The 83064-nt window shown below is 63.3% G+C and carries 67 protein-coding genes and 1 other RNA gene (1 of these 68 cut by a window edge); 11 read left to right on the top strand and 57 right to left on the bottom strand.

What is annotated here, in order from left to right; translation table 11 throughout:
• Positions 1–78: 78 nt before the first annotated feature.
• Positions 79–282 carry a hypothetical protein gene (locus H6678_08725; GenBank protein ID MCB9473879.1) on the top strand — a complete coding sequence of 68 codons (204 nt, stop codon included), beginning with the start codon at positions 79–81 and terminating at the stop codon, positions 280–282.
• Between the two features lie 140 nt (positions 283–422).
• Here H6678_08725 and H6678_08720 read toward each other — a convergent pair whose 3' ends face one another.
• From H6678_08720 to H6678_08635, 18 genes are all read right to left on the bottom strand, one after another.
• Positions 423–887, bottom strand: a complete 465-nt coding sequence (locus H6678_08720) for a GAF domain-containing protein (protein ID MCB9473878.1) — start codon at positions 885–887, stop codon at positions 423–425.
• Entirely contained in the window at positions 884–1450 is a 567-nt protein-coding gene (gene dcd, locus H6678_08715; GenBank protein MCB9473877.1) for a dCTP deaminase, read from the bottom strand. The genes H6678_08720 and dcd overlap by 4 nt, the downstream gene beginning before the upstream one ends.
• Positions 1447–3447 (bottom strand): transketolase, encoded by a 2001-nt coding sequence (locus tag H6678_08710; protein ID MCB9473876.1) that lies wholly within the window; start codon positions 3445–3447, stop codon positions 1447–1449. The genes dcd and H6678_08710 overlap by 4 nt, the downstream gene beginning before the upstream one ends.
• Positions 3448–3637: 190 nt before the next feature.
• Positions 3638–4036 carry a response regulator gene (locus H6678_08705; GenBank protein MCB9473875.1) on the bottom strand — a complete coding sequence of 133 codons (399 nt, stop codon included), beginning with the start codon at positions 4034–4036 and terminating at the stop codon, positions 3638–3640.
• Positions 4037–4067: 31 nt separating this feature from the next.
• Positions 4068–4436, bottom strand: coding sequence for an Hpt domain-containing protein (locus tag H6678_08700; GenBank protein MCB9473874.1), 369 nt, complete (start codon positions 4434–4436; stop codon positions 4068–4070).
• Positions 4437–4483: 47 nt separating this feature from the next.
• The gene (locus tag H6678_08695; protein MCB9473873.1) at positions 4484–7327 is read right to left on the bottom strand and encodes a response regulator; all 2844 of its coding nucleotides are present in this window, start codon (positions 7325–7327) and stop codon (positions 4484–4486) included.
• A gap of 59 nt (positions 7328–7386) precedes the next feature.
• Positions 7387–7767, bottom strand: coding sequence for a PilZ domain-containing protein (locus H6678_08690; GenBank protein ID MCB9473872.1), 381 nt, complete (start codon positions 7765–7767; stop codon positions 7387–7389).
• Positions 7768–7783: 16 nt separating this feature from the next.
• Positions 7784–8641: a protein-glutamate O-methyltransferase CheR gene (locus H6678_08685; protein ID MCB9473871.1), complete on the bottom strand. Its 858-nt coding sequence runs from the start codon at positions 8639–8641 to the stop codon at positions 7784–7786.
• 34 nt (positions 8642–8675) lie between these two features.
• Positions 8676–9770 (bottom strand): chemotaxis response regulator protein-glutamate methylesterase, encoded by a 1095-nt coding sequence (locus H6678_08680; protein MCB9473870.1) that lies wholly within the window; start codon positions 9768–9770, stop codon positions 8676–8678.
• Positions 9770–10147 carry a response regulator gene (locus H6678_08675; protein MCB9473869.1) on the bottom strand — a complete coding sequence of 126 codons (378 nt, stop codon included), beginning with the start codon at positions 10145–10147 and terminating at the stop codon, positions 9770–9772. Before H6678_08675 ends, H6678_08680 begins: the two co-directional genes overlap by 1 nt.
• Before the next feature lie 195 nt (positions 10148–10342).
• Positions 10343–10810 (bottom strand): chemotaxis protein CheW, encoded by a 468-nt coding sequence (locus H6678_08670; protein ID MCB9473868.1) that lies wholly within the window; start codon positions 10808–10810, stop codon positions 10343–10345.
• 1 nt (position 10811) lies between these two features.
• Positions 10812–11288 carry a chemotaxis protein CheX gene (locus tag H6678_08665; GenBank protein ID MCB9473867.1) on the bottom strand — a complete coding sequence of 159 codons (477 nt, stop codon included), beginning with the start codon at positions 11286–11288 and terminating at the stop codon, positions 10812–10814.
• A 45-nt stretch (positions 11289–11333) separates the two neighbouring features.
• Positions 11334–13622, bottom strand: a complete 2289-nt coding sequence (locus H6678_08660) for a chemotaxis protein CheW (GenBank protein ID MCB9473866.1) — start codon at positions 13620–13622, stop codon at positions 11334–11336.
• Positions 13623–13747: 125 nt separating this feature from the next.
• The gene (locus H6678_08655; GenBank protein MCB9473865.1) at positions 13748–14167 is read right to left on the bottom strand and encodes a hypothetical protein; all 420 of its coding nucleotides are present in this window, start codon (positions 14165–14167) and stop codon (positions 13748–13750) included.
• A gap of 63 nt (positions 14168–14230) precedes the next feature.
• The gene (locus H6678_08650; protein ID MCB9473864.1) at positions 14231–14710 is read right to left on the bottom strand and encodes a chemotaxis protein CheX; all 480 of its coding nucleotides are present in this window, start codon (positions 14708–14710) and stop codon (positions 14231–14233) included.
• Positions 14711–14716: 6 nt separating this feature from the next.
• Complete coding sequence (locus tag H6678_08645; GenBank protein MCB9473863.1) at positions 14717–15070, bottom strand: response regulator; 354 nt, start codon at positions 15068–15070, stop codon at positions 14717–14719.
• 184 nt (positions 15071–15254) lie between these two features.
• A complete protein-coding gene (locus H6678_08640) occupies positions 15255–15854 on the bottom strand; it encodes a GNAT family N-acetyltransferase (GenBank protein MCB9473862.1) in 600 nt (199 codons plus the stop codon).
• 52 nt (positions 15855–15906) lie between these two features.
• Positions 15907–16647 carry an HAD family hydrolase gene (locus tag H6678_08635; protein ID MCB9473861.1) on the bottom strand — a complete coding sequence of 247 codons (741 nt, stop codon included), beginning with the start codon at positions 16645–16647 and terminating at the stop codon, positions 15907–15909.
• Positions 16648–16823: 176 nt separating this feature from the next.
• Here H6678_08635 and H6678_08630 point away from each other — a divergent pair, with 176 nt between their 5' ends.
• Entirely contained in the window at positions 16824–17756 is a 933-nt protein-coding gene (locus H6678_08630; protein ID MCB9473860.1) for a DMT family transporter, read from the top strand.
• A gap of 81 nt (positions 17757–17837) precedes the next feature.
• Here the strand turns inward: H6678_08630 and H6678_08625 are convergent, their stop codons facing one another.
• The 9 genes from H6678_08625 to ssrA form a co-directional block, all read right to left on the bottom strand.
• A complete protein-coding gene (locus H6678_08625; GenBank protein MCB9473859.1) occupies positions 17838–18893 on the bottom strand; it encodes an HmuY family protein in 1056 nt (351 codons plus the stop codon).
• A gap of 35 nt (positions 18894–18928) precedes the next feature.
• Entirely contained in the window at positions 18929–21163 is a 2235-nt protein-coding gene (locus tag H6678_08620) for a TonB-dependent receptor (GenBank protein ID MCB9473858.1), read from the bottom strand.
• 190 nt (positions 21164–21353) lie between these two features.
• Positions 21354–21710: a 6-carboxytetrahydropterin synthase QueD gene (gene queD, locus H6678_08615; GenBank protein ID MCB9473857.1), complete on the bottom strand. Its 357-nt coding sequence runs from the start codon at positions 21708–21710 to the stop codon at positions 21354–21356.
• A 32-nt stretch (positions 21711–21742) separates the two neighbouring features.
• Positions 21743–22378, bottom strand: coding sequence for a 7-carboxy-7-deazaguanine synthase (queE, locus tag H6678_08610; protein MCB9473856.1), 636 nt, complete (start codon positions 22376–22378; stop codon positions 21743–21745).
• A complete protein-coding gene (gene queC / locus H6678_08605) occupies positions 22379–23089 on the bottom strand; it encodes a 7-cyano-7-deazaguanine synthase QueC (protein ID MCB9473855.1) in 711 nt (236 codons plus the stop codon).
• A 109-nt stretch (positions 23090–23198) separates the two neighbouring features.
• Entirely contained in the window at positions 23199–24689 is a 1491-nt protein-coding gene (locus tag H6678_08600) for a hypothetical protein (GenBank protein MCB9473854.1), read from the bottom strand.
• 233 nt (positions 24690–24922) lie between these two features.
• On the bottom strand, positions 24923–27685 hold the full coding sequence (locus tag H6678_08595; GenBank protein ID MCB9473853.1) for a BamA/TamA family outer membrane protein: 2763 nt from the start codon (positions 27683–27685) through the stop codon (positions 24923–24925).
• A complete protein-coding gene (locus tag H6678_08590; GenBank protein MCB9473852.1) occupies positions 27685–31950 on the bottom strand; it encodes a translocation/assembly module TamB domain-containing protein in 4266 nt (1421 codons plus the stop codon). Before H6678_08590 ends, H6678_08595 begins: the two co-directional genes overlap by 1 nt.
• A 193-nt stretch (positions 31951–32143) precedes the next feature.
• Positions 32144–32498: a transfer-messenger RNA gene (gene ssrA, locus H6678_08585) on the bottom strand.
• A 103-nt stretch (positions 32499–32601) separates the two neighbouring features.
• Between ssrA and H6678_08580 the strand changes: the two genes are divergently transcribed.
• From H6678_08580 to H6678_08570, 3 genes are read left to right on the top strand one after another with little or no spacing between them, the layout of a single operon-like run.
• On the top strand, positions 32602–35058 hold the full coding sequence (locus H6678_08580; GenBank protein ID MCB9473851.1) for a hypothetical protein: 2457 nt from the start codon (positions 32602–32604) through the stop codon (positions 35056–35058).
• Positions 35055–35774, top strand: coding sequence for a DUF1460 domain-containing protein (locus H6678_08575; protein ID MCB9473850.1), 720 nt, complete (start codon positions 35055–35057; stop codon positions 35772–35774). Before H6678_08580 ends, H6678_08575 begins: the two co-directional genes overlap by 4 nt.
• 5 nt (positions 35775–35779) lie before the next feature.
• Positions 35780–36265 carry a hypothetical protein gene (locus H6678_08570; GenBank protein MCB9473849.1) on the top strand — a complete coding sequence of 162 codons (486 nt, stop codon included), beginning with the start codon at positions 35780–35782 and terminating at the stop codon, positions 36263–36265.
• Between the two features lie 69 nt (positions 36266–36334).
• On the opposite strand, the gene H6678_08565 is transcribed toward H6678_08570, so the two are convergent.
• From H6678_08565 to H6678_08500, 14 genes are all read right to left on the bottom strand, one after another.
• The gene (locus tag H6678_08565) at positions 36335–37015 is read right to left on the bottom strand and encodes an SIMPL domain-containing protein (GenBank protein ID MCB9473848.1); all 681 of its coding nucleotides are present in this window, start codon (positions 37013–37015) and stop codon (positions 36335–36337) included.
• An 836-nt stretch (positions 37016–37851) separates the two neighbouring features.
• Complete coding sequence (locus tag H6678_08560; GenBank protein MCB9473847.1) at positions 37852–38565, bottom strand: methyltransferase domain-containing protein; 714 nt, start codon at positions 38563–38565, stop codon at positions 37852–37854.
• A 718-nt stretch (positions 38566–39283) separates the two neighbouring features.
• A complete protein-coding gene (gene selB, locus H6678_08555) occupies positions 39284–41185 on the bottom strand; it encodes a selenocysteine-specific translation elongation factor (GenBank protein MCB9473846.1) in 1902 nt (633 codons plus the stop codon).
• Positions 41186–41968, bottom strand: coding sequence for a TerB family tellurite resistance protein (locus H6678_08550; protein ID MCB9473845.1), 783 nt, complete (start codon positions 41966–41968; stop codon positions 41186–41188). It abuts the gene before it with no gap.
• A 47-nt stretch (positions 41969–42015) separates the two neighbouring features.
• Positions 42016–43440, bottom strand: a complete 1425-nt coding sequence (locus H6678_08545; protein ID MCB9473844.1) for an L-seryl-tRNA(Sec) selenium transferase — start codon at positions 43438–43440, stop codon at positions 42016–42018.
• 69 nt (positions 43441–43509) lie between these two features.
• A complete protein-coding gene (locus H6678_08540; protein MCB9473843.1) occupies positions 43510–45084 on the bottom strand; it encodes a hypothetical protein in 1575 nt (524 codons plus the stop codon).
• Positions 45081–45587, bottom strand: a complete 507-nt coding sequence (locus H6678_08535; protein MCB9473842.1) for a TlpA family protein disulfide reductase — start codon at positions 45585–45587, stop codon at positions 45081–45083. The genes H6678_08540 and H6678_08535 overlap by 4 nt, the downstream gene beginning before the upstream one ends.
• 71 nt (positions 45588–45658) lie before the next feature.
• A complete protein-coding gene (locus H6678_08530; protein MCB9473841.1) occupies positions 45659–46393 on the bottom strand; it encodes a T9SS type A sorting domain-containing protein in 735 nt (244 codons plus the stop codon).
• A 39-nt stretch (positions 46394–46432) separates the two neighbouring features.
• Entirely contained in the window at positions 46433–47656 is a 1224-nt protein-coding gene (locus H6678_08525; GenBank protein ID MCB9473840.1) for a TlpA family protein disulfide reductase, read from the bottom strand.
• Positions 47653–48372, bottom strand: a complete 720-nt coding sequence (locus H6678_08520) for a response regulator (protein MCB9473839.1) — start codon at positions 48370–48372, stop codon at positions 47653–47655. The genes H6678_08525 and H6678_08520 overlap by 4 nt, the downstream gene beginning before the upstream one ends.
• Positions 48373–48603: 231 nt before the next feature.
• Entirely contained in the window at positions 48604–49428 is an 825-nt protein-coding gene (locus H6678_08515; GenBank protein ID MCB9473838.1) for a hypothetical protein, read from the bottom strand.
• Between the two features lie 262 nt (positions 49429–49690).
• A complete protein-coding gene (locus H6678_08510) occupies positions 49691–51523 on the bottom strand; it encodes a T9SS type A sorting domain-containing protein (GenBank protein MCB9473837.1) in 1833 nt (610 codons plus the stop codon).
• Positions 51524–51842: 319 nt separating this feature from the next.
• Positions 51843–53012, bottom strand: a complete 1170-nt coding sequence (locus tag H6678_08505; GenBank protein MCB9473836.1) for a T9SS type A sorting domain-containing protein — start codon at positions 53010–53012, stop codon at positions 51843–51845.
• Positions 53013–53388: 376 nt separating this feature from the next.
• On the bottom strand, positions 53389–54552 hold the full coding sequence (locus H6678_08500) for a T9SS type A sorting domain-containing protein (GenBank protein ID MCB9473835.1): 1164 nt from the start codon (positions 54550–54552) through the stop codon (positions 53389–53391).
• A 341-nt stretch (positions 54553–54893) separates the two neighbouring features.
• On the opposite strand from H6678_08500, the gene H6678_08495 reads away from it, so the two are divergent.
• Positions 54894–56093, top strand: coding sequence for an aminotransferase class I/II-fold pyridoxal phosphate-dependent enzyme (locus tag H6678_08495; GenBank protein MCB9473834.1), 1200 nt, complete (start codon positions 54894–54896; stop codon positions 56091–56093).
• 241 nt (positions 56094–56334) lie between these two features.
• On the opposite strand, the gene H6678_08490 is transcribed toward H6678_08495, so the two are convergent.
• The 9 genes from H6678_08490 to H6678_08450 form a co-directional block, all read right to left on the bottom strand.
• Entirely contained in the window at positions 56335–56526 is a 192-nt protein-coding gene (locus H6678_08490) for a hypothetical protein (protein MCB9473833.1), read from the bottom strand.
• Between the two features lie 817 nt (positions 56527–57343).
• Positions 57344–58180: a DUF72 domain-containing protein gene (locus H6678_08485; GenBank protein MCB9473832.1), complete on the bottom strand. Its 837-nt coding sequence runs from the start codon at positions 58178–58180 to the stop codon at positions 57344–57346.
• Positions 58177–61734, bottom strand: a complete 3558-nt coding sequence (locus tag H6678_08480) for a hypothetical protein (GenBank protein MCB9473831.1) — start codon at positions 61732–61734, stop codon at positions 58177–58179. Before H6678_08480 ends, H6678_08485 begins: the two co-directional genes overlap by 4 nt.
• Positions 61731–62402, bottom strand: coding sequence for a DUF4159 domain-containing protein (locus H6678_08475; protein MCB9473830.1), 672 nt, complete (start codon positions 62400–62402; stop codon positions 61731–61733). The genes H6678_08480 and H6678_08475 overlap by 4 nt, the downstream gene beginning before the upstream one ends.
• Before the next feature lie 16 nt (positions 62403–62418).
• Positions 62419–63159 carry a DUF1295 domain-containing protein gene (locus tag H6678_08470; GenBank protein MCB9473829.1) on the bottom strand — a complete coding sequence of 247 codons (741 nt, stop codon included), beginning with the start codon at positions 63157–63159 and terminating at the stop codon, positions 62419–62421.
• Positions 63160–63272: 113 nt separating this feature from the next.
• Positions 63273–64130, bottom strand: a complete 858-nt coding sequence (locus H6678_08465; protein ID MCB9473828.1) for a class I SAM-dependent methyltransferase — start codon at positions 64128–64130, stop codon at positions 63273–63275.
• 41 nt (positions 64131–64171) lie between these two features.
• A complete protein-coding gene (locus H6678_08460) occupies positions 64172–65458 on the bottom strand; it encodes a peptidylprolyl isomerase (GenBank protein ID MCB9473827.1) in 1287 nt (428 codons plus the stop codon).
• 126 nt (positions 65459–65584) lie between these two features.
• A complete protein-coding gene (locus H6678_08455) occupies positions 65585–66445 on the bottom strand; it encodes a hypothetical protein (protein MCB9473826.1) in 861 nt (286 codons plus the stop codon).
• Positions 66446–66456: 11 nt separating this feature from the next.
• Positions 66457–67800, bottom strand: a complete 1344-nt coding sequence (locus tag H6678_08450) for an oligosaccharide flippase family protein (protein ID MCB9473825.1) — start codon at positions 67798–67800, stop codon at positions 66457–66459.
• A gap of 227 nt (positions 67801–68027) precedes the next feature.
• Here H6678_08450 and H6678_08445 point away from each other — a divergent pair, with 227 nt between their 5' ends.
• The 5 genes from H6678_08445 to H6678_08425 all read left to right on the top strand — a co-directional run bounded on the left by H6678_08445 (position 68028) and on the right by H6678_08425 (position 75060).
• Positions 68028–69146 carry a glycosyltransferase gene (locus tag H6678_08445; GenBank protein ID MCB9473824.1) on the top strand — a complete coding sequence of 373 codons (1119 nt, stop codon included), beginning with the start codon at positions 68028–68030 and terminating at the stop codon, positions 69144–69146.
• Positions 69139–70455 (top strand): O-antigen ligase family protein, encoded by a 1317-nt coding sequence (locus tag H6678_08440; GenBank protein ID MCB9473823.1) that lies wholly within the window; start codon positions 69139–69141, stop codon positions 70453–70455. Before H6678_08445 ends, H6678_08440 begins: the two co-directional genes overlap by 8 nt.
• Positions 70445–71599 carry a glycosyltransferase family 2 protein gene (locus tag H6678_08435; protein ID MCB9473822.1) on the top strand — a complete coding sequence of 385 codons (1155 nt, stop codon included), beginning with the start codon at positions 70445–70447 and terminating at the stop codon, positions 71597–71599. The genes H6678_08440 and H6678_08435 overlap by 11 nt, the downstream gene beginning before the upstream one ends.
• Before the next feature lie 172 nt (positions 71600–71771).
• Positions 71772–72866, top strand: a complete 1095-nt coding sequence (locus tag H6678_08430; protein MCB9473821.1) for a glycosyltransferase family 4 protein — start codon at positions 71772–71774, stop codon at positions 72864–72866.
• Between the two features lie 883 nt (positions 72867–73749).
• The gene (locus H6678_08425) at positions 73750–75060 is read left to right on the top strand and encodes a glycosyltransferase (protein ID MCB9473820.1); all 1311 of its coding nucleotides are present in this window, start codon (positions 73750–73752) and stop codon (positions 75058–75060) included.
• A gap of 10 nt (positions 75061–75070) precedes the next feature.
• Here the strand turns inward: H6678_08425 and H6678_08420 are convergent, their stop codons facing one another.
• The 7 genes from H6678_08420 to H6678_08390 all read right to left on the bottom strand — a co-directional run.
• Positions 75071–75922, bottom strand: a complete 852-nt coding sequence (locus H6678_08420; protein ID MCB9473819.1) for a hypothetical protein — start codon at positions 75920–75922, stop codon at positions 75071–75073.
• Positions 75919–76605 carry an ATP-binding cassette domain-containing protein gene (locus tag H6678_08415; protein ID MCB9473818.1) on the bottom strand — a complete coding sequence of 229 codons (687 nt, stop codon included), beginning with the start codon at positions 76603–76605 and terminating at the stop codon, positions 75919–75921. Before H6678_08415 ends, H6678_08420 begins: the two co-directional genes overlap by 4 nt.
• Complete coding sequence (locus tag H6678_08410; GenBank protein ID MCB9473817.1) at positions 76602–77420, bottom strand: class I SAM-dependent methyltransferase; 819 nt, start codon at positions 77418–77420, stop codon at positions 76602–76604. Before H6678_08410 ends, H6678_08415 begins: the two co-directional genes overlap by 4 nt.
• Positions 77417–78439, bottom strand: coding sequence for a 4-hydroxythreonine-4-phosphate dehydrogenase PdxA (locus H6678_08405; GenBank protein MCB9473816.1), 1023 nt, complete (start codon positions 78437–78439; stop codon positions 77417–77419). Before H6678_08405 ends, H6678_08410 begins: the two co-directional genes overlap by 4 nt.
• Positions 78426–79445 carry a tRNA dihydrouridine synthase DusB gene (gene dusB / locus H6678_08400; GenBank protein MCB9473815.1) on the bottom strand — a complete coding sequence of 340 codons (1020 nt, stop codon included), beginning with the start codon at positions 79443–79445 and terminating at the stop codon, positions 78426–78428. The genes H6678_08405 and dusB overlap by 14 nt, the downstream gene beginning before the upstream one ends.
• A 104-nt stretch (positions 79446–79549) precedes the next feature.
• A complete protein-coding gene (locus H6678_08395; protein MCB9473814.1) occupies positions 79550–82231 on the bottom strand; it encodes a patatin-like phospholipase family protein in 2682 nt (893 codons plus the stop codon).
• A 170-nt stretch (positions 82232–82401) separates the two neighbouring features.
• On the bottom strand, positions 82402–83064 hold the 3' portion of the coding sequence (locus tag H6678_08390) for a lamin tail domain-containing protein (protein MCB9473813.1). Its footprint extends 459 nt past the window's final position; 663 of the gene's 1122 nt are visible here — the last part of the coding sequence; its start codon lies beyond the right edge, outside the window; it ends in the stop codon at positions 82402–82404.

The following is an 83064-nucleotide window of genomic DNA, read 5'->3' as shown; positions in this document are numbered from 1 at the left end:
ACAGGACGGGCCGGATCCGATCAACCTCTTCACGACGGGTGCTAGCGTCACACCGTCCCTTGCCCGTGTGAGACGCCCATGACAAGTTCATCCTTGCTCTGGGGCCTGTGCTTCGGCATGATCGGCTTCGGCTTCTTCATGTATGGCCGCAGAAGCCAGTCCATCGTCCCGCTGGCCTGCGGTGTCGCGCTGATGATCTTCCCCTACTTCATCTCCAGCATACCATGGATGATCGGCGTGGGAGTGGCCCTGATGGTGATTCCCTTCCTGATCAGCTACTGACCCTCGGCACCTGACAGCCACGGGACTCCGGTCGCACGCGCCACCGTGTCATCGCGGATGTGGAATTGGCGAGCAGTGTCTGCGCTTCAGCCCCAGCCCTCCATTTCAAGGACAGGGGCCGTGGCTTGGCAGATCGGATCTCAGGCGAGGAACACAGGGCAGGCGATGCGGCAGAGCTCTTCCAGAAAGAGGCGTTCGGGTTCGCCGAAGTGACCCGCCCGATGACTGTCCACATCGATCTGGCCGATCACCCGGCCTTCGTGCAGCAGGGGCACCACGATCTCCGAGCGGGTCTCGCTGCTGCAGGCCAGGTAGTTTTCTTCCTGACTCACATCCAGCACCACGATGCTCGCGGCGCGTTCGGCCGCCTGCCCGCAGATCCCGCGTCCGAAGGGAATGTGCGTATGATCGGTGGCGGCGCCGCGATAGGGCCCCAGCACGAGCATGCGCGGATCGGCAGGATCCGTGAGATACCAGCCCACCCAGTCCCAGCCCTCCAGTCGCTGATGGAGCAGGGCCACGATGGCCTCGGGCGCGGAGGCCCGATCCTGCTGACACAGGGTACGCACCTGCTCCAGCAGTTCCGTGTACGTTGCCGCCTTCACGGGCGGGGCTCGGGCTGTCCCGGCAGGACCGGGTTGTCCGCGTCCAGGAAGACCCGGCTGCCCACCGAGCGCGACTGGCCCTGATACTTGCCGCGATAGGGGTTGGGCGTGTCACGGTCCATCTTGCAGAAGACCAGCTGGCAGATCCGGCGTCCGGCCTGGAGACGGATCGGCAGGGAATTGGCGTTGTACAGCTCCAGCGTGATGCGCCCCTCGAAACCGGGATCGACCCAGCCCGCATTCTGGATGAACAGGCCCATGCGCCCGATGCTCGAGCGTCCTTCCACGAAGGCCGTGAGATTGTTGGGCAGGCGCACGGTTTCCATGGTGGTGGCCAGCAGAAAACTGTGGGGCGGCAGCGTGATGCTGTCACCTTCGAACTCGCGGTAGATGATTTCCTTGTCCAGGCTGAGCACGTCCATCGAATTCTGCTCGATCACCAGGAAGTGGCTGCCCAGACGGCAGTCCACCGAGGCGGGCTGGACCGAATGCTCTTCCAGCGGTTCCACCAACAGCCGGCCATCGGCCAGCATTTCCTTGAGGGTCAGGTCGCTGAGAATCACGAGCGACCTCCCAGCTGCGAGCGCCCGGCGGCGATCACGGCCTTTGCCGTGATGCCCAGCTCCTGCATGATCACGTCTCCGGGAGCACTCATGCCGAAGCGCTCGATCGAAAGGATGCGGCCCCGATCTCCCACCCAGCGCCGCCAGAGTTCGCCCACGCCCGCCTCGATCGCCACACGCGCCGTGCACTCGGGGGGCAGGACTGTTTCCTGATAGGAATGGGGCTCACGCGCGAAGCGCTCCATGCAGGGCATGGATACCACCCGCACTCCCGTGCCCAGTTCGCTGGCGGCGGCCAGTGCGTGCTGCAGTTCGCTGCCACTGGCGATCAGGATCAGTTCCAGATCGGTCTCCTCGGCCCGGGCGATATAGCCACCCAGTTGTGTGCCACGGCGGCGGATGCGGGGCGGAATGCTGTCCAGGGTGGGCAGGTTCTGGCGGCTCAGGGAGAGCACGGTGGGGCCGTCCTGACGCTCGAATGCCGCACAGACGGCCCCGGCGGTCTCTTCGGCATCGGCGGGGCGAATCAGGTCCAGATTGGGAATCAGGCGCAGGGCACTGATGGTTTCGATGGGCTGGTGGGTGGGGCCGTCTTCTCCAACTCCCACCGAGTCATGGGTGAAGAAGTAGACCACAGGCAGACCGGACAGGGCAGCCAGCCGGATCGCGGGCCGCAGGTAATCGGCAAAGACCATGAAGGTGGCACCCGAGGGGTGAATGATGCCGTCGTAGGCCATGCCATTCAGAATCGCACCCATGGCGTGTTCGCGAATGCCGAAGCGGATATTGCGCCCGGTGGGCTGGTCGGGGCCGAAGTCTCCTCCTCCCGCGATCACGTTGCGTGTGGAGCCGTGCAGGTCGGCACTGCCGCTGATGATCAGGTCGACCTGACGTGCCACATGGCTCAGGGCCTCGCCGGCGCTGACCCGGGTAGCCACGTTGCCCCCCTCGGCCGCCAGCGGAATCTCTTCCAGCAGATTGCCCGGCAGGTGGTGCGCGATGGCGGCGTCGATGGGCGTGGCAATCTCGGGATGCGAGGCCGCGAAGGCTGCCCAGCGTGTCCGCCAGGCCGCCGCGGCCTGTACCTGCTCCGCGGCTCGGCCAGCGAATGCCTGGCGCACCTCGGGGCTGACGAAGAAGGTTTCGGCGGGCAGTCCCATGGCGGCGCGGGCTTCCACGGCAAAGGCGGCTCCGCCTTCGCCGTGTCCCTTGGGTGTTCCGGCGACCTGGGAAATCCCGCGGCCGATTTCGGTGTGGCAGATGATGAACCAGGGCTTTCCGTTGCGCGTGTCACGCGCCTCGCGCAGGACCTTGCGCAACTCGGGAATCGAGTGCCCGTCCACTTCGCGCACATCAAATCCCAGTGCCCGGTAGCGCGCGGCCGTGTCGTCGCTCTGGGTCTCGCTGGCCATGGCGTCCAGTGTGACACGATTGCTGTCCCAGAGCAGCACCAGATTGTCCAGTCCGTGGTGGCCCGCCAGAGCACTGGCTTCCTGGGTCACGCCCTCCTGCAGGCAGCCGTCGCCCAGCAGACAGAAGACCTTGTAGTCCAACAGCGCCTCCTGCCCGTCACGGCAGCGCGCATCCAGCATTCTGGCAGCCATGGCCATGCCCACCGCGTTGCCCACTCCCTGACCCAGGGGGCCGCTGGTGCATTCGACACCGGCCGTGTGACCGAATTCAGGGTGCCCGGGAGTGCGGCTGCCCAGCCGGCGGAAGGCCCGCAGGTCGTCCAGGCTGAGGTCATGGCCCGAGAGATGGAGCCAGGCGTAGAGCATCATGCTGCCGTGTCCGGCGGAGAGCACGAAGCGGTCCCGGTTGAGCCAGCGGGGCTGGGTGGGATCCAGGCGCAGGATGTCGCCAAACAGCACCGCACCGATTTCGGCCGCGCCCAGAGGCAGGCCCAGATGACCGGATTTGCAGGCGGCGATCGCATCGATGGCCAGACCACGGGCAATGGTGGCGGCACTGCCCAGCAGGGCGTCGGAAAGTGGCATGGGCGGGGATTCCTTCTCGAGCGTGGCCGGAGAATCCGGCAGGTCGGGGACCTGCTCCGTGGTCGGAAATCACTTCCGTCCTGGGTTCCGGCGGGATGGGATGCAGCAACGGGACAGCGGCGCGCAAGGTGGCAAATCCCCATGGTCGGGGAAAGCGCAGCGGGCCGTGGGTGGGGCAACTCGCGAGTGGTCAGGCTGGGGTTTCGCGGATCACGCTCTGCACGCAGTCGATCAGCTCGCGAAAGCTGTAGGGTTTGCGCAGGTAGCCCCTGACCCGGTCGGAAGGCAGGCGCTCGCGCACCTCGTCGTCACTGTAGCCGCTGGTGATGATCACAGGGTGCAGCAGGCACAAGCGTTCCATCTCCACGACCACGTCCACGCCGTTCATGCCGGGCATCGTCATGTCCAGCAGCACCAGTTCCGGAGAATCGGCCGGCTGTTGCAGCCGCTGAATGGCGCTGGGGCCATCCTCAACGTCCTCGACCTGGAACCCACCGGCCTCAAGCAGGCGGCAACAGACCTCACGGATGACGGGATCGTCATCGACAACGAGCACTCGTCGTTTGCTGGAGGATGTCGTGTCGCCCATGATGTCCTTTCCGGCAGGGTTCAGCCAGGGTTCATTCCCGGGACAACCAGGCCTGCAAAGCTTCCTCGGCCCGGGCGAATTCCTGGATCAGCTGTTCCAGCAACTGCCCTGCCCCGTCCATGGAGGCCGAATGCCCCAGTTTTTCAAGTTCGAATGCCACCGAACGCACCAGACTGGTGCCCACGTTGCTGCTGGCACCCTTGATGGTGTGGGCTTCCCGTTCCACGCGCTCCCAGTCCATGCCATCCAGGGCGGTACGCAGGATTTCGAGGCGCTGCCGGGTATCGATGCGGTACATCTCGATCAGTTCAGCGGCGAATTCGCGATCCCCGTCGGTCATCACGTCAAGGTGATCCTGATCCAGCGGGACCAGCGAGTCGTCAGGAGTCCAGGTACTCATCGTGTTCTCCTTGTCAAGAGTGGCAAAATCCGGGCTGTCCGGCCAGCTCACTCTCCGTCTGCCTGCAATTGCAGGTACGCGTCCAGTTGTTGCTCCACGTAACCGTATTCCGCCCGCAGCGAATCCAGCAATTCACCGGCTCCGGCCAGATTGCCGCTGGAACTCCGCTGTTCAAGCTCATAAGCCAGTTGGCACATCGCCATGGCACCGATACCGGCACAGATTCCCTTGACCGTATGGGCTTCCAGATGCACGGTGCCCGCATTGCCATCTCCAATGGCCTGTTCGAGGCTGCCCATCCGGCGTCGCGCATCGCGAATGAACAACTGGATCAGCTGGCTCTCGAACTCGTGGTCGCCATCGGAATCGTCCTGGATCACCTTGAGATTGAGACGGTCCGGCTCCTTGGCGGTCTCCTGGGCAATCACAGCCTCCTCCGATCGTTGCACGTCCACGGCCTTGACCACGGGTGTGCTCAGCGCCGGTTCGGGAATCTCATCGGGCATCTCACGGGGAGGCAGATAGCGATCCAGCATGGAGTACAGCGCAGCCCGGCGCACGGGTTTTTCCAGATAGTCATCCATGCCGGCGGCGATGCAGCGTTCACGATCACCGCCCACCGCGTTGGCGGTGAGAGCGATCACGCGCGTCCAGCGGCCCTTCTCCCTTTCCCGGAACCGGCGTGTGGCACTCAGACCGTCGAGGCGCGGCATCATGCAGTCCATCAGCACAAGGTCCACCGTTTCGTGCTCGAGAACCTGGAGTGCCGTTTCGCCGTCGTCGGCGGTCAGCAGCTGGTAGCCCCGCTTCTCCAGCAGGTTCTGCAGCAGCTTGAGATTCACGGGGTTGTCATCCACCGCCAGAATGCGCCAGGAGTCCCACGGCGATGCGCCCCTGGCCGGAGGTGCGGCAGGTTCACTTGCGGGCGTTGGCGATCCGGACGTGGTGGAGTCCGTCTCCAGCGCCAGGTTTTCAACCCAGCGCAGACCCATGATGCCGCTGGTCCGCTTGTTGTCCAGCAGGGCCCGCACGGCCGTACGCCGTATCGGCCGACGGATCACGGCCTGGGTCGGCGGCAGCAGCGCCAGCAAGGGCTGCAACTCCACGGCGTCGTGGACCAGCAGCGCCAGAGTTGACCTTTCAGGCAGTGCGCGGATGAACTCGTCCACCAGAGCGCGGTCGGCATTCTGGATGGCCCCCAGCGAGAGCAGGACCACCGCCCGATTCCAGTCTTCGCCATCGGGATACCTGAGCAGCTCGATGGCACTGCCCAGATCGTCCACATCCGTCGAGCGTGAGCCAAGGTCCGAGCAACAGGCATGCACGGCCTCGCAGAGCCCGGCGTGATTTTCCACCAGCAACAGCGGCGGAGACGTGGCGTCGGCGGCCCGCAATGCGCGCATGATGTCCAGCTGGATCTTGAAGGTGAACACCGACCCCCGACCCGGCTGGCTGCGTACGGTGATCCGGCCCCCCAGCAGTTCCACCAGGCGTCGACTGATGCTGAGACCCAGTCCCAGTCCTTCGTGACTGCGGGACATGGAGCCTTCGGCCTGCACGAAGGGTTCGAAGAGGTGTGCCAGACGGTCGGGCGCGATTCCGATTCCCGTGTCGCTGATCTCGAAACAGACCGTGCACTGACGGTCCGTGTGATGCATCTGCGAGACGCGCACTTCCACGTGCCCCGTCTCGGTGAACTTGACCGCGTTGCCCACCAGATTGTTCAACACCTGACGCAGGCGTCCCGCGTCACCGCGAACCATCTCGGGAAGGCCCGCTTCCAGAATGCAGACGAAATCCAGACTCTTCTCGTAGGCCAGATGGGTATGCGTATCACAGATCGCTTCCACCACCTGGGCCAGATCGAACTCGATCGGATTCAATTCCAGGGCTTCATTTTCCAGCCGACTGAAGGCCAGCAGGTCGTTGATCACGGCCAGCAGATCGTCCACGGCACGCTGGATACTGAGGATCAGCCGGCGGTCTTCCTGCTCGCCCAGACTGGCATCCAGCAGTTCCAGATTGCCCACCAGATTGTTCATGGGCGTTCTGATCTCGTGGCTGATGCCGGCAAGGAAGTCATTGCGGACGCGGTTGCTCTCGGCCAGTTGCCGGTTCAGCAGATCCACTTCCTGCTGATGGCGCAGATGCAGCTTGTTCCGACCCTGAACCAGCCGCCCAAGGGTATGCCCGATCGCGACCAGTTCGGGAATGTTGGAGTACTCCAGCCGCTCCAGCTCTTCCAGATTGATCCTGCCGGGCCTGAGTTTCGCCAACTCGCGCCAGGGGCGCAGAGTGATCCGGTTGTAGAGAATTCCCAGAATGCTGGTGAGCAGAAGCCAGAGTCCCATGCCCAGGAACACGGCCTGGCGCTGGTTGCGCAGATCACGCTCCCGCAGGCGCTCGTCGTCGTGCAGCTTGTCCTGAAGGCTCCGGATCAGGTCCTGCAGTTGATAGGTACTGGAGTAGACGGCCGTGACCGCCGCATTGGTGAGTTCATCACGATGTTCCATCTCCCGCCCCGCGAGCAGGGACAGCGCCTGACCGATTCCCCAGTACTGGGCACGCAGGGAAGCCAGCAGCTCCGCCTGGGTCGCCGACGTCCGGTCGGTTTCCAGTCCATCCATCAGCTCGATGATGTGGGACGATTCCACCAGGGAAAGGCGCACGATGTCCGTATCCGGCTTGCGCCGCAACTGGTCCACGGTCATGAAGAAGTCCGAAAAGGCATCCTGCAGGCGCAGAAGCTCCGCCAGCTCGACGACCTTTTCGCTGTGCAGCTGTTCCTGATGTACGCTTGATTGCAGTTTCCAGCCATCAAGAGCAAGCAGACCCAGCCCGAGGAGCTGGATCACAAGCACAAGCAGGAAGGCACGGCGCGTCAGACTCATCGAAACTCCACGCACACTCGTGGGCAACGGTCAGCCGCTGCCCCCAGAAACCGGGATGATCACACGGGTCGCGCACGCAACCCCACATGCCGGCGCAACTCTTCTTCCACGTTCTCCACCTCGCCCGCGTTGTAGCGCACGAGATTCTGGAGATGTTCGAGGCTGTCGCTGCCCACCAGATGTTCGAATCCCAGGGCAAGACCGTCGGGGTCCACGCGCACCACGCGCGCCTGGGCCCGGATCACAAGACCCTCTTCGCCCCCCAGATCGATGCCGACATCACAGATGGTGCCGGGTTCCAGAGTGGGCTCGCAATACAGGAAGATTCCGTTCAGGCTCAGGTCACGGCTGCGCGAAGACACGATGCTGCGTTCGCCGTCCGCCAGATTCACCGTGACTCGAACCATGACCCGGGTGAATTCTCGCGAGTTGTCCGACATGGCTTGATTCCTTTCCTCAGATCCTGGCGGCCACTGCCACGGGCTGGGCCAGTTCCTGCTTCAATCTGTAACACAGGAACCGCCCCATGTTGATCTGCTCGAAATCGCGGTCGATGCTCAGCACCGACTCGGAGCTGCCGAGAATCAGCACGCTGTGGGGCCCCATCAGCTTCTTGACCTTGGCCAGGATCGCGCGTTTGGTTTCCAGATCGAAGTAGATCAGCACGTTGCGGATCATGATCAGGTCCATGGGTCCCTGCAGACTCCAGGGCTGGATCAGGTTCATCAGCCGGAACTGCACCATCTGACGGATATCGTCCTTCAGGATCCACTGGTCGCCGTCCTTGCGGAAGTACTTCACCAGCAACATCGCGGGCAGACCGCGGTTCACTTCCAGCTGCGAGAAGCGTCCTTCCTTGCAACGGGCGATCATCTCGTGGGAAATGTCCGTGGCCACCATCTCCGTGTTCCAGGTCGCCAGCTGCGGGAAGTTCTCGCGCAGCAGCATCGCCAGACTGAAGGGTTCCTGCCCGCTGGACGCGGCTCCGCACCAGATCCGCAGTCGGCGTGAGCTTGCGTTCTGCTTGAGCAGTCCGGGAATCAGGTCGTTCTTCAGGGCCTCGAAAGGGAAGACGTCCCGGAAGAAATAGGTCTCGTTGGTGGTCATCACGTCCACGACCCGCTGGAGCATCAGCTCCACGGGCTGGGCCCGCAGATGGGTGATGAAATCCTGCAGCGAGGCGAAACCCTCCTGCTGGACGATGGATGACAGCCGCAACTCCACGAGGTAGTCCTTGTCGTTGTCCAGCACGATGGCGGACCGCACACGGACCAGATCACGGATGTATTCGAAATCACGGGTATTCAAGGCCATCACCGTGCCTCACGATTGAGTCCGCCCCTGCGGATCAGACAAGAACCCTTCCCACGCCGCACTTCTCCACAAGCCGTGCCGCAATCCGGTCCAGCGGGAGAATCTCCTCCGCCAGCCCGGCCGCTGCCACGGCCCCGGGCATGCCCCAGACCACACTGCTGGCCTCGTCCTGCACCAGCACCTGCGCACCCAGTTCTGCCAGACGGCGACATCCTTCGCGTCCGTCAGCCCCCATGCCGGTCAGGATCACGGCCAGAGTGGACGGTCCCCAGATCCGGGAGACCGAACGGAACAGCACATCCACGGCGGGGCGGCAACTGTTCTCGGGCGGGTCATCGTTCGTTTTCAGAATCAGCTCGCCATTGACCTTGTCCAGCACCATGTGTTTCCCACCGGGAGCGATGTACACGGTCCCAGCGTGTACCGTGTCGCCATCGGCGACCTCGCGTACCCGGATCGGGCACTCCGCGTCCAGCCGTTCGGCCAGGATGCGGGTGAACAGTGGGGGCATGTGCTGCACCAGCACCACGGGCACCGGAAGCGAAGCCGGCAGACCGCTCAGCAGAGTGCGCAGGGCCTCGGGGCCTCCCGTGGACACACCGATCGCGATGCCTTCGACGCGCCGCATCACATTCATCGGGCGACGCACGGGCGGCGCGGGGATCACACGGGATGGGCTTGCGGGCACCGGAGCTGCCGCGTGTCGATCCGGCTTGCGGAAACGCTGGCTGAGATTGCGGATCCGGGGCAGAAGCTCCCGACGGATGCTCTCCACCGCATGGTCCACATCCTTCATCTGCTCGGGCTTGGTCACATAGTCATTGGCCCCGCAGGTGAGCGCTTCGATGGTGTAGCGCCCGCCCCGCTCGGTCAGGGTGCTGAACATGATCACGGGCAGGCGAGGATAGAGACGCCGGATCTCCTTGAGCGCGGTCAGCCCGTCCATGCGGGGCATTTCCACGTCCAGAGTCACCAGATCGGGCAGCTCGCGCGCCAGCATGTCCAGCGCGGACTGACCATCCGGGGCGGCTCCTGAGACGACGATATCCTCCGCGGGCGCCAGTGCTTCCTTGAGCAGGCGTCTCACAACGGATGAGTCATCGACGATGAGTACGCGAATGGGGTCCATCAGTTGCTGTCCGCCTGGATGCCGATCAGAGCGAGTTTTTCCTGGAGTGCCTGCTGGGTGCAGGGTTTCATCACGTACTCGTTGGCGCCTGCTTCCAGGGCCTCGATCACGCGTTCCAGCTCGTTGAGTGAGGTCACCATCATGATCGGGATGTCCTGCCAGCGCGCTTCGGAACGCACGGCTCGCACGAACTCGATGCCCGTCATGACGGGCATTTCCCAATCCACCAGAAACAGGTCGGCGGATCCGCGCTCATTGAGCTTGTCCAGTGCGTCCTGGCCGTCCTGAGCCTCGGTGACCTCGATCTCCATCGATTGCAGATATTGGCGCAGAATCTTGCGGATTGCGCTGGAATCATCGATTACGAAGGCATGCATGAGGATGATTTCCCCTGATCCGTGGGCGTTGACCGTTCGCTTGCACGATGGGAATCGCGCATGTCTTCATATCGACTTCATGAAGGGGCGGATGGAGTACCCGGGGTCGCTCCGACAGGAAGGACTGAAAGATTCCTGATGCAAAAAGGGGCGATTCCAGACTGGAATCGCCCCTGTCAATGACTGTCGCCCGGATCACGCAGCTTCGAAGGCCAGGATCCGCTCCACATCCAGAATCAGCAGCAGCGAGCTTTCGAGCTTGTAGGCTCCAAGCACCAGCTCACGAGCCACCCCGCGCACGGTCTCGGGAACCCGCTCGAAACTGTCCTGGTGCACTTCCACCACGTCGCAGATCTCGTCCACCAGCAGGCTGACCATGCCATCATCCCGCTGGATCACCACGTTCATCGGCTGATGACCGTCTTCGAAGGGAGGCATCTCCAGCCGTTGCCGCAGATCCACGGCCGTGACCAATTGCCCCCTGAGGTTGATCAGCCCCTGGATCGAACTGCCCGAGAGTGGCACCCCGGTCATGGGCTGCCAGCGCAGGACTTCCTGGACCTGTGTCACATTCACACCAAAGAAGAACTCTCCCAGGAAGAATGTGCAGAACTGCTGGTTCCGGCTCGTGGAGACCTCGGTCTCCTGGGTATCGAGGTTCATGTCAGACATTTTTGCCCAGCTTCATTGTGACTTCCATCAGGAAGCGACTTTTGCCCACGCCAAAGGGAATCACCATCACGGGCGAGTCTATCCGCTGCACCAGTGTGTGCCCCTGGCCCACGACCACCGTTGGAATCGAAATGTGAAACGAGAGTCCCATTTCGGCGAATTCGGTCTTGGCGCCACCGGCGACCATGTTGGCCAGTTCACCGATGCAGTCTTCCACATCCTGCGTGATCCTGAAGACCGACTCCCCCATCATCTGCTTGTAGATCTTGAGCGCCAGAGGCTGGGGAAAGCTCATCGCCACGGCTCCGTGCACGCTCTCGCCGGCAAAGCCGATGATGCCCGAGACATCGCCCTGAGTCTGATTTTCCTGCTTGAGATAGGGCGTCTTGCGCTCCAGTTCAAGCCCCGCCATGGTCTCCAGAGCGTTGGTGGCACCATTGATGAATGGGTTGATGTACTTCGCGTCCATTGTTTCTCCGTGGGGGAGCCTCCGGGCACCGGGCCCTGCGGCGACTCAATGCGTTGCGGTCTCGAACAGGTTCGATTTGGCCATTTCAAGCATGGCGCGCACGTCGATCATTTCCGTGACGCGCTCCTTGATCACGATCACGCCGTCGGTGCCTACCCGGGTCGGGGGACGCATGTCCTCCAGGCGCGTGTCCACGATGTCCACGATCTCGTCCACGACCAGGCCGACGCTCTGGCCGTCTCCCGTGTTGTATACGATCACGTTGATCATGCCACTCTGGGCCGCGGGGGCCTCTCCCCGGGCTTCACGTCGCCTCTCGGGCAGCAGATGGCCGGGACGCACAAGATTCAGAATGTCGTCGCGGTACTGGACGACCTCGCGGTCACCCACGGATTCCACGCGGTGGGTCTCGAATTCCTCGAGCCGCGCGACCTGGGACAGGCGCATCGCCATCCGGCCGTCACGCACACGGAACACCAGCAGACTCTCGGTCTTCAGTTCCTCAATCGCCTCGGCACGGGCACGATCCAGCAGGACCTGGTCCTTGAGTTTCGAGATCACATTGGCACCCTGGGCCACGCCCATCACGTCCAGGATCAGCGCCACGCGGCCGTCGCCCATGATCGTGGCTCCCGCGAACTGGGAAATCGTCTTCAACTGGCGGCCCAGGGGCTTCACCACGATTTCCTCGGAGTCATTGATCTGGTCCACCACCAGTCCGAACTGCTGGCTGTCGGCCTGCAGCACCACGATGTTCAACGGATCCGATTCCGGGTTGCGCGTGCTCGGCAGTTTCAGCTCATCGTGCAGGTACACAAGGGGCAGCAGTTTGCCGCGCAGGCGATACACGGGAGCACCCGAGATCATCTCAATGCTCTTGCGGGCGTTTTCGCCCTCGAGGCGCACCAGCTCCAGCAGGCTGACCTGGGGAACGGCGAAACGCTCGTTGCTGCAGGTGATGATCAGGGCGGGGATGATCGCCAGGGTCAGCGGAATCTTGATCCGGACAGTGGAGCCCTTGCCTGCCGTGCTGTCCAGGTCCACGCTGCCACCGATCTTCTCGATGTTGGTCTTGACCACATCCATGCCCACACCACGACCGGACACGTTGGTCACGGTCTTCGCCGTGGAGAATCCGGGCATGAAGATCAGGCCATGCAGTTCCTTTTCGCTCATTCGCGCGGCCTGCTCGGGGGTCACCACACCACGCTCCACGGCCTTGGCACGGATGCGCTCTGCATCCAGACCGGCGCCGTCATCGCAGACTTCGATGATCACCATGCCGCCCTCGTGATGCGAACGAAGGGTCAGCACTCCTTCCGCGGGCTTGCGGGCAGCCAGACGCTGCTCGGGCGTTTCGATTCCGTGATCCACAGAGTTGCGCACCAGGTGGGTCATGGGGTCCTTGATCGCCTCGATCAGGGTCTTGTCCAGTTCGGTTTCCTTGCCGTCCATTTCCAGACGGATGTGCTTGCCACAGGAGTGGGCCAGATCGCGGACCACGCGGGGAAACTTGTTCCAGATGTTGCCGATGGGCTGCATCCGGGTCTTCATCACGCTTTCCTGGAGCTCGCTGGTGATGTGATTCAGGCGCTGGCCGGTGAGATACAGGCCCGTGTTCTCCACTTCGCCCATCAGCTGCATGATCTGGTTGCGGGAGAGCACCAGCTCGCCCACCAGATTCATCAGGTTGTCCAGCAGCGCCACATCCACGCGAATCGAACTGTCGGAGATCGCCGAGCGGGAATCTTTCTCGCCCGTGGCGCGAGCAGTCTGATTTGCGGACGGTGCCGGTTCGCTGGATACGATGTCCGGGGAAGGAGTCGCCGTGGAGTTCGCCTGGACCGGTGTCGGCCCGGACTGCGCGACGGGGGGCTCCGCAGGGGCTGCCACAGGCGGTGTTTCCGCCACCACAGGTTCAGCCGCAGCGGGTTCCTTGTGAATGGCGGCACTCTTCTGAAGGCTGGCGAGACGCGCAATCAGGTCGCTGTACTCGCCGTCTCCGTCGTTGTTCTCCTTCTCGATGAAGGAGAGCATCTCGCGTACGGCATCCACCATGGAGAGCAGACCGCTGGTGACATCGGGATCCAGGCGGATCTCCCCGTCACGCAATCGGCTAAGCAGATTTTCGCCCACGTGGGCCACGGATTCCAGTCGGTTGAAACCGAGAAATCCGCAGGTGCCTTTGATGGTGTGAATCGTGCGGAAGATCGAGGCAAGCAGCTCCTGGTTGGTAGGCTGCTCTTCAAGCTCGACCAGGTGGCGATCCAGCGCGTCCAGGTTCTCGTGGCTTTCCACAAGAAACTCGCCGATCAGGTCTTCCATGCCTTCCATTGGTCCGCCTTTGCTTGCAAGATGATTTCATTCCTGCAGCATATCGGATTCGATCTCGGCAACCTTTATGCAGGTTGGCTTGGGAACTCCGGACGCATGATGGTTTTCGCGAAAGAATGGAGAACTCAGACCACGCCGCTCACGAAAAAGCTGGTGACATAGTTGGCCAGGCGCATGACCAGAAAGAACACGCCCACCTGGATATGGCGTGCACGCAGCACCTTGTGCCCGCGCAGCAGTCGACTGCCCAGCCAGAGCTGCAGACCCCAGCCGATTGCCGCCAGGCTGGAAACGGTCACATGAAAGGGCAGCATCCAGCCGCCCCCGCCCCCGAAGGCCGTCTCCACCGCGTGCCGCGAGACTTCCAGCCACAGCACCAGCCCCAGATCCAGCAGAAAGGCCACGCGCATCAGCCGGGCATGGCGCAGTGGCTGGCGCCGCCAGTGAAGAGCCAGCCCGATCAGGATCAGGACCAGCGTGGAAACCAGGTGAGTGGGGCCCATGGGTACCTCGCGATGATGGCGTGCCGTGGTCAGGGCACGCATGAAAAAGCCGGAAGCGGGGGCTTCCGGCTGATCAATGTATCACCTGGAGGAAAAATGTGACGATCAGTTCGCGCCGAATTTGATGGCCACTTCCATCGAACAAGGACTGTCGCCCAGCTGGAAGGGAATCACCATCACCGGCAGACTGCTCTGCAGCCTGACCCGGTGCCCGATTCCGATGACAACCGTGGGAATCGAGATCTGAAAATCGACTCCTTCTGCGGCAAAGGCCGTCTTGGCACTGCCCAGCACGATGTTGGCGATCTCTCCAATGCCGTCGCGGACTTCGGTGTTCAGCTCGCCCGGATTCTCCCCCATCATGTTCTCGTAGATCATCAGTGCCGCCTCGGAGCTGAAATGCAACACGAGGCAGCCAGTGACCGAGTCCCCACCAAATCCGATCACGGAGGAGATGTCCCCATTGGACAGGTCCACATGCTTCTGAAGCGCGCTTCCCGGAGCCGTCTCAACCCCCGCCATCATGGCAAGGGTGCTGGTCAGGGCTTCCGAGAAGCGATCGAGAACCTGGGAATCGATGAGCATGGGTTCTCAGACTCCCAGCACTTTGTTGATCTTCTCGACCATCACCGGCTTGGTGAACGGTTTCACGATGTAGTCGTTCACTCCGTTCTTCAGGGCTTCCAGCACTTCGTTCTTGGCACCTTCCGTGGTCACCATGATGATCGGTGTGGAAATGCCCTTGCCACGGACTTCCTTCACGAAGGTCAGTCCATCCATGACCGGCATGTTCCAGTCCGTGAGGATCAAGCCCACCCCGTCGACCTTGGTCAGGGCTTCAGCGCCATCACCCGCTTCATCCACATCGGGGTAGCCCGCTGATTTCAGGGTATTGATGATGATTCTGCGCATGGTGCTGGAGTCGTCGACCACCAGAACTTTCATGGGATATCTCCTGCCTTTGTTGTCCGAATCCAGCAAACGGGATTCAGTGGTGGAACTCTCCAGACGGAGTCTTTCCACGACAGTGCTCTATCGGAGAATTGCAGGGGTGGGTTGAAGACTCTGGATGATTTCCGGCAGAACCGGCCTATCCTGTTCATGGAAGTGAATTCAAGGCGGGCGAAAGTCAGAGTTCGAGTCCCATGATCCGGACCGGGCCCTTGCGCCCGATGACGCGGAATCCAAGGGAACGGTAGAGTTCCATCGGTCCGGGCCAGAGCTCGCCCGGGTTCTGTGCGTCGGAGTTGTGGCCCTGGCGTGGATAGGCTTCCACCCTGTGAGCGCCCGCCTGACGCATCTTGCCCAGCACGTCCTTGACCAGCTGGCGCGCAACGCCCTTTCGACGCCAGGGAGCGGCGATCTGGAGGCAACCGATGGCCCAGCAGTCAGGGTCCGGGGGTCTCTTGTAATGGAAGGCGATGCGGCCCAGCTGATCGCGGACACCGCCCTGGCACCAGCCGATGGTGCGGTCTCCCAGAGTGGCCAGCCAACCGTCGCCTACCCCGATCGCCAGCAGCTGCCTGCGCAGTTCCAGATTTTCCTGTGCGCTGCGCTCGTTGAATCCCACCCAGTGCGGTACCCACCAGGCCACACACTGGCACCACCCACCTTCACTGCCTTCCGCGGCATCGGGGAAACGCGTGGCATGAAACTCGATGAATCGCTGAGAGGTATCTGGTCCAAGAGGCAGGATTTTCAACTCGGGAAGTGCCGCGCTGTCGCTCATGTAGACTCCTCGTGGTTGAACATCGCGCCATGGCCGTGCCGGGAACCGGACCTCAGTCCAGAGCTGCCGTTCTGGACGAGCTGCTGCAGAGTTCATCCAGCAATCGGAGGATCTCGGCGGAATCGACGAAATCCTTCAGCACGGCCACGGCCCCCGCGGCCTGCAGGCGCTCCCTGTGCTCGCCCTGTCCGTGCCCCAGAAAGTGCAGGCCACATTGCAGGGCGATGCGCGCATCCCAGAGATTGTCTCCCACATAGATGGCCGTGGACTGCTTCGGTTCGCCGGCGATCAGGGACGCCCGGGCCCGCTCGAGAATGCTGCGCTTGCTTTCGGGCAGGGCGCTGGTGGGTGTGCCTTCGCGAGGGCAGAACAGGGGCAGGCCCAGTTCCTCGAGGCCGGCCCAGCGCAGTTTCAATCGGCTGGCGCTGCACCAGCCCGCGGACACGATGCCCACCTTCCAGTCCGATCGATTGCGCAGCAGCTCGAGCAGGCGGAACACACCCGCGTTGGCCTGGAACAGCTCAGGGTTGCTGCAGCGCGCCTGCTCCAGCAAGCTGAGGAAGCGGTACTGCAGTCGATGGATCTCATCGGCCCCGGGCTCGCGTCCCAGGGCATCGTTCAGAATGCGCCGGCTCAGACCGCAGTCGCTCTGCTCTGGATAGCTGGACCAGTCGGTCGCTTCCATGCGATGACCGAACTCCTGAGCCAGGGCCATGGTGAAACACGCTTCGTCGATCTGGGCGGTAGGGGTCAGCGTACCGTCGAGATCGCAAAGCAGGAGTCGCAGACTCACATCTTCTCCGAGATCGGGATCCGCCGGGGGGGGAGGAAGGCGATCCATGTGGCTGTGATACAGGCTGTGCCCCGGCGACGTTTCCGTTGTCGCGGGTTCCCAAGAGTATTGAGTGGGATCGGGCAATGCAAGCAAAAAGCTCAAGCGCGAACCCTGTACACTCCCTAAGTTCGGCCATGAAACAATACTCCCGTCATCTGGTGGACCTGCTGGCCCTGAGCGTTGTACTGCTTTGGGGCTTTTCCTTTGCGGCCATCAAGATCAGCCTGGACTGGCTGCACCCCTTCGCCCTCACGGCGGTCCGCTTCCTGCCGGCCGCCCTGCTGCTGTTCGCGCTGCTGGGCCTGGGTGCCTGGCGAAGAGGCAGGCTGGTGCTGCCCGATCGTGCCACATGCTTTCGCTTGTTCCTGCTTGGGCTGGTGGGCATTCCCGGTTACAACCTGTGCCTGAACAGCGGGCAACGCCTGCTGCCGTCAAGCTACGCGGGGCTGGTCATCGCACTCAATCCGGCCATGATCGCGCTCTTCGGTTCACTCTGGCTCAAGGAACGCCTGCAAGGCCGCACTCTCGCGGGCCTCGCTCTCAGCCTGGCCGGCCTGCTGGTCATGGTGCTGGGTCGTGATTCAAATCCGGCCCTGTTGCGCCAGCACCTGCTGGGCACGGTCATCGCCATGGGTGCCCCGCTGTGCTGGGGCATCTTCAGCGTGGGCCTGCGTCGTTATTCCGCCCAGCATGGATCATTGACTGTGCTGACAATCGCCCTGGGGCTGGGTTGTCTGCCCTTGTTGCTGCTCTGGCCGCCCGATCTTGGCCTGACCCTTGCCCAGGGTGGCGCCCCACTCTGGTCCAGCTTGGCGTTCCTGACGATTGGCTGTACCGTCTACGGATTCTCCGTGTGGAGTTCTGTACTCAAGTCCATGCCGGCGGCGCGCGCCGGCTCGTTCATCTATCTGGTCCCTCTGGTGGCGATCTTCGCTGGCCACAGCCTGCTGGGCGAGCCCCTGGATGCGAGCCTGGCCCTGGGGGGCGGGATCGTGCTGGGTGGGGTCTGGCTGGCCACGTCGGGCCGACGCCGGGTGGAGGTACCGGTTCCGGAAGCCCTCGCGTGATGGCGACCGGAAAAGAAGATAGGCGGTCCGCGAAGACCGCCCATCCTGTTCTGTGTCACGCATGCATCCGCCCGGGTGCGCCTAGGGCAGCAGGGCGTAGCGGATCTTGAACCAGCCGCTGGCATCGGTGGCCGGGTTGTAGTACGACAGGATCTCCAGCTTCCAGGTCGAACTGCCGTCGCGCACCAGGTACAGACAGTCGGCGGGGCTGAGCTGGTGGGTGGCGCCATCGTAGTCATACCAGGAGCTGAACACCGACTGCACGCTCTCGGCCATGTAAAGGTTGGGCGTGGGAGCGGCCTGGCTCACGTCGGCATGGTTCAGATCGGCAAGCTGGGCCGAGTAGCCGCCCGCGGTGCCCGGTCCGTACTCACCGGCGTTGAAGTGAATGTCATACCCATCCACGAACAGGTCCCAGTCCATTGAGGTCAGGGGGTCGGCCACGGTGACCTGGCCCGCGGACGCGAAGGAGATGTACGCCGCACCGCTGCTGCAGTCGACCTGGAAACTCTGCGGAGTGGCCGACAGGTCCAGATTGCCCGCGGTTGCCTGATGGACATAGTTCAGCGTCAGGGTACCGGGATTGCTCATGCCGGGATTGTCAATGACGTTGACCTGGAACTTGGCGTAGTGGTTGCCATCGGCACAGCGCAGAACGTAGACGCTGTCGGAGGGCGTGATTTCGTGTGTCATGGGATTGTAGTTGTACCATCCGGCCAGCGGATTGGAGTTGAGGTCCGTCATCCAGTCGCTCTCGGTGAGTGAGGCGTCCACGGCGGCCAGGGCATCGAATCCCCCCGCGGGGATCAAGCCATGGTCGGCCAGATTGATCGCACTCACCGAGCCATCGCCCGAATCACCGCCGTTGAGCGCGATTTCGGAGCGACGGAACTTGATCGTCCAGGCGCTGCCGTTGAATGCGCGATCGGCCAGATCGAAGCGTGCCCAGGTTTCGGCATCACTCGCATCCACGCGCGAATACCAGCCACCCTGGCCATCGTCCCAGGTGGCCTGATCCGTGGGTTCGTTGAAGGTATCGTTGCTGCTGTCATCGTCGGAACAGGCCTGCAGCCCCAGGAACAGGCTCGCGGCCAGAGGCAGGAACAAGGCCGTGCGGCGCCAAGGGGTGGTGTTCATGGATCCTCCCGGAAATATCGGTTGAAATGAAATTGTCACTCAGCGGTGGGCCCGGCTGGGTCGTCCGCTTCAAAACCGGTCAATCGTGTTTGCCAATGCAGCCCAAGCCAGAAGGTCCGCCCCTGGAACGGGCCGAAGAGAGGGTCGGTGCGGTCCAGCAGGTTCTCGACCTTGCTCCAGCACCTCAGGTGGTTGGTGAAGGCCCAGGACACACTCGTGTTCCAGATGGCGTAATCCACCGTATGCAGCGCTTCCCCCACCGTCTGCTCGGTCTCGGTGGGCGGGGCGAAGAGCGAACTGCCCGTGTAGCGCCCCCAGAGTCTGGTCTGAAGCGCACCCCGGGAGTAGCCCACGATCCAGTTCGCCGTGTGACGCGGACGATTGAGCAGCTCGCGACCGGAGCTGCGATCCCGCGTCCTCAGCCAGGACCAGGCGAGATCGAGCATCCAGGGGCCGTGCTGCAGATTCTGCTCCAGCTCGATGCCTTCGATCCACGCGGACTTGATGTTGCGGTAGCGATAGATGCCCACATAATAGTCCGTGGTCTGCTCTTCCAGATCAAAGTCGATCAGGTCGTCCAGATTGTGCCTGAATCCGTTCAGACGCAGGCTGTACTCCGGCGCGGGCAGCCACTCGATGCCCGCGTTGAGGTTCAGTGAGTACTCGGGGTCCAGATCGGGATTGCCCTCGATGCGATAGCCCACCGCCTGGTGATCGAACACGAAGGCCAGCTGCTTGGCCGTGGGCGCCTTGTAGCCCTTGCCCACCGAGGCCCGCACGCGCCAGTCCCCGGGCGCATACATCACGGCCATGCGCGGACTCCAGTTGTCACGATAGATGTCGTGATACTCGAAGCGCACGCCGGGCATCAGGGTCCAGTTCCGCAGGCTGCGAATCTCGTTCTGCCAGTAGAGGGTTCCCGCGCTCGTGGTGCGGTCGAAGGGTTCGCTGGTTCCGCCGGACTGACCCCGGATCACGCCGCGATAGCCTTCGACACCCGCGTTGAAGCCATAATGATCGCCATAGGACTTGACGAAGTTCACCGCCAGCTCGCTGTAGTCCTCGTCCGCGTTGTTGAAGTCGCTCCGCAGCCGCTCACCACGCGTGGTGTACTTCTCCCAGCGGTGACGATTGGCCGTGTGATAGAGAGTCCAGGTATACTCGTCGGCCCATTCCGTGTGGCTGTGCCAGGTGAGCACGCCATCGCGACGGGTATTGGTTTCCTCGTCGCGAAAGGGAATGCGCTCGTCGCGCCGGCTGTCCTCGATCCAGTTCTTGTTCTCGTCCATGCTGCGCACGTCCAGCGAGATCTCACCCGTGGCCACCTGCTGTTTCAGGCGCGCATTCAGGTTCAGCCGGTCGGTCTCGAAGACGCCGTCGGTCTCGGTGGTGGTGGGGTCACTGTCCAGTGGGTCCATGTGACGGAACTGGATGCCCAGGTCCATGCTGCGAGTCTCGCTGGCCTTGCCGATGGTGATGCCGCTGGTGTGGTTGATGCCGTCCAGCACGGGTGAGCCATCGCCACGACGGCTGTAGTACGAACCCCCACCCATGTCCACGGTCAGCCCGAACGCATCCGTGGGATGGTCGGTGATGATGTTGACCACCCCACCAATCGCTTCGTTGCCGTAGAGTGTGGACAGCGATCCCTTGACCACCTCGATCTGTCGCACGTTCAGGGTGGCCAGCTGCTCCAGGTCCAGGGCCCCCCGGATGCGTCCCACCACGCGGCGGCCATCCACGAGCACGAGCACCTTGTCGGGGTCGATGCCCTGCAGGCTGACCTGCTTTTCGCCGCCAATGCTCTCGCTGACCGTGATGCCCACCTGGGCGTCAAGTGCTTCCGCGGCCGTGAAGGCCGAGCGGGCGTGCATCTCGCTGGCGCGCAGCAGCTCGGTGGCCACGGGCACATCCTTGAGATGCTGGGCCGAGCGGGTGGCCGTGAAGACCACGTCATCCATGCGGGCACGGGTGGGCACGAGCAGCACGGTCAAGGGCGGGGGAGCCTGCTCCCCGATGACCGTGGGCACCTCAAGGGGCAGATAGCCGAGGTGGCTGGCGGAGAGAGTCAGTGGCCCGGCCTGCAGACCCGTGATGATGAAGGCACCGTTCTGGTCGGTGGCAGCGCCCTGGGTGCTGCCGACAACCGTCAGGTTGACGGCCTCCAGTGGTCGGTGGGTTTCCGCGTCCCGCACGTGTCCCGTGAGGGTGACAGCCTGGATTCCGGGCACGAAGAGGAGGCACAGGGCAAACAGGAGGCGTGAAAACATCGTCTTCCGGGAGCTGGATCGTGAACGACGCCGACCTGTGCCGCGGATATGCAGATCGTATCCGGGTCCGCGTCGGCAGGACATGGCGAACGATCCAATCTTCGCATCCGGTCGAGGGGCAATGGTCATGCAAAGGTCGCGCGAGACAGAACTCAGGGAGGCGGTCTTCCGGTTCTCTCACGCGTCCTGATCACTGTCCGTGGTAGCTGCAGCCTGATGTGCAGGTTTCGTGGATCACGAGCCGCGAGAGCCCCGGAAGCCGGGGTTTCAGTCGCTGCCAGATCCAGATGCAGAGCTGTTCGCTGGTGGGATTCTCGAGGCCCTCGACCTCGTTGAGGTAGTGGTGATCCAGTTGGTCGTGGATCGGCTGGAAGGCCGCCTTGATCTCGGCGAAGTCGACGATCCAGCCGCTGTCCTCGCCGGGCTCTCCGGATACGAAGACATCCACCCGGAAACTGTGGCCGTGCAGACGGGCGCACTTGTGCCCCTCGGGTACACGGGGCAGACGGTGGGCGGCTTCCAGATGGAAGGTCTTGAAGATGTCCATGGGATCTTTCCTGAAATGGGAAACTGCGCGGGTCAGGGCAGCCCAAGCAGCTTGTGCGTCTGCAGGCTCAACGCCCAACGGGGGTGAGCCAGACACCAGGCTACGGCCAGTTCGGTGTTGCGCTCGCGCTCGGGACCATCCATCGGTTGCAGCAGGTAATGCTCGAACTGTGTGTGGGGCAGTGCGTCGGGCATCAGCGCGGGCTGGGGAAACACCAGTTTCAGTTCCTGGCCGCTGCGTTGCACGAAGGGGGCGCCCGCCTTGGGACTGACGCAGATCCAGTCGAGACCCGGCGGTGCGGGCAGGCTGCCGTTGGTCTCCACGGCCACCCTGAATCCGGCAGCGTGCAGGGCCTGCAGAAGCGCGTCATCGACCTGCAGCAGGGGCTCGCCCCCGGTGAGCACGATCAGGCGACTGGTCCCCTCGGGTTCCGGTTGCAGCGCGAGGGCAGCAGCGGCCAGCTCATCCGCCGAGTCGAAGCGGGCTCCGCCCGGTCCGTCGGTCCCCAGAAAATCGGTATCACAGAAAGTGCAGACCGCGCTGGCCCTGCCGGACTCGTGACCGTTCCAGAGATTGCAACCCGCCATCCGGCAGAAGACCGCGGGTGTGCCGGACTGGCGCCCTTCACCCTGGATGGTGTAATACATTTCCTTGACGAGGTAGGCCATTCAGGGACGTGCCCCCGGCTGGTATCCTGCCGGATCGGTCACGCCCAGCCGGCGGAACCCGCGCAGGCGCAGCAGGCAGGCATCACAATGACCACAGGCCAGACCCGCGGCATCCGGGTCGTAACAGGTGGTGGTCAGGGCATAATCCACGCCCAGGGCCAGTCCTTCGGAAATGATGCGGCTCTTGTCCCATTGCATCAGCGGGGTGTGGATCACAAGTTCCTGGCCTTCGACACCCGCACGGGTGGCCAAGCGCGCCAGGCGCTCCCAGGCCTGGATGTACTCGGGTCGGCAGTCGGGGTAACCGCTGAAATCCAGTGCATTCACACCGATGAAGATGTGGGACGCGCCCAGCACCTCGCACCAGGCCAATGCGAAACTCAGAAAGATCGTGTTGCGGGCCGGCACGTAGGTAATGGGCACGCCCTGGTGCTGGTCCACTGCCTCCGCGGACTCGCTCTTGGGAACATCGATGCCGCTGGTGAGGGCCGACCCGCCGAAAGCGGCCAGATCGATGCGACTCACCAGATGCCGCTCGGCGCCCATGGCCCGGGCCACACGGCTCGCGCAGTCCAGCTCCAGACGATGACGCTGCCCGTAGTCAAAACTCAAGGCATGACAACGGTAGCCCTGCTTGCGGGCGATGGCAAGACAGGTGGTGGAGTCCAGACCTCCACTCAACAGGACCACCGCGGCAGGATCGGAGGGCATGCGGACTTTCCTTCAACTTGTGGGATGAGGCGCCCAAGGTAGAAAACACCCAGAATGAGAACGCCCCCTTCGACGGGAAGGGGGCGTTGCAATTCACAGGGTGCGTCGGTCAGGGACAGACGGCCACGATCTTGTAGAACTCCATGCCGGAATCCATGGAAACGCTCCAGGTGGTGCTGCCACCCGTGGTGATGTCCAGGGCAGTGAAGGGTTCGTAGGGAGTCTTGGCGGTCAGGATCCGGTAATCGGTTGCGCCCGGGATGGCGTCCCATGACAGAGTGAGAGTGCCATTCAGGTGGCTCATGCGGACGTCATTCACGGGCGGGCAGGCGATGGTGTTCAGGCAGAACGCGAAGTCCTGGTTGAACCCACGCCAGGTCTGGGTATTGTTGTTCCAGACCAGACTGGATCCATCGCCGTTCTGGCTGTTGAGCCAGGCGAACCAGCAGCCGGGGGCCGCGACGGCTTCGATCTCGAGCCAGCCCGTGTACAACTGCAGGGGCACAGGCAGCTGGAGCTGGTAGGTGCGGCTGATGAAGGGGAAGCTCCAGAAATAGGGAGTGCCCGTGGGGGTGCCGGTGGTGGTGAGGGTGAACTCGCTCACCTGCTCGCCGATGCTGCCGTTGTCATCGGCATGGAAGGTGACGTGGAACTCTTCGGTGAAATCATTGCAGCTCTGCCAGGCCACGCCGTTCCAGGCGACGCTGGTGCCGGTCAGGTCCACGGAGCCGATCACACCGTCCACCTGGAAACGCTCGGCACGGGGTCCGAACACTCCGTCGGTGAGCCAGAAGCCCCAGTTCTCGTTGGGCTGGCTGGCGACCTGGCAGGCGGGTGCCGTGGGAGCATGGCTGATCAGGCAGTAGTTCAGGTCGAAACCCTGGCTGGCCCAGGTGCTGGATGCTCCATTCTTGAACAGTGAATGGCTGTCGGTGCCTTCGACGCTGGTCAGCTGCCCGAAGTAACAGTCGCCGCCGATGGCCTGGATGCTCAACCAGCCGCGCTGGATGTTCTGGGGTGCACTCAGCGGCAGCGACCAGGTGTAGAGGCGGGTCGCCTCGGTACCGGCATAGGTCATGGGGCCCGGGACACCCGTGGAATTCACCTGTTCGTCCATCAACAAGGTGCCCGGTTCGCCCGCGAGGTCGGAGTAGATGCGGACCCGGAAGCCCAGTTCGGCCGATCCGCAACTGACGAATCCGCCTTCGAAGCCGACCTGGAAGCCACTGACCTGAATCTCGTCGAAGCCTTCGTCGCCCTGGAAGAAATCCGTGCGCTCGTAGTATTCGCCGTAGAAATCACTCTCGACCAGCCAGAACCCCCACTCCTCATCGCTCTGGGCGGGAGGCTGGCAAGCGCTGGTGACGGTGACCTCGCCCACGCCCGCTTCGCTCTCGGGTCCGCCCAGTCGCGTATTGATGTGCGGAAGTCCGTCGTTTCCGTCACCCGAATCGGGGGCGCCTCCCACCAGATTCAGGATCGCGGGCGAGAACCCGCCACCGCCGGCGGCGATCAGCGCCTGCAGTTCGGGAGATTGGCTGCTTGTCGGCTGCCCCGTGGCATTGGCCGCAGCCAGTGCGGTGGAAGAGGCGAACAGCAAGAGTGACCCCTTGACTGCCAGATGGATAAGTCTGTTCAGGCCCATGGCGAGCTCCAGTGGTTTGTGATGGCATGTCGAGATTTTAGCTGGTCGGGGGGGCGGATCGCACGCCACTTGGTTGGAAGTCCGGGACAATCCGGTACGGAAATAGCGAAAGAGAAAGTTGAATCAAAGAGATTTCAGCGATTTGGAGAACCAGTGCCGGTCATCGCACGCTCCGCATGCCCCGAGAATCAGATCGGATACCCCAGACTGAAATGGAATCGGCCCGCGTCCTCACCCGGTCGACGAGCCAGTTTCCAGCCATGCACCACGCCAACCGGGCCGATCGCCGTCTGCCAGCGCAATCCAAGCCCTGCACCCGTGCGCGGTTGTTCCCAGTCCGCCCAGTTCCACCCTCCAGCCAACACCCCCTGATCGGCGAACAGAACCAGTTCGAGACTGTGGCCCAGTGCGGTCCGCAGTTCCCAGGCACCGGAGAGGGCCACCGGCCCTCCCAGCGCGGCACCCGATGCATCACGGTAGAGCGAGTTCTCGGCGTATCCGCGCACACTGCGGCTGCCGCCCAGAAAATACAGGCGATCGGGACTGAGCACATTGGCACCCCAGACAGGTCGGGCCTGCCCCAGACGCACCAGGCCCGCCACGATGAAGCGATCGCCCAGAGAACGATAGGCGCGCAACTCCGAGTCCAGCCTGAGGAAGTCCTCCAGTCGGTTGTCAAGTCCGTGTGACAGTTCGGCATTCACCGAGCCCAGGATGCCCTTGCGCGGACGCAGGAAGTTGTCCCGGGAATCGAATCGCAGCGAGGGCGCGAGGCTCAGGCGATCGCGCGGATCCAGAGCAGCCGCCGACAACAGGCTGTCCAGTTCACCCGTGAGGCTTCGGGCCAGACTGCCGAAGAGCTGGCGCTGCTCACGCACAAGGGACGCTCCCATGCGCCAGCGCGAGCCCAGCTCCTTGTCCACGCCCAGTTCCAGACCGAAGCTGCGCGCGCCAAAGTTCTGGTTCAGCAGCTCCTGCTTCTCGTAATACACCGTGGCCGCCCCCGAGAGTCGCTCGCCAAGGAAGCGTGGATCGATCAGTCCGCTCTCCGCGCGCATCAGGGTCTGGCTGGCCCGCCCTCCCAGCCAGAGGTGGCGCGCCTTGCCGAAGAGGTTGCGATTGCCCACTCGCGAACGCAGATACAGGCCATCGGAGCTGTGGTACCCACTGGCCCCTTCCACATACCAGGGCGGCTTCTCCTCAAGCTCCACCAGCACATGCACTGTGTCACGCAGTTGACTCATGCCCAGTGTGCGCAAGCGGGCCGAGGCGAGAATCGGCTGGTTCTGCAGCCGTTGCTGGCCCTTCAGCAGAGCCTGGCGCGAGAAGGGCATACCCGCGGGCAGATCCAGCTCGCGGGCCAGAAAACGGGGCGAGGTGTGAAAATTGCCCCGGAAGAACAGTTTGCCCATGCTCTGTCGCGGACCGGGGTTCACGCTCACATCCAGACGGGCGCGTGTGCTGTCGGCATTCAGTACCAGTTCCTGATCCAGCGAGGCCCGCAGATGACCTTGGCGGGCCAGGGCCGCCAGCAGGCTGCGCTCCTGGCGATCGAGCACTCCCGGAGTCCAGATGCTGTCGCCGACAATGACCTGCTGCAACAGGCTGTCGGGAATGCTGCCCGCACCGGGTGCGGCATGCAACACGGTTTCCAGCTTGCTGGGCCGGCCCTCCTGGATCACGAATCGGATCGCGACCCGGCTCGAGTCTTGCGAGAGCTCGTGCGTCAGGTCCACCGTGGCATGTCGATAGCCCAGATTCTGATACAGATTGAAGAGCGCGTCGGCGTCTTCCTTGCTCAACTGCTCATCCCAGATCCGCCCCTTGCGCGAGAGGACATTGCGCAGCAGCCGATCGTTGCCGATCTGGTGGTTTCCACTGAGATCAACCGCGCTGATCCGGGTACGCGGTCCTTCCGTGATCCGGTACCGTACCGTTCGCAAGTGTGCGTCATCGTCCACCCGCGGCGCATCCAGTTCGATCGTGGTGAAGGGATAGCCCTTCCGATGGTACAGCTCCAGCATCGCCTGCAGATCCCGACGCAGAGTGGCGTCGGCCCGATTGCCACGTTCGGTGAGGCTGGAACTCCTGGCCAGGCGGGATCTGCCCAGTCTGTGATGCCCATCGTAGGTCACGCGGTAGAGCGGCCCCTCGTGGACGGCCAGGATCAGATCCAGGCGTGGCGAGTCACCGTCAGCATCACGGGCCACCCGGGTCACGGACACGGTGAACTCCGGATATCCTTTCTCCCGATACCAGCTGCGCAGGGATTCCAGATCGTCCTGGAGTTCCTGTTCCTGGAATCGCCCGGCTTCACCCGGCAGATAGTGGTGGCGCCAGGTTTTCAGTTTCCAGCGCAGGCGGCTCCCCGAGAACGCATGGTTGCCCGTGAATTCCAGCGATCCCAGCCGCACGTAGCGGTCGGATTCCAGCTCGATCTGGATGGTGCAGGTGGCGTCGACACTGTCCACAGCGGTCACAAGTCTCACATCATTCAGCCGGCGCCCCGAACGACGGTAGAACTCGCGAATTCCCTCGGCCTGTCCAGCCACTTCCAGCGAGTCATACACGTCACCCGGGTAGATGCTGAGCACATCCAGAATCTCCCGTTCGAAGAAGGGCCGCTGGCCACTCACCTTGATGTTGGAAATCAGCAGCGCGGCAACCAGATGCACGTCCAGCACGGGAGGAACCGATGTGCTGTCCAGATCCAGCTGAATCCTGCTGAAGAAACGGCTGTCCTCCAGCAGTTGGCGGGTCTGGTCCAGGGAATGGGCCGAGAGGGGGAGCAGGCCGCCATCGGGAAGCAGAGCGCGTGCCACACTCTCGAGCTCGGCCTGGCGCCCGCCAGCGCCCGTGATCGTCACACGGGACTGCAGATCCTCGGCGAAGAGAACCGCGGCGCTTGCCAGCAGAACCAGGCAGAGCAGGCCGAACAGGCGGGTGGCCATCAGCGGAACTCCCTCTTCAGCTTCAGTTCGCCCCCGACTTCCTGGGTGCTGTTCTGGAATCCGCTGAGGCTCAGGTCGTCCAGCAGGCGGTATTCGACGGTGCCCGTGCGCACCAGGCTGCCCTTGCTGGCTTCGACGCTGTAGTACGTGGTCAGACGGCGCGACAGGCTCTTGCCCACGGTCAGGCGCAGGTTCTCGCTGGCCGTGTCCCCCTCCCCGCTGCGGCCCATTTCCACATCCAGCACGTCCAGCCCACTCAGCTTTCGCAGGCGTTCGCTGGCGGAAGCGACCAGCAAACGGGCCAGTACCTGTTGAGGACTCAGTTCACCGCCACCGGTCAGGTTGGCCAGGTCGGCACTGCGGCGGCCGGTGAGCAGAATCGAGAGCACATCCTCATCCTCCTCCATCGGCAGCGAACTCAACAACAGACGCGGTTCGCTGGCCGTGCCCGTGACACGCAGCGTGATGGACCACTGCTCGCCCAGACCTTCGCCCTGGGGCGCCACCAGCACCGTGCTTTCGATATCCAGTTCCGGGTCGATGCGATCGGGATTGACGAAGTCCAGGATGCCCCGTGTGATGCTGAACTCGCGCCCCGCGAAGCGCAGGGTACCGTCCAGCAGACTGGCCCGGCCACTGGGCAGGGGTTCCAGCAGATGTCCACGGATCTGCAGATCCGGCGCCAGGCTCGTGCTCAGCAGATTGTTCTCGACCACGAAGGGGCGCCGGGTGCGCAGGGCCAGATCCAGTTCCATGTTGCGCAGCAGCGGGTTGGTGGATTCGCTGACCGTGGCGCTCTGGCGCTCGCGCCCCCGGCTGATGAAACTGACCAACTGCCCGGGATTGAGCTGCAGGTCGCCGTAATACAGGCCATCCAGGATCTGCACATCCCCCGTGAGACGGGATTGGCGCGAGTTGCCTCTGGCCCGCAGATCCAGCTCCAGCAGTGTCGAGGCCGTGCCCTGCAGCTCCAGTTGCAGGGACTGGGCGCGCAGGCGCAGATCCAGACTGTCGGGCTGGAACTCGCGCAGCCCCACCAGGCCCCCCGCCTGGAAACGTCCCCCATCCAGGGACCCGCTCAGGTCGTCCAACCAAAGGTTGTTGCCCTCCAGGCGCATCCGGGCATTCACCCCGTGCAGGCGCTGATCGAGCACGGGCACAAGCAGGCTCAGGCTGTCCAGTTGCAGATCCAGTTCGGGATTGGGTTCGGACATGCTGCCGGCCAGTCTCCCCTGGAGGGCCAAGTCCCCGTTCAGGCTGCCCAGCACGGGCGTGAAGGGTGCCGCCAGGTCCAGAGGCAGGCGGGCGTTCAATTGATAGTCGAGTGACTCGACCCGGCCCTGACCGGCAAGGTCCAGAAATCCATCACTGGGTGTGACAAGGTGGAAGGAATCGATGCTCAGCGTGTTGTGGCCCCAGCTGGCCAGCAGGTTCCGACCACTGGCCAGCGGGCGCTGCCAGGCCCCCAGTGCCAGTTCGGGAATGCTCAGGCTGGCCTGCAGGGCTTCAGGATGTTGCAGCGAGCCGTCCACCTGGATCGACAGCGCCGTGCGCAGACTGAGGAACTCATAGCCGGCCAGCGCCAGGTAGGAATCCAGTTGCTGCTCGGGAATGTCCAGGCGGGCATTCAGCAGTCCGCTGGCCGGATGGTAGCGCGCGTCCAGGCGGAAGAACTGCTCTCCGCTGAGGGTAAGTGTGTCTCCATCTCCTCCCAGGCGCAGTCGCAGGGGCAGCAGCCTCGTATCCCCGTAACGCAGCGAGTCGGCGTTGAGCCAGCCCGACAGATGGGGTTCACGGGCAGTGCCATGCGCGGTCAGAGTCAACTCCAGACGCCCCGAACCTTCGGGCAGGCGACTGAGGGATTTGAACAGCTCCAGAGACAATGGATCCGAGCCCAATGTGAGCGCGAATTCCCCGTCGCGCGTCACCAGACCGGAAAGGCGCAGTCCCAGATCGTGATCCAGCACGATCCGGCAACTGTCGACACGTGCCGTGTCCGCGGCGACATGCCCTGCCAGATTCAGTTCGCGCAGGTCCTGCCAGGGCGATTCGAACTCCGCCAGATGCAGCCTCAGGTCCGCCCGTGGATCACCAATGCTTCCCGTCAGCTCCACCCAGGCCTTGAGACTGCCCGAAATCGGGTCGGAGAGTGCCAGCGGCAGACTCGCGAGTCGGGGTGCGTCCAGCACCAGGCTCGCCTCAACCTTTTCGCTGTTCAGATTCAGGCGTGCGTCACCGTCGAGAGACAGTTCCTGCACACGCAAGCGCAGCGAATCCAGGCGTGCGATGCCGGCGGCCAGCACCAGATTCCCGTCCGCAGCCAGCGAGACCGTGTCGGCCAGTCCTGGAGCCAGCAGGCTCTGGCCACTGATCTGGAGCCTGGCGGAGCCCGCCATCCGCTCGGGGTCGCTGCCGGTGCCCGACCCGGTCAGACTGCCCGTGACACGGCCTTCGAAAGTCAGCCCCGGAATCAGCCCGGCCAGATCCAGCGAATCCAGGCTGAGCCGCGTGTTCCACTGCGGATCGCGGGCGCGCAGGCGCTGATCCGCCAGAGCGCGCCAGCCATTCGGGCTGCGGGCCTCCAGCTCCAGTCGCTGGCTGCCACCGGACCCCAGGTCCAGATGTTGCTCCAGCTGCAGGGAGTGTTCACTTGCCGTTGCCTGCAGATCCAGACTGTCCAGTGTCAGGCCCGCCAGCACCCCGGGCCCATGGGCGGCGTTCAGACTCAGGCGTGGCTCAAGCAAGCTGCCATCCAGGCGCATCCGGCCACTGAGGAGCCCCGCGTCCGCAGCATTCAGCGCGTCGCCCAGCGGCAGTTCGGAACTGTCCACCTGCCAGTGTGTGCTGAATGCCAGACTGCTGTCGGCCAGATCCGCGCGTCCGTTGCCGCTGGCCTGCACTCCGGGCAGTGCCAGCGCCAGGCTGTCCAGCGTGAACACCGTACCGCGCACTGTCATCCCAAGGCCCAGTCGCGCGTCCTGCGGGGTCTTGTCACCGCGCAGTTCCACGCCTGAGGCACCAGTCGCCAGAGCCAGGGTGGCCCTCAGCCCGGGCCAGTCGATGCCCTGGCCGGAAGCGTCAAGTGAGCCACCAAGCCATCCCTGTGACACGGATGAAGCGAGCCAGGGCGCCAGATCCAGCTCCTGCCACTGGCCGTTGGCCGTCCAGCTGAGGTTCTCGTGACGCAGACTGTCCAGAATTCCCGCGGGAAGTGCCTCACGGGCATCCAGCTGCAGGTTCAGGGTTTCGCGGCCCCCGCCGCCCATGTAGAGATGTTGGCTGAGGGCCAGCACGCGCTCGTCCAGAGCCAGCTCCAGCACCAGGGAGTCGATGGGTGCGCGGTCGTGCACCAGCTCACTCAAAACGATGTGCGAACGCAGGCTCGGATCCTGGACGGCTCCATGCAGCTCGAGCTGCCCCACCAGCAATCCTCCGCCGAGTCCCGGGTCCGCTGGCAGCAGACCCAGTTCTTCCAGTCCGAGCTGGAACTGCAGGGCCAATTGGGCGCGCGTGTCCGGCCAGGCCGTGTGCGCGCTCGCATCCAGTCGCAGCTGGCTGCTGGATCCGGTGCGGGCCTGGATCACGAAGGACTCCAGTGTCTCACCGCTGAGTGTGCCGGCAAGTCCCAGGCTGTCCAGTGTCCAGGCCCGCTCGGCGGGTTGGACGGTCAGTGAGGTCAACGCCAGTTCGAGTCTGGCCTCCGGGTCGGGCCAACGGGCGGAGGCACGCAGATCCAGCGTCTCGAGGCTGGCACGCGTGAGCCCGCCCACACGCTCCAGCTCGAGTCCCAGTCCGTCGATCTGCAAGCGGTCCAGCTGGAACGAAGGCGGTTCGCCAGAGCCTGTGAACGAGCTCTCCAGCGTGTCCGACATCAGCGGGGCGAAGGGGGCGAGCAGAGTGAGGCTGCCCGATGGCCCGGTTTCGAGGCGCAACCAGGGTTCCGTGATCCGCAGATCACGAATCCGGATCTGTCCACGCAGAAGCGCCCAGGGCGAGAGCTGGATCCGCAATCCGGACACGGAGGCAAGTGTGTCATTCGCCGCATCCAGCAGGACCAGATCATGCAGCTCCAGGCGGATGGAGTACGGCGCCAGACTCAGTCCACCCAGTTCGAACCGCCCGTCCAGTTGCTGATTCAGGCGCGCCAGGAGCGAGCGTTGCAGTGGGCGAATGTTCAGCAGAAATGGCAGCAGCAGCACCAACAACAGCAACCCGCCCACGATGCGGACAGGCCAGCGGAACAGGGTGCGAATGCGGAGTTTCATGAGTCCGGTGTTCTTGGCCGGTCGGAAGTCGCCTGCTGCGGTGGGCGTCGACCGGGGTCGGGTGTTCGGCGTCGACCCGGTCACGGGCCCCCGGAAGGTGCCAAACCTTGGGCAGAGGCCGAAGTGGACATTCGGGGCAGGAGCAGCAACGGACCGGTTCAGGACCTCTTGCGAGACCCATCACCGGTCCGTTGCATGGAGACGGAGGGAGTCGAACCCTCGTCCGAAAAAGCGCTCCACGGCCGATCTACATGCTTATTCCATTGTTTGATCTCGTTCCGGTTGCGCCAATGGACAGGCTCGCCCGAAACCAGGCTGTGGTTCTCATCCGATGGCTCCAGCCAGGACCATCGGACCAGACCGCTGGGGTGACGAAGGAACCGGCGGCGGCGGTCGCGCCAGCCGGGCTTCGGCTACCTAAGATTAGGCAGCGAGAGCGTAATCGTTGCCGATTAATAGTTTGCCGAAACTTTTAGCGTGGTGCTCCGGCACGTCCACGGCATGCACGACTGTGTCACTGCGATCCCGTCGAATCCACGAACGTCCCCAGTGTTCGTTGGGAGGGCGAGAATAGGACAATTGCCCCGCCCGCACAAGGGCCACCCGTCACGCCCCACAGCTTCGTGGCCCCCATCGAAGGAAGGATGAAGAGTGAGCAACCATGCCTTCCGTTTTCTGCCCCTGCTGAGCCTGCTGCTGGGTCTGGCCGTGGCCGGCCACAGCGCGCCTTCGGCCGGGGATCTGGATCAACTGCGGCTCGCTCTGGCCCACCCAGCGTTCGAGAGCAAGGCTGCTGTACGGAATCAGCGCCTTTCCTGGCCAGGACTGGACCTGCAGCTGGAGAAAGGGACGTTTCAGCGATTGCACCTTCCCGGCCCCGGTCGGGGCATCTGGATGCTGCGGTTCGAAGGCCGCTCCCGTGCCACCCTGAGCGCGCGCGACTCGCTGGAAGCCCTCCTGCTGCAAAGCGGGGACGGCGCCGACCTGCAGTCCCGCAGGATCCGCAGTTTCCTGCTGCTGTGCGACCGCTTGCCGGCGGAGCTGGAATCGCTGTCCTGGCAACCCGTGTCCACCGGCCTGTTCGCTCGCCTCAATCGCCGTCTGGGCAACGACGATGCCGCCGCGATGGCGCGCACGGCCTGGCCAAGCCTTCTGATCGACTTCCTTCAGAGTGACGAACGCGGGGAGTCGCTGGCTTGGCTCCAATTCAGGCGGCCGCGACTCTGGGCAAGGCTGAGCGGCGGCGGACCGGATCCGCTCGATCCGTCGACCCTGCTGCTGCGACCGCTGCACTTCGGCAGCAGCCTGTTCCGTCCCCTGGCCGAACTGGCTGACGACCTGCCCGACTCGGGCGTGGGCCGCGAACAGCCGGCCCCATATTCGCACCCTGACTGGACCACGGACAGCCTGGCTCTCGAACTGAACGTCGACGCCGTGCTGTCCGCCCGCTGGACCGCCCGCCTGAACGGCACGCTGACCCGCCCGAGCTCCGTGATTCCCGTGCGTCTGGACCCGGGCGCACGGCTGGACAGTGTGCACTGCGCCGAGAGTCCAGTTTCGCTCTGGCTGCCGCATGCCGGCGGGCTGGACAGTCCGGGTTCTCCTCTGATCTATCTGATCTTCCCTGAGGAACTGCCCGCCGGACGGCTGCATCTCAGCCTGTTCGGCGAAGGCTCGCTGAACCTGGCCACCCGCAACAAGGGCGGTCAGCTTGAGTATCCCTTGCGGGCCTGGCACCCGGAACCCGCGGATGGCGTCACACGAGTGCCGTGGGTGCGACTGGATCTGGAATCATCCGCACCCCTGGCTCTCGGCATCAGCAACGGCATTTTGGTGCCGCCGGGCGACGGAGACTCGCCCTCCCGCCTGCAGTGCATGATCCGCAATGCGCGCCTGCCCGTGCTGCACGCCCTGCCGCGGCGCCAATTGCAGACCGATGACGGCATGAGTGTCTTCGTGCCGGAAGCCGACCCAGCCCTGCTGGCGGGTCCGGCGAACACGGGCACCAGTTTCTGGCGCTACGAGAAGGACACCGTGCTGGACTCGGTGCGTCCCTGGCGGCCGGGAAATCCGGCGGCGCCCGAGAGCGGGGCCCTGCTGGACCCCGTGCCCGGCGATGGTTTCGCGCGCTCGCTGGCCAAGTCCAATCCCGGCAGGCAGGACGGAGCGCTGGCGGATCTGCTGCCGCTGAACACGGCGCTGAGCGAGCTGCTGCTGCCGCTGGATCACGATCCCGTACTGCTGGCCGAGTGGCGACGGAGCGAGCGTCCCGAGAGTGATCTGCGTGATCTGCTCTACTCGCCCGCGGCCGGCGATCTTCCCGGACGCCTGCCCGCGGCAGCCGTCTGGAACGGTGGCGGCGAGGCGGCCCTGCAACGGGCCACCGCACTGGCCGGGCAGTGGTGGGGTGGAGTGGTTCCGCTGGAAAACGGCACACCCGACTGGCTGCGCGATGGCCTCCGTCTGGCCACGGCCCTCATCGCCGTCGAGCAGGTGCACGGCGTGAGCACGGCCAATCGCCTGCGCGATCTGGCACACGCCCGGATCCTGAACCACCAGCGTTACAATCCGCATCCCGAGCTGGCCCTGCCGCTGCTGGGGAGCCGAGCCGACGGGGGCTGGCACGATCCGGGCAGCCAGGAGAGTCTGGACTGGCGCTTCGCGCTGCTGTTGCAGAACCTGCGCGACGCCAGCCGGGACCCGGCCAGTCTCTCCGACGCCCGTTTTCGCCGCTTCCTGCGGGACCTGTACTACAGTCTGCAAAGCGGCAGCCTGAACCTGGCCGTGATGCAGGAGAAACTGAGCCAGCATCTGGGACCCTGGGCGGGCGGACGTTTTGCCGATTTCCAGTCGCGCGTCGATCACCCCGAGGTGGTGGCGCGGTTGCAGCAGGGTGACGGCATGCTGGATGTGCATCTGACCCGCCCGAGCGACTCGGGCACGCTGACTGTGCCGCTGCTGATCCAGCCTCCTGAAGGTGAGCCGGAACTGTACTTCCTGGAACTGACCGAGCCGGATCAGCATTTCCTGCTGGACCTGGACCTCGAGCAACTGGCGGGCTTCCGCCTGGATCCCTGGTTTTCGCTATCCCTGGAGGTTGAGCCGTGATCCAGTCCCGCCCGGTTCGCATGCTGCTGCTGGTCCTGCTGGCCTGTTGCGTCACGGACAATGCCCGTGCGGCAGTCCAGGAAGTGGCCAATGATCCCTCCCCCAGAGCCAGCGCGATGGCCGATGCGGGTCTGGCCCGAGTGGGTCGCCCCTACGCAGCCAATACGCTGATTGGCTCGGCGACACGCCCTGAGCAACTCGTGTGCCGGGAGGACTCGCTGGACTGCATGACCTTTCTGGAAGTCTGCGCGGCCGCCACGGCTGACACCGGTTTCTGCGAAGGCCTGCAGGCCTGGCGCTACGCGGACGCCCGGGTGGACTGGAGCAAGCGCCTGCACTTCTTCAGTGACTGGGCCGTGGCACACCCGGAGCTGGAGGACATCAGCGCTCGCCTGCCGGGCGCGCAGTTGCGGAACAAGGTGTTGAACCAGAAATCGGATGGTGGCCAGTGGCTGCCCGGACTGGGCACGCAGGAGCGCACGCTGACCCGGGTGCCTCCGTCCGCAGCCCTGCTTGACAGTCTGCGGACCGGGGATCTGGTCGGCTTCTGGAACGATGCGGCCGGTCTGGATGTGAGCCACACGGGCATGATCGTGCGCCGTGATGGCGAGGTATTGTTGCTGCACGCCAGCAGCCTGAAGCACCGGGTGATTCTGGAACCGCTGGTGGCTCACTCGAAGTGGAAGAATGGCCTGATCGTGCAGAGGTTCCGATGAGATGGATGGCCTGGCTGCGACACGCCGATCCGGCTCCCGGTGGAATTTCACAGCGGGGGCGCTTGCAGGCCCAGCGACTTGCCATGCTGTTGCCGCGGCCAGTCGTGGGTGATTCGGTGTTGATGATTCCGTCGACGGCTCCACGCGCCCGGGCCACCGCCGAGGCACTGCTGGCGGCATGGACCACGGAGTCGGTCATGGTGCACCCGGACTCGCGACTCTGGAGTGGGCCCGATCGTCAGGGCGACGCGCAGGGTTTCGAGGACCATGAGGAGCGGATCCTGCCCTGGGTGATCGCGGCCGGTGCCGATGTGAGCGCGCTGCTTGTCGTGACGCACTACGAACTGTGTGGTGAGGTACTGGCACTGCTGGCCAAGGGCCTGGGAACACGCGGCGACCTTCCCGAGCAACTGGATCGGGGGCAGGGCGTGCTGTTTGACCTGCAGCTGAGACGGCATGGGTTTCTCGATGGCACAGCCAGCAGCGACTGACCCATCAGCCTGCTGCACGGCCTGCCCGCGAATCGGGGATGGACTTACACCTTGATACGGTGCTGCCGATCACTCGATCACGTACTCCACATGCACACGGGTGCTCACCTGGATCCGCTGAACCGAAATCTCCGAGGAGCGATCGGCCACGATCAACACGGGATCGAGACTTCCGCCCCGTGCATGGAAGGCGCCTTCATTGTCGATGGTGAATCCGCCGGAGTTCTTCGTTGTCTGATATCCTCTCTCCTCCAACGGTCCCGCGCCATCAATGGAAATCGTGTACACCTTCCCGAGTGACACTCCCAGAGCCGTCGCGAACTGCTCTGCGCGACGTCTTGCATCGTTGCTGGCAGCCAGAATTGCTTCACTTTTCAGTTCGTCTTCCTTGCTGGTACTCCATGCGGTCCGGCCCATGGTGAAACCATGAGCGGACATGATGGTCGTCAGTGTATCCAGCAATTGCATGTTGTACACGTTCACGTCAATTCTCTTGTCAAGCCGGACATCCATGCGCCGCTTTGTCCTGTAGATGTCCCGCCGGGACAGATTCCCCAGCCAGTATTCGATGTCCGTCTCATCATGACTGTCCAGCCAATCCAGCACCTCGTCGAGATTCTCGGAGACAGTTTCGCTCACGACTTCCAGCGTCTTGCTGGTCGCGTTGAGATTGAACTGGATGCTGACCTGGTCCGCCTCGACGGAGGCCTTGCCCTGTCCATTGATGTACAACATGGAGGCCAGGCCCATCTCACTTCCGGCGGCGTGACTCGAGGGAGACAGGGCCAGAAGAATTGCTCCGCACAGCACGGCAATTCGATGAATGAACCCTTGCATGGTCGTGTTCCTCAACTCTGAATGTGTCTTTGAGCGCTGCCAATGACAGCGTGGTGTTGTTCATCCGACGTCATGTGTGAACCGATCCGGTGACTCAGTGTGGTCCACAAACAGAATAGCTGTTGGATGAGTCATGATTTCTGGACACTTGTGATCCGGGGGTTCTCCTCCCACCCACCGCCTCCACCACCCACCCGGGGCACGCTGGAAGGCGAATTCTGTTCCTTGGAATGCAGACCCGGGCCAAATTTCAATCACTGTGTGTCAGGAATATTGGACAGCCGCTTTCTGGAGGTTAGTCTCTCCCACCCACCGCCTCCACCACCCACCCGGGGCACGCTGGAAGACGAATTCTGTTCCCTGAAGAGCAGGGTCGGGCCAAACTTCCAGGGATGCGTGTCAGGTGAGTTGAACAGTCGATTTCTGGAGGCGCGTCTCTCCCGCCCACCGCCTCCACCACCCACCCGGGGCACGCTGGACGGCAAATTCTGTTCCCTGAAGAGCAGAACCGGGCCAAGTTTCCAAGGATGTGTGTCAGGCAATCTGGACAGGCGCTTACTGGAGGTGCGCCTCTCCCGCCCACCGCCTCCACCACCCACCCGGGGCACGACGGGGGACGAGATTTGTTCCCTGTTGTCGTACAGGGGCAATGAAAACCCCGTTAACATGTCAATCAAAGTGGACACGCACAGGAACAAGACCAGCGCCAGCAAAAACATTTTCCAGACACGGACCCTTCCCGACCCTGATCACCGCGCCTCTTCCCGTCTGCCCCAGGCGCGCAACGCGGGAGCACTGCGGAACCCATGCCGCGCCAACTGTTCACGAAGCCGCTCGCCGCGGTCGAACAAAGCCCGGCCCTCGGGAGAGTCATCACACCAGGCCTGGTAGCGCGCAATCACCGGTTCCAGATGCTCTTTCAGCTCCGGATTGAAGGGGTTTGAGTCCGCATCGATCCGGTCCTCGACCAGCCAGCTCACGCCTGGCATGTTGTTCAGGAGTGAGACCAGACTTTCACGCGGGAAAGTCTCGTTGTGCTGCACACTGCGGCTCCGATCCACGGCCGCCCACCAGTGGTGCAGTTCCACATGGGTGCGGGCCGCCGGGTCCTCGGTGTCCCGGTACATCTCCTGCACCACCAGCCAGCCTCCCGGGCGCAGCACGCGCCGCATTTCCTTCAGGACCATGTCGGGGTCGGCCAGATGATGAAGACTGTGAGCGATGGACACCGTGTCGAAACCGCCGTTGGGAAAGTCGAGGTGCTCCCCCGCCATCGTGTGCAGTTGATGGGGCAGGCTGGCCAGTGCGTCACGGGCAGCCTCCAGTGCGCTTTGACTGCTGTCGATGGCCACCAGCTCCCGCAGGCCGCCGATTTCCTGCACAAGTTCGAGCGCGAAGTTGCCTGCACCGCAGGCCACATCCAGCAAGCGGCCGAGGCGATCGGGCCGGGTGAGAGTGGACATGGCTGTGTTCTCCTTCGATTGAATGAAGAGATGGGCACGCTGCGCTTTGCCCATCCTACGATGAGCTGCCTGGGCTTGTAGGATGGGCAAAGGCCGAAGGCCGTGCCCATCAATCATCCACACCGCCGTCCAGGATGAAAATGACCAGGCCTTCCACGTCCGCCCGTGGATTGCCCACGGGCTACATATGTGTTGTGCCCCATTCGGGGCTTGGCGAAGGTCGATCGTTCAGTGAAATCGACAAGTCGCCACCCACAATCGGTCATTCCCGCGCAGGCGGGAATCCCGAGCGATTGCACGGCACACCTTGCGTCTCTCGGTGAATCCACGTCCGCCCGTGGATTCACCACGGGCTACATATGTGTTGTGCCCCGTTCGGGGCTTGGGTGGGGCAGATTCCGCAGAGCATGATGGGCACGCTGCGCTTTGCCCATCCTACGAGAGCGCCCCGCAGGGGCATCTCATTCTCAGCCCAAAGCAACGCTTTGGGGTGTTTCGTAGCAAACCCATCCCTCCTCGAGTGATCCACGTCCGCCCGTGGATTCCCCACGGGCTACATATGTGTTGTGCCCCATTCGGGGCTTGGCAAATGGGATTTTGGAACGGATTGTGGGCTGCATCGTGCCGGCTTCTCAGTTGCGTTCGGCGTGTAACCCCTCGGGGTTCCCGCTTGCGCGGGAGTGACGAAGTTCTTGTGTGTGCGAAATCTCTCGAGTCATCATTCGAGGAAGCGGCGGTCGTTCTCCACGCGTTCGGTGATGCGGGTCTTGTCCAGGTATTCGAGCAGTGGAACGGTGAAGCGGCGGGGGGCGTCCAGACACTGGCCGGCCTGGGAGACGCTGAAGAGGCCCCCGGGCAGGTCGGCGGCGAAGGACCGCAGGCGCTCGAGGATTGTGGCGTGACACGCGGGTGTCAGTTGCACCTCGGGGGAAATCGCCAGCAGGGCGCCTTCGTTCTGCAGCAGGTTCAGCAGGCGGCGCACATCACTGGCCGGGAGTTGCAGTTCCTGGGCCAGCTCGACGGGGCGCGGCGGGGGCAGGGTGCCGGGCTGGAAGCGGGCCAGCAGCGCATCCATGCTGGTACGCAGCTTGGCGGGAATGGTGACTTCGTGGGTCCGTTCGGCCACACCGGCACCCTCGATGCGCAGGCGGGACGAGGCTTGCTGAGTCAGCAGGTGGTCGAACAGTGCGTTCTCGCTGGCCACACCGCTGCGGCTGCGCAGCTCGGCCAGGGGCATCAGGGCCTGCTCGGGGAAGCGCTCGTGATACAGGCGCACCTGCTGCACCAGGCGTTCGCTCAGGGCCGCAAGGGTGGCAGGCAGCGCCCAGCCCGCTTCACCAGCGCTTTTCAATTCGACCAGCACACCCGTGTCCACCAATGAACGCAGGGCCGGCTCCAGTTCCTGAACAGTGCCTCCGAAGCGGCTCTGCACGTCGCCCAGCTTCCAGAGTGGCTGGTGCGAGACCTGCATCAGGGCGGGCAGTTCCTCGGCCACCGTTCCCGAGCTGTTGAGGCCGGCCAGTGTTTCCTGCACGCGTGTCGCGTGGGGCCGGTGACGCAGCGGGCGCGGATCCAGCACCTGGCCGCCGCCAATGGTCTGCATGGGCGAGTAGCGACGGATCACGAAGCGATCGTCCTTGAGTGCGGCCACCGGCTCTTCCAGGCGCAGCTGGGCCACGGCGCGCATGCCGGGAGAAAGTACTTCCAGCCCCAGCAGCACCACGCGGGCCAGGATTTCCGAGGTGCCGATGTGCACGCGCACCCGGTCGCGATTGGCCAGGGGCGGACTGCCGGGCAGCAGAGTCAGGCTCACGTCCAGCAGCGTGCCGGGTTTGAGGATGCCCGGGGTGGCCAGGATGTCGCCACGCTGCACATCGTCCAGTGCCACGGCCTGCAGGTTGATCGCGGCCCGGTCGTTCTGGCTCACACTCGCGACGGGCTGGCCATGGGTCTGCAGGCCGCGGGCCTTGGTCCGCCGCAGGCTGGGCAGCAATTCCAGTTCGTCACCGGTCTTCAAGCGGCCCGAGAGCACCGTGCCGGTGACCACCGTGCCGTGGCCCTTGACGCTGAAGGCGCGATCCACGGCCAGACGGAAGATGCCCGATTCCTGCACCGGGGGCAGTTCGGCCAGCTGAGCCTGCAGACCGCTGCGCAGTTCCTCGATGTCCGCGCCGGAGAGGCTGTCCACGCGATGCAGGGGCGCGTGTTCCAGGAATGTGCCACGCACGAACTCACGCAATTCCTCGCAGACCAGTTCCAGCCAGTCCGAATCGACCATGCTGGTCTTCGTGACCACGATGGTGCCGCTGCGGATGCCCAGCAGCTGCAGGATGTCGGTGTGTTCGCGGGTCTGGGGCATGATGCCGTCGTCGGCGGCCACCACCAGCAGCACGTGGTCCAGGGTGGCCACGCCCGTGATCATGTTCTTGATGAAGCGCTCGTGACCGGGCACATCGATGACCGTGACCCCATCGCCCAGGAAGGCCACACCCAGATCAATGGTGATCTGGCGTTCGCGTTCCTCGCGCAGGGTGTCGGTGTCCATTCCGGTCAGGGCCTTCACCAGGGCAGTCTTGCCGTGGTCGATGTGACCGGCCGTGCCGATGACGATGTGTGACACCTAGATCCCCCGCTCCTTGCGGATCAGCTCCCAAGCGTTCTGGATCTTCTTGAACTTCTCCTCGGCGAAGGCGCGGTATTCCTCGCCCAGGCTCTGCACACGGTCCGGGTGGAATTTCTTGGCCAGATCGCGGTAGGTCTTCTTCAGCGTATCGGTGTCGGCACTGCGCGGCACCCCCAGCACCTCGAATGGGTCCTCCTGCATGCCTGTGCCTGTGGGCCGGCTGGACCCGAACACGGTGCGCATGTCCTGCTCGGACACGCCCAGCAGTGTCCCGATCTCCATGATCGCGCGGGTTTCCTCGGAATTCAGCTGGCCGTCGGCCATTGCGATGGCGAAGAGCAGGTGACACATTTCCAGCCGGCCGGCATAGTCCAGATGCACCACGATCTGGGCCGTCACCTCGCGCACATCCACCGGTCGGTTGAGGATCTGCCTGAACATCTGCAGCATGTCACGGGCCTCGTCGGGTCCGAAGCGCCGCACCAGAAAATCGCGCACGCGCTGAACCTCGGCACTGGAGGTGTGCCCGTCGGCGCGAATCACGTGGGCGAACAGCACCAGCATGGCCACCGCGAAACTGCCGCCCTGATTGCGCGAGAAGCGGCTGGTGTGCTGGTGCACGAAATCCTGATTGCGGTAGTAGTCGTAGGGAATGTCCTCCGTGCGCTCGCCGCGCTGGTCGAAGGTATTGCCGATCACGCCTCCAATCAGCGCTCCGATCGGTCCGAAGACGGCCCAGCCGATGCCGCCGCCAATGATCTTGCCTGCCCAACCCGCCATGCTTACCTCGTTTCAGTCGACAGTACCCTGCCATTCAGGAGTGCGCGTCAATTGAGCACACCCGCCAGGCTCTCTCCCAGCAGCGTCTCTTCTCCAGGCAGAATCGCCTTGAAGTCCAACCAGAGCGCTTCCTCGCGCACGGCTCCCACCACCGCGGGAGTCCCGCAGCGCAGATCCCGTTGCAGGCGCGCGGCACTCAGTTTCGAACTTGTGATACGCAACGCCACGCTGGCCACATCCTCTTCCGGCAACGCACCCGATCCGGTGCGCGCCAGACTGTCCACCACCTGTATCCGGCCGTGTCCAAGGGTGAATTCAATGGCATCCGGAGCCACACCCAGCACCGTCAGGCTGTTTCTGGCCCGCAATCGCACCTGCTCCCGGCTCTCGCTGAGCATGCGATGCACGGGCAGTGCGGCCAGAGCCTCGCCGCCCTCGGCGTGGATCGACAGCACGGCTTCCAGCACGGCCAACCCCAGCTTGTCGCAGCGCAGTGCGCGCAGCAGGGGTGCCTTTTCCAGTCTGGCAATCAGCTCGCGCCGCCCCACCAGCAGCCCGGCCTGGGAAGCGCCCAGCAGTTTGTCGCCGCTGAAGCTCACCAGGTCGGCTCCCGCCGCCAGAGACTGTTCCACCAGCGGTTCGGGTTCCCGGAATCCGCCCAGCTCATGCAGAGCGCCACTGCCCAGGTCGTCCAGCAGCAGGCAACCATGCTCGCGCGCCAGCCGGGCCAGCTCGCCCAGCTCGACCTGGCTGGTGAATCCGCTGATCCGGTAGTTGGATGGATGTACGCGCAGCAGCGCCGCCGTGCGCGGTCCCAGCGCCTGCAGATAGTCGCTGGCATGGGTGCGGTTGGTGGTGCCCACTTCCACCATGCGGGCCCCGCTCTCGCGGATCACATCGGGAATGCGGAAACCGCCGCCGATTTCCACTTGCTGCCCGCGAGACACGATTACCTCGCGGCGACGGCAGAGTGCCTGCAGCATCAGCAGCACGGCCGCGGCGTTGTTGTTGCAGACCAGGGCACCTTCGGCCCCGGTGAGCAGACAGAGCAGCTCGGCTACCCGCTCGTGACGCACACCGCGGGCACCCGTTTCCAGACGGAACTCCAGGTTGGTGAACGAGCGTGTGATGCGCTGCAGGGCTTCGCGGGCCTGCTCGGGCAGTGGAGCGCGCCCCAGCCCCGTATGCAGGATCACTCCGGTGGCGTTGATCACGTGCAGCATGCCACCGGTCAGCAGACGACGCGCCTGATCTGCAATCTGACTGGCCAGTGTCCCGGTTTCGGGCAGATGCCGTCGCTTTCCCGATTTCAGTCCCGTGCGCAGGCGCTCCACTTCCTGACGGCAGAGACGCACCAGAAGCGGGCGTGCGGGCAGGCCCGGCTTCGACAGGACCGGTTCGGCCAGCAGGCTGTCGATGGAAGGCAGGGCCGCCAGCAATTCCTGCAGGGGCCGCTCGGGTGTCTGGGTCACGGAACGTCCGTTCTGTCGGGCATGGGATTCTGTGCCGACCGGATCACTCAGGTGGATCCGATCCGCTGCCTAGAACTGCAGGGTGTACTGCAGCTTGGCTCCGCGGAAGGGAGCCACGATGCGGCAGTTGCCGCTGCTGCAGACCAGTCCGCCACGCAAGCGGCCCGCGAAGACCGTCAGGCTGTGATGCAGATCCCCCGGAGTGGCAAAATCATAGCGCGCCTCCGTGGAGCCCATCCAGTCCTCGTTGGTGTCGCTGTGGTGCTCGAAATCGGCGGTCAGGTTGAACGAAAGATCGGGCAGCGGAAAAATGTCCATCCAGAGCAGGGCCAGATCCTGGGTGTGCTTGTCGTACACGGCTTCACGCGAGAGATACTCGGCGTTCAGTTCCAGCCCGCGCACCAGGGGCAGCGGTGTGTAGAGACTGCCTGACAGACCCATGTTGCGATACAGAATCGAGGGCGCATCCACGCGGGCCTCGCTCTCCTCGGCCCAGGCCAGCCCCAGCATCACATGCTTCGCGGAAGGCATGGTCCATTGCCAGTTGGCCGTGTACTCCTGATAGGCGTCGCGGACTTCCTTGAGCTCGGGCAGCAGCGTGGCGCTGGAGGATTCGGGATCCATGCGTGAGGTCTGGGCGGCCGAGAAGAAGACTTCCATCTCATTCCGGAACAGGCGCTGCAGCTCCAGCTGGAAGCCAACCTCATCGTCGAAATGATTGAAGCGCTTGCGCTTGCGAGCGATCAGGCGCGAGGGGATTTCCTGCTGCACGATGGGCGGATTGTTGAAGCGCAGTTTCTCGCTGGTCAGCCGGTAGTACTTGTACTCGGCGCGCACGCTCCAGTCGAGCAGCTGGGTACCCACGGCAGCGTAGGTGGCCACGCCGCCCTTGCCGGCCACCCTGGCTTCACCCTCGGGAACCACCTGCTCGAGGTGACTCACGAAGAAGTCCCAATTGCCCAGATACTGGCTCAGGTAGAGTTCGCGGTTCTCGACATCCTGGTTCAGCGCATCGGTCTCGGCGTCGATCACCACATCGTCCACCGTATTCCAGGCCAGACCCAGAGTCGTCCGGTCGCGAGTGAATTCCGGATTGATGCCCAACAGGTTGCCGTAGTAGTCGGAATGCCCGGCGACGGCTTTCAGGGCCACGGTCTCACCAAGGTACTCGAGGTAGCCGCCCTGCACCGAACTGTCCCAGGTGGTGGGCGTGTCCTCGCGCTCGATCTTGTCAAGCAGTGGATTCTGCAACTGCTCGTCGCGGTAGAGGCTGAGAGACATGCCCCGGCCGAACGTGGTGGAGATGGTGCCCGCCCGCAGCAGCACGGGTCCTTGCCATTCCAGCGAGGCGCGCAGCAGGGAGGCCTTGCGGATCAGGGTGGAGTCGATCGTGCGCGTATCCGGAAACTCCGAGGGAGACTGCCAGGCCAGCGCCGTGTTGAGCCGGAACTGCTTCCAGCTCAGGTCCGTGTCCAGAATGGCTTCGCGGTATTCGCGATCCAGCAGATCGTTCTGACTGTTGCGGATCTCGCCCTGGCCCAGATTCAGTCCAAGGGTGCCCGTCCAGCCGATCTCATCAGCGTGCGCCGAGCCGGTCAGGATCGCGCCGGCCAGCAGCAGGAGCCGCAGGTTGCATGAGTTCATTCGCCATCGGCCTTGGTCTTGAACATGCTCTCGACGAAAGCGGCCAGTTCCTTCTCGTCACCCGGGCGATAGCCACTGTGGCGATAGATCACATCCTCGGCCGTGACGATCAGCGTATACGGTGGATTCTGGCCCTTCAGCTGCTTCATCACCTTGCCGTTGGCATCCAGCAGCACGGGGTGCTCCCACTTCTGGCTCATGGCGTAGGGCCGCACTTTGCCCTGGCTGCGCGGGCTGTCAATCGAGACCAGCAGGAGCTGCATGCCCTGCTCGGCATGTGCGTCAACAATCTCGATCAGGTGGGGAATCTCCTTCTTGCACGGCTCACAGAAGGTGCCCCAGAAACTGATCAGCACCGGCCCCTTTTCCAGCATCGGGGCCAGTTCGACGGTCTTGCCGCCAATGTCCTTCAGGCTGAAATTGACACTCTCCCCGGCCATGGCCGAACCAAGGCAGCACAACCCGACAAGCAGGGCGGCGAACCAGCGAAATCGCAAAGGCATGAATCGTCTCTCCGGATATGGACACGCGTGCTCCGGCCAGTGGCCAGAGCACGCGCGTTGAGCGGTTGGATCTAGCGGGCCAGGACCATCTTGCCGTCCCGGCTGCCCCAGGGCGTCGAGAAACGGTAGAAGTACAGACCGGACTGCAGGCTGGAGCCATCGAAACTGACTTCGTGCAGACCGGCGGAGTAGCCCGCATCACGCACAGGACTGGCCACCAGCTGGCCCGTGATGTCGTACACATCCAGACTGATGCGCGCATCGGAGCGCAGCTCGAAGGGAATCCGGGTGGTGGGGTTGAAGGGATTGGGGTAGTTCTGGCTCAGAAAGAACTGCCGGGGCTGCACGTCCACGGAAACCTGGTCGGTGATGGTGATCGTGACCGTCAGATCCACCCCATTCTCGGGGCAGTTCTGGGGAAGAATGCTCAGGTCGTAGACTCCGGTATCAAAGGCTGGAGTGTTGGTGACCACCTGCACATCGTAGAAGTCCAGATCGCCTCCGGCAATCGTGTCGGTGTATACCACATGGAAATTGTTCAGTTGCCACAGTGGATAACACAGAGTCACATTGCGACACAGTGAAACCGTCCAGGCGTCTCCGCCGGACACTCTCTCGAAATCCAGATCCACGGCCTGCGCGTCTTCCCCTGTGTTGACGAAATCGAAGTACATCTTGTAGGTCAGCGGAAACTCCGGGTTCACCAGAACGGCTTCGGGGCTTTCCGGAGGCGTGATTTCCAGGCATTGCGAGAAAGCGGGTGCCGCGAGCCATGTCAGGCACAGCAGCAGGATCCAGTTCTTCATGATATGCTCCGTGTGTTGATTGGGTCGTTGTCGCGCCAGCTATTCGGCCAGCAGTTGCTGCACCAGACTGGTGAAGGTCTCTTCTTCCACCTGGCCGACCACCATGCGGATCACACCGCGGCGGTCCAGCAGGAAATTCTTGGGAAAGACCTGCACACCGGCCGCGGCCGCCAGATAGGGCGCCTGCAGGTCGGCAAGGAAATCGATGGTGTACTGTGGGTTGTCGGTGACCCACCCGCTCTGGGTGGCCAATGGTTCAATCGGGTCCAGCGACAGGATGCGGAAACCCTCGTCAAAATGCTCGCTGAGCACGTCCTGCAGCAGGGGGAGTTCGGCCTGGCAGGGGACACAGTTGATGAACCAGAAATTGACCAGCACCACTCGTCCGCGATAGGCACTGAGTCGAAAATCGCTGCCGTCCGTGGAGCGCGGCAGGGTGAATTCGGGAAAGAGCTGGTTCAGCTGATAGCCTTCGGAGACGGGTGTCCAGTCGAACTCGGCGGGCGCGTCACACATTCCGCTGAGAGTGCGTGAAACTCCTGCCTGATAGGCATGGCCCGGCAGGTAGGCGCTCAGCCAGGAACCCGGCGTGGGATTCCGCAGCTGGTCGTTGATGAGCACCACCGGCACGCCATCGAGCATCACCTGCACATCGGTGGTTCCGGGAACGATCTGGAGATCCTGGTCGTCGACCCAGAGCGTATCCACTCGTCCCGCCTGGTCGGAATCCAGTTGAATCACGGCCTCGCCACGGTTGCAGCTGCCGTTCGACACGGAAATCAGCACGGGGGTGTCCGGAGGAAGTTCGATGCTGGTGGGCGTCGTGAAAGGCAGCACGGCTCCTTCAACGCTCAGCGGCAGGCCGTTCAGTTCAACACCGGCATGGGTGAAGGTGCGGATGGTCGTAGAGTAGTAGTCCGCATTCTGCACGCGGTCGAGCGCCACATTCTCGCTCAGCTGGGTGACACCCGCGGGAAACTGCAGGGACAGTGTGTGAGGTTCGTGCAAGGAGGAACTGAGCAGGATCTGGTTGCTGCGGTCCAGCGAGAGACCGGTCAGTTGCACTTGTGGGGTTTCCGCATTCACGGAACGCTGGAATGGAGGCGAGTCATTGACCGTGATCTCCAGCGTCAGGGGCGTCAGCGGGAACTCCGCGTCGCTCACCTGGAGCAGCAGGACGCCGTAGTCCCGGTTCTCTTCGATCTCGCAGGCCGCCAGCAGAAAAACCAGAGCAAGCAGCCAGATTCCGTGCACACGCTTCACGAACGTCCTCCTTCGAGCGATGCCTTCGACCCACCCAGGTCGATCATCTCGTCGCCCCCGTCGTTGCCCCCCAGGGTGGGGTGGCGCTGGATCACGGGCGCGGTCAGATTGCTGAGCTTCTTCACCGCATCCCGGATGCGTCGGCACTGGCTCAGCACGGCGGTCAGGTGGTCCTGCTGCTGGTCGGTCAGGCTGGAATTCAGCTCCATCTGCAACAACTCGGCCCGGCCCTGGATGACCGCCAGCGGGTTGTTGATCTCATGCTGGATCGTGACCGCCGTCTGCAGGATGCCCTGAAGATGCCGGCTGCGCGCCAGTTCCTTCTGGAGAAAACGCACGCGCAAGCCGCTGCGGATGCGCGCGAAGACCTCTTCCTTGTCGAAGGGCTTCTGAATGAAATCGTCACTGCCGCTGTCCAGGGCGGAGACCAGGTCTTCCTTGCCGGACTTGGCGGTAATGGTGATCAGATAGGTTTCCTTCAGATCCTCGTCATCCTTGACAAGGCGGCAGAGTTCCGGGCCACTCATCCCGGGCATGACCCAGTCGGTGATGACCACGTCGGGATGCTGGGCACGGAGCATCACGAAGCCCTCCTCGGCGCTGAGCGCCCGGCAGACCCGGAAACCGCGCTTCTGGAGCTGATGCTCCAGCTTGAATCCGCCGACTTCATCATCGTCGATGATGCCGACCAGGGGGGCGTCCTCATTCAGCTCCATTGAGCCTCCGTTTCCCGGATGGGTTGATGCCTTCGTTGGCGCAAGAACCGAATGGCGAAGGTATCACTTCAGGCCGGGGGATGGAATGCCAAGCCCGAAGCCAGAAAAATTGTCGCGAGAGAAAGAGCCGGCCATGGGGCCGGCTGTTCGGTCCGGAATAAGGCGGCGGGCTCCGCTGTGCCGGGCTGGATGCAAAGCTCGGCGCGCGATTGATGAGCCCACCGCGAGGGTCTAGTCCAGAGTGCCGCTGACAGGGTCGAAGCCGTAACTGCCGTTGCCGATGACCACTTCCCCGCCGTTGCTGCCGAAGGTGATGGTGGCTTCGCGATGGATGACTTCGCCATTCCGGACAGCATCATAGATGATGACGATGGTGCCTTCCACGGGAACCCGTCGCCCATCCACGATCACGATCCGCAGATCCGTGGCGGCCAGGGTCATGGTGAACTCGTAGGTACGAGTCGCGTCACCGAAGACCATCTCGCCAGAACCGGCTCGTGAGTGGCCACCATTGACCAGAGCGCCAGCGATCTCATCGTTGAGTTCGCGGATCTGCCACTGGTCCATGCCGCTGTTTTCCCAGCTACCCCGACGGTTCCAGCTGCTGCCCTCGAAATCGAAGGTGGTGTCCATGCCCTTCACGGTGCCAAGGCTGTCCCGGCGCTCGACGCAGTCACCATTCTCGTCCATCAGGTGAATCGTCCGGACGCCCTGCCAGCTGTGGCCGGCGAATTCACCTTCGCGACTGCGTTCGCGGCTTTGGGTCCAGGTGCAGGTGGTGGAATCGAAGACCATTTCCGCCGTGGCGAAGTCCTTGGAGACTGGCTGGTCGGCTCGGTCAAGCAGGGTGCCCAGGTCCGCCTCGTTGAGGGTGCGTTCCACGGCATCCAATACACCACCGGTTTCAAGGGCCACGTTGTCCACGATGATCACGGCCGCTTCATCATTGACGGCAGTCGTGGTCTCGGTCGTGGAGAGGCTGTTGTCACTGTCGCTGCAGGCGCCCATCACCAGGGCCGACAGCAGCCAGAGCGCAATGCGCATGGGTCGTGTCATTGTTGAAATCCTCCGGGCTGAACTTGGATCGATATGCCAGTGAAACGCCGGGCCTGCCCCATTATTGCGCCGACGGCAGCAGTCCAGCAAAAAACAGGACAAGAGACAACCTCTTTCCAATGCCCGGTGCAGAACCGTACCGTGCAATGGCTGGTGACCTGCGTGGGAGCCCTGCCCTGGGGCGTGTCTTTCCGATCACAAAAACAAAACCGCCCCCGCACGTTGCCGTGCGGGGGCGGATCGCAAGCGAAAGGCGCTGTGCTTACTTGACCAGGACCATCTTGCGGGTCTGGCTCACACCCTTGGACTCGAGGGTGTAGAAGTACATGCCGGAAGTCAGGGCGCTGGCGTCGAAGTTGACGTTGTGGGCGCCGCTGGACATCATGCCGTTCACCAGGGTGGCAACCAGTTCACCATTCAGGCTGTAGACCTTCAGGCTGGTCTCGGCCGTCTCAGGCAGATTGAACTCGATGCTGGTGCTGGGGTTGAAGGGGTTCGGGAAGTTCTGGCCCAGCGTGAAGTCCACAGGAATGTCCTGGGCATCGGCGGGCGGGCAGAAGTCCTCGTACCACACGTTGATGGAAACCTGATCACAGCAGGCGGCCGGGGCGTCCACCACGAAAGTGGAGCTCATGGTGCCGTCATTCCAGTAGAGGCTGGGCAGCAGACCGGCGGACGCATCGTTGGGGAACCAACCCAGCAACGAGCCGTTCTGGGCGACACCCACGAGGTGCGTGCAGGGATCGATGGCAGCGTAGGGCGGCAGCACCTGGATCACGAGGGCATAGCACTGGGCGTTGAAGTCGGGCTGGAACAGGTTCATCCAGACTTCGCCACCGTCGAGCTGATCGATCGTGTGTCCGTTGGTGAAGGAGCCCGGTCCGATGTTCAGTTCGGAGCAGAAGTCACACAGATTGACATTCAGGGTCAGCGCGTTGGCTTCGCCCTGATAGTCGACCCAGTTGAACTCATCGGTGGCCACGATCGGGTTGGTCGCGGTGTTGTCCTCGGGGTTCAGGCAGGGAGCGGCACACTCGACGTCCAGAATGTAGGGACCCTGGGCGTTGGTGTAGGGAGCCGTCACGGTGATGTAGTACTGGCCCGCGGGCAGAACGCCGATATCCAGATAGGAATCGAAGCCCGTGCCGCTGTCGTCGTCGGAGTACAGGACGGCATCGCAGAAGAAGCTGTTGAAGTCGATCACCTCGACATAGGGATCGCAGCCCCAGCCGAAGGCGTTCTGGCCCGGAGTATCGTCGCCGTAGACATTGATCGTGACGTGCTGATCGGTGGCCAGCTGGAGCCAGAAGTGGTCGGACTCGTTGATGTCATCGATCTCGCCGCAACTGGTGCTGCCGCAGAACACTTCATTCACGAAGTCGCCGCACTGATCGGGCTCGATGTTGCTGATGGCACCGGCCGGGCACTCGAAGGCAGTGGGCAGGCAGGCGGTGTCGTCGGAGGTGACCAGAACTTCGTAGTCGCCTGCCTCGGTGTTGTCGTAGCCGTCGATCACGAGATAGTAGGTGCCGGGCCCAAGGCAGCAGGTCAGGTAGCTGCGGTAGGGAAAATCTTCGCCGTCGTCGTTGATGCTCACGATGTCTCCGGTGGCATCCAGCAGGGCGATACAGGTATCGAAGGTGGTGCCGGCCAGACGGGTGTCCGCGGTGACGGTGCTTTCCCCGGCAAGGGTGAACACATACCAGGCATCTTCGGAGGTCATTGACGTGGAATAGGAATCATTCGTGCAGGTGAATCCCGGGGTGCGGGGGTCACGCGAAGTCTGGTCGTTGCCCTTGCCCAGGGTGCTTCCCGTGTTGCTGTAGCTGCCCGCGACAAAGACGATCGGGGTCGCATTGCCGGCGTTGTTGCCGCCATCACGCTGATTGCCGAGCAGATTCGTGGGCATGCCATAACCATAGACGTCGGCAGCCTGCTGGCGCAGTTCGCGCGGGATGATCTGCCCGTCTTGCTTCAAGGCCTTGATCTGGGCGGCAACGGGCGTATTGCTGTCCAGCGGCTGGATGGCACTTGTGCTCGCCAGAGCGCTGCCGGCAACCAGCAGCACCATCGTGGCACAGAGGATTTTTTTCATGGACATACTTCTTCCTTTCGTGTGAAGGACACGGTGAACAATGTGTTCGTTGGTTTCCAAGCGCGCAGGTTTTCAGGACACAAACAGCCAGCAAGAACAATGCCAGAAGAGACTCACGCGATCCGCGTGGTTAACTCGCATTTATTCAATGAGTTGAAGCCAGCATCATTTGCATCGGATTTGGTGATGCGCTGGATCTTGAACAGTGGCTCAACAGTTCTGAACACTTGCTCAGTGGCGAGATCACGCAAACGAAAAAGCCCCCCGGCACGGGCCGGGGGGCAATTCTTCTGATCATCGAAATCAAGGCAGGGTGAAATTACTTCACCAGAACCATCTTCTCGGTCATGCTCTGGCCGGCGACATTCAGGGTGTAGAAGTACACACCGCTGGTCAGCTCGCTGGCGTCGAACACCACACTCTGGGCACCGGCACTCACCACACCATTCACCAGGGTGGCCACGGCCTGGCCGGCCATGTTGTACACGGTCAGGTTGGCCTCGGCGGTCTGGCCCATCACGAAGTTGATCGTGGTGCTGGGGTTGAAGGGGTTCGGGAAGGCCTTGCCCAGCTCGAAGGCGACGGGCATGTCCTGGGTGTCGGACGGGGTGCAGGAGCTCACGCAGAGGGTGAAGTCGCCCTTGGAGGAACCATAGCCGTCCACGGCCACCAGGATCGGACCGGCGGGCAGCCAGCAACCGGCGGCATAGCTGGTGATCTCGGACTGCAGACTGCACTCATCGTCGTCGGTGGCGATGGGGGTTCCGCTGCCGTCGTACAGGGCCAGCACGGTGTCATAGGTGGACCCGCAGAGGCTGACGGTGTAGCAGCCGCCGGTGGACTCGAACCAGTACCACACGTCCGTGGAAGCGCCCGACGAGGTGGCGCTGTAGTAACCGGTGTAGCAGGCGTGCTGGAACAGGGGCGGCAGGTTGTCGTTGGTGGCCAGGGTAGTGTTGCCGCTGATGCAGGCACCATCAACGGTGATTTCTTCGGCATCGGCCATGTCATCATTGGCCGGGGGGCCAGCGGGCGGATCACAGGCCGCGCCCATGGTCAGGTTGAAGAGTCCGAACTCGCCTGAACCGTGGCCGAAGCCATGGATCACGATGATGTACTCGACACCGTCCGCGAAGATCATGTCGTTGCAGGTCATGTTAGTCTGCCAGCCACAGGGGCCGCTGGGGCCGTCCTTGTAGAACAACTGGGTTCCTCCGCAAGCGTCGAAGACGCGCACATCGGTGTCGAACTCGGTCAGGGGATCGCAGGTGTCGAAGGCAATGCCAGCACCGGTACCGGTGTAGGAGAAGAAGAAATCCTCGCCCGCGGCGATGGAGTACGTGCCGGATGCCAGCGGCGTGGCGGCACTGCAATCGGTGGTACGGCTGGACCAGTCGAAGGTCTGGATCTCGGTTTTGCGGCTGGAATCGGCCATCGCGGCACCGGCCACGATTCCGCAGACCACAAGAGTCGTCAGGGCATTCTTCATTGGGCTCTCCATTTCTTCAGGTAACTGTGACTTTCCTGGCGGACTTCAGGGGGCACAACCCATTGGTCCTATCGTTCGAACAAAAACACGCTTCCATCGCACTGAATGACAGTGACGGACCATGGCTGATGATGGATGATGCTGGTGGCATCAGGTTTTAGGTGCCAAGAGTACTGCAATCCGTGTGCCAGAGAGGTCAGTTCATTCCAAACTGTTGGAATTGTGTTAGTTGCGCATCTGATGCCTACGGGAAGCCAATCCGATCACACGACCGAATCTCTACAGGCAGCGCAGGATTCAGAACAGGAAGGGCCCCCGCCCAGTTGGACGGAGGCCCTTCGACCATACAAGGTCTGTCGCGCAAGTCAGGCTGCGCTTACTTCACCAGAACCATCTTCTCGGTCATGCTCCGGCCGGCGACATTCAGGGTGTAGAAGTACACACCGCTGGTCAGCTCGCTGGCGTCAAACACCACGCTCCGGGCACCGGCACTCACCACACCATTCACCAGGGTGGCCACGGCCTGGCCGGCCATGTTGTACACGGTCAGGTTGGCCCGGGCGGTCTGGCCCATCACGAAGTTGATCGTGGTGCTGGGGTTGAAGGGGTTCGGGAAGGCCTTGCCCAGCTCGAAGGCGACGGGCATGTCCTGGGTGTCGGACGGGGTGCAGGCGCTAACGCAGAGGGTGAAGTCGCCCTTGGCGGAACCATACCCGTCCACGGCCACCAGGATCGGACCGGCGGGCAGCCAGCAACCGGCGGCATAGCTGGTGATCTCGGACTGCAGACCGCACTCATCGTCGTCGGTGGCGATGGGGGTTCCGTTGCCGTCGTACAGGGCCAGCACGGTGTCATAGCCGGAACCGCAAAGGCTCACGGTGTAGCAGCCACCGGTGGACTCGAACCAGTACCACACATCCACGGCGGAGCCGGTGGAGGTGCTGCTGTAGTACCCTGAATAGCAGGCATGCTGGTAGAGTGGTGGCAAGTTGTCGTTGCTGGCCAGCAGCGTGCTGCCACTGAGGCAGTCGCCATCCACCAGGATTTCAAGCGCATCGGCCAGATTGTCGTTGACCGGAGGTGCCGGAGGAGCCGGGCAAGGCTCGCCGACAATCAGTTCGAACAGCCCATACTCCGATGTATTGAAGCCGCTGATCACGATCAGGTAGGACTGGCCACTCACGAAGGTGTAATCCTCGCAGGTGAGATAGGTGGCCCATCCGCAGGAGCCCAGCCCGTCGCGGTAGAAGTTCTGGGCGGGGTCGCTGCAATCGTCAAAAATCCTCAGGTCGGTGTCGAAGTCCGTCAGCTCGCTGCATGTATTCAGCTCCAGTCCGGTGCCTGTGCCCGTCCAGGAGAAGAAGTAGGCCTCGCCGGACCCGATCGAGTACACTCCGGCGGCCAGGGGCGTGGCATTGTTGCAGTCGATCGAGCGCGAGGCAAGATCAAACTGCGGGATGTCACTCTTGCGGCAGGAATCGGCCAGCGCAATGCCAGCGAACAACACCGTGGTCAACAGAATGATGGGCAGACGCTTCATGTGGGGTTCCTTTCGTCAGGGTCACTCGTGAGAACTTTCCCTCCTTCCCCGGGGAAAGTGGGCACGCGACGAAAGGACAGCTGGCAAGCGTCATGCCAATTCAGACAAATTTTGCAAATATAATCATTACAATGTCTTGCAGACCGACGTTGTATGAAGGGATGAATTGTTGTGACGAATTTGACACAATCGGCGACGGGATTCTGACAATTTTGTCTTTGCTTTCCCGATCCCGGCTCCCGCACAAGGCTGGCGCCAAGCAAGCCAAGTGCTAAGTTGGGCGCGACTGTCCACTGCCCGCCGAAAGCTGGAACGGGCGCATTCGAGGAAGGCACGCCACCATGGCCATCAAGCCGGCTCACCGAACCGAGAAGATCACCTATGCCGTTCGCGACATCGTCCTGATCGCCGATCAGGCACGGGCCGCCGGCAAGGAGCTTCTATACCTCAATATTGGCGATCCCAACATCTACGATTTCCGCACTCCCGACCACCTGATCGAGGCCACGGCGGAAGCCATGCGCCAGAATCACAATGGCTACAGTCACAGTTCGGGAATCGAGGAAGCCCGCGATGCGATCCGCCGCGACGCCCTGGGCAAAGGCGTGAAGGCCATTCGCGACATCTTCGTGACCACGGGCGCGTCGGAAGCCATCGAAATCGCGCTGTCCGCGCTGGTGGACCAGGGCGACAATGTGCTGGTGCCGGCTCCGGGTTATCCGCTCTACACCGCGCTGCTGGCCAAGCTGGAAGCGGAGCAGCGCTCCTACCTGCTGGATGAGGATCATGGCTGGCAGCCGGATCTGGCGGACATCGAAGCCCGCATCGACAGCCGGACCCGCGCCCTCGTCCTGATCAACCCCAACAATCCCACCGGCTCGGTATGCGACAGGGAAACGCTTCTGGGTGTACTGGACCTGTGCCGGCGCCACAATCTGGTCCTCTTTTCCGACGAGATCTACGACCGCCTGCTGTTTCACGGACAGCAGCACCTGCCCAGTGCCTCGCTGACCGACGATGTCTGCGTGCTGACCTTCAGCGGACTGTCGAAGAACTTCGTGGCACCCGGTTTCCGGATTGGCTGGTGCATCGTTTCCGGTCCGGAAGAGCATTGCCGGGACTATCTGGACGCCATGCTCAAGCTGACCCGGGCCCGGCTCTCGGCCAACCATCCGGCCCAGTACGCCATTGCACCGGCCCTGGATGGCGACAAAAGTCATCTGGAGAACATCATCCAGATCCTCGAGCGGCGTGCCGACCTGACCGATCGGGTGCTGAACCAGATTCCCGGCATTCGCTGCGTTCGGCCCGGGGCCGCATTCTACGCCTTCCCCAGCCTGGATATCCGTTCCGATGATGAAAGCTTCGTCAAGGCCCTGATCCGTGAGACCGGAGTCGTGGTCGTGCACGGCGGTGGTTTCGGCCAGAAGCCGGGAACACGGCATTTCCGCCTGGTGACCTTGCCTGACGACCGGATCCTCGAACGGGCCTACCAGCGCATCGGCGATTTCCTGGCCGATTGGACACGTGCCGAAGCCTGAGTGACGGGCCACGACCCAGGCCGCTGTGACTCCTGCCTTACTCTGCCGGAGTCACAATCGCGCTCAAGGAACACTCTCCATTGGTACCGCCATTCCTGTCGCGATATCGTACGAAGGCGCAATTCCAAAGCTGGTTCAGAGTCATCTCGCGTTTCCAGGGGCCTCTGGGCTTGTTGGATTTCGTGCAGTGCTTGGCGGGAATTGAACAGGGCAGCTCGTCAGCGGCGTCATGCAGCGCCCTTCACTCATTGATTTTCAAGGACTTGCCAATCCATGCCTCATTGGCACAAAGCTTGCTCATCTGAGCCACGAAGGAATTGGGTTCTTCAGAAGAGAGGGTCCTGGGTGTCCGATGGATAAGTACTTCGACATCCACTTCCATTGGGACAACCTCCCCGTCATTAGGCAGATGGCGCGCAAGGTTGTTTTCCATTCGAATCTCCTTTTCTCCTCACCCGTGTTTCTGATTTTGCTATTGGTTCTGTGTCTGTTTGGCATGTAACCAGGGCCAGCCGCTATCTTTTTCTGAAGAACCCTTTCCTTCGTTTGTTCGGCAGAATCAGAAACGTTTTCGACTTCAACATCTGATCTCTCTCTCTCTCCATTCCTCAGGGAATGGCGACGATATTGTGCAAAGGCAAGCATGTCTGTGCGGCATCTGTTTGTTTGTTTGCTCTGTTCTGGAACGGGCGGTTGTAGCGGCCATTAACCTGTTCCCGTAAGCTGCTGTTCCTGCTAGGGTTGTAGGGGCAGGTTACGCAAAAGCGACAGCGTTGGCAAACGTGGTGTGCAGAAGCTGTACAGAGAGAAAAAGTCTGAGAAGCTTCACGGGTGAGGCAACTTCAGCAAGTGCTTGTTTTTTATAGAGTACCCATTCGCTTCCCGGACTGGCACAATGGTTGCCTTGTCTTGGAGCGAATGGGTTTCTTTTTGAGTCTGACTGGTTGATGGGCACCCTCGAGCTCCCGATCTATCCCCCTTGATCGCCCTCGAGTTCCCTACCACACCACACCGTTTGATTTTGCTAATCAAGCCGTCAACTGGTCAAGCCGCTATCAAAAGGAAACCCATTCTTTATTTGTCCGCAGCGTTCCTTATGGCGAATGATCGACCCGTACAAATACTCCGATCGTCTTGGCAATCAAAGCTAGAATCGACAGGATTCGACTCCCCACCAGCCCAATGACCCGGAGATGTGCCGGCAACAGCCCGTCGGGAATGGCTCTCCGTGCTGGGGGAATCGGCTCGGTTCAGGGCCTTGGGGGCAGGCTTTCCAGTGCCATCAACGGGAACAGGTCCTGCTGGGCTTCGCCGAAGGGGGGCAGTGTCATCTCAAGGCGTCGAGCCAGCTGGGCCAGGCTGGTCGGGGCGAAACCGTTCCAGTGGTTGGAGCAACTGAGGAAGACCTCACCCTGGCGCTCGAGAGCACGAATCTGGTTGCGGTAGTACAGGAAGTCGCTGTCGCGATCCAGCCCGATCTGGCTGACCGGCCTGGAGTTCTCATCGCCGCAGAGGCGAATCACACTGAATGGTGCCGTCAACTGCAGTTCCCGATCGAGCAATGGATGGTCCACCAGGCAGAGCGCGATGCCGAAGTTGCGCAGCATGTCATAGGTCCGCGAGCAGAACCAGGTGGGGTGGCGGAAGTCCAGCGCGAAGCGGAAATCCCGGGGCAGGCCATCGAGGAAGGCCACCAGGCGGGCACTGTGGGTCGAGTCCATTTCCGCGGGGGTCTCGATGATGATGGGCGCAAGCTTGTCTTCCAGCAGGGTTGCCGCCTCCAGAAACTGAAGCAGTTCGCCCGTGCAGTCGGTGAACCCCAGCCGATGGCTGATCTCGGAGGGCAGTCGCAGGGAGCAGCGGAAGCTGGCGGGTGTCTGGCGGTCCCAGGCGCGCACGGTCTCAGGCCGGGGACTGACGTAGAAGGTGCTGTCCATTTCCAGATAGGAAAAGATCCGGCTGTAGTACGAGAGATACTGCCCGGTGCTGAGCCGGGCAGGATAGAAACCGGATTTCCACTGGGGATAGTTGTAGCCCTGACTGCCCAGCGAGACCATCGCTGCGGCTGCGCCATCCGTGGTATTCATTCTGCCTCGTCGACCCTGTCTTCCGCTCGGGTTCCGTCACTCTCCAGCGCCCGGAAATAATCCCGGATCAACTTCTCATATTCGGGCGTGTATCCCTCGCGCAGGGCGCGCAGCAGGTCCTGTTCCAGACTCTCCGTGTTCTGGACACCCGACAATTCGGGTGGGGCGGCCGCCTTCAATGGATCGGCACTGCGACTCTGACGTTTCTGCGAGAAGTCCTGACGACGCACGGACTGCTGGGCTTCCAGCAGGCGAGTCAGAATGCGTTCCTGCAACATGCGTGTGCGCTCTGTGTACTGCTGATTCGCCAGATCCTTTTCGACTTCCTTCATGTCGCTGGCCACCTGGCCCATGTCGCCCAGCACCTGCTGCTCGCCCGGCTGATCGCCGGGACGTTTGCCAGACCCGGGTTGCGGCTCGCCTTCTTCTCCCGCCTCACCCTGACCGGGCGTCTTGCCCGAGCCCTTGCTGCGTCCTTCCTGACCCAGCTTGGCCGCCAGAGATTCCATCTGCTGACGCAACTCACCCTGCTGAGCGGCGGCGTCTCCGAAGGACACGGACATGGGCTTCTGGGAATTGCCCGGCGTGTTGCTCATCAATTTGCTGCACTGGCCATTCAGACCCTGTTGGCGAGCGCTGGCCTGAGCCAGTTGCTCCATCATTTCCTCGAATCCGCTGGAGCTGCTGGCCTGCTGCATCTGGCTCTTGGCTTCCTTGAGGGCCAGAATGGTCTGGTTCACATTTCCCAGGACATGGGGTCCGTTGCGTCTCAGCTCGCCCAGATTGCGTTCCTCGTAGGACACCAGCATCCGGTCCAGACTGGACAGCCCGGCACCCAGCAAGGCCAGGGCGCGCTTGGGAATCAGAAAGCTCTTCATGCTCATCGCACCCACGGCATCCGCGCAGGCGGCCACGCCCAACCGATTCTCCAGTGCCTGCTCCGCCAGCACGGGCAGTCGCGCCGAGCGGGCATCCAGATCGGTGTTGCCCGCGTTGACCTTTTCCTGCAGATGGGAAAGCACCAGCAGTTCCTGACAGACACGGTCGATCTCGCGGGCCATCTCGTTCTTCGAGTTGTTGCTGGCCTGTTTCGCGGCATCCTGCATCTGGGCGGCCAGACTCTCCAGATCCAGCTCCAGCTTGTCGCTGTCCTGTTGGCTCTGCTCGCCCGTATCCCCCGCCTGCAGTTGCTCGCTCAGTTCCTGCATGGCCGATTCGGGCTGTGCCTGCTGAACCTGCTCCTGATAGCTCTGCAATTGCTCCCGCGGCATGGTCGACTTGTCGGAGAAGTCCTGCTGGAACTGGCCGATCTCCTTTTGCAGCTCCTGGAAGTCCTTGCGCAGGGCCTGCTCTTCCGGGGCCAGCTCCTGACCGCTGCGCTGGTCCATGTCCTGGCCAAGCTGGTCCTGGCGATCGGCCATTTCCATCAGGCGACGGCCGAACTCCTCCAGCTTCTGCTGCATGCGCATGTCTTCCAGCACCGAGAGAAACTGCTCCATCTGGCGTTCCATCTCCTTGAGCAGGTCCTTCATTTCCTGAAGGTTCTTCTCGCGCGGTGCCTGGGGTGTTTCCTCGGCCTGGACCTGCTGGGATGCCTGTTTCAGCTTCTCCATCAGTTCGGGATCGATGGCCTCCTTGAGCAGTTCGCTGAGCCGCATGAACTTCTGCTTCAGCTCCTCGGAGACCATGTTGTTCATCTCAAGCTTCTGCTGCAGCTGCTCCAGCTTCTCGGAAGTCTCGGAGGCCTGCTGCATCAGCTCTTCCTGCCGTTCGGTGAGCTGCTTCAGCTTCTGCTGCTGCTCCCAGCTGGGCTCGGGCTGCTTGCGCATTTCCTGACTCAACTCCTGCAGGTGGCGGCTGTTCTCGCGGGTCTCTTCGAGGATCTCGGCAGCCTCGCTGGCCAGATCGCCCTGGTCCTCCTCCACTTCCGCGTACAATTCCTCCATGCCGGGCACCTTGAGTGTATACAGCACGCTGCGTACGGACTTGGCTCCGTTCCAGCCGTCGTTGTCAAAGACTTCCAGATAGAAGTGCACACGATCATCGGGCAGCAGGCCGGCCGGGGACAGGTCCCAGTTGTCATCAAGTGTGGCCCTCACGCGCTCGCTGCGGTTGAGCGGCAGATCCTTCTCGTGCCAGCCCTCGGGTGGTGCCGTGAGCTGCGACGGGTCGGGAAGTTCTTCCCCGTGGCTCAGCAGGCCCGAGCGGATCGTGTAGACAAGCCGCAACCTGCCGATGCCGTAGTCGTCCTCGGCCACAGCCACCAGCTTCTGGCTCAGGTCACGCTCCAGCCGCCCCTCGCTCTCGGTGGGCACCAGCACGCGCAGGACAGGGGGCTGATCGGGAATCACGCTCAGTTCGTGGGCCAGATCACCGCGGGTCGGCAGACCTTCGTGATCCAGGAATGCCAGCTCCCATCGACCAGCGCCGCGGGCAACGAATTGCGTTCTGAAGGCCAGCGAATCGCCCGCGTCCCCAAAATTGTCCAGCAAGGATTTCTGCTCGGGGCCCCTGCCCGCCTCCAGCGACAGCGTGGCCAGAGACACGGGTTCGCTCAGTCGCCCGCTCAACTCCACCCGGCTCCCTACGGGGCAATGCACGTCTCCCAGCCCCTCGGGCAGCTCCTGGCGCGGCAGACCCGTGTAGGCGGGTGGTTGAAAGGCGACACGCAGCTCCCTGAGAACGGGCGGAATCCGGACCAGAACATCCAGAGTATCGGAGTGGATCTCGCCGGCAGCGGCCCAGAATCGGGTGCTGACCGCGGGGCCAAGGTCCTCGGCCCGGGCGACTCCGCGCTTGAGTGGCAGGACTCGGCGAACCGGTTCTTCATGGCCCACCTGGCTGAACAGTTCCACCTGAGCCGGCAGTTCGGTGCCCCGGGGTTCCACCTCGATGCTCAGGCGTTCGCCCAGGATGAGCGTATCACGGTCGCTGCTCAGCAGCAGGCTGAACGCTGCGGGTGGACGGAAGTCGCGCTCGGGGTGCAGAATCCGCTGCAGGGCGGTCAGGCTGTCGTGTCCCCCGGCCAGGGCGATCAGCACCAGCACCAGGGCCATTCCGGCACCGGATTTCAAGGCCCTGGTCCGGCTGGCCAGAGGCAGACTGCGACGGTCCTCGTGGCGATCGAGGGCGGGCAGCAGCTGGTCCAGACTGGCCAGCATCAGCTCGGGATCGTAACCTTCCCGGTTCTCGCGCGAACCATTCTGCAACTGGAGCGCATTCAGCAGGCGATCCCGGATCTCAGCGGAACCCCAGCCCAGCTGTCCGGCCAGCTCTTCGTCAGAAGGTGTACCGCGCCGTACTCCAAAGATCCAGAGAGCGGGAACCAGCAGACCCGCCGCCCAGAGCCAGAAGCCCAGCTCGAGGAAGTGCAGCAGGTTCTGGCGTGTGTCAAGGGAATGGTCACCCGTGTGTTCCAGGATCGCCAGCACAAGGACATGCAGGGGCAGCAGCCCCAGCCAGAACCCCCAGGCCCGCTGCACCTGCGCCCATTTCAGCTCACGCCGGAAACGCGCCAGTCGTGCCAGTACCCGGCTGTGTCCCGTACTGCTCATTGGCCCATGCTCCAGACCAGGATGTTGCACCCCATCTCAAGGGCCTGGCGACGCAGATCGGCCGGGTCATTGTGTACGTCGGGATCTTCCCAGCCGTCGCCCAGATCGCATTCCCAACTGTAGAACACCACCAGCCGTCCTTCGTGAAAGATGCCGAAACCGCGAGGCGGCTTGCCGTCGTGTTCGTGGATCTTGGGCAATCCGCGCCCATAGTCGAACTGGCTGTGGTAGATGGGATGGGAGAAAGGCACCTCTACCAGCTCGTACTCGGGAAACACCTTGCGGATCTCGCGGCGGAAGTGCTCGTCCAGGCCGTAGTTGTCGTCCACGTGCAGGAAGCCGCCGCCGATCAGCCACTCCCGCAGGCGTTCGGCCTGCAGTGGCGTGAACTGGATGCGGCCATGTCCGCTCATGTAGAGGTAGGGGAAGGCGAAGAGACGGGGATCGTCGGCCTCCACCACTTCTTCGCGGGGGGCCACATCCAGAGTGGTGTTCTGCCGCGTGAAGGCCAGCAGATTGGGCAGGCTGGTGGGATCGCAATACCAGTCGCCACCGCCATCATACTTGAGGCGCGCGATGGTCAGCGGGGCGGCCTGCGCCGCGAGCGCCAGACAGAGCCACCCCGTGAGCCACAGGCACAACCTGGCTGAACGGGTAGGGCTCGCCATGCTGGAGTCTCCATGATTATCGATCGCTCTGGTGCAGAAGCCGTGTTCGGGTACGCAGGATACGCATGATCAGGTAGAAGACCAGCGCCACGCCCTCCAGAATCAACCAGAATCGGCCCGGCATCCCACCTTCCTCACTCGCCCAATGCAGAACAAGTTCCAGCAGCACGAAGGACGTGATCACCCCCAGCCAGGAGGCATATTCACGCTTGAGCACGAATTTCAGCGAGAAACGACGGGAACTGGGCTTCCAGGACGAGAATCGGGGTAGAAACGGAGGGGTTCTGCCGGCCCATTCCAGATAAGGCTCGCCGAACTTGCCCTGCAGAAAATCTTCCTCGGCCATCATGATCCGCTCGTAATAGAGCCAGAATCCCAGGGTCACGGTCAGGGGCAGCCACCAGATGCCGGGCACCAGCAGCACACCCAGCCAGCAGAGCCAGTTGGCCAGATAGAGCGGATGGCGCACCATGGAATAGATGCCGGTGGTGTTCAGCTCATCGGCGCGCTGGGCCGTGGTATTCCGCCCCGAAGTCCCCGGTGACACGAACCCCAGGGTGACCCCGCGCACCACCAGCCCGCTGATCGCGATCAGCAGACAGAAGGCTTCCCAGGCTGTGATTCCCGCCGGATGCGAGACTTCGCGGCTGCCGGTGAAGACCGCCACCAGCAGCAACACCACGAAAAGCACGGGGAAACTGCCGCGGTAGCGGAAGAGCCAGTGGCCCGAACTGACCATCTCGCGTTTCAGCGTCATGGAACTCCCGATGAATTGGGCCCCGGATTGTCGGCCCTTGTTGGTTTCGCGGTCCAGCAGCGGTGTGGATCACGTGCTGCGCTTGACGCGTCGTGGTCTCCCGACTGCGGAGCTTAGACCAAGGCCGCCCGATAGTGGGTTTTCGTGCCACGTTCAGCCGAGATCACAACCACCCCGATCGAGCGCAAGTCCAGTGAAAACCGAATACGCGGATCCGCGACGATTTCCTTCCAGGCCTGCCGCATCCCATCCGACCATGATATGTCATCAAAAACCATCACGGCGTCACTGGCAAGGAACGGCAGGGATTTCTCGAAATACTCCAGAACCGCATCGTGATCATGATGCCCGTCATTGAAGAAAAAATCGATGGGTGCATGCTCTTCCAGAACCGGCATCAAGGTCTGGTGAAAAGGTCCCAGGACCACCTCGGAATTGGAAATCCCAAGGCCGCCCAGAGTCTCTCTCGAAATGGTGGCAAGAGACTCCGCGCCTTCCAGGGAGAACAGTTTTCCTCGCTGATTCAGCTTCTGGGCACTTGCCTGATAGGCGGCTGAAATGCCCACGCAGGTTCCCAGTTCGACGATGGTTTGCGGCTCAAGCCTGCGGACCAGCTTGAACAGAATGGAAGCCCAGAACGGAGGTTTGCTGACTGCTGCAATGCTGGAGATCCGGCGCTTGGAGACCACCCCATTCTGCATTTCCATCTGGGTGCGATGCTCCGTGGACTGACCGGCACCGAAGTCGACGAAGGCGATCTCATCGTCCATTCGGCCAAGCGCGGAGCGCCGTTGTTCGATTCGTTCGATGACGGTCCGTTCTTCCTGGGAAAAGTTGTCAGTCACCACATCCTGAAGCGCCAGGCCGATCTGCCTGGCCAGGCCCGTCTCCTGACGGATGATCTCCCTGAAGACCAGGCCGGCCTTGAGCCCGAACGCCTTGCGCACGACCGGTTTCAACAGACGTTTCATTCTTGGATTCCTGGTGTTGGTGTTGGCCAGTCCGGAACGATTCAGTCCATGATCCGGATGTACACATCGCGGCGCTTCTCTTCCAGCCAGCTGCTCATGACATCCTGCTTGCGGAAAGCCAGCGCCAGGCGGCTGATCTGTTCCCAGTCCTCCTCCAGACTGGGGCGTCGGGCGGGTCGGCGGTCGGTGACCTTGTAGATCTGCAGGCCGTCCTTCTCTTCAATGGTGCCATCCAGTGGGTCCGAAAGGCCACCGATGGGCAGGTCCCGCAGGCGCGAGCGAACCAGCGGCAGCAGCTGGTCCACGGGCAGCCAGCCCAGATCACCACCGGATTCGCGAGTCTGGATGTGGTCGGTGTACTCGCGGGCGACGGTCGCGAAATCCGCGCCGTCGACGAGCGCCGCATGCAGGCTGTCGGCCAGTGCCCGCACGATCTCCCGGTCCCGTTCGGTGGGCTGCAGGCGGTAGAGAATGTGACTGGTGGTGATATAGTCACCTGCGCGGGCGTCCAGGCGGATCACGTGCCAGCCGAACTCGCTGCGCACGGGCTGGCTCACCTCGCCCTCCTCCAGTCGGTAGGCCGCTTCTTCGTAGGGGCGCACCAGCGTGCCGCGCTTTGTGCGGCCAATGCGCCCGCCATCTGGGGCGCTCGAGTCGTCGCTGAAGAGCCTGGCCATTTCGGCGAAGTCGGCCCCATCCTTGATCAGCGCGTATACGCTGTCCGCGCGGGCCTTGGCCAGACGATCGCTCTCGGCCGAGACCTTGTACTCCAGAAAGATGTGCGACAGGCGCACGCTCTCCCCAACCTCGGGCAGCGAGTCGCGGTGTGCGGCGTAAAAAGCCTCCACCTGCTGGCGTGAGACTTCAACCTTGGCCAGACGCCGGGCCTGGAGAGCTTCGATGTACTGACGCTCTTCGATGTCCTTGCGCACCACATTGCGAATGGCCTTCATCGGCTGGCCCATCGCTTCTTCCAGACGCTTGATGGTACCCACTTGACGGATGATGTCATCCACGCGCTGCTCGGTCTGCTTGTCCACGCTGTGGGCATCCACCACGATGTTGGTGTCGGCCTTGGCAATGGTCAGCATCACGCGGCTGTCGATCATCGACTGTACCAGATCCAGCTTCAATTGCTCGAGCTGCTCGACGCCCATGGTCTGAGGATCGAGCCGATTGTCCACCAGATAGCGCTGCAGCTCCTGCTGGACCTGGCTTTCCAGGATCACTTCCTGATCCACGACGACCAGGATGCGGTCCAGGGTTTCCTGGCTGTGGGCCAGCAGACTGAAGAGGAGCGTGGCCAGCAGGGTGGAGAGGAACTTCATCGGGATCTTTCCATCAACGGCGCCGGAGCGCGTGGGTTGCTTGTGGGGGCTTCATGATGCGTTGTTGCCGGAATCTTCCGGGAATACGGGCGCGAAGCGGCCGGCAAGGTAGAAAACTGCCGTCGCTCAGGGCTGGAATTCTTGTCCGCTCTCCCGGGGCAGCAGCAGGGAGTCCAGACTCATGCTCCAGTCCGCCCCTTGAACCAGGCGGCGTTCGAAGGCGGCCAGACGGTCCAGACGAAGATCCTCGAGCACGCGCGCGCGGATTTCCTCTTCATCATCGGGCAGGCTCAGGGATTGGCCGGCCGGCTGATGACTGAGCAACTGGTAAAAGACCCAGCGCTCGTCGCGCTTCAGCAGAGGCGTCAGTTCCCGGGGTTCCAACTGCTCAAGGATCCCGGAGGTTTCCCGCTGGAAGCGTTCCAGCGAAATCCAGCCGCTGCGTCCATGATCCACACCCTCGGCGCCGAGGGCTTCCTGCTTCAGCGTGTCCATCAGCACGGCACTGCGCAGACCCTCGGCCAGGCTCGAGTCCGTGGCCTGGTACCAGAGGACGCGCACCCGACCTTCGGCCAGAACCAGTTCTTCGGAATGGTCGCGCATCCAGTTGCGCATTTCCCAGTCTTCAACAAGCAGCGATTCGGCCAGCACGGATTCCTGGAGAAAGCCCTTGAGCAATTTCAGCCGGGTGCGTTTCAGTTCTTCCCGCTCGGTGGCCGTGCGCCCCAGGTGTCGATTGAGGGATTCCTGGGCGAAGATCTGCGATTCGACCCAGTCCATCAGCAGGGAACTGATTTCCTCGCGGCTCAGGGTACGACCGGTTTCCTGCAGCAGTGCTTCCAGCCGGTCACGGCGGAAGACCGAATCGCCCACCCGGGCCAGCACGGGTGCGGGGCGCTCGTCCACGGCATGCTCCACGGGCGGATTCTCTCGCGCACAGGCCAGGCTCAGCAGGCACAACAGGGGCCAGCACAGCCACCCTCTCATGGTCCTCTCCTTCATCGATTGCCCCCGTTGTCCTTCGGCGGTCCGCCGCGGCGGAAGCGTCTGCCCGCGATGCTCCTGACCAGGTCCAGACTCTCGCGGAGTTCCGCGGGTCGCAGCATCAGATCGCTGGTCCAGCTGCGCTTGCTGTGGTACAGGTAGAATGACACCAGCCCCAGCTTGACTCCCAGAGCCGACACCGCGGTAGCCATGGCAGCCCCCATGATGCCGAAGCGGGGAATCCAGACCAGGTTGAACGCGATGTTGAGCGCCACACCCAGCAGATTCAGCAGCGAAGGAATGGCGGGACGGCCCGTGGAACTGAACCAGAGTGCCAGCACCCCGCTGTTGGCCCGCACCAGCAACAACCCGGCGGACAGCACACAGAGCGTGGGCCAGGCGGCAAGGTATTCGGGTCCGAAGGCCCACAGCGCCGGATAGCCGCCAAGACAGACCACCAGCGCCAGCAGGGCGTACAGGGGGAATGTCAGACGGTAGACACGGGCCGCCAGACTGGCCCCTTCCTCGATCGGCAGACCGGCCACCGTGGGGAAGAACGCCGTCTGGATGGCCACCTGCACGTCCTGGGCCCGCCCGATGGCCAGCACGCAGATGGTATAGAAGCCGAGATCCGCGGGCGTGACACCCATGCCCAGTCCGATGAACCACGACACGAAGATCGTGTCCAGCCGCAGATTCAGCAGGCTGAACAGATTGCCCAGCCAGGGCTGCAGGGAGTAGGCCAGAATGGGGCTGCTGCCACGCAGGGTCCAGCGCCCCACGGGTACGTGGTTGCGCGCACCCATCCAGAGCAAGGTGGCAAGCCGACTGACCAGCATGGCCAGCAGCACGGGCAGAACCGCCTGTGGAAAGAAGGCCAGGCCAAGTGCGGTCAGGCCCAGCAGCAGCAATGACTGAGTCAGCTCGAAGCGGTTGAAGCGCTTGACCTGGTCACGCACCAAAAAAATCTGCCGCAGCACGCTTCCGAAGGTATCCACAGCGAAAATGCAGCAGGTCACCACGACCAGAATGGGAGCGTAACGAGAAAAACCGAGCAGGGGCCAGGGGTAAAGGACAGCCACCAGCCCGGAAACGACCAGAATTCCAAGGCTCATCAGTGGCCAGGCGCGCCGCAGGAATTCCGCCTCGCTCATGTTCATGCGGCGCACGAAATAGATCAGGCCGGAATCCATGCCCAGCACGGCAAGCGACAGCAGCAATCCGGCCTGCATCACCATGAAACTGACGATACCCTGCAGCTCGGGCCCCAGCACACGGGCCACCAGCACCGCGAGCAGCAGATTGATCACCCGCACCAGAAGCCGATTGCTGAAGATGGCCAGGCTGCTTTTCAACATGGGCGAGCGAGTTCCACCGGACCACGGGTCTGCATGGGGTTCCTGGAATTGACATGGGATGACGAGAGAATTGCCGGCTCCGATCCATGCCCGGCAGGCCTGAGCCTGCAATCCGGGTCGTCCGGGCTGGAGCACGCATCGCGAGACCTGGTCGGAAGTCCGTCAAGCGCGAACCTGCGCGAATTTAAGTTACCTTCGCGACTCGATTCGAACAGTCTGGACCCCCGATGAAGATCCTCTATCTCACCCTCAAGGCCAGCAATGCCCACTTCGTGAAGTGGGCCGGTGCGGCACTCGAGGCGGGGCACGAGATCCAGGTCCTGCACTCTTTTCCCGACACGCCAGTGCTGCCCGTCCCCACGCACTTCGTCGACGGAAACAGCACACTCTTCGACCGCAGTGTGGGGCGCTTGCGGCATGTCCTGCGCTGCCGGCAGTTGATCCGTCAATTCAAACCCGACATCGTGCATGTGCATTTCATGGATCCCAACCTGACAGTGCTGGGCTGGAGCGCCTTTCCGCGGACGGTGGTCAGCATCTGGGGCTCTGACCTGATTCTGCCGCGCATGCCCCTCAATGAGATCCTGCGCCGCCATGGCATGCGCAGCGCCTGGCAGTTGACGGCCACCAACCGGCTGCTGGCCTACGCGGCCCGGGCCCACCTGCCCATGACCCAGCCCATCGAGGTGATTCCGTTCGGTGTGGACACCACTCGCTTCGCTCCCGGACCTCGCCAGTCCGATGGCCGCTTCAGGGTCGGCTGTGTGAAGCACTTCGAAACGATCTATGGTCTGGAGCATCTGGTGCGGGCGGTGGCCAGCCTGCGTTCGCGCATACCCGACATCGAGCTGGTACTGGCCGGCGAAGGCAGTCTCAAGTCCTCGATCCAGAGTCTGGTCAAGGAACTGGGACTCGATGATTGCACCCACTTCCCGGGCTCGTTGAACAACGACCGGGTACCCGAGTTGCTGCGCAGTCTGGATGTGTTCGCCATGCCTTCGCTTTACGAGAGCTTCGGTGTCAGCGCACTGGAAGCCTCCGCCTGCGGACTTCCCGTCGTGTCCAGTGATGCGGGTGGCATCCCTGATGTGGTGCAGCATGAGCGCACGGGCATCCTGGTCAACCCGGCGGATTCTGGCGCCCTGGCACAGGCCCTGCTGGATCTGCACGCAAACCCCGCTCTGCGCCGCACGCTGGGCGACAATGGACGCCGGTTCGTGCAGGAGCGGTTCGAATGGACAGATTGCGCGGCCCGCATGGAAGCCGTCTACGCCCGGCGGCATGCCAGTGCCCCCTCCGGTTCGCACTCAGCCTCGGGCCAGCATGCGGTGACCTCCCATGCATGAGCGGCACAACGACTTGCCCTGGATCCTCGGCCTGGGCATCCTGGTGGCCCTGATCGTGGGCCTCATGCAGACTCAGCCTCTCTTCGGGGTGGTTCTGGCCCTCTGTTGTGCCGTGATGGCCATTCCGGTTCTCACGCGCAGCACAACCCTGCTCTGGCTGATCCTGCCTCTGGTCTGGTTCCACCACAGCAGCACGGGCATGATCTACAGCTGGCTGTTCTTCATGTCACTGCTGATGATCGAACTGCTGCTGACGCCCACGGAACGGCAGAATCAGCTGCGTGAGCATGGCTGGTTGCTGTTCATGGCCGGCAGTGCCCTTGTGCTGGTGGTGGCGCTCAACGGGGGGCGAATGGTGGTCATCGGCCAGTGGATCTGGGACTTCGGAATCCTGCTGCTCTACGTGGTCCTGACCCGCCTGGAACACCGGACCGAAGCGATCCGGATGTTCGTGATCTGGTTGCTGTTGGTCATGGGTCTGGCCGGTCTCGGGGTCGTCGCCGAAGGCTTCCTGAACCCCGGCATCCGCGCCCGCGGATTCGTGGCAAAGATGCCCACGGGTGCGGCATACAACCTGGCCATGTTCGTGCCGCTGGCGCTGGGGGCGATTCGCGGTACCCGGTTGGGCAAGGTCGCCGGAGTGGTGGCGGCCATCCTCTTCGCGGCCATCTTCTACACGGGCTCCCGGGCTCCTTTCGCTGCAGTGATTCTGACCAGCTTGCCCTTCCTGATGCAATATCGCCTGCCTCTGCTGGCTGCAGGCTCGGCGCTGGTGGCCGGGATCATGCTCGGTGGCGGCGGACTGGTCACGCGCGTGGAAGGATTCCAGAAAGGCAATGTGCTGGTGGAGGCTTCCACCATCATGCGGCTGGTGATGTGGGTCTTTGCCATTGACATCATCAGCGCCCATCCCTGGACCGGAGTCGGCGTTGGCGTGTTCCGCACCATCGTGGAACGCCGCCTGCCCTTCGAAGACATGCTGCTGAGCCACCCGCACAATGTGCTGCTGAACAAGATGGTCCAGCTGGGCATTCCACTGGCTTTGCTGTTTTTTGCCATTATCACCGGCATCCTGATCAGGAACTTCCGCCTCTACCGGCGCCTGAAGAACCTGTCAACCGAAGACTCCAGCCTGACCCTGGGCTTCATGCTGGCACCATGGCCCATGTTGATCTGCGGAATGACCGACTCGATCTTCAACGGCTATGAGCAGCCCTTTCTGGTCTGGACCATGCTGGCTCTGCAGACCATCTGGCTGGGTCTGATGACGACCCAATACTCTGAGAAAGTTGCGGAACGTGCTCGCTGAAACCGGCTTCCTGCTCAGCACCGGAATCCTGCTGTTTGCCTATCCGGTGACCTGGCTGGTGACACGTCCGCTCTCCGTCGGTTCGGAATCGCCACCGGACCGCGATCCGGACCCGGCTCCTCACTTCACCATTCTTGTTCCCGCCTACAATGAAGAAGCCGTGATCCGGCAGAAACTGCAGAACTTCAAGGAGCTGCGGTATCCGCCCGACCGACTGGACATGGTGATCGTGTCCGACCAGTCCAACGACGCCACCGACAGCCTTGTCCGCGAGCTGGGTGGCGACCGGGTGCGACTGGTGAACTACGGCGAGCGCCTGGGCAAGACACGCATCCTCAACCGCACCGTTCCGGAACTGGCCGGCGAGATCGTGATCCAGACCGACGCCAACGTGCTGTTCGATCCCAGCGCGATTCGCGCCTTCGCCCGCTGGTACAGCGACCCGCGCATCGGGCTGGTCTGCGGGTATGAAGAACGCAGTGTGCCTCCCGGTGGCGATGCCATTCGAACCGAGACCACCTACCGGGATTTCGAAGTGCGCATCAAGATGCTGCAGAGTCGCTTCGGAGCCGTGATGGGTGCACACGGCGGCCTCTACAGCATTCGCAAGGCCTGCTGGCAGCCTCTGCCCGACAACGCCCTCTCCAACGACGACCTGCTGACCGCGATGAATGTGTTGCGTCAGGGACATCGCGTGGTCATGGACAGCAGTGCGCGAGCCCTGGAGATCACGGGAACGCGCCTGGGCGAGGAATTCCGCAGGCGTGTGCGCATCGGGGCAGGCAACTATCAGGTCTTCTGGTGGCACAGCTGGCTGCTGAACCCGCTGCAGGGCTGGAAGAGCTTCTTCTTCTACGCACACAAACTGCCGCGCTGGTTCACACCGCACCTGATGCTTGTGTCCCTGGCCTGCAACATCCTGCTTGCCGATAGGGGACCCGGCTACCTGGCTCTGCTTGTGCTGCAGTTGCTGTTCTATGGCATCGCATTGCTGGGCGCGGTCTTGGATGCCCTGAAGATCCAGGGGGGACTGCTGATGGCACCCTGGCATTTCTGCTCGATGAATCTGGCCGTGCTGGTCGGCTTCTTCAAGTGGCTGGGGGGCATCCGATCAAGTACCTGGACACCCGGATCAAGGCGCTGACCAGCCTCATGTGCCCACTTGCATGCATGGTCCATGCCCCGCGGCAATCGGGCCAGATCCACAAACCACAGCCGAATCGCATTCGCGAAGTCCATTCCTCGCCGAACGACCGCGCCTGCGCGCGGCACACGTCATGCGGGATGGAACACACGGGTTTTCGGCAGGAGAATTGATGCCCCCGGGACAAGCCAGCATCCTCATTCTGGATCACTTCGATGTATTCGGCGGGGCACAGCTCTATATCCTGGACATGATCGGCGCCCTGAAAGCGGACCGCTACCGGTTTTTCTGCACGGACGTTCTGGACGACTGGTCACGGCAGAGGCTCCAGCAGCTGGGCGTCACGCGAATCCCATTGTTTCCATACTTCTCGAAACGCAGCGGTGTGTTCGCCCTGCTGCGCTCGTTCATGCACCTGATGCGCCTGCGCGGCAAGGCGGGAACGCCCGATCTGCTGCTGACCAACAGCATGCCGGGTCTTCTGGTGGCCCGTCTCGCCTTCGGACGCTCGCTGCCGGTGGTACACATTGCCCATCGCATGGACTATGGACCGATTCTGCGCGTCATGTTGCGGCGCTGGCCCGATCGGCTGGTCACCGTGAGCCAGACCGCGGCGAACTGGTTCAGAGAGATCGGTGTGCCACCCGATCGCATCCGCATCGTCCCCAATGGATTCGATCCGGCACTCCATCAGCGCGTGGAGACCAGCCCGAAACCTGGCTTGTGCCTGGGCATGGTGGGGCGACTGGACCGTGAAAAGGGCATGGAGGATCTGCTGGAACTGGCCCGTCGTCTGGCCGGCAGACAGGAGATCCGTTTCCGGCTCGTGGGTGCCGCCTCGGACCCGGCCCAGGACAGACTGTGGCGCACGCTGGCCGAGCGCGACGGGCTGCTGCCCATGATCGAGTTCGCCGGCCGCAAACCCCCGGGTCCAGCGCTGTTCGAAGGCATGGATCTGCTGCTGAACCTGTCCAATTTCCAGGAAACTTTCGGACGCAGTTACGCCGAAGCGGCTCTGCTGGAGATACCCACACTGGCATACAGGAACGGTGCACCTGAAGAGTGGATCGAACACGGGCGCAACGGCTGGTTCATTGATTCAGTGGACTCGCTGCAGACGCTGGTGGAAGAGCTGGTCCGGGAACCGGATCGAGTCAGACTGGCCGGAAAGGAAGCACGCCGGACCATCCTTGCCAATTTTTCTCTCGGAGAATGTGCGGAACAGCTCAAGGCCATTCTCGAAGAACGCCTGGCCGGACCGCACTAGATCCACGTGCGTCCAGCCGCCGGATCCAGGGTCTGCCCTTCATCCACGAATCCCCCTTGTTTCACAAGGCCAGAACGCTCCCCCCCGCACATGTGGATGCCGATGGAATTCTCTCGATCCTTGAAGGGCTGCGACATGATTCCAGAGATGTGGTGCAATGCATCCATTCTGACTCGTCGTGTCATCTCTCGAGTGTCCGCCATGCGGTGTATCCCCTTGTGGTTCTGGACTCACAAGAGCACCTGATCTGCATAGAAGGGCGTCTGTATGACTTCGGAGACGCGAAGGTCAGCGAGATCGTGACACTCGCCCGCGCGATTTTCGGAAGTCAACCAGCAGCTCGGGAACAGCTTCGAGCCTGGCTGGCCAGGTCCGATGGTGACTTCATCGTATTCGGAATGGAGAGGTCCACATCGCGCTGGTTCCTGTTCGATGATATGCCGGGAAGATCGCCTGCTCTGACCGGGCGGAAGTTGACAGGATGATTGCGCAGGGGAATCGCAACGCACTTGCCAACATCTTTACCCTGACCTCCGCCATCGAGTGGTTCGAAACCGGCAGGAGCTCGATCTCACCCGACCGGACCTACGAGTGTCCTTGAGCAGCCGCTGGCATGATTGTGTCACAGGAACCCGAAGCGATGGACCGGAAGTGCCGCATGCGCCGGACTTGAACGGGACCGGACAATCTCATGTCCGATCCAGACCTGCGGCCTCGACGCGCGTCCAGAGCCCACCCGCCTGGTTCCAGGATGCTCCCGCATACCATCGTGCGTCCGACATTCTCTGGAAGGATGGCGGATGATGCAAAGCGGGAAATGGCTACATTGCACGACGCATGCGGGAAAAACGGACCAGGCACGTGCAATGAACCCAGGGACAGGATGAGCGAGAAGAGTCAAGGGGCCTTGCCCCATCTGCTGTTGATCGTATACGATTTTCCACCGTTCGTGGGTGGCGGAGCCGTGGTACGCATGGTGAAACTGGCCAAGTACCTGCATGCCATGGGGCATCCGGTGACCGTGCTGACCGGTGGCTTCGAGTCGCGCTATGCCGACCCGGGCATCCAGGACGAGCTGACCGGGATCCGAGTCGAACATGCCGCGGCCCATCCGGTGACGCCCGATGTGCATGACCTGACCCCGCGCCCCCGGCACCTGCGCCTGGCTGGAATGATCCTGCGCAGCGTGGTGCCCTTTCCCGACAACCGCTTCCGCTACCTGCCCGCATTTCTGGATCACGCGACGCGTCTGATCCGGGAAACGGGCAGCCAGCTGGTGCTGATCACCAATCCACCTTCGTCCATGGGTCTGCTGGCACCACTGCTGCGCCGGCGCTTTCCCGAGCTGCCCATCGTGCTGGATTACCGGGACATGTGGGCCCTGGACCCACTGATGACCCCCAAGACCCGCTGGTACCAGTTCACCCAGAAGATCCTTGAACGCTGGACCATCGCACACGCCGACCGCGTGGTCTCGGCCACTCCCGCCTACGCCGACTGGTTCGCCAGCCAACTGAAGTCGCCCGAGCGCAGCCTGGTGATCACCAACGGCTACGACGAGGCGGACTTCGATTTCGAGCCGGAACCCGTGCGCCCCGACAAGCTTGTCTTCGCGTATGCGGGCACCACCGGGGGCGTGAGCGGGCCCTGGGTCTTCGATTCGATCTTTCAGGCCTTTGACGATCTGCTGCGCGAGCGTCCCGAGCTGGACTCCCGCCTGGTGATCCGGTTCATCGGGGCCATCAGCCAGGACCTGCTGAAGGCCAAAGCTCGCTTCGACTGCGGCCGCTTTTTCGAGCTGGATGGATTCGTGACTCACCGGGTGGCCCTGCAGCGGCTCTCGGGTTGCGATGTGCTGATCAACAACCTGTTTCACCTGCCGCACACGGCCCTGATCTATCCGGGCAAGACCTTCGAATACCTGCGTCTGGGCAAGCCGATGCTGGTGACCGCGCCGGACGGCATCCTGCGCCAATTGGTGCGCGACAACACGCTGGGCGAAGAGTGTGTGGGCAATGATTCGGCGCAGATTCTGCCCGCCCTGCGACGCCTCGTGGATCACTGCCGCGAGCCCGGCTACTACAATACGGGCAATCCGGATGTGTACACACGCTTCGAGCGTGGAGCCCTGGCGCGAGCCTATCGACAGATCCTGATGGAGTGCATTGCCGAGCGGAAAGCCGGGCAGCGGTAGGCGGCGAGGTTCAGTCCCGGTCGTAGGCACGGCGCACGTGCTGTTCCAGCGAGCGCCATTCCAGCAGCGGCAGCAACAGGGCGGCCGGGGGCAGCAGAAAGACCAGCGGCACCGGCGAGGTCAACTGCAGGTTCCAGCGGGTGGCCAGCGCGATCTGGCACACGCAGAATACCCAGGCCAGCAGGGCGGGCAGCAGTCCCTGGATCACGGCGGTCAATTGCAGCGGAGCGCGGATCCGGGCCGGCGAGGCCCCCAGCAGGGCCATCACGCGCAGCTCGCGGCTCCAGTTGCGCAGCATCGAGCGCCAGGCCAGCCGCAGCAGAATCGCGTTGAGCGCCAGCAGCAGCACCAGACTGGCCGCCAGCCACAATGCCAGACTCTGCAGTCTTTCGCCCACCCGCTCGAGCAGGCCCCGGCTGTAGCGCACCTCCTCCACGGCGGGTTGTGTGCCAAGCCAGTCCAGCTGGGCTTCCATGCGTTCCAGCTCGCCACCCAGCGGCAGGCGCAATTCCACCGACCACGGAAACGGGTTCTCCCCCAGCAGGGCCTGCGGGTCCTGACCGAAGGCCTCGCGGAACTGGGCGGCCGCCTCCTCGGGGGATACCAGCGCACGCCATTCAAGTTGATCCAGGCTGTCCACCAGCGAATGCAAAGCCAGGCGTTCGGCTTCGCTCACATCGGGGTGCAGGTAGATGTCCGCGGGCACCTGGCGGAAGGCTCCGCTCATCAGCTGGTGACTGCTGCCCACCAGCAACAGCAGCTGGAACAGCAACAGCCAGCCCAGGCCCATGCCCAGCATCAGCAGGCCGGAGGAGGTGCGCGAGCGCCGCGTGATGCGCAGGGCTTCGGCAAGCAGGTTCATGGCCGACTCCCGGGGGCCGCGCTCAGCCGTCCGTGATCCATGCGCAGCACGCGCCCTTCTCCGCTGCCCAGCAGCTCGTCGTCATGGGTGGTCATCAGAATGGCCGTGCCAGCACGTCTCAGTTCGAGAAGCTGCTGGAACAGATCCTGACGAATCTCTCGCGGCAGGTTGCCCAGCGGTTCGTCCAGCAACAGCGCATCGGGGTTGCCGCTGAGCGCCAGTGCCAACTGGGCGCGCCGCCCTTCGCCCGTGGACAGGGTGGCCGGTTTCTGGTCCTGCAGACCCAGCAGCCCCAGTCGCCCCAGCAATTGCAGACGCTCGCGGCGACGGGCTCCCGCCGTGACACCCCGGGCGGCCAGCGCGAAGTCCAGATTCTCGCGCAGGCTGCGATCGGCCAGCAGGCTGCCCCGGTGATCCACGATGCCGATGCGCCGGCGATAGGCGGCCAGCGCCGAGAGAGGCGTGCGCAACACGGCGGACTGGCGGAAGAGCAAACGCCCCGAAGCCGGACTCAGGCTGCCCGCCAGCAGATCCAGCAGGGTGGATTTGCCAGCGCCCGAGGGGCCCGCCAGCAGCAGCAGCTCGCCGGGGCGCAGTTGCAGGTCCAGCGGCCCCACGCCGAATCCACCGGGATAGCGGAAAGCCAATCCGCGTGCTTCAAGCAGAGGGGATCCGCTGGTCATCGCGGGGTACTTTCGTCGGTCCGTGTCGCGCTGGAATCCGGATCCATGCGTGTCACGAAATGGACCCGGTCGTTGGCTTCGCTGCCGGGGCCCAGTCCAAACTCGCCGTGGCAGCCCAGTACCTGCAGACCCGCCTGAGCACAGCAGGCACGCACCTCGTCCAGGCTGTAGATCCGCTGGGTGTGGACTTCCTTGACCTGGCGTCCCCGCTGCTCGTCGCGAATGGTGAAATGGTTGGTGTGCAGGGCCGTGCGCTCGTCAAAGGCCGTTTCGCGCGTCCAGCTGAACGCCCCGCTGCGCCCGTTCTCGACCCGACCATTGAAGTGGCGCACGCTGTTGGCGCGCGTGCAGACATCAAAGATCAGCAGCCCGCCGGGGGCCAGGCGCGAGCCCAGATTGTGCAGGGCGCGGGTCAGGCGCTCGGGAGTGGTCAGGTAGTTCACACTGTCGTACAGGCAGCTCAGCAGTTCCACGGGGCGCGCGGGGCCGTCCTGTTCCAGATCGCCCACGCTCAGCACCACCTTGGGACGCAGGTTGGCCAGGCGCTGGCGAGCCTTCTCGAGCATCTGGGGCGAACGGTCCATGCCGCCCAGCCACTCCATGCCCACGCCATCCACTTCCGCCAGCAGCCGTCCCGTGCCGCAGGCGGCATCGAAGTGACTCAGGGGCGGACGCTGGCCGTGACGGTAACACAGACGCTCCAGCAGGGCCGCCCAGCCGGGGTAGTCCACGTGATCCATCAGCCGGTCGTAGAAACTGGCGATCAGGGAGTAAGGATCGGCGTGGGAGCCGCGGCGCGCGGATGAGGGACTCACGCTGGTTCCTCGGTCTTTCGGGGGGCATTTCGTGCCCGCAGCAGTCGGGTGGCGGTGGCCAGCGCCGTGATCATGCTGGCCGGATCGGCTTGGCCCTTGCCAGCAATGTCGAAGGCGGTGCCGTGATCGGGCGACACCCGCACGAAGGGCAGGCCAAGGGTCAGATTGACCCCCTGTCCTCCTTCCACCAGCTTGAAAACCGGCAGCCCCTGGTCGTGGTACATCGCCAGAAAGCGCCCGTGTCCGCGCGCCAGGGCCGCGTCAGCCGGCCAGGGACCACTTGCCGGAAGCCCGCCGGCGCGCAGCCCGGCGATGCAGGGTGCCAGCAGGTCACGGTCGGCGGTGCCGATGGCGCCGCCGTCGCCAGCGTGTGGATCCAATCCCAGCACGCGCAACTCGTCATCGATCCCGTGGTCGCGCAGAAAGGCGCAGGCCAGACGGATCTTGTGTTCCAGGGTGGACGCGGTCACGGCAGCGGCCACATCCTTGATCGGAAGGTGGTTGCAAAGCAGACCCACGCTCAGGCGTGGACCGTGCATCCACATCAGCCCGGGCCCCTTGCCCCCACGCTCTTCCAGGTATTCGGTGTGTCCCGGCCAGCGGAATCCCGCCTCATGCATGGCCAGCTTGTGGATCGGCGCGGTCACCAGCGCGCGTTGCCCGGGATTCTCGAGCACCAGATCCACGGCCCGCTCGAGGCTGCGCCAGGCCAGCAGACCACTGTGTGCGTCCACTGCCGCCGCTGCAGGAAAGCGGACTGCGGGCCAACCCGGTTCGTCGGGCAGACACCACAGGCCCTTTTCCGGTGGTTCGGCGTCGGCGTGCCACACCCGGGGCCGCCACTCACGGGGTGCCTGCAACACGCCCAGCCATGCCCTGGCCAGGCCGAAGGGGAGAGCCAGCAGCACGGGAAGATCGCTGGCACCCGCGGCAAGCGCCTTCAGCAGGATTTCCCCGCCAATGCCTCCGGGGTCCCCGCAGGACACCACGATCATGTGACGGTTCTCAGGCTGTGGCACGGTCGTCGCCCGGACAGTCGGCCAGCAGTTCCTCGCGCAGCAAGGCAAGGCGGTCGCGGATGGGCTGGACCTCGGCAAGCTGCATCAGCTCGCCGCGCAGCACACGGATGTTGTGGTAGTTCTTCAGATAACTGGCGTACATCTTGCGCATTTCCAGCACGGCGCGCGCCTCGCCCTTGTGTTCCACGCTCTCGTCCAGATGGCTCTCCAGCACATCCAGGCGATCCAGCAGGTCGGGCACTGGCAGATGCTGGCCATGATCCAGCCAGGCGCGGCAGTCGCGGAAGATCCAGGGATTGTGAATCGCGGCCCGGCCGATCATCACGGCGGCCACCCCGGTCTGCTCGAACATGCGCTGGGCGTCTTCGGGACTGGCCACATCGCCATTGCCGATCACAGGAATCTCGAGGGCTTCGCGCACCCGGGCGATCGCTTCCCAGTCCGCCTGCCCCAGATACTTCTGGCAGCGCGTGCGACCGTGGATGGCCACACCGGCCACACCCAGGTCCTGCAGACGGCGGCACACATCCACCACATTGCGCGAGCCGTCGTCCCAGCCCAGGCGCAGCTTGCAGGTCACCGGCAGACTCACCGCGCGGCGCACGGCACTCACGATGCTGTAGATGATTTCCGGTTCGCGCATCAGTTGTGACCCGCAGCCACCGCCCGTGACCTTCTTGGCCGGGCAGCCGAAGTTGATGTCCACCAGCTCCGGGTTGTTGGCTTCGGCGATGCGAGCGGCATTGGCCATGCGCCCGGGGTCGCGTCCGTAGATCTGGATGCCCACCGGGCGCTCGTCCTCGGCGATGCGGATCTTGCGTTCGGTATTGCCCGCCAGCCGCACCAGACCTTCGCTGCTGGTGAATTCGGTAAAGACCATGCTGGCTCCCAGACGACGGCAGATGCGCCGGAAGGGCAGCTCGCTGTAACCCTCCATGGGTGCCAGCATCACCGCGTTCTCCAAGCGAACATTTCCTACCTGCCAGATGCGCGTGGGTGTCAGCATGCCTGTTCCTGCCTGTGGACGTCAATGGGTCAGCGCTGCCAAGCAAGAATTGCACGGGCAGACTGTCAAGCGTTGCTCTGAGTCTGAGGGGCGTGAGTGGGAGTTCAGTCGAACGTGAAGCCCAGTTCGGTCCAGAGAACCCAGCGGGAATCTCCGGGTTGCCGGTCCAGGGCCAGGGAGACCCCGGCCAGCAGCGGGCCGGCCACACTGTTCAGCGCCAGATACATGGCCGCTTCCTGACGCAGGTCCTCGCGCTTGAGCTGGAACTGGGCCCGGTCGTTGACCATGACCAGATGCCAACTGCTGCCCAGCTGCCACGCACCAAGACGGTTCTCGGAGATCAGCCGGCGCAGTTCCAGACCGGTCCCCAGCAACTGGGCCCCCTGCCACTCACCCGGACGCAAGGTCGCCAGCATGTCGCCACCGCCGATGCGTGAGCGATCCAGGGCCGGGGGGCTGTCGGCGAACTCGTAGATCAGGGTGGCGTGCCCGGTGGTCCGTCCCAGGCTGCGCCAGGAATCGAAGCGCGAGCGGAACTGCAGCCAGCTGGCGTCCGCCCCCAGGGATTTGAGAGTATTGGTCAGGCTCACGACGTGATACTCGCCCCGGCGCGGCAGTCCCAGCTGATCGCGGGAATCCACCACGCTCTGCAGTTCCAGGCCGAAGGCCCGCAGGTCGCTGGATCCGCGCTCGCCCTCTTCGGACAGATCCCGCGCGCTCAGCCCCACGTACACGGTTCCCAGGCCGGGCCACTGGCGACCGAGACTGAGTGCTCCGCCGTGGGTCTCCTGTTCCACGCGCGCCAATCCATCGGCCAGACTGGAGTCGCGCCAGTGATACAGCTCCTGAACGCTGCGCAGTTCCAGTCGCGCCGTCCAGAGGCTGCTGAACAGGCGATCGCTCTCGAAGGTCACCCGACTGGTTTCACCCACGGCGCCATAGGAGTAGTACAGGGTGCCCCGCAGAAAGCCGCCCAGCAGGCGTTCGTTGTCCAGTTCCAGGAAGGCGCGGCCCTCGCGTGCGCTGCTGTAGTGCAGACCGGCGCGCAACACGGGCCAGACCCGCTCGACCACACGGATCTCGACCACATTGCGGTCCTCTTCGCGCTCCAGTCCCATCTGCACCTGCTCGAAGAGGCCACTGGCGTGCAGGCGCCGGATGCGCGACTCGGCCACATCCAGCCTGAAGACTTCTCCTGCGCGCGGGCTGAACTCGGCCAGCACCCGGCGTTTGGAAACCCGGGAGAGGCCTTCGACGCGTACCGTCTCCACGTGCCCCGGATCGATGAAGATGTCCAGCCGTGTGCCATCCAGCCGCAGACTGTCCACGCGCGCCAGAGTGTAGCCCGCATAGCGCAGGTCTTCCAGCAAGGAATCGAGCCGGGCGTCCAGGGTCTTGCGCCCGAGAGGGCCATTGACTGGCCCGAGATCGGGAAGGGTCAGGCCCTCGAGCCCGCGATGCACCTGCAGATGCACACTCTCGACCCGCGGCCAGAGTTCCGCGTCGACCCTGAGGACCCACCCGCTTTCCCGGTCTTCGCCCTGCAGCTCTTCCAGCTTCCAGTGTGACCAGCGGAAACGCTCCTCACTGCAGGCGGCACGCAGCAGGCTGTCCAGTGCACTGCGCTCAAGACTGTCGGAGGACTCGGGCAGCACTCCGGAAAGCTCACGGGCATCGCCTTCGAGGATCAGACCCCGCCAGCCCGGAATCCGGCTCCGCGGGCGTGTCACACCTTCCAGGGATGCGCGCAACTCGTCCAGGTGTTCCGCCATGGCCCGGTAGCCTGCTTCGACCAGGCTGTCGATGCCCTCGATGCTCTCCAGGGTGCTGTGGCCGATGCGGGGACGAACCACCAGGTCGGCCATCTCGAACGCGCGCCGATTGGGGTCGGCCTGCATGATGCTGACGACCTGGTCGGCCACTTCCCAGGCCTCGTTGATCTCGCTGCGCAGACGCAAGGGACTGGTGGAATCCACCACCAGAACCCTGTCGGCACCCATCTCGCGTGCCACATTCACCGGCACATTGTTGCTGATGCCACCGTCCACCAGCAGCAGGGTGTCCAGCACGACCGGGCTGAACAGCAGGGGAACCGACATCGAGGCGCGGATCGCCTCGGCCAGATCGCCTTCGGCGAAACTCACCATCTTCCCCGTGATCAGGTCGGTGGCGATGGCGCGGTAGGGCAGTTCCAGACGATCGAAGTCACCAAAACACTGCATGGGTGCCCGGTAGAAGAGCCTGCCAAGGATCTCGCGCACTTTCTGACCCGTGGAGAAGGAACGGATCCACTGGGGTCTGAAGCCGTCGAATCGCACCTGCAGCAAGTGCCGGTCAGCGATCTCCTTGGCACCCGTGTACATGTCCAGGCGGTTGGGTGAATCGTTGAAGAGTTCGTCCCAGGTCAGGGGCGACAGCTCGTCACGGATCTGCTCGGGAGAGTAGCCGGAACAGTACAACCCGCCGACCAGCGCCCCCATCGAAGTTCCCACCACACAGTAGAGCGGAATCCCCGCATCTTCCAGCGCGCGCAGGGCACCGATCTGGGCGAACCCCCGCCCTCCGCCACCGGTGAGAACCAGCCCGAGCCGGGGTGAGCCGGGATCGGGAATGCTGCCGGGAAGGGTGGGGCCGGGATCGGTGAGGGGCTGATTGCTGAATCCGCCCTGGGCGATCACGCGCAATACGGAACCAGTCTCGACGCGCGGAGAGAGCGCGGCATCCTGGCAGTGTGCGGACACGGCGCAAACCAGCAGAATCAGGAACAGCAGTCCCCCGGGTCGCACTGCCGATCCCCGGGACGCATGCACAAGGTGGGCAGGAAACACACCGGCCTTTCTGGGCTGGAACACATCGTCAGGTCAGCAGGATCGGATCGCCGACCGGTCGCATTCTAGCAGTATTGCCAGTGGATCAAAAGGCCCCGCACACCGGCCCGGGCGTGCGGGGCCGGGCCTCAGCGGGCCAGGATCAGTTTCAGTACCGAAGCGCCTCCTCCTGGGCCACGCAGCACGGCGAAATACAGTCCGCCCGCCTGCCCGTCCAGCTCGAGCGGCAGAGTGTGGGAACCCGCTGACAGTTCCCCCAGCTCCAGATGCCGCACTCGCCGGCCAGCCAGATCGTGCAGATCCATGCTCACGCTGCCCGCCCGGGCCAGCTCGAAGTTGAGCAGGGTGCCGGGATTGAAGGGATTGGGCCATGCCGCCAGCAGGCGTGTGCTTTGCGGAAGGCTTCCCGAATCACCCGCGATGCGGTAGGGCCCGCCGAGACGGTCCAGCCGCCCGTCGATGCGTCGCACATCGATCCAGTACTCCCGGGATTGGCCGTGCCAGTCGTGATCGGTGAAGGCATACCGGCCCTGCCCCTCGCCGATGGCCAGCTCCGCCAGCAGGCGTTCGCTGCCCGACTGGTCGCGAGTCCGGATCTCGAACTGGGTGCCGCTGCCGTCAAAGGACCACTGCAACACGGGCAGCCCGCCCTCAAGGCGCAGGCCGGGGGCCATCAGCTCCCCCACCGCGGTGGACGTTTCGCCCGCCACCGGGTCCGCTTCGTCGATCCAGTCCTGGGGGCCATTGCCCGCGGAAATCCTGCGCAGCGAATGCCCCTCCTCCACATCCAT

It is taken from the genome of Candidatus Delongbacteria bacterium (genome assembly GCA_020634015.1).
GTDB lineage: Bacteria > CAIWAD01 > CAIWAD01 > CAIWAD01 > CAIWAD01 > JACKCN01.
This window is presented reverse-complemented; position numbering and strand designations above follow the sequence as displayed.

Excerpts from the sequence above, each read along its gene's own strand:
- H6678_08660 (MCB9473866.1), bottom strand. The coding sequence starts at position 13,622 with ATGGAAGGCATGGAAGACCTGATCGGCGAGTTTCTTGTGGAAAGCCAC.
- H6678_08630 (MCB9473860.1), top strand. The coding sequence starts at position 16,824 with ATGAAACAATACTCCCGTCATCTGGTGGACCTGCTGGCCCTGAGCGTT.
- H6678_08565 (MCB9473848.1), bottom strand. The coding sequence starts at position 37,015 with ATGGGCCTGGCCTCCATGTTGTACATCAATGGACAGGGCAAGGCCTCC.
- H6678_08440 (MCB9473823.1), top strand. The coding sequence starts at position 69,139 with ATGCATGAGCGGCACAACGACTTGCCCTGGATCCTCGGCCTGGGCATC.
- H6678_08640 (MCB9473862.1), bottom strand. The coding sequence starts at position 15,854 with ATGAGCGACAGCGCGGCACTTCCCGAGTTGAAAATCCTGCCTCTTGGA.
- H6678_08655 (MCB9473865.1), bottom strand. The coding sequence starts at position 14,167 with ATGCGTGCCCTGACCACGGCACGCCATCATCGCGAGGTACCCATGGGC.
- H6678_08680 (MCB9473870.1), bottom strand. The coding sequence starts at position 9,770 with ATGGACCCCATTCGCGTACTCATCGTCGATGACTCATCCGTTGTGAGA.
- H6678_08710 (MCB9473876.1), bottom strand. The coding sequence starts at position 3,447 with ATGCCACTTTCCGACGCCCTGCTGGGCAGTGCCGCCACCATTGCCCGT.
- H6678_08535 (MCB9473842.1), bottom strand. The coding sequence starts at position 45,587 with ATGCCTTTGCGATTTCGCTGGTTCGCCGCCCTGCTTGTCGGGTTGTGC.
- H6678_08515 (MCB9473838.1), bottom strand. The coding sequence starts at position 49,428 with ATGACACGACCCATGCGCATTGCGCTCTGGCTGCTGTCGGCCCTGGTG.
- H6678_08675 (MCB9473869.1), bottom strand. The coding sequence starts at position 10,147 with ATGCATGCCTTCGTAATCGATGATTCCAGCGCAATCCGCAAGATTCTG.
- H6678_08430 (MCB9473821.1), top strand. The coding sequence starts at position 71,772 with ATGCCCCCGGGACAAGCCAGCATCCTCATTCTGGATCACTTCGATGTA.
- H6678_08700 (MCB9473874.1), bottom strand. The coding sequence starts at position 4,436 with ATGAGTACCTGGACTCCTGACGACTCGCTGGTCCCGCTGGATCAGGAT.
- H6678_08645 (MCB9473863.1), bottom strand. The coding sequence starts at position 15,070 with ATGAAAGTTCTGGTGGTCGACGACTCCAGCACCATGCGCAGAATCATC.
- H6678_08470 (MCB9473829.1), bottom strand. The coding sequence starts at position 63,159 with ATGACGCTGAAACGCGAGATGGTCAGTTCGGGCCACTGGCTCTTCCGC.
- H6678_08475 (MCB9473830.1), bottom strand. The coding sequence starts at position 62,402 with ATGGCGAGCCCTACCCGTTCAGCCAGGTTGTGCCTGTGGCTCACGGGG.
- H6678_08485 (MCB9473832.1), bottom strand. The coding sequence starts at position 58,180 with ATGAATACCACGGATGGCGCAGCCGCAGCGATGGTCTCGCTGGGCAGT.
- H6678_08520 (MCB9473839.1), bottom strand. The coding sequence starts at position 48,372 with ATGGAGCTGAATGAGGACGCCCCCCTGGTCGGCATCATCGACGATGAT.
- dusB (MCB9473815.1), bottom strand. The coding sequence starts at position 79,445 with ATGCTGACACCCACGCGCATCTGGCAGGTAGGAAATGTTCGCTTGGAG.
- H6678_08690 (MCB9473872.1), bottom strand. The coding sequence starts at position 7,767 with ATGTCGGACAACTCGCGAGAATTCACCCGGGTCATGGTTCGAGTCACG.
- H6678_08505 (MCB9473836.1), bottom strand. The coding sequence starts at position 53,012 with ATGAAGAATGCCCTGACGACTCTTGTGGTCTGCGGAATCGTGGCCGGT.
- H6678_08705 (MCB9473875.1), bottom strand. The coding sequence starts at position 4,036 with ATGGGCGACACGACATCCTCCAGCAAACGACGAGTGCTCGTTGTCGAT.
- H6678_08500 (MCB9473835.1), bottom strand. The coding sequence starts at position 54,552 with ATGAAGCGTCTGCCCATCATTCTGTTGACCACGGTGTTGTTCGCTGGC.
- H6678_08445 (MCB9473824.1), top strand. The coding sequence starts at position 68,028 with ATGAAGATCCTCTATCTCACCCTCAAGGCCAGCAATGCCCACTTCGTG.
- H6678_08450 (MCB9473825.1), bottom strand. The coding sequence starts at position 67,800 with ATGTTGAAAAGCAGCCTGGCCATCTTCAGCAATCGGCTTCTGGTGCGG.
- H6678_08540 (MCB9473843.1), bottom strand. The coding sequence starts at position 45,084 with ATGAACTCATGCAACCTGCGGCTCCTGCTGCTGGCCGGCGCGATCCTG.
- H6678_08665 (MCB9473867.1), bottom strand. The coding sequence starts at position 11,288 with ATGGACGCGAAGTACATCAACCCATTCATCAATGGTGCCACCAACGCT.
- H6678_08595 (MCB9473853.1), bottom strand. The coding sequence starts at position 27,685 with ATGGCCACCCGCCTGTTCGGCCTGCTCTGCCTGGTTCTGCTGGCAAGC.
- H6678_08620 (MCB9473858.1), bottom strand. The coding sequence starts at position 21,163 with ATGTTTTCACGCCTCCTGTTTGCCCTGTGCCTCCTCTTCGTGCCCGGA.
- H6678_08490 (MCB9473833.1), bottom strand. The coding sequence starts at position 56,526 with ATGGAAAACAACCTTGCGCGCCATCTGCCTAATGACGGGGAGGTTGTC.
- H6678_08725 (MCB9473879.1), top strand. The coding sequence starts at position 79 with ATGACAAGTTCATCCTTGCTCTGGGGCCTGTGCTTCGGCATGATCGGC.
- H6678_08695 (MCB9473873.1), bottom strand. The coding sequence starts at position 7,327 with ATGAGTCTGACGCGCCGTGCCTTCCTGCTTGTGCTTGTGATCCAGCTC.
- queE (MCB9473856.1), bottom strand. The coding sequence starts at position 22,378 with ATGGCCTACCTCGTCAAGGAAATGTATTACACCATCCAGGGTGAAGGG.
- H6678_08685 (MCB9473871.1), bottom strand. The coding sequence starts at position 8,641 with ATGGCCTTGAATACCCGTGATTTCGAATACATCCGTGATCTGGTCCGT.
- H6678_08670 (MCB9473868.1), bottom strand. The coding sequence starts at position 10,810 with ATGAACCTCGATACCCAGGAGACCGAGGTCTCCACGAGCCGGAACCAG.
- queC (MCB9473855.1), bottom strand. The coding sequence starts at position 23,089 with ATGCCCTCCGATCCTGCCGCGGTGGTCCTGTTGAGTGGAGGTCTGGAC.
- H6678_08425 (MCB9473820.1), top strand. The coding sequence starts at position 73,750 with ATGAGCGAGAAGAGTCAAGGGGCCTTGCCCCATCTGCTGTTGATCGTA.
- H6678_08560 (MCB9473847.1), bottom strand. The coding sequence starts at position 38,565 with ATGTCCACTCTCACCCGGCCCGATCGCCTCGGCCGCTTGCTGGATGTG.
- H6678_08495 (MCB9473834.1), top strand. The coding sequence starts at position 54,894 with ATGGCCATCAAGCCGGCTCACCGAACCGAGAAGATCACCTATGCCGTT.
- H6678_08530 (MCB9473841.1), bottom strand. The coding sequence starts at position 46,393 with ATGAAGAACTGGATCCTGCTGCTGTGCCTGACATGGCTCGCGGCACCC.
- H6678_08480 (MCB9473831.1), bottom strand. The coding sequence starts at position 61,734 with ATGAGCAGTACGGGACACAGCCGGGTACTGGCACGACTGGCGCGTTTC.
- H6678_08510 (MCB9473837.1), bottom strand. The coding sequence starts at position 51,523 with ATGAAAAAAATCCTCTGTGCCACGATGGTGCTGCTGGTTGCCGGCAGC.
- H6678_08550 (MCB9473845.1), bottom strand. The coding sequence starts at position 41,968 with ATGGCGGGTTGGGCAGGCAAGATCATTGGCGGCGGCATCGGCTGGGCC.
- H6678_08570 (MCB9473849.1), top strand. The coding sequence starts at position 35,780 with ATGGCCTGGCTGCGACACGCCGATCCGGCTCCCGGTGGAATTTCACAG.
- H6678_08420 (MCB9473819.1), bottom strand. The coding sequence starts at position 75,922 with ATGAACCTGCTTGCCGAAGCCCTGCGCATCACGCGGCGCTCGCGCACC.
- H6678_08465 (MCB9473828.1), bottom strand. The coding sequence starts at position 64,130 with ATGAAACGTCTGTTGAAACCGGTCGTGCGCAAGGCGTTCGGGCTCAAG.
- H6678_08455 (MCB9473826.1), bottom strand. The coding sequence starts at position 66,445 with ATGAGAGGGTGGCTGTGCTGGCCCCTGTTGTGCCTGCTGAGCCTGGCC.
- H6678_08460 (MCB9473827.1), bottom strand. The coding sequence starts at position 65,458 with ATGAAGTTCCTCTCCACCCTGCTGGCCACGCTCCTCTTCAGTCTGCTG.
- H6678_08590 (MCB9473852.1), bottom strand. The coding sequence starts at position 31,950 with ATGAAACTCCGCATTCGCACCCTGTTCCGCTGGCCTGTCCGCATCGTG.
- H6678_08650 (MCB9473864.1), bottom strand. The coding sequence starts at position 14,710 with ATGCTCATCGATTCCCAGGTTCTCGATCGCTTCTCGGAAGCCCTGACC.
- H6678_08415 (MCB9473818.1), bottom strand. The coding sequence starts at position 76,605 with ATGACCAGCGGATCCCCTCTGCTTGAAGCACGCGGATTGGCTTTCCGC.
- H6678_08625 (MCB9473859.1), bottom strand. The coding sequence starts at position 18,893 with ATGAACACCACCCCTTGGCGCCGCACGGCCTTGTTCCTGCCTCTGGCC.
- queD (MCB9473857.1), bottom strand. The coding sequence starts at position 21,710 with ATGGACATCTTCAAGACCTTCCATCTGGAAGCCGCCCACCGTCTGCCC.